110 protein-coding genes and 1 other RNA gene (2 of these 111 running past the window's edge) are annotated in these 115,343 nt (G+C 54.3%); 55 read left to right on the top strand and 56 right to left on the bottom strand.

Going from position 1 to position 115,343, the window contains the following annotated elements; translation table 11 throughout:
* The 7 genes from pqqB to RGQ30_RS04670 all read left to right on the top strand — a co-directional run.
* Positions 1–581: the 3' portion of a pyrroloquinoline quinone biosynthesis protein PqqB gene (gene pqqB, locus RGQ30_RS04700; protein WP_130558094.1), read on the top strand. 352 nt of this gene lie to the left of the window's left edge; 581 of the gene's 933 nt are visible here — the last part of the coding sequence; the start codon falls outside the window, past its left edge; the stop codon is at positions 579–581.
* Positions 578–1,303: a pyrroloquinoline-quinone synthase PqqC gene (gene pqqC, locus RGQ30_RS04695; RefSeq protein ID WP_130558095.1), complete on the top strand. Its 726-nt coding sequence runs from the start codon at positions 578–580 to the stop codon at positions 1,301–1,303. The genes pqqB and pqqC overlap by 4 nt, the downstream gene beginning before the upstream one ends.
* On the top strand, positions 1,300–1,581 hold the full coding sequence (gene pqqD, locus RGQ30_RS04690) for a pyrroloquinoline quinone biosynthesis peptide chaperone PqqD (protein WP_130558096.1): 282 nt from the start codon (positions 1,300–1,302) through the stop codon (positions 1,579–1,581). Before pqqC ends, pqqD begins: the two co-directional genes overlap by 4 nt.
* Complete coding sequence (gene pqqE / locus RGQ30_RS04685; protein ID WP_130558097.1) at positions 1,578–2,774, top strand: pyrroloquinoline quinone biosynthesis protein PqqE; 1,197 nt, start codon at positions 1,578–1,580, stop codon at positions 2,772–2,774. The genes pqqD and pqqE overlap by 4 nt, the downstream gene beginning before the upstream one ends.
* Positions 2,771–3,565, top strand: coding sequence for an ABC transporter ATP-binding protein (locus RGQ30_RS04680; RefSeq protein WP_338284810.1), 795 nt, complete (start codon positions 2,771–2,773; stop codon positions 3,563–3,565). The genes pqqE and RGQ30_RS04680 overlap by 4 nt, the downstream gene beginning before the upstream one ends.
* On the top strand, positions 3,559–4,374 hold the full coding sequence (locus RGQ30_RS04675; RefSeq protein ID WP_130558099.1) for an ABC transporter permease: 816 nt from the start codon (positions 3,559–3,561) through the stop codon (positions 4,372–4,374). The genes RGQ30_RS04680 and RGQ30_RS04675 overlap by 7 nt, the downstream gene beginning before the upstream one ends.
* Positions 4,375–4,503: 129 nt before the next feature.
* Positions 4,504–5,787 carry an OmpP1/FadL family transporter gene (locus RGQ30_RS04670; protein ID WP_130558100.1) on the top strand — a complete coding sequence of 428 codons (1,284 nt, stop codon included), beginning with the start codon at positions 4,504–4,506 and terminating at the stop codon, positions 5,785–5,787.
* A 274-nt stretch (positions 5,788–6,061) separates the two neighbouring features.
* On the opposite strand, the gene RGQ30_RS04665 is transcribed toward RGQ30_RS04670, so the two are convergent.
* The 3 genes from RGQ30_RS04665 to RGQ30_RS04655 form a co-directional block, all read right to left on the bottom strand.
* Positions 6,062–7,807 carry a PQQ-dependent methanol/ethanol family dehydrogenase gene (locus RGQ30_RS04665; protein WP_130558101.1) on the bottom strand — a complete coding sequence of 582 codons (1,746 nt, stop codon included), beginning with the start codon at positions 7,805–7,807 and terminating at the stop codon, positions 6,062–6,064.
* 289 nt (positions 7,808–8,096) lie between these two features.
* A complete protein-coding gene (locus RGQ30_RS04660) occupies positions 8,097–9,107 on the bottom strand; it encodes a quinoprotein relay system zinc metallohydrolase 1 (protein ID WP_130558102.1) in 1,011 nt (336 codons plus the stop codon).
* Positions 9,104–9,967, bottom strand: a complete 864-nt coding sequence (locus tag RGQ30_RS04655; protein ID WP_338284809.1) for a quinoprotein dehydrogenase-associated SoxYZ-like carrier — start codon at positions 9,965–9,967, stop codon at positions 9,104–9,106. The genes RGQ30_RS04660 and RGQ30_RS04655 overlap by 4 nt, the downstream gene beginning before the upstream one ends.
* 65 nt (positions 9,968–10,032) lie before the next feature.
* Here RGQ30_RS04655 and RGQ30_RS04650 point away from each other — a divergent pair, with 65 nt between their 5' ends.
* The 3 genes from RGQ30_RS04650 to RGQ30_RS04640 all read left to right on the top strand — a co-directional run bounded on the left by RGQ30_RS04650 (position 10,033) and on the right by RGQ30_RS04640 (position 13,568).
* Complete coding sequence (locus RGQ30_RS04650; RefSeq protein ID WP_298215609.1) at positions 10,033–11,109, top strand: substrate-binding domain-containing protein; 1,077 nt, start codon at positions 10,033–10,035, stop codon at positions 11,107–11,109.
* 235 nt (positions 11,110–11,344) lie between these two features.
* The gene (gene adh, locus RGQ30_RS04645; protein ID WP_130558104.1) at positions 11,345–12,865 is read left to right on the top strand and encodes an aldehyde dehydrogenase; all 1,521 of its coding nucleotides are present in this window, start codon (positions 11,345–11,347) and stop codon (positions 12,863–12,865) included.
* A gap of 331 nt (positions 12,866–13,196) precedes the next feature.
* Complete coding sequence (locus tag RGQ30_RS04640) at positions 13,197–13,568, top strand: DUF779 domain-containing protein (protein WP_130558105.1); 372 nt, start codon at positions 13,197–13,199, stop codon at positions 13,566–13,568.
* 617 nt (positions 13,569–14,185) lie between these two features.
* Here the strand turns inward: RGQ30_RS04640 and RGQ30_RS04635 are convergent.
* From RGQ30_RS04635 to trhO, 5 genes are all read right to left on the bottom strand, one after another.
* On the bottom strand, positions 14,186–15,076 hold the full coding sequence (locus RGQ30_RS04635; RefSeq protein ID WP_130558106.1) for a MaoC family dehydratase: 891 nt from the start codon (positions 15,074–15,076) through the stop codon (positions 14,186–14,188).
* A gap of 4 nt (positions 15,077–15,080) precedes the next feature.
* Positions 15,081–16,361: an acetyl-CoA C-acetyltransferase gene (locus RGQ30_RS04630; protein WP_130558107.1), complete on the bottom strand. Its 1,281-nt coding sequence runs from the start codon at positions 16,359–16,361 to the stop codon at positions 15,081–15,083.
* A gap of 68 nt (positions 16,362–16,429) precedes the next feature.
* Positions 16,430–17,857 (bottom strand): 3-oxoacyl-ACP reductase, encoded by a 1,428-nt coding sequence (locus RGQ30_RS04625; protein WP_130558108.1) that lies wholly within the window; start codon positions 17,855–17,857, stop codon positions 16,430–16,432.
* Between the two features lie 128 nt (positions 17,858–17,985).
* A complete protein-coding gene (locus RGQ30_RS04620; protein WP_298215600.1) occupies positions 17,986–18,729 on the bottom strand; it encodes a glutathione S-transferase in 744 nt (247 codons plus the stop codon).
* Between the two features lie 6 nt (positions 18,730–18,735).
* Entirely contained in the window at positions 18,736–19,740 is a 1,005-nt protein-coding gene (gene trhO, locus RGQ30_RS04615; protein ID WP_130558109.1) for an oxygen-dependent tRNA uridine(34) hydroxylase TrhO, read from the bottom strand.
* A gap of 159 nt (positions 19,741–19,899) precedes the next feature.
* On the opposite strand from trhO, the gene RGQ30_RS04610 reads away from it, so the two are divergent.
* Positions 19,900–21,195, top strand: a complete 1,296-nt coding sequence (locus RGQ30_RS04610; RefSeq protein WP_130558110.1) for a hemolysin family protein — start codon at positions 19,900–19,902, stop codon at positions 21,193–21,195.
* A 38-nt stretch (positions 21,196–21,233) separates the two neighbouring features.
* Here RGQ30_RS04610 and ispH read toward each other — a convergent pair whose 3' ends face one another.
* Both ispH and RGQ30_RS04600 read right to left on the bottom strand, forming a co-directional pair.
* Entirely contained in the window at positions 21,234–22,169 is a 936-nt protein-coding gene (gene ispH, locus RGQ30_RS04605) for a 4-hydroxy-3-methylbut-2-enyl diphosphate reductase (RefSeq protein WP_130558709.1), read from the bottom strand.
* A 7-nt stretch (positions 22,170–22,176) separates the two neighbouring features.
* Positions 22,177–22,641, bottom strand: coding sequence for an FKBP-type peptidyl-prolyl cis-trans isomerase (locus tag RGQ30_RS04600; RefSeq protein ID WP_130558111.1), 465 nt, complete (start codon positions 22,639–22,641; stop codon positions 22,177–22,179).
* Between the two features lie 137 nt (positions 22,642–22,778).
* Here RGQ30_RS04600 and radC point away from each other — a divergent pair, with 137 nt between their 5' ends.
* The 3 genes from radC to rpmG all read left to right on the top strand — a co-directional run bounded on the left by radC (position 22,779) and on the right by rpmG (position 24,054).
* Positions 22,779–23,465, top strand: a complete 687-nt coding sequence (radC, locus tag RGQ30_RS04595; RefSeq protein WP_130558112.1) for a RadC family protein — start codon at positions 22,779–22,781, stop codon at positions 23,463–23,465.
* 174 nt (positions 23,466–23,639) lie between these two features.
* Positions 23,640–23,873 (top strand): 50S ribosomal protein L28, encoded by a 234-nt coding sequence (gene rpmB, locus RGQ30_RS04590; protein WP_130558113.1) that lies wholly within the window; start codon positions 23,640–23,642, stop codon positions 23,871–23,873.
* 13 nt (positions 23,874–23,886) lie between these two features.
* Complete coding sequence (rpmG, locus tag RGQ30_RS04585) at positions 23,887–24,054, top strand: 50S ribosomal protein L33 (RefSeq protein WP_008253405.1); 168 nt, start codon at positions 23,887–23,889, stop codon at positions 24,052–24,054.
* Positions 24,055–24,231: 177 nt separating this feature from the next.
* Here rpmG and RGQ30_RS04580 read toward each other — a convergent pair whose 3' ends face one another.
* From RGQ30_RS04580 to purN, 4 genes are all read right to left on the bottom strand, one after another.
* Positions 24,232–24,477: a hypothetical protein gene (locus tag RGQ30_RS04580; protein ID WP_130558114.1), complete on the bottom strand. Its 246-nt coding sequence runs from the start codon at positions 24,475–24,477 to the stop codon at positions 24,232–24,234.
* Positions 24,478–24,813: 336 nt separating this feature from the next.
* A complete protein-coding gene (locus tag RGQ30_RS04575; protein ID WP_130558115.1) occupies positions 24,814–26,007 on the bottom strand; it encodes a DesA family fatty acid desaturase in 1,194 nt (397 codons plus the stop codon).
* A gap of 132 nt (positions 26,008–26,139) precedes the next feature.
* Positions 26,140–27,486, bottom strand: coding sequence for an RsmB/NOP family class I SAM-dependent RNA methyltransferase (locus tag RGQ30_RS04570; protein WP_130558116.1), 1,347 nt, complete (start codon positions 27,484–27,486; stop codon positions 26,140–26,142).
* 17 nt (positions 27,487–27,503) lie between these two features.
* Complete coding sequence (purN, locus tag RGQ30_RS04565) at positions 27,504–28,145, bottom strand: phosphoribosylglycinamide formyltransferase (RefSeq protein ID WP_130558117.1); 642 nt, start codon at positions 28,143–28,145, stop codon at positions 27,504–27,506.
* A gap of 104 nt (positions 28,146–28,249) precedes the next feature.
* Between purN and RGQ30_RS04560 the strand changes: the two genes are divergently transcribed.
* From RGQ30_RS04560 to RGQ30_RS04535, 6 genes are read left to right on the top strand one after another with little or no spacing between them, the layout of a single operon-like run.
* The gene (locus RGQ30_RS04560) at positions 28,250–29,206 is read left to right on the top strand and encodes a bifunctional riboflavin kinase/FAD synthetase (RefSeq protein ID WP_130558118.1); all 957 of its coding nucleotides are present in this window, start codon (positions 28,250–28,252) and stop codon (positions 29,204–29,206) included.
* Between the two features lie 6 nt (positions 29,207–29,212).
* Positions 29,213–32,008: an isoleucine--tRNA ligase gene (gene ileS, locus RGQ30_RS04555; RefSeq protein ID WP_130558119.1), complete on the top strand. Its 2,796-nt coding sequence runs from the start codon at positions 29,213–29,215 to the stop codon at positions 32,006–32,008.
* On the top strand, positions 32,001–32,579 hold the full coding sequence (lspA, locus tag RGQ30_RS04550) for a signal peptidase II (protein WP_130558120.1): 579 nt from the start codon (positions 32,001–32,003) through the stop codon (positions 32,577–32,579). Before ileS ends, lspA begins: the two co-directional genes overlap by 8 nt.
* A gap of 12 nt (positions 32,580–32,591) precedes the next feature.
* A complete protein-coding gene (gene coaBC / locus RGQ30_RS04545) occupies positions 32,592–33,824 on the top strand; it encodes a bifunctional phosphopantothenoylcysteine decarboxylase/phosphopantothenate--cysteine ligase CoaBC (RefSeq protein ID WP_338284808.1) in 1,233 nt (410 codons plus the stop codon).
* Between the two features lie 14 nt (positions 33,825–33,838).
* Positions 33,839–34,291, top strand: a complete 453-nt coding sequence (gene dut / locus RGQ30_RS04540; RefSeq protein ID WP_420915166.1) for a dUTP diphosphatase — start codon at positions 33,839–33,841, stop codon at positions 34,289–34,291.
* A 58-nt stretch (positions 34,292–34,349) separates the two neighbouring features.
* Complete coding sequence (locus RGQ30_RS04535) at positions 34,350–35,495, top strand: GGDEF domain-containing protein (RefSeq protein ID WP_130558121.1); 1,146 nt, start codon at positions 34,350–34,352, stop codon at positions 35,493–35,495.
* Positions 35,496–35,552: 57 nt separating this feature from the next.
* On the opposite strand, the gene clpA is transcribed toward RGQ30_RS04535, so the two are convergent.
* Both clpA and clpS read right to left on the bottom strand, forming a co-directional pair.
* On the bottom strand, positions 35,553–37,877 hold the full coding sequence (gene clpA / locus RGQ30_RS04530) for an ATP-dependent Clp protease ATP-binding subunit ClpA (RefSeq protein WP_130558122.1): 2,325 nt from the start codon (positions 37,875–37,877) through the stop codon (positions 35,553–35,555).
* Positions 37,874–38,182 carry an ATP-dependent Clp protease adapter ClpS gene (clpS, locus tag RGQ30_RS04525; RefSeq protein ID WP_130558123.1) on the bottom strand — a complete coding sequence of 103 codons (309 nt, stop codon included), beginning with the start codon at positions 38,180–38,182 and terminating at the stop codon, positions 37,874–37,876. Before clpS ends, clpA begins: the two co-directional genes overlap by 4 nt.
* 340 nt (positions 38,183–38,522) lie before the next feature.
* On the opposite strand from clpS, the gene RGQ30_RS04520 reads away from it, so the two are divergent.
* Entirely contained in the window at positions 38,523–38,744 is a 222-nt protein-coding gene (locus RGQ30_RS04520; RefSeq protein WP_130558124.1) for a cold-shock protein, read from the top strand.
* A gap of 163 nt (positions 38,745–38,907) precedes the next feature.
* Here RGQ30_RS04520 and icd read toward each other — a convergent pair whose 3' ends face one another.
* On the bottom strand, positions 38,908–40,155 hold the full coding sequence (gene icd / locus RGQ30_RS04515; protein WP_130558125.1) for an NADP-dependent isocitrate dehydrogenase: 1,248 nt from the start codon (positions 40,153–40,155) through the stop codon (positions 38,908–38,910).
* A gap of 161 nt (positions 40,156–40,316) precedes the next feature.
* Here icd and RGQ30_RS04510 point away from each other — a divergent pair, with 161 nt between their 5' ends.
* Positions 40,317–40,805 (top strand): DUF192 domain-containing protein, encoded by a 489-nt coding sequence (locus RGQ30_RS04510; protein WP_130558126.1) that lies wholly within the window; start codon positions 40,317–40,319, stop codon positions 40,803–40,805.
* Positions 40,806–40,902: 97 nt separating this feature from the next.
* Here RGQ30_RS04510 and RGQ30_RS04505 read toward each other — a convergent pair whose 3' ends face one another.
* Together RGQ30_RS04505 and xseA are read right to left on the bottom strand one after the other, a co-directional pair.
* Positions 40,903–41,484, bottom strand: a complete 582-nt coding sequence (locus RGQ30_RS04505) for a superoxide dismutase (protein ID WP_130558127.1) — start codon at positions 41,482–41,484, stop codon at positions 40,903–40,905.
* Positions 41,485–41,572: 88 nt separating this feature from the next.
* Positions 41,573–42,940: an exodeoxyribonuclease VII large subunit gene (gene xseA, locus RGQ30_RS04500; protein ID WP_130558128.1), complete on the bottom strand. Its 1,368-nt coding sequence runs from the start codon at positions 42,938–42,940 to the stop codon at positions 41,573–41,575.
* A gap of 299 nt (positions 42,941–43,239) precedes the next feature.
* On the opposite strand from xseA, the gene RGQ30_RS04495 reads away from it, so the two are divergent.
* The 6 genes from RGQ30_RS04495 to adk all read left to right on the top strand — a co-directional run bounded on the left by RGQ30_RS04495 (position 43,240) and on the right by adk (position 47,138).
* Positions 43,240–43,854, top strand: coding sequence for a MotA/TolQ/ExbB proton channel family protein (locus tag RGQ30_RS04495; protein WP_130558129.1), 615 nt, complete (start codon positions 43,240–43,242; stop codon positions 43,852–43,854).
* Between the two features lie 8 nt (positions 43,855–43,862).
* The gene (locus tag RGQ30_RS04490) at positions 43,863–44,291 is read left to right on the top strand and encodes an ExbD/TolR family protein (RefSeq protein ID WP_338284805.1); all 429 of its coding nucleotides are present in this window, start codon (positions 43,863–43,865) and stop codon (positions 44,289–44,291) included.
* Complete coding sequence (gene lpxK, locus RGQ30_RS04485; protein ID WP_130558131.1) at positions 44,288–45,382, top strand: tetraacyldisaccharide 4'-kinase; 1,095 nt, start codon at positions 44,288–44,290, stop codon at positions 45,380–45,382. Before RGQ30_RS04490 ends, lpxK begins: the two co-directional genes overlap by 4 nt.
* Positions 45,363–45,539, top strand: coding sequence for a Trm112 family protein (locus RGQ30_RS04480; RefSeq protein ID WP_130558132.1), 177 nt, complete (start codon positions 45,363–45,365; stop codon positions 45,537–45,539). The genes lpxK and RGQ30_RS04480 overlap by 20 nt, the downstream gene beginning before the upstream one ends.
* A 6-nt stretch (positions 45,540–45,545) precedes the next feature.
* Positions 45,546–46,307 (top strand): 3-deoxy-manno-octulosonate cytidylyltransferase, encoded by a 762-nt coding sequence (kdsB, locus tag RGQ30_RS04475; protein WP_130558133.1) that lies wholly within the window; start codon positions 45,546–45,548, stop codon positions 46,305–46,307.
* A 177-nt stretch (positions 46,308–46,484) separates the two neighbouring features.
* On the top strand, positions 46,485–47,138 hold the full coding sequence (gene adk, locus RGQ30_RS04470) for an adenylate kinase (protein WP_130558134.1): 654 nt from the start codon (positions 46,485–46,487) through the stop codon (positions 47,136–47,138).
* Between the two features lie 425 nt (positions 47,139–47,563).
* Here adk and murJ read toward each other — a convergent pair whose 3' ends face one another.
* On the bottom strand, positions 47,564–49,126 hold the full coding sequence (gene murJ / locus RGQ30_RS04465; protein ID WP_130558135.1) for a murein biosynthesis integral membrane protein MurJ: 1,563 nt from the start codon (positions 49,124–49,126) through the stop codon (positions 47,564–47,566).
* Between the two features lie 73 nt (positions 49,127–49,199).
* Between murJ and rpsT the strand changes: the two genes are divergently transcribed.
* The gene (rpsT, locus tag RGQ30_RS04460) at positions 49,200–49,466 is read left to right on the top strand and encodes a 30S ribosomal protein S20 (RefSeq protein ID WP_130558136.1); all 267 of its coding nucleotides are present in this window, start codon (positions 49,200–49,202) and stop codon (positions 49,464–49,466) included.
* Positions 49,467–49,601: 135 nt separating this feature from the next.
* On the opposite strand, the gene RGQ30_RS04455 is transcribed toward rpsT, so the two are convergent.
* From RGQ30_RS04455 to xseB, 5 genes are all read right to left on the bottom strand, one after another.
* Entirely contained in the window at positions 49,602–49,934 is a 333-nt protein-coding gene (locus tag RGQ30_RS04455; RefSeq protein WP_130558137.1) for a DUF3579 domain-containing protein, read from the bottom strand.
* A 105-nt stretch (positions 49,935–50,039) separates the two neighbouring features.
* Positions 50,040–50,870 (bottom strand): GTP cyclohydrolase FolE2, encoded by an 831-nt coding sequence (folE2, locus tag RGQ30_RS04450; RefSeq protein WP_130558138.1) that lies wholly within the window; start codon positions 50,868–50,870, stop codon positions 50,040–50,042.
* A 7-nt stretch (positions 50,871–50,877) separates the two neighbouring features.
* Positions 50,878–52,800, bottom strand: coding sequence for a 1-deoxy-D-xylulose-5-phosphate synthase (gene dxs, locus RGQ30_RS04445; RefSeq protein ID WP_130558139.1), 1,923 nt, complete (start codon positions 52,798–52,800; stop codon positions 50,878–50,880).
* Positions 52,794–53,696, bottom strand: a complete 903-nt coding sequence (locus RGQ30_RS04440) for a polyprenyl synthetase family protein (protein WP_298215562.1) — start codon at positions 53,694–53,696, stop codon at positions 52,794–52,796. Before RGQ30_RS04440 ends, dxs begins: the two co-directional genes overlap by 7 nt.
* Positions 53,693–53,965 carry an exodeoxyribonuclease VII small subunit gene (xseB, locus tag RGQ30_RS04435; RefSeq protein WP_130558140.1) on the bottom strand — a complete coding sequence of 91 codons (273 nt, stop codon included), beginning with the start codon at positions 53,963–53,965 and terminating at the stop codon, positions 53,693–53,695. The genes RGQ30_RS04440 and xseB overlap by 4 nt, the downstream gene beginning before the upstream one ends.
* 191 nt (positions 53,966–54,156) lie before the next feature.
* Between xseB and RGQ30_RS04430 the strand changes: the two genes are divergently transcribed.
* A complete protein-coding gene (locus tag RGQ30_RS04430; protein ID WP_130558713.1) occupies positions 54,157–55,284 on the top strand; it encodes an aromatic ring-hydroxylating oxygenase subunit alpha in 1,128 nt (375 codons plus the stop codon).
* 25 nt (positions 55,285–55,309) lie between these two features.
* Positions 55,310–56,188: a DMT family transporter gene (locus RGQ30_RS04425; RefSeq protein ID WP_130558141.1), complete on the top strand. Its 879-nt coding sequence runs from the start codon at positions 55,310–55,312 to the stop codon at positions 56,186–56,188.
* A 24-nt stretch (positions 56,189–56,212) separates the two neighbouring features.
* Here the strand turns inward: RGQ30_RS04425 and RGQ30_RS04420 are convergent, their stop codons facing one another.
* From RGQ30_RS04420 to polA, 3 genes are read right to left on the bottom strand one after another with little or no spacing between them, the layout of a single operon-like run.
* Positions 56,213–56,998 (bottom strand): ZIP family metal transporter, encoded by a 786-nt coding sequence (locus RGQ30_RS04420; protein WP_130558142.1) that lies wholly within the window; start codon positions 56,996–56,998, stop codon positions 56,213–56,215.
* A gap of 19 nt (positions 56,999–57,017) precedes the next feature.
* The gene (locus RGQ30_RS04415) at positions 57,018–57,923 is read right to left on the bottom strand and encodes a dienelactone hydrolase family protein (protein ID WP_130558143.1); all 906 of its coding nucleotides are present in this window, start codon (positions 57,921–57,923) and stop codon (positions 57,018–57,020) included.
* 23 nt (positions 57,924–57,946) lie between these two features.
* Positions 57,947–60,730, bottom strand: coding sequence for a DNA polymerase I (gene polA, locus RGQ30_RS04410; protein ID WP_130558144.1), 2,784 nt, complete (start codon positions 60,728–60,730; stop codon positions 57,947–57,949).
* On the opposite strand from polA, the gene RGQ30_RS04405 reads away from it, so the two are divergent.
* The 3 genes from RGQ30_RS04405 (at position 60,731) to RGQ30_RS04395 (ending at position 63,324) form a co-directional block, all read left to right on the top strand.
* A complete protein-coding gene (locus RGQ30_RS04405) occupies positions 60,731–61,468 on the top strand; it encodes an LOG family protein (protein ID WP_130558145.1) in 738 nt (245 codons plus the stop codon).
* 87 nt (positions 61,469–61,555) lie between these two features.
* Positions 61,556–62,518, top strand: coding sequence for a homoserine kinase (locus RGQ30_RS04400; RefSeq protein ID WP_130558146.1), 963 nt, complete (start codon positions 61,556–61,558; stop codon positions 62,516–62,518).
* A gap of 11 nt (positions 62,519–62,529) precedes the next feature.
* A complete protein-coding gene (locus tag RGQ30_RS04395; RefSeq protein ID WP_130558147.1) occupies positions 62,530–63,324 on the top strand; it encodes a BPSS1780 family membrane protein in 795 nt (264 codons plus the stop codon).
* Between the two features lie 552 nt (positions 63,325–63,876).
* Here RGQ30_RS04395 and RGQ30_RS04390 read toward each other — a convergent pair.
* Positions 63,877–66,108 (bottom strand): UvrD-helicase domain-containing protein, encoded by a 2,232-nt coding sequence (locus RGQ30_RS04390; RefSeq protein ID WP_130558148.1) that lies wholly within the window; start codon positions 66,106–66,108, stop codon positions 63,877–63,879.
* Between the two features lie 144 nt (positions 66,109–66,252).
* Here RGQ30_RS04390 and RGQ30_RS04385 point away from each other — a divergent pair, with 144 nt between their 5' ends.
* The 8 genes from RGQ30_RS04385 (at position 66,253) to RGQ30_RS04350 (ending at position 75,586) form a co-directional block, all read left to right on the top strand.
* Positions 66,253–67,143, top strand: a complete 891-nt coding sequence (locus RGQ30_RS04385) for an adenylate/guanylate cyclase domain-containing protein (protein ID WP_130558149.1) — start codon at positions 66,253–66,255, stop codon at positions 67,141–67,143.
* 32 nt (positions 67,144–67,175) lie between these two features.
* On the top strand, positions 67,176–68,099 hold the full coding sequence (locus tag RGQ30_RS04380) for a hypothetical protein (protein ID WP_338284795.1): 924 nt from the start codon (positions 67,176–67,178) through the stop codon (positions 68,097–68,099).
* A gap of 122 nt (positions 68,100–68,221) precedes the next feature.
* Positions 68,222–70,867, top strand: a complete 2,646-nt coding sequence (gene leuS / locus RGQ30_RS04375; RefSeq protein ID WP_130558151.1) for a leucine--tRNA ligase — start codon at positions 68,222–68,224, stop codon at positions 70,865–70,867.
* 40 nt (positions 70,868–70,907) lie between these two features.
* The gene (locus tag RGQ30_RS04370) at positions 70,908–71,414 is read left to right on the top strand and encodes an LPS-assembly lipoprotein LptE (RefSeq protein ID WP_130558152.1); all 507 of its coding nucleotides are present in this window, start codon (positions 70,908–70,910) and stop codon (positions 71,412–71,414) included.
* Positions 71,411–72,451: a DNA polymerase III subunit delta gene (gene holA / locus RGQ30_RS04365; RefSeq protein WP_130558153.1), complete on the top strand. Its 1,041-nt coding sequence runs from the start codon at positions 71,411–71,413 to the stop codon at positions 72,449–72,451. The genes RGQ30_RS04370 and holA overlap by 4 nt, the downstream gene beginning before the upstream one ends.
* Before the next feature lie 38 nt (positions 72,452–72,489).
* Positions 72,490–73,746: a glutamate-5-semialdehyde dehydrogenase gene (locus tag RGQ30_RS04360; protein WP_130558154.1), complete on the top strand. Its 1,257-nt coding sequence runs from the start codon at positions 72,490–72,492 to the stop codon at positions 73,744–73,746.
* A 26-nt stretch (positions 73,747–73,772) separates the two neighbouring features.
* Positions 73,773–74,204 carry a CopD family protein gene (locus RGQ30_RS04355; RefSeq protein WP_130558155.1) on the top strand — a complete coding sequence of 144 codons (432 nt, stop codon included), beginning with the start codon at positions 73,773–73,775 and terminating at the stop codon, positions 74,202–74,204.
* 20 nt (positions 74,205–74,224) lie between these two features.
* A complete protein-coding gene (locus RGQ30_RS04350; RefSeq protein ID WP_130558156.1) occupies positions 74,225–75,586 on the top strand; it encodes a THUMP domain-containing class I SAM-dependent RNA methyltransferase in 1,362 nt (453 codons plus the stop codon).
* Here RGQ30_RS04350 and RGQ30_RS04345 read toward each other — a convergent pair whose 3' ends face one another.
* On the bottom strand, positions 75,587–76,096 hold the full coding sequence (locus RGQ30_RS04345) for a glutathione peroxidase (protein WP_479481452.1): 510 nt from the start codon (positions 76,094–76,096) through the stop codon (positions 75,587–75,589).
* A 37-nt stretch (positions 76,097–76,133) separates the two neighbouring features.
* The gene (locus tag RGQ30_RS04340) at positions 76,134–77,168 is read right to left on the bottom strand and encodes a type IV pilus twitching motility protein PilT (RefSeq protein ID WP_130558157.1); all 1,035 of its coding nucleotides are present in this window, start codon (positions 77,166–77,168) and stop codon (positions 76,134–76,136) included.
* A gap of 39 nt (positions 77,169–77,207) precedes the next feature.
* Between RGQ30_RS04340 and RGQ30_RS04335 the strand changes: the two genes are divergently transcribed.
* Both RGQ30_RS04335 and proC read left to right on the top strand, forming a co-directional pair.
* Positions 77,208–77,900 carry a YggS family pyridoxal phosphate-dependent enzyme gene (locus tag RGQ30_RS04335; protein ID WP_130558158.1) on the top strand — a complete coding sequence of 231 codons (693 nt, stop codon included), beginning with the start codon at positions 77,208–77,210 and terminating at the stop codon, positions 77,898–77,900.
* A 34-nt stretch (positions 77,901–77,934) separates the two neighbouring features.
* Positions 77,935–78,756 (top strand): pyrroline-5-carboxylate reductase, encoded by an 822-nt coding sequence (proC, locus tag RGQ30_RS04330; RefSeq protein ID WP_338284791.1) that lies wholly within the window; start codon positions 77,935–77,937, stop codon positions 78,754–78,756.
* An 80-nt stretch (positions 78,757–78,836) separates the two neighbouring features.
* Here proC and ubiA read toward each other — a convergent pair whose 3' ends face one another.
* The 3 genes from ubiA to RGQ30_RS04315 all read right to left on the bottom strand — a co-directional run bounded on the left by ubiA (position 78,837) and on the right by RGQ30_RS04315 (position 82,713).
* On the bottom strand, positions 78,837–79,700 hold the full coding sequence (gene ubiA, locus RGQ30_RS04325; protein WP_130558160.1) for a 4-hydroxybenzoate octaprenyltransferase: 864 nt from the start codon (positions 79,698–79,700) through the stop codon (positions 78,837–78,839).
* Between the two features lie 2 nt (positions 79,701–79,702).
* Entirely contained in the window at positions 79,703–80,647 is a 945-nt protein-coding gene (locus RGQ30_RS04320; protein ID WP_130558161.1) for a LysR substrate-binding domain-containing protein, read from the bottom strand.
* A gap of 83 nt (positions 80,648–80,730) precedes the next feature.
* Entirely contained in the window at positions 80,731–82,713 is a 1,983-nt protein-coding gene (locus tag RGQ30_RS04315; RefSeq protein ID WP_130558162.1) for an APC family permease, read from the bottom strand.
* 132 nt (positions 82,714–82,845) lie between these two features.
* Between RGQ30_RS04315 and RGQ30_RS04310 the strand changes: the two genes are divergently transcribed.
* Entirely contained in the window at positions 82,846–83,229 is a 384-nt protein-coding gene (locus tag RGQ30_RS04310) for a RidA family protein (RefSeq protein WP_130558163.1), read from the top strand.
* Between the two features lie 33 nt (positions 83,230–83,262).
* A complete protein-coding gene (gene recG, locus RGQ30_RS04305; protein ID WP_338284789.1) occupies positions 83,263–85,377 on the top strand; it encodes an ATP-dependent DNA helicase RecG in 2,115 nt (704 codons plus the stop codon).
* A gap of 183 nt (positions 85,378–85,560) precedes the next feature.
* Here recG and rplS read toward each other — a convergent pair whose 3' ends face one another.
* From rplS to rpsP, 4 genes are all read right to left on the bottom strand, one after another.
* The gene (gene rplS / locus RGQ30_RS04300) at positions 85,561–85,941 is read right to left on the bottom strand and encodes a 50S ribosomal protein L19 (RefSeq protein WP_130558164.1); all 381 of its coding nucleotides are present in this window, start codon (positions 85,939–85,941) and stop codon (positions 85,561–85,563) included.
* 150 nt (positions 85,942–86,091) lie between these two features.
* Positions 86,092–86,838: a tRNA (guanosine(37)-N1)-methyltransferase TrmD gene (gene trmD / locus RGQ30_RS04295; protein ID WP_130558165.1), complete on the bottom strand. Its 747-nt coding sequence runs from the start codon at positions 86,836–86,838 to the stop codon at positions 86,092–86,094.
* Positions 86,838–87,404 (bottom strand): ribosome maturation factor RimM, encoded by a 567-nt coding sequence (gene rimM / locus RGQ30_RS04290; RefSeq protein ID WP_130558166.1) that lies wholly within the window; start codon positions 87,402–87,404, stop codon positions 86,838–86,840. The genes trmD and rimM overlap by 1 nt, the downstream gene beginning before the upstream one ends.
* 152 nt (positions 87,405–87,556) lie before the next feature.
* Entirely contained in the window at positions 87,557–87,811 is a 255-nt protein-coding gene (rpsP, locus tag RGQ30_RS04285; RefSeq protein WP_130558167.1) for a 30S ribosomal protein S16, read from the bottom strand.
* Between the two features lie 141 nt (positions 87,812–87,952).
* On the opposite strand from rpsP, the gene RGQ30_RS04280 reads away from it, so the two are divergent.
* Complete coding sequence (locus RGQ30_RS04280) at positions 87,953–88,306, top strand: TM2 domain-containing protein (protein WP_130558168.1); 354 nt, start codon at positions 87,953–87,955, stop codon at positions 88,304–88,306.
* Positions 88,307–88,539: 233 nt separating this feature from the next.
* Here the strand turns inward: RGQ30_RS04280 and rfaD are convergent, their stop codons facing one another.
* The 13 genes from rfaD to gyrA form a co-directional block, all read right to left on the bottom strand.
* A complete protein-coding gene (gene rfaD / locus RGQ30_RS04275) occupies positions 88,540–89,550 on the bottom strand; it encodes an ADP-glyceromanno-heptose 6-epimerase (RefSeq protein WP_130558169.1) in 1,011 nt (336 codons plus the stop codon).
* Positions 89,551–89,562: 12 nt separating this feature from the next.
* Positions 89,563–90,492, bottom strand: coding sequence for a D-glycero-beta-D-manno-heptose-7-phosphate kinase (gene rfaE1 / locus RGQ30_RS04270; RefSeq protein WP_130558170.1), 930 nt, complete (start codon positions 90,490–90,492; stop codon positions 89,563–89,565).
* A 14-nt stretch (positions 90,493–90,506) separates the two neighbouring features.
* Positions 90,507–91,715, bottom strand: coding sequence for a lipopolysaccharide assembly protein LapB (gene lapB / locus RGQ30_RS04265; protein WP_130558171.1), 1,209 nt, complete (start codon positions 91,713–91,715; stop codon positions 90,507–90,509).
* On the bottom strand, positions 91,705–92,052 hold the full coding sequence (locus RGQ30_RS04260; RefSeq protein WP_130558172.1) for a LapA family protein: 348 nt from the start codon (positions 92,050–92,052) through the stop codon (positions 91,705–91,707). The genes lapB and RGQ30_RS04260 overlap by 11 nt, the downstream gene beginning before the upstream one ends.
* Before the next feature lie 81 nt (positions 92,053–92,133).
* Complete coding sequence (locus RGQ30_RS04255) at positions 92,134–92,430, bottom strand: integration host factor subunit beta (protein WP_130558173.1); 297 nt, start codon at positions 92,428–92,430, stop codon at positions 92,134–92,136.
* Between the two features lie 56 nt (positions 92,431–92,486).
* Complete coding sequence (rpsA, locus tag RGQ30_RS04250) at positions 92,487–94,190, bottom strand: 30S ribosomal protein S1 (protein WP_130558174.1); 1,704 nt, start codon at positions 94,188–94,190, stop codon at positions 92,487–92,489.
* 153 nt (positions 94,191–94,343) lie between these two features.
* Positions 94,344–95,033, bottom strand: a complete 690-nt coding sequence (gene cmk / locus RGQ30_RS04245; RefSeq protein ID WP_130558175.1) for a (d)CMP kinase — start codon at positions 95,031–95,033, stop codon at positions 94,344–94,346.
* A 3-nt stretch (positions 95,034–95,036) separates the two neighbouring features.
* Positions 95,037–96,380: a 3-phosphoshikimate 1-carboxyvinyltransferase gene (gene aroA / locus RGQ30_RS04240; protein WP_130558176.1), complete on the bottom strand. Its 1,344-nt coding sequence runs from the start codon at positions 96,378–96,380 to the stop codon at positions 95,037–95,039.
* Between the two features lie 80 nt (positions 96,381–96,460).
* Positions 96,461–97,348, bottom strand: a complete 888-nt coding sequence (locus RGQ30_RS04235) for a prephenate dehydrogenase (RefSeq protein ID WP_130558177.1) — start codon at positions 97,346–97,348, stop codon at positions 96,461–96,463.
* Positions 97,348–98,475 carry a histidinol-phosphate transaminase gene (gene hisC / locus RGQ30_RS04230; RefSeq protein WP_130558178.1) on the bottom strand — a complete coding sequence of 376 codons (1,128 nt, stop codon included), beginning with the start codon at positions 98,473–98,475 and terminating at the stop codon, positions 97,348–97,350. The genes RGQ30_RS04235 and hisC overlap by 1 nt, the downstream gene beginning before the upstream one ends.
* 11 nt (positions 98,476–98,486) lie before the next feature.
* A complete protein-coding gene (pheA, locus tag RGQ30_RS04225; protein WP_130558716.1) occupies positions 98,487–99,578 on the bottom strand; it encodes a prephenate dehydratase in 1,092 nt (363 codons plus the stop codon).
* Positions 99,578–100,696 (bottom strand): 3-phosphoserine/phosphohydroxythreonine transaminase, encoded by a 1,119-nt coding sequence (gene serC / locus RGQ30_RS04220; RefSeq protein ID WP_130558179.1) that lies wholly within the window; start codon positions 100,694–100,696, stop codon positions 99,578–99,580. Before serC ends, pheA begins: the two co-directional genes overlap by 1 nt.
* A gap of 27 nt (positions 100,697–100,723) precedes the next feature.
* The gene (gene gyrA / locus RGQ30_RS04215) at positions 100,724–103,360 is read right to left on the bottom strand and encodes a DNA gyrase subunit A (protein WP_130558180.1); all 2,637 of its coding nucleotides are present in this window, start codon (positions 103,358–103,360) and stop codon (positions 100,724–100,726) included.
* 169 nt (positions 103,361–103,529) lie between these two features.
* On the opposite strand from gyrA, the gene RGQ30_RS04210 reads away from it, so the two are divergent.
* From RGQ30_RS04210 to ssrA, 5 genes are all read left to right on the top strand, one after another.
* On the top strand, positions 103,530–104,852 hold the full coding sequence (locus tag RGQ30_RS04210) for an amidohydrolase family protein (RefSeq protein WP_130558181.1): 1,323 nt from the start codon (positions 103,530–103,532) through the stop codon (positions 104,850–104,852).
* Between the two features lie 75 nt (positions 104,853–104,927).
* Entirely contained in the window at positions 104,928–105,587 is a 660-nt protein-coding gene (gene ompA, locus RGQ30_RS04205) for an outer membrane protein OmpA (RefSeq protein WP_130558182.1), read from the top strand.
* Between the two features lie 107 nt (positions 105,588–105,694).
* Positions 105,695–106,411, top strand: a complete 717-nt coding sequence (ubiG, locus tag RGQ30_RS04200) for a bifunctional 2-polyprenyl-6-hydroxyphenol methylase/3-demethylubiquinol 3-O-methyltransferase UbiG (RefSeq protein ID WP_130558183.1) — start codon at positions 105,695–105,697, stop codon at positions 106,409–106,411.
* 15 nt (positions 106,412–106,426) lie between these two features.
* On the top strand, positions 106,427–107,077 hold the full coding sequence (locus RGQ30_RS04195) for an HAD family hydrolase (protein WP_298215492.1): 651 nt from the start codon (positions 106,427–106,429) through the stop codon (positions 107,075–107,077).
* A 36-nt stretch (positions 107,078–107,113) separates the two neighbouring features.
* Positions 107,114–107,479, top strand: a transfer-messenger RNA (tmRNA) gene (gene ssrA / locus RGQ30_RS04190).
* A gap of 250 nt (positions 107,480–107,729) precedes the next feature.
* On the opposite strand, the gene RGQ30_RS04185 is transcribed toward ssrA, so the two are convergent.
* Positions 107,730–108,998 carry a PQQ-dependent sugar dehydrogenase gene (locus tag RGQ30_RS04185; protein ID WP_338284779.1) on the bottom strand — a complete coding sequence of 423 codons (1,269 nt, stop codon included), beginning with the start codon at positions 108,996–108,998 and terminating at the stop codon, positions 107,730–107,732.
* A gap of 159 nt (positions 108,999–109,157) precedes the next feature.
* On the opposite strand from RGQ30_RS04185, the gene rarD reads away from it, so the two are divergent.
* Positions 109,158–110,069 (top strand): EamA family transporter RarD, encoded by a 912-nt coding sequence (gene rarD, locus RGQ30_RS04180; protein ID WP_130558718.1) that lies wholly within the window; start codon positions 109,158–109,160, stop codon positions 110,067–110,069.
* Here the strand turns inward: rarD and RGQ30_RS04175 are convergent.
* Positions 110,020–110,946: a LysR family transcriptional regulator gene (locus tag RGQ30_RS04175; RefSeq protein ID WP_130558185.1), complete on the bottom strand. Its 927-nt coding sequence runs from the start codon at positions 110,944–110,946 to the stop codon at positions 110,020–110,022. The two genes, rarD and RGQ30_RS04175, sit on opposite strands and share 50 nt — an antisense overlap.
* Positions 110,947–111,067: 121 nt before the next feature.
* On the opposite strand from RGQ30_RS04175, the gene RGQ30_RS04170 reads away from it, so the two are divergent.
* On the top strand, positions 111,068–112,183 hold the full coding sequence (locus RGQ30_RS04170) for an alkene reductase (RefSeq protein WP_130558186.1): 1,116 nt from the start codon (positions 111,068–111,070) through the stop codon (positions 112,181–112,183).
* 99 nt (positions 112,184–112,282) lie between these two features.
* Positions 112,283–112,600 (top strand): nucleotide pyrophosphohydrolase, encoded by a 318-nt coding sequence (locus RGQ30_RS04165; protein ID WP_130558187.1) that lies wholly within the window; start codon positions 112,283–112,285, stop codon positions 112,598–112,600.
* Here the strand turns inward: RGQ30_RS04165 and RGQ30_RS04160 are convergent.
* The 3 genes in view from RGQ30_RS04160 to RGQ30_RS04150 are tightly spaced (at most 46 nt apart) and all read right to left on the bottom strand, a layout consistent with a single transcriptional unit that may run on beyond the window.
* Positions 112,597–113,661, bottom strand: coding sequence for a zinc ribbon domain-containing protein (locus RGQ30_RS04160; RefSeq protein ID WP_130558188.1), 1,065 nt, complete (start codon positions 113,659–113,661; stop codon positions 112,597–112,599). The two genes, RGQ30_RS04165 and RGQ30_RS04160, sit on opposite strands and share 4 nt — an antisense overlap.
* Positions 113,662–113,707: 46 nt before the next feature.
* Positions 113,708–114,544 carry an S-formylglutathione hydrolase gene (gene fghA / locus RGQ30_RS04155; protein ID WP_130558189.1) on the bottom strand — a complete coding sequence of 279 codons (837 nt, stop codon included), beginning with the start codon at positions 114,542–114,544 and terminating at the stop codon, positions 113,708–113,710.
* A gap of 1 nt (position 114,545) precedes the next feature.
* A protein-coding gene (locus tag RGQ30_RS04150; protein ID WP_338284875.1) for an S-(hydroxymethyl)glutathione dehydrogenase/class III alcohol dehydrogenase crosses the window boundary here: on the bottom strand, positions 114,546–115,343 show its 3' portion. Its footprint extends 312 nt past the window's final position; only the last 798 of its 1,110 coding nucleotides appear in the window; its start codon lies beyond the right edge, outside the window; the stop codon is at positions 114,546–114,548.

Raw genomic sequence — 115,343 nt, 5'->3', positions numbered from 1 at the left:
ACCTCACCAATGGCCTGCCACTGGTGCCCACGCTGGGCTTTTATTGCGGCGTGAAATGGACACCCCTTTGTACCGAATGCGACGAGCCTTTTTCGATCAGCCCATTGGACAGCATTCGCATCAAATCCATTCCACTGGTCAGCAAGGCTCCGCCGTATTCACCAAGCCGTTATGCCCAGCGCCGTGGTGACAATATTGGCCTGTTGATTGAAGACCTGAACACCGGCAAGACAGTATTTTATGCACCCGGCCTGGGCGAAATCACGCCCGATATTCTGCCCTACATGCAGCAAGCCGATGTGTTGATGGTGGACGGCACGTTCTGGACCGAAGATGAAATGGTCACACAAGGGTTTTCGCAAAAAATGGCAGCTGACATGGGTCACCTGCCCCAAACCGACAAACCGGGCAAACGGGGGTCGGGCATGATCAGCCAGCTGCGTCAATTTGAGAAGCAACGCAAGGTGCTGATCCACATCAACAACACCAATCCGATTTTGAACGAGCACGGTGATGAATCTGCCGTGTTGGCGGAGAACGGCATCGAAGTGTCCTATGACGGCATGGAGATTCTTGCATGAGCAGCAACAAGCCCTGGAACAAAAAAGAATTTGAAGCCCGGTTGCGGGCCAAGGGTGACCGTTACCACATTCACCACCCCTTCAACATCGCCATGCGGGAAGGCAAACTGAGCCGGGAGCAACTTCGTGGGTGGGTCGCCAACCGTTTTTACTACCAGGTGTGTATTCCGCAGAAAGACGCAGCAGTCATGGCCAACTGTGATGACCGCGAAACACGCAGGCGTTGGGTGCAGCGCATTCTTGACCACGATGGCTGGGAAGGCAATGCCGGTGGCATTGAGGCCTGGGGCCGACTGGGTGAAGCTGTTGGCATTGACAAAGACAAACTGTGGGGCCAGGAACTGGTGTTGCCCGGTGTGCGGTTTGCAGTGGATGCCTACTTGAACTTCGCACGCCGTGCCCCTTGGCAGGAGGCCGTGTGTTCCTCGCTGACTGAAATGTTTGCACCGGAAATTCACAAGCAGCGTTTGAGCAATTGGCCCACCGACTACAAATGGGTTGCACCGGAAGGCCTGAATTATTTTCGATCCAGGATCAGCCTGGCACAGCGCGATGTCGAGCACGGGCTGGAGGTGACATTGAATCATTTCAAGACACGTGCCCAACAGGAACGCGCACTCGACATTCTGCAGTTTAAACTGGATGTGTTGTGGAGCATGTCGGACGCCATTGCGCTGGCCTATCCTGACAAGCCCGCCAAGGTGAAATCGAGCAAAAAATGAATACAAACACAAACTACAAATTGCCTGAACACCCCAAGCTGAACCGTCTGTTTCGTTTGCAATACGAAGAGGCGCAAAAAACCCACGTGCTGCTGTACCCGGAAGGCATGGTGAAACTGAACCAGTCGGCCAGCGAAATCCTGTTGCTGTGCGACGGCAACCGCACGGTCAACGACATTGTCGCGGCACTGGAATCGAAGTTCAACACCAAGGGACTTGAGCCTGATGTGCGCAGCATGCTTGAAGAAGCAAGCCGTCGAAACTGGCTGGACGCATGACGACAAGCGCCACCGACCCCGTGCGCCCTGCCGGCCCCTTGTGGCTGCTGGCCGAACTCACTTACCGTTGCCCGCTGCATTGCGTGTTCTGCTACAACCCGGTGGACTACAAACGCAACACGGATGAGCTGACCACTGAGCAATGGAAAGAAACCATGAAGCAGGCTCGCGCTTTGGGAGCAGTGCAGTTGGGCTTTTCCGGCGGTGAACCCCTGCTGCGGGACGACCTTGAGGAACTGGTGGCCTACGGGCATGAACTGGGGTATTACACCAACCTGATTACCTCGGGTATCGGCTTGAAACCAGCAAGACTGGACGCCTTGAAGGCCGCCGGACTTGATCACATTCAAGTGAGCTTTCAGGACGCCACACAAGCCGCCAACGACGCGCTGAGCGACACCAAAACCTTTCAGAAGAAACTCGAGATTGCAACGGCCGTGAAAGCGGCAGGTTGGCCCATGGTGCTGAATGTGGTGCTGCATCGCCTGAACTTGGACCACATCGATTCCATCATTGAATTGGCGGTGAAGCTGGGCGTCGAATACCTGGAGCTGGCCAACACCCAATATTATGGCTGGGCTTTTCAGAACAAGGCGGCACTCATTCCCACTCACGAACAATTGAAACACGCAGAAGAACGGGTGGCCGCGTGGCGTGAAGAACTGGGCAACACCATGAAGCTGTTGTTCGTGGTGCCCGATTACTTTGAAAAAACCCCGAAACCCTGCATGAGCGGTTGGGGCAATGTGTTCCTCAGCATCAGCCCCGATGGCACTGCCCTGCCCTGTCAGGCTGCACGCATGCTACCCGGCTTTGAATTTCCCAATGTCAAAACCCGCAGCGTTGAACACATCTGGTTCGAAAGTGATGGGTTTACTCGCTACCGGGGTGATGCCTGGATGAAAGACCCCTGCCGCACCTGCCCGGACAAAGCCAAGGATTACGGCGGCTGCCGCTGCCAGGCCTACCTGATTACGGGGGATGCCACCAACGCAGATCCTGTTTGCCACAAATCGCCTGACCACGAAAAAGTAGTAGCCTTTGTTGATGCAGCCCAGCGACGTGACAACCCTGACGACTACTTCAAGGTTCAAAAGCCCGAACAACAAGGGCTGGCAACGGCAGCCGAAGTGCCCGTGGTATGGTATCGCAGCGATCACAACAGCTTGCACTTGAGCAACAACGGCACTTGAACACACACATCACGGCAACAAATCAACCCCTTCGGCTTCAAGCGCACGGCGTGCGCTTCTCATGGGGGGACAGGCTGGCTTTGAACAACATCAACCTTGATCTTCATGCGGGTGAAATGTTTGGCCTGCTGGGCCCCAACGGAGCCGGCAAAACCACGCTGATCAGCCTGATCGCAGGCTTGATCAAACCCGATCAAGGTGAGCTTTCAGTATTGGGCCACAGCACCCATAAAGCAGCGGACCTGGCCCGTAAAAACCTCGGCTTCGTGTTCCAATCGGTGTCGCTTGATCGTTTCATGACAGTCGAAGAAAACCTGTTTTTTGCCGCCGGGCTTCAGGGCCTGGACAAGGCTCAAACCCGAAGCAACCTTGCCCACCTGTTTACCGTATTCCCCATTGAAGGCTGGCTCAAACGCACAGTGGGCAGTTTATCCGGCGGGCAAAAACGACTGGTTGACATCGCCCGTGCCCTGATCCACCGTCCCGGCGTGCTGATACTTGACGAGCCCACCACTGCGCTGGATGTACCGTCCAAAAACACCGTGTGGCACACCCTCAAGACTTTGCAGGCCCTGGACGGCCTGACCATTTTTGTGGCCACCCATCTGATGGATGAAGCCAGCAGCTGCGACCGCGTAGGCTTTCTGAATAAAGGCGAATTGAACTGGCTGGGCACCCCTGCGCAGGCACTGGACGAATTGCCAGATCAAAGTGTAACCAGCGTACGCACAGCGACACTGGCAGACTGGTTTGTCTGGAAAATGAAGGCTGAGACAGAACAACCATGCTGATTCAATTTTATCGGGCTGTCATTGCCCGGGAAAGTCAAAAGCTGCTGAAACAGCGCGATCGCCTGGCAGCTGCCATGGTGCGCCCGGTGCTGTGGTTGTGGATTATTGGTGGCGGCATGCAGGCACTTGCCGGGATTGATTACACCGCACGCCTGCTGCCCGGCATCATTGGCATGACCCTGCTGTTCGGCGGCATGGTGGGCGGCTTGAGCATCGCACTGGACAAAGACGCCGGGACCATGCGCCTGCTGGTTACAGCACCAGTAAAAACCCGGCATATCCTGATCGCTAAAACACTGGGGGCTGCCTTGGGTGCATTGGTGCAAATGGCTTTGCTGGTCGCATTGTTGCTCGGCCTGGAGGGGCTTTACGCGGTACTGACCCCGTTGGGCGTTGATTTGCAGCAGGCACTGCCCTGGGTTGGGCGCACGGTGTGGCCACAATTACATGTGCTGTTGCCGGCTGCAGTATTGGCAGCGCTCAGTTGTGCGGCACTGGGCGTGCTGTGTGGCACGTTTGCAAAATCGATTGACGGTTTTGCCGTCATGATGAACTTCGTGATTTTTCCGGTGTTCTTTTTCAGCGGCGCACTGTACCCAATTGACCCCATGCCAGCCCTGGCCAGGTGGGTTTCATTGCTCAACCCCTTTTCCTATTGTGTGGACATGCTGCGGCATGCCTTCACAAGCCACGCAGAATTCAGCCTGATTCTCAGCTCCACAGTATTGATTGTTTCAACCTTGGCCATGCTCGTAGTAGCAACCTGGAAGTTCTCTCAAAGCGGTGCAGCGGTGCCGTTGAACACCTGAATAGCGGGCAATTCCCGTTTCTTATCGCAGATTACTCTTACAGCAATATCTCTACACATTTATGTAATTTTACTTACAATAGTCCTCCGCCAAAAAATCACAATCCACCCTGGCGCCCTTGAGGACAACATGAAATACATTCCATTTAAATTTAGCCCACTTCACATTGCAGTCGCTACACTCGGTCTGGGAATTGGCTCCATTTCACATGCAGCAGGTTTTGCACTGCTGGAGCAAAATGCCAGCGGCGCTGGTGTGGCTTATGCAGGCAAAGCCGCCATCGCTGAAGATGCCAGCGCGGCCTGGTTCAACCCGGCCAGCATGGCCCGCTTGAAAGAGCGTCAGGTTGTACTGGGTGGCCATTACGTTGACTTGAATGCCGAGTTCCACAATGAAGGCTCCACCACCCCGCCTGCCATGGCCGGAAACCCTGGCCGCAATGTTGGCGACTTCGGCGCGGAAGGCTACATCCCCAACTTCCACCTGGTCGTGCCGTTCAACGACAAGATCAACTTTGGCTTGTCTGTGGCCACGCCCTTCGGACTCAAAACCGATTACCAGCAAGACTGGATTGGCCGCTTTCAAGGCATTACCTCCGACATCAAGACACTGAACATCAACCCTTCAGCTTCCTATCAAATCAATGATCAGTGGTCGGTCGGTGCAGGTGTTTCTGCAGAAAAACTCGATGCAAAACTGAGTGCCTCCAGCGTGCTGGGCGCCGGTGTGGAATCACTGACCACGATTGCAGGCGATGGATGGGGATACGGATTCAACCTAGGTGCCATGGGCCAAATTACGCCGGCCACACGCGTGGGTGTTGCCTACCGCTCGGCCATTGAACACGACCTGAAAGGCAATGTGACCTTTGCCGGCGCTGGCGTGCTGAACAGCGACCTTGCCGCAAAAATCCGTCTTCCCGCTTCACTGGCTCTTTCTTCCGTTACTGCGCTCGATTCAAGATGGCAGGTACTGACTGATGCAACCTGGACCGAATGGAGCACCATTCAACAGCTGAATTTCCAACGCGTCAATGCAGTGGGGCCGGCTGCAGGCGTTCCAATTCCTGTTCAGGACTACGAGTGGAAAAACAGCTGGCGCTTTGCTGTGGGCGGCATCTACAAATACAGCGACACGATCAATCTGAAAGCCGGTGTGGCCTACGACATCACGCCCGTGCCCGATGAACGACGCAAGGTGCGCCTGCCAGACGAGAACCGGATCACACTGGCCCTGGGTTCACAGTACAAATTCGACAAAGCCACCACATTCGATGTGGCCTTTCAGTACGTCATGCCCGACAAGGCAAAAATTGACAGCACCGAAGGCGCAGGCGGCACACAAAGCCGTGTTCTTGGAACTGTAGAAGGCGATGCAATTGTCCTGTCGGGTCAGGTTGCTTACAAGTTCTAACTACTGTTGACGAAAAAATGCCCGGCTCATGGCCGGGCTGAAAAGACGCATTCGGTTAGGAGACTATCAAACCGCTACAACTTTCTCCGACTGAAATCTGTGCCAGAAAAAGGTCCCAAGGAGCTGTTTGATCACATCGTCTGCGTCCATAAGTTCCCTGCGGAGCAGGCAGAAAACTTGGGGGTGAAAATCACAACATTACTATTACGCTCTACTACTTCACTACGCATCAAACCACCCCACACGGGGCAGTTTGATGTACTGCACAAACCGATTACTTCATCAGCTTGAATACCCAGACGGAACCACCTTGTTCAAGGTAGTTCACCTTGCTGGCTACGTCTCCGCCCCACAGGGGAACTGCGCCACCCCAACCAGACACAACAGCCACGTACTGCTGACCATCTTTGCCTTTCCAAGTCACGGGAGGTGCAACCACGCCTGAACCGGTCTGGAATTTCCAGACTTCTTTACCGGTCTTGGCATCAGCAGCCTTCAGGAAACCTTCTGGAGTACCCCAGAACACGAGGTTACCGCCTGTGGTCAGAACACCGCCCCACAGAGGCGCGTTGTTCGTGATTTCCCACTCGATCTTGCCGGTCTTGGGGTTCATCGCACGCAATGCGCCGATGTAGTCAAAGCCAGGCAATGTCTTGATGGTGAAACCGGCACCCAGGTAAGCCGCACCTTTCTTGTAGGTGATTGGCTCGTTCCAGATTTCCATGCCCCATTCGTTGGCAGGAACATAGAACAGACCTGTGTCAGGGCTGTAAGCCATTGGCTGCTGGTTCTTGCCACCCAGGAATGAAGGTGCAGAGAAGACCACTTCACCCTTCTTGCCATCCTTGGCTGTGGGGTCGCCGGGGCGGTTGGCTGGATCGAAAATCGGACGGCCTGTCTTCATGTCGATGCCCTTGGCCCATGTGATTTTCTTCACGAATGGGAAGGCGTTTTCCAGTTTGCCGGTCTTGGCGTCGTTCACGTACATGAAGCCGTTGCGGTCGGCTTTTGCACCCACACGCTTGCCGTTCATGTCAAAGGTCACGAACTCGTTCACACCGTCATAGTCCCAGCCGTCGTTGGGCGTGGACTGGTAGTGCCACTCGATCTTGCCTGTGTCAATGTTCACAGCCACGGTGGATGTGGAGTACAGGTTGTCGCCAGGGCGCAGGTGGCTATTCCAGGGCGCTGGGTTGCCAGTACCGAAGTAGGCCAAGCCTGTTTTGTTGTCGTAGGTACCGCCCAGCCAGGTTGCTGCACCACCGGTTTTCCACAAGTCGCCTTTCCAGGTCGCATTGGTGGTACCGGAAATACCGTTTTCAATTTTCTTGCCGTCTTTGTCGAACTTGTAACCCATGTGACCTTCAACGGTTGGACGAATCCAAACCAGTTCACCAGTCTTGGCGTTGCGCGCTTCAACACGACCTACCACACCGAATTCACCGCCAGATACTCCAGTCAACACCAAGCCTTTGGCGATGATTGGAGCAGCAGTATTGGAGTAGCCAGCTGCGTAGTCGTCAATCTTGTCTTTCCAGACCACCTTGCCCGTGTTCTGATCCAGAGCGATCAACTGGGCATCCAGTGTCGAGAAGATCACCAGGTTGTCATACAGTGCGGCACCACGGTTCACCACGTCGCAGCAAGGCATGATGCCTTCTGGCAGACGGTGCTCATACTTCCACAGTTTTTCACCTGTAGAGGCATCCAGTGCGTAAATGCGTGAATAGGAACCAGTCACGAACATCTTGCCGTTGTGAATTACAGGCTGGCTTTCCTGACCGCGCTGCTTTTCACCGCCGAACGAGAATGACCAGGCTGGAACCAGCTTGCCCACGTTGGCTACGTTGATGTCTTTCAATGGGCTGTAACGCTGACCCTCGGTACCCATACCCCAGGAAAGAATGTCGCCTGTGGATTTGGCATCGCCTTGAATCATTGCGTCTGTCACAGTGGCAGAAGCCACTGCTGGAATCGCCAGTGCGGTTGCTACCATCGCGCTAAGCAGAGTTTTGCGCATTTTTAGTTTCTCCTCTCTTCATCCGTTACTTTGTGAGGTTCTCGCCCCTCATTTGCAGAGTCGGGGCTACCCGAAGAAACCTAGCGCAAGCTTCATGCCAAGTAGAATCTTTCATCTAAATAATTTTTTTATTCAATAAAATCAGTGGCTTGAAAAAACGACTCTTTTGGGTGGGATGCCGCTGCTGCAAGATGTAAAAAAAGAGACAAGCTTGTGTCACTGCAACAGCACAATTGCTCAGCAACACACAAGCTGTCCCTTTTTGGAACACCTGATACACCCAGATTGTTTAGAATCCGCCCAATGCGCCCTTCTCGTAAACTGGATACAAATTGGTGACGTTTCGATAGAACTCGGCCGGGTAGGCTGCAAAGCTCCTGAAGCGTTCAGGCGCGCCTTGCTTCATGACCTCATTCATTTCTTCTCCCATCTGGGCAGCCTGGGTCAAACGCGTGTCCAGCCAGGTCAGGTAATCCAGTGTCTGGTCGATGGCTTCAGTGCCCCAGCTTACTGGCCCGTGGCTGGGCACCACGACTTTCGGTTTCATGGCCTGCAGCTTTTTGAGGCTTTCAATCCAGGGCTTCAATCGCGCATGCGGGGTGGTCACAATTCGTTTGTAAAACACAAGGCCACCTGCCCACATCACCTTGCTGTCGGGGTCGAACAACACCAGGTCTGAATCGGTGTGCCCTTTCAGCTCAATGGCTTCAATCGCCTTGCCACCCAACTTGTTGAGCTTCTCCGGCACAATCGTTTGACTTGGAAACACACTTTCAGTGGCCTTCATCCAGTCGCCGCACAGGCGGTACAAATTGGTTTCATACAGCGCTGCTTCGGCCTTGATGCCCTGAATGGTCACTTTGGTCGCAGCCAATGCTTCCTTGGGGTAGGCCTGATTGCCCAAAAAATAATCCGGGTGCAAATTCAATGCGACAACTTGCTGAATGGGCTTGCCCTTGCTGATTGAATCGATCAAGGCACGTTGTTGCTCGCCATAAATTCGCGAAGTGCCAGTATTGATGACAAACACGCCCGCATCATCAATATAAAAACCGGTGTTGATGATGTTGCAGCCATTGGCCTGCGAAAAATCGTCATTGGCACCGGCGATGACATACCATCCACCCGCCAGTTCGGTGGCCTTCAAGCCATAGTTCAGCGTGGCCTTGTCGGCTGAGGGTTTGGCCACATTGGGCAGCTCAGCCCAGGCGGGGCCTGCGCTCAAAAAGCCGCACACCAACAAACCGGCGAGCGCGTTGAAACCTGTCTTTGCAGGCTTGGGTATTGAATGAAAATTCATTGCGTAACCTTTGCATCAATTCGGTTGCCATTGTTGTCACGCCCAACAAGGCTGACAGGCCCTAGCGGTTTTTTGTCGAAGTCGAAGGAGAACAGCGGGTTTTCCGACACAGGCTCGAAAGGATAAAGCCGGGCCAGCACCTGCCGGTTTTTGTCTTGCAACACCATTTCCTCAATGTAGAAAGCGGGCACTCCCGCCACCAATCCGGTGTCCATCGGGTGCGAAACCTGCACCCGCAAACGGGCGTCGTTGCGCAACTGGTTGGCGTCAAACATTTTGCCGGCCACCTTGTTCAGGGTTTGGGGCCAACTGCCGTCAGCCCGCGTAGCGCCTGGCACCGTGCAACCGCCACCGGCTGCTTCAATGAAGGCATAACCCACGTGCCACACATTGTCTTCACCCAATGCAGCAATTCGTATCGGGCTTGCCTGCTCCAGCTTGAAGCGGAAATTCAATGCCGGCTTTGCTTTCTCGGGAATGAACTCAAGTACCTTTCGAATCGGGTTTCGGTCCACCAACACCACAATTTTTTTGACCTTGCCCACCGCTGAAGCATCAAAGGAAACCGGCACATTCATCGCGTCCTCAGCAAACAGGGGCACTGTCACCTTGATTCTGGAATCGAATACTGTTTTGGCATTGGTATCAAAAAACTGCCCCTTCATGTCGGGCCATTGCATGGAGCCCAAAGGGTCGCCACCAGTCAGGTCACCTTGCACTGCGCCCAATTCTGCTGTGGCTGCTGTTGCAGGTACAGCCAGTACGCTGCCCGCAACGATGCAGGCCCCGGCGATCAGTCTGGTGAACAGCTCAAGCGCCCTTGTTTCCCGATCGAGGTAATTTCTACTGCTGAACTTCATGACATTTGTCTCCTGCTTTTTTTAATCTGTCAGAATGCAAGCAATCGATGTGCCTATATTCGCAAATGCTCAACTTAAAATTATCCGCACGCTGGAAACGGGAAGACGGTCAGTTCATTGAACTGGACCAGCGCCTGATGCAAACCCTCAAAACCATAGACTCCGAGGGATCCATCTCGCTGGCGTGCAAGGCACTCGGCGTTTCCTACCGTACTCTGTGGGCTCAAATTCAGCAATACAACCAGATACTGGGCGAAGACCTGGTGGCCACCCACGGCCGCGCCGGCGCCTGCCTGACCCGGTTCGGGCACAAGTTGATCTGGATGGTCGAGCAAGGCAATGTGCGTGTAGCGCCTGACCTGGGAACAGTCGGCGAACAGCTGAATGCGGAATGGCTGGACATCGACCAGAACAAACCTTGGATCAGCCTGGCCTTGAGCGATGACCTGGTGCTTCAAAACCTGTTTCAAAACACGGCCTTGTACAAAAAGCTGCAGTTGTCTTTGCGCTGGTCAGGCAGTATTGCCGCGCTTTCGGCATTGCACCGCGGCGAAGTTCGGGTGGCGGGTTGCCACTTGCCCATAGGCCTTGAAGAACATTCGCACGTGCATCAAATCATGAGGCGTTGGCTGCGGGGTGCCAATTTGTCGGTGGTTGAATTGTTTGAGCGTGAAATCGGCTGGATTAGCCGACCGGCTGCCACGCCACCCACGCTGGAAGATGTCTCGATGCGGCGTGCCTTGCTGGTCAATCGAAATTCCGCCTCGTCGACCCACCATCAACTCAACGCGCTGATCACCAAAGCGTGCCTGAACCCGGAAAACCTGCCCGGCTACTACCACGAGGAAAACTCCCATTTGGCTGTGGCTTGTACCATTGCCGCTGGTCATGGCGACTTGGGCCTGGGTATTCGTGCAGCAGCAGACCACTATGACCTGCATTTCCGCACGGTTTCCAAAGAACGCTATTTCCTGGTGTTGCACAACAGTGATCTTCAATACCCCGCCATGGATATCCTGTTGCCGTGGTTGAAAAGCGAAGAGGTGCAAAGCCAGGTGGGAAGTGCCGCAGGTTACAGCGCTGTGAATTTGGGGCGAACCCAGTTACTCGAAACATTTCTCCACGAAATTCAATCGACCTGACGCGCCAGGCAGTGTGTCAAATTTTTGCAACGCAACAATATTATGCAAATGTTTACACAATAAAAGACTGTCCCAGTGTTCCACCAGAGTCAAATTTCGGCGCACTATTTCCTATTTCTGTGACTTGCACGCACAGTGACTGAAAGAGAATGCCGAAAACTGCCCTGAATTGCCACTGGCATGCCCGTTGCGCTTGACTCCTCACCTACATCAACATAACAAAGGAGTTAGGGACATGAACATGGTTGACGAGCTAAAACTGGGCGTTGCTTTTCCATTCAAAGCGAAATATGACAACTTCATCGGCGGCAAATGGGTCGCCCCAAGAAATGGTCAGTATTTCGACAACATCACACCTGTAACCGGCCAGGTACTTTGCCAAGTGGCACGTTCACAGGCTGAAGACATTGAACTGGCGCTAGACGCCGCCCACGCCGCCAAAGACGCCTGGGGCAAGCGCTCACCCACAGAACGCGCAACAATCCTGAACAAAATCGCGGACCGCATGGAAGAAAACCTGCGCCTGATCGCCGTGGCTGAAACGCTGGACAACGGCAAGCCACTGCGCGAAACCATGGCTGCCGACATTCCATTGGCCATTGACCACTTCCGCTACTTCGCTGCCTGCATTCGCGGCGAAGAAGGCAGCATCTGTGAAATTGACCACCAAACCTACGCTTACCACTTCAACGAGCCACTAGGTGTTGTCGGTCAGATCATTCCCTGGAACTTCCCGATCCTGATGGCCGCCTGGAAACTGGCGCCCGCATTGGCCGCCGGCAACTGCGTGGTTCTGAAGCCCGCTGAACAAACTCCAGCTTCCTTGCTGGTTGTCATGGACCTGATCGCTGACCTGCTACCACCCGGCGTGTTGAACATCGTGAACGGTTTTGGCCTGGAAGCCGGCAAGCCACTGGCGAGCAACTCACGCATCGCGAAAATTGCGTTCACCGGCGAAACATCGACTGGTCGCCTGATCATGAGCTACGCCGCACAAAACCTGATTCCAGTGACCCTGGAACTGGGCGGAAAGTCCCCCAACATTTTCTTCTCCGACATCATGGATGCCGACGACGCATTCTTCGACAAGACCCTCGAAGGTTTTGCGATGTTCGCGCTGAACCAGGGTGAAGTGTGCACATGCCCTTCACGTGCATTGATCCAGGAAGACATTTACGACGCGTTCATTGAGCGTGCAATTGACCGCGTGGGCAAGATCAAGCAGGGCAACCCGCTGGACGAAACCACAATGATCGGTGCACAGGCTTCTTCCGAACAACTGGAAAAGATCATGAGCTACATCGACCTGGGCAAACAAGAAGGTGCGAAGTGCCTGATCGGTGGCGAGCAGAACAAGCAAGGTGGCGATTTGGCAGGCGGCTTTTATGTCAAGCCCACCGTGTTCAAAGGCCACAACAAGATGCGCATTTTCCAGGAAGAAATTTTTGGCCCAGTGTTGTCTGTAACCACATTCAAGGACGAAGCTGAAGCCCTGCAAATTGCCAACGACACCTTGTACGGCCTGGGCGCAGGTGTGTGGAGCCGTGATGGCGCCCGCGCATTCCGCATGGGTCGCGCCATTCAGGCTGGCCGTGTGTGGACCAACTGCTACCACCTGTATCCTGCTCATGCCGCATTCGGTGGCTACAAGCAGTCAGGTATTGGCCGTGAAAACCACAAGATGATGTTGCACCATTATCAGCAGACGAAGAACCTGTTGGTGAGCTACAACCCCAATGCAATGGGCTTCTTCTGATTGGTGATTCGAAAACGATTGCAAGTTTGGCAGCGTTGCTGGTTGTGTAGCGCTGTCCATGTTGCAATCGGTTACGCGTCATGAACCGTGCCGCCCCGAAAGCCTGTAGTCCCTTTTTGATTGTCATTCTGGCTCACCTTGTTCGGCAAAAAACAAGGCCGAACAAAGGTGCCAGCCTTCGGCTGAACGCTGCGAATGACATCAAACGGGCAGGCTTTCTTGAAGGGGCGGACACAGTCCACCGACTGCGCAACCTCAGCATCACTGCAAAACCAAAGCACTGCAACTCTGCATTTCATTTGCAACCAGTCAAACCAATCCGGAGAAACCCATGAACACCCGAGTCAGCGCAACGCACGACGCACTGGAGCTGATTGCATCGCTCAAAGCGCAACATGGTGACGTAATTTTTCACCAAAGCGGCGGCTGTTGCGACGGCAGCGCCCCCATGATGTTTCCACGCAGCGATTTTCCCTTGGGTGGCTCTGATGTCAAACTGGGTGAAATTGGCGGCGTGTCTTTTTACATGAGCAAATCCCAATTCGCCTATTGGGAGCACACCCACCTCACCATTGATGTGGTGAAAGGCAATGGTGGCATGTTCAGCCTTGAAAGGCCCAGCGGCCTAAGATTTCTGACGCGATCCCGCCTGTATTCCGACGAAGAATTTGCAGCACTTCCACCAGTAGAAGCGGTCGACTGATTCGGCAAGTTGCGCTACATGTACTGCTTGCTAAGGCGCATGTCCTTCGTTCATTTGCAAAGGCGCATGCTCGTTCTTCGTTTTCTCAGGCGCATACCCTCTTCCGCCGAAAGCCTGCATTTCCCTTTTTTGAATTCGCCCTGACTCACCATGGTTCGGCAAAAAAGATGGCCGAACCCGGTGTCGGCTTGCCGCCGCACGTGGCGTGTGAATTCAAAACGGGCAGGCTTTCTTGAATGGCGGTGCGAGAGCAATGCTGCCTTTGCAAACTGAAAGGCCAGCGCCTGTGACTCTATGAGAGCGGCTTGCGGGATACGCGGCCAGCAAGTCACTGTTCAATCTCTGGAGCAAGTTGGCTTGGAGGATTTGCAGAATGGTCGAATTGTTCTGCCGATTCAGATCAACGCGCCCGGCTTGGTTCGCAGCGCGGGGCGATTGCGCCAGCAATCGATGCGAACACGCCCTTGCGTGTCGCATGCCCCAAGCCAGAATCAAGAAGGGATACACGCCTTGATCAAGGCAGGACAGGTGACTTTCTGCAAATACGAAAAGAGCCCGACGAAAAAAAACCGCCGGTCGCAACCAGCGGTTCTTCAAATAACGAAACTCAATCCAACTTACGCCGCAATGCTTCCAACCATCAGCACTTTCGAATCACGCTCAGCCAGTACCTCAAATGCAGAAGCACCCTCGGCAGTCACGTGCTTCACCGAAATACCGGAAGGCAAAAACACCGGCTGCTTGAACGACAGGTCAAACTTGCGTGCAGGCGCACCCAAACCAGCTTCAACGATGCTCAAGGTTTTCGCTGCAGTCCACATGCCATGCACAATCGCCTGTTTGAAACCAAACAGTTTTGCAGTTTGTGCGTACAGGTGAATCGGGTTGTAGTCATTGGACACTTTGGCGTATTTGCGACCCTGATTTTCAGGCACTTTCACCGCAGTGTACTGCGCACCAACCGCGCTCAAAGCTTCAGCAGGCGCTGGCTTTGAAGCTGGCTTTGGCATGCCCTTCACACGGCACAAAATGCTCATTGTGCTTTTCCAGTGAACCTCATCACCCACGAAAAACTCGGTGTGCAAATCAAATTCCAGACCTTGCGGTATGCCGCGGGTTTCACCCACAGTCACCACCACGTCGTACGGCACGCCGTATTCAAGTGGCTTGATGCTCTCAATTGAGTTGTGCAAGTGAACCATGCCCAACATCGGCATCGGGTGCTCTGGGCGACTCAACAAAAACATGTGCAGGGGTGACGCCACGACCTGCGCTGCGGTCAAGGCAATTACATCTTCCTTGAACCCGCAAACCAGGTTGTACTGACGTACCCACTCACGGTCAATAAATACTTTCTTCACACGCGCACCCAGGCGTGCGGCCTGGGTATCGGGTTTTGGCTTTTTGTTGGACGTGGTGGCAGCCTTCAGCAGCAGCGCCTTGCCATTTGGAAACTCAGGCAGCTCATAAAACTTCGCGGCTGCTTTCAGGGTGTCATTCACGCTCATGATTTCACTTCTCGATAATTGCAGTTACACCGATACCACCGGCTGCACAAATGGAGATCAAGCCCTTGCCACTGCCTTTTTCGTTCAGCAGTTTGGCCAGTGTGCCGATAATGCGGCCGCCTGTGGCTGCGAAGGGGTGTCCAACGGCCAGTGAGCCGCCTTTCACATTCAGCTTGCTGCGGTCAATTGAACCCAGTGGTGCATCCAGACCCAGTTTTTCCTTGCAGAACTTGGGGTCTTCCCATGCTTTCAATGTACACAGAACCTGTGCAGCGAACGCTTCGTGAATTTCAAGGAAGTCGAAATCCTGCAGCTTCAAGCCAGCTTTTTTCAACATGCGTGGCACGGCGTAAGCAGGCGCCATCAACAGACCTTCCTTGCCGGAAACAAAATCAACACCAATGGTTTCGCTGAATGTCAGGTAAGCCAAGGGCTTGATGCCACGGGCCTTGGCCCAGTCTTCAGAGGCCAGCAAAACAGCCGACGCACCATCTGTCAACGGTGTGGAGTTACCCGCTGTCATCGTGCCCTTGCCGCTCTTGCGATCAAACGCAGGCTTCAGGCCTTGCAGGCGCTCAACGGATGAATCTGCACGCAAGTTGTTGTCACGTGTCAAACCATTGAATGGAACAACCAGGTCATCGAAGAAGCCTTCTTCGTAGGCCTTGGCTGCTTTCAGGTGGCTGCTTACAGCCAGCTCATCTTGCGCTTCGCGTGTAATGCCCCAGGTTTGAGCCATCACTTCACAGTGCGCGCCCATGCTCATTTTTGTGCGTGGCTCGGCATTCGCGGGTGGCAGGGGTGCCAAGTGCTTGGGGCGAATTTTCAGCAAGGCAGCCAGCTTGCCCTTGGTGTCACGAGCGCGGTTGGCTTCCAGCAAAATCTTGCGCAGGCCTTCGCTCACTGCGATCGGTGCGTCGGTTGTGGTGTCTACACCGCCCGCCATGCCCACTTCAATTTGGCCTAAGGCAATCTTGTTGGCCACAACAATTGCGGCTTCCAGGCCGGTACCGCAAGCCTGTTGAATGTCAAAGGCGGGTGTCATGGGGCTCAAGCCTGAACCCAAAACAGATTCACGGCACAGGGAAAAATCGCGACTGTGCTTGACCACCGCACCCGCAACAACGTCACCCAGTTCTTCACCGTGCAACTGGAACTTGTCCACCACACCGCGGAATGCTGCAGTCAGCATGTCCTGGTTGGACTTGCCGATGTAGGCTGTGTTTGAACGTGCAAATGGAATGCGTGAACCGCCAATAATGGCAACGCGACGACCGTGTTTCATAAGTTTCTCCAAATAATTTTTTTAGTTTAAAGCGCCGTATTCATTGAATGAATGAATGAATGAATGAATTACGCGCCCACCAGGTTTTGTCCGCACACACGCAAGGTGGCACCGTTCACACCAGCAGCCAATGGGCTCGCCATGAATGTCACTGCTTCAGCAATGTCCACTGGCAGACCACCTTGTGACAGGCTGGACAAACGACGCGCCACTTCGCGAGTCACTACGGGAATTGCGGCAGTCATTTGTGTTTCGATGAAGCCCGGTGCAATGGCGTTGATTGAAATACCCTTGCCTTCCAACTGCTTGGCCATGGCATCTACATAGCCAATCACGGCGCTCTTGGTCGCAGCGTAGTTGGTTTGACCTGCATTGCCTGCAATGCCACCGATCGATGAAATGCACACAATGCGCGCATTCGAACCAAACGCATCGCCTGCCAGCAACTGGTCGTTGCAACGAACAATCGCGCCCAGGTTTACATCAAGTACCATGTCCCACAGGTGGGCCGCCATGTTGCGCATCATCTTGTCGCGGGTAATACCGGCGTTGTGAACGATGATGTCGATCTTGCCGCCTTTCTCCGCTGCCACAGCGGCCAGCTTGTTGCCAGCGTCTGCATCGGTAATGTCCAGCGGGCAAGCGATGCCGCCAATGCTGCTCATAGTGGTACCCAACACGCTTTCATCTGCCGGGCGGTCAACACCAATCACTGTTGCGCCTTCACGGGCCAATACCTCAGCGATCGCTGCTCCAATGCCGCGTGCAGCACCGGTTACAACAGCCAGCTTGCCAGTCAATGGCTTTTCTGAAAACGCAGCAACCTTCACACCCTTGGGTGCGCCAACCACTGGCAACACCTGGCCTGTTACAAACGCTGAATGCGGGCTCAGGAAAAAGCGCAAGGCGCCTTCAATCCCGTTTTCCGCGCCGGTTTTTACCTGAATCAAGTTGGCGGTTGTGCCATTCTTGCCACTTTCCTTCGCCAAGCTGCGAATGAAGCCGGGCAAGGAGGACTGCGCTGTTTCAGCCAGCGCATCTTTTGAATCACCACGCGGGCGACCAATCACCACGATGCGGCTGTTTGATGGCACCTTGCGCAGGCGCGGGTTGAAAAAGTCGTACAACAAACGCAGATCGGCCACATTGACAGCCGCTGTTACGTCCAGTACGTACACGTTTTCAGGCACGCCATTGTCGGCCTGGGAAATCGTCACATCCACCTTGGCTTTGGCCGCAGCCTGCTTGATACCGTCCAATCCGGCCAAATCAGCAGACACCTTGATCGACGCACCCATGGCGTCCAGGCCCTTCACCACCGCCGTGGCCACTGGACCAAAGGCGCTGGCGCCCACCAGTGCATTGGCCTTGGCCAAGGACTTCTCGGCGTAACCGGCCTTGGCGCGCTTCAACAGAGGGGGCACGGGCAAGCCCAGTGCTGCAGCAATTTGTTTACCTGTAGAGGTATGGACAAATTCAAGAATTTTGTCGGCCATGAGTCTCGTCCTTCTTATAGGGGGAAATGTCTTTTTTGAGGGCTAAGCATAGCCCAGCAAGACAATGTTACTGTTGCGTAACTTTGGAGTGTATAGAAACTTTGGCTGAAAATCGTAGAGGGCTTTCTCTAACCCGGAAAGGTGAGAGGTTCATCCCCCAACTGCCAAGGCTTCAGCTTGGGCATGGCCTGTTCCAGAATATTCGATGCCAAAAATACGCCCAGCCAAGCCTTTAAAGCGTCGCAGCCGGGCATTGAATCGAACCACGCTTCGTCAGCTATTCGAAACTGTCGAACAAAAGGAAGAATGGCGTAGTCGGCAAAACTGGGTTTGCCGCCAAACAGAAAAGCCCCGTTACTCTCGAGCACTTCATTCCACCGGACCAGTATGGCCACACACACGTTGCGGTGTTCAAGCGGATCACAGACATAGGTTTCTGTGGGTGTATTGACGTGATAGCGGTGGGGGTATTTGTACCGGTCCAGGTTGCGCTTGAACTCACCATCCAGCAGAGCGATCCATTCATCGCCTTGCCGCTGTTGCGCATCGTTCAACACAAGCCAATCGCTGGGGAAATTCTGCGAAACTGCCCAGCGCATCACATCCAGGCTTTCATCAATCACAGTGCCATCCTGCAACCACAGCACGGGCACAGTACCTTTGGGTGAAATTTCCAGCATGTGCGGGGGTTTGGCACGCAGCACCAACTCACGAACTTCAACTTTCACGCCCGCAGCCACAATGGCCAACCGCGCCCGCATGGCATACGGGCACCGACGAAAGCTGTACAACACGGGCAGGCCAAGCAGGTGCCCGGTCAAGGCTGGGTCGTTCAATTCCTGGTTCGGGCTGTCCACGTTTTCCGCATTCACTGACAATTACTCCGCCAGCCGGGAAGCATCCGCCTCAATTCCAACTTCCTTGGGCGGCATCTTGCGGCCGATGTGCTTTTCATTGCGCATTTTCGCCAACTGAATCTGCTTCTGGCGTTCACCGAAACGGCTTTTTTGGTCTTCAGTCAACGAATCGTAGCAATGCGGACAACCCACGCCCTGGATGTACTTGTCGCTTTGCTTTTCTTCTTCAGTAATCGGCATACGGCATGCATGGCAAAGTTCATAGGTGCCAATCTGCAAACCATGGGTCACGGACACGCGCTGGTCAAACACGAAACATTCGCCTTTCCACATGCTTTGTTCCTGGGGCACTTCCTCCAGGTACTTCAGGATACCGCCCTCAAGGTGATAGACCTCGTCAAATCCCTGCTCCAGCATGTAGGCCGTGGATTTTTCACAGCGAATGCCCCCCGTGCAAAACATCGCAATTTTCTTGGGACGTTTTTCAGCTGGCAGACTTTTGAGGTTTTTCTCGATCCATTCCGGAAACTGTCTGAAGGTATCAGTGGCAGGATCAAGCGCCCCTTCGAACGTACCGATGGCATATTCATAGCTGTTGCGTGTGTCGATCACCAAGGTGTCCGGGTCCTGAATCAAGGCGTTCCAGTCGGCAGGTTTTACATATCGACCCACCAGGCGGTTGGGATCAATCCCGTCTTTGCCCATGGTCACAATTTCCCGCTTCAACTTCACTTTCATGCGTGTGAATGCCTGATCGGGCGCGATGGAATACTTGGGTGCAAGATCCGCAAACCGCGAATCAGCCCACAAAAAATTCATCAAGGCCACGATGCCCGCGCGCGGCGCACTGACCGTGCCGTTAATTCCTTCCGTGGCCAGCAACAAGGTGCCCAGCACGCTGTTCTGGTTACACAGTTCTTCCAGTTGCGGTTTCAGTTCCTCGAAATCGGGCAAGCTGACAAACTTGTACAGGGCCGCAACCACGATTTGATCAGTTCCGGGAATAGAAGCTTCGGTCATCGACATGGCAATTCTTTCAATTAGTGTTCGCGTAGCCTCTTATTGTAACCGAGGCCACCGCTTTGCCCAATCGGCCCAATTCGGCGAAAAACCCAAACAGGCACGCCTTTGGTAAACTGAACACCACGCCATCTGGCCCCGCACTTCAATAAAAGAACAGTCAACATGAATGCCTTCTGGATTTTGGTCCTACTGATTTTGGTTTCCGGCTTTTTCGCACTTTCGGAAATGGCCTTGGCCTCCAGCCGCCGCTCCAAATTGCAAGCCATGGCCGATGCAGGTAACCACAAAGCTGGCATCGCCTTGGATATCATGGGCAACCCCAGCCGCCTGCTGGCCGCCACCCAAACCGGCATTACAGCAGCCGCCCTACTAATGGGTATTTATGGTGAGTCTGCCCTCACAGCGACTTTCCAACATTACATCGACCTGTATTTTCCGACCCTAACCGACTGGGCCGACACGATTTCATTTGCGGTCACCATTGCACTGGTCACTGGCTTTTCCATCATTTTCGGTGAAATCGTGCCCAAGCGGCTGGCCATCGCCAACCCGGAAGTGGTGGCGGCCTTCTGTGCACCCTTCATGTCAATTTTCCTGAAAGTGCTCAGCCCCGCCATCGCCTTGCTGTCCAAGGGTTCCGACCTGGTTCTCAGCTTCATCCCGTTCAAGGCGGCCCCTGCGGTCAGCACCATTGAAGAGATTCAGGCTTTCCTTGATGAAGGCGCCAAAACCGGCATGCTGGCACCTGAAGAACGCCACCTGATGAGCAACGTGCTGCGCCTTGAAGACCGCCGACTGGCTTCGGTCATGACACCGGTCAGCGACATTGCTTACCTCGACTTGAACGCCCCCCGTGAAGACAACCTGCGCCTGCTTCGCGAAGCACCCCATTCCATGCTGCCCATCTGCAAAGGCAGTTTGCAACAGGTCATCGGGGTGGCAGAAAGCCATGACATCTTGCAGGCCGCCATGGAAGGCGACATTGATTTCGCCGAAATTCCGCTTCAAAACGCCCTGTTTGTGCCCGCATCGCTCACGCTGGTTGATTTGCTGCGAACATTTCGGCAACAGAAAAAAACCTTCGCGTTTGTAGTGAGCGAATTTGGCATGACCGAAGGTATTGTCACCATTGATGACGTGCTTTCCAGCGTGGTGGGCGACATGATGCCCATGATGGACACGCCCGAAGAATCACTGGCCGTGCGCCGCGAGGACGGATCCTGGCTGTTGGACGGGCTGTTGCCCATCGACGAAATGAAAATCAAGCTCGGCATTCGCGATTTGCCACAAGAGGCCTTGGGCAACTTTCACACCGTGGGTGGTTTCGTGCTGGCCTCGCTGGGCCGGATTCCGAAAAAAACGGAAAAATTTGACTGGAACGACTGGCGCTTTGAAGTGGTGGATGTGGATAGAAACAGGGTGGACCAGGTACTGGCCACCCCGAAACTAGCGTCTTAAAACCGCATCAAAACCAGTGGATTGAGGACAAGCGCCTGTTACGCACCGGCCCTGGGGTTCAAACCCTTGGGCATTGGAAACGCAATGTTTTCCTCGACACCTTCCAGATTACGCACCGACAAGGCGCCCCACTCTTTCAGGCGTTTCACCACACCTTGCACTAAATGTTCGGGCGCAGATGCGCCAGCAGTAAGCCCGATGTGCTTCACATTGTCAAACCAGCCCTTCTCCAGGCTGTCCGCGTTCTCGATCAATTTGGCCGGCACGCCGAGCTTTTCAGCCACCTCGCGCAAGCGGTTGGAATTCGAGCTGCTTGGGCTGCCCACCACCAGTACCAAGTCCACCTGGCGAGCCATGAACTTCACTGCATCCTGCCGGTTCTGGGTGGCATAACAAATGTCAGCTTTCTTGGGTTCGCGAATGTCGGGAAACTTTGCTTTCAACGCAGCGATTACACGAGACGCGTCGTCCACACTCAGGGTAGTCTGCGTCACAAAAGCCAGCTGTGTGCCTTCTGCAATGTGAAGCTTATTCACATCTTCTTCAGTTTCCACCAGGTAAATGCCGTCCTTGACCTGACCCATGGTGCCTTCCACTTCGGGGTGACCTTCGTGACCAATCATGATGATCTCGCAGCCCTGTGCACGCATTTTGCTCACTTCCACGTGCACCTTGGTCACCAATGGGCAGGTGGCGTCAAACACTTTCAAGCCAAGGCCCTCGGCTTGCACGCGCACGTCCTGCGACACGCCATGCGCTGAAAACACCACGGTAGAACCGGTGGGGACGTCTTCCAGCTCATCGACAAAAATCGCGCCCTTGTTGCGCAGGTCTTCCACCACCGTCTTGTTGTGAACAATTTCATGCTTCACATAAATGGGCGCACCAAACTGCTGCAAAGCACGTTCCACAATTTCAATGGCACGGTCAACGCCGGCGCAAAAACCGCGCGGCTGGGCCAGGCTGATTTCCATACTCACCTCACAACACCCCAATCAACTGCACTTCAAAAGTCAGCGCCTTGCCGGCCAAGGGGTGGTTAAAGTCAAACAAAATATCGTCTTCACGCTCTTCGACCACGGTGCCTGCAAACTGGCCGCCATCGGGTGCGGGAAAATGCACGAACTCGCCCGGCTCGAAGGTCGTGCCTTCCTCGGCATACTTCGACAACAGGGCCTTGGTCACTGGGCGATACAAATCCGGGTTGATGTCACCATAACCACTGCCGGCAGGCAAAGTGAAAGTGTCACGCTGGCCTGCCTGCATTCCATACAGGCAACGTTCAAGGCCCTCGGCCAACTGCCCGGCACCAATTGACAAAGTGGCGGGCTTGTCTTCAAAGGTAGACACAATCACCTGCTGGCTGTCGGCCAGGCGAATGCGGTAATGCAGTGTCACAAAAGAAGATTCGTTCACCACGGGTTTGGGCTGTACTGCGTCGGTCATGTCAACATCCTGAAATCATTTCAAAAACGCCTCTATTCTACGCCTTTGAATACCTCCCGGCAGTCGACGGCAGCCTGTCGGTACAACGGAACTGTGGTGCAGGCCCATGCCACCTAAATGCTTTTCAGGTTTCATCAATGAGTATTCAAAGCTGGCCCAAACACGATCGCCCCCGTGAGCGTTTGATCAAACAAGGCGCACAAGCCCTTTCCGACGCTGAACTGTTGGCGATTTTCCTGCGCACCGGCTTGCCAGGAAAAAGTGCGGTTGACCTGGCCCGTGAAATGATCGCCCAATTTGGCGGCCTGCAAAATTTGAACAGGGTGTCGCTGACAGACTGGGTTCAAGTCCGCGGCCTTGGCGAAGCCAAGTATGCCCAATTGCGTGCCTGCCTGGAAATGGCCAAGCGCTGCCTGAGCCATGAACTGCAAGACCCATCGACCAACCTGCTTGCTTCCCCGGAGCGGTTTGAACAGTTTGTGCGCGCCCAAATTGGGTTGAGCGACATTGAAAACTTCATGGCCATTGCGCTGGACAGCCAATTAAAAGTACTGGATCACAAGATACTGTCCAGCGGCACAGTGAACAAAACCGCTGTTTTTCCACGGGAAGTATTGAAATTCGCCATTCATACCAATGCCCCGCGCATCATGGTGGCCCACAACCACCCCAGTAACTGTTGCACGCCCAGCAGCGCAGACGATCGGCTCACCCGCGAATTGCACTCAGCCCTGGCACTGGTTGATATAGAATTGGTAGACCATTTGGTAGTGGGTCCCAGCACCGGTTACTCTTATCGAATGAACAACCGCCCACCTTTTTGATTTTTTCCCGAAGATCGAACAATTGCCCACCTTTTTGATCTTTTTAACAAAAAGGGCTGGGCAAAAGTTTCCCAATTGGTTACAATCTTGGACTTCGCCGCAAATCCATGGCTTTTCCATTTTCGCCGTGTGATTTTGCAGATACACTAATTTGCTGAATTTTTTGGGGTCATCATGGCTCGCGTATGTCAAGTAACGGGTAAGCGCCCGATGGTCGGAAACAAAGTTTCCCACGCCAACAACAAAACAAAACGTCGTTTCCTGCCTAACTTGCAGTCACGCAAGTTCTGGGTTGAAAGCGAAAACCGCTGGGTTCGCCTGCGTCTAACAAACAACGCACTGCGCACGATCGACAAAAACGGCATCGACTCCGTTTTGGCTGATCTTCGTGCACGTGGCGAAATCTAAGCAGGAGTAAATCATGGCTAAAGGCGGTCGCGAAAAAATCAAACTCGAATCTTCTGCAGGTACTGGTCACTTCTACACCACGACCAAGAACAAGCGTACGAAGCCCGAGAAAATTGAAATCATGAAATACGATCCAGTGGTTCGTAAGCATGTGTCATACAAAGAAACCAAGCTGAAGTAATTCGATTACCTTCACTGTTTCTACAGAAACCCGCTACTGAAATTCAGAGCGGGTTTTTTGTTGCCTCCATTCCATCAGAGTTCTTGCGAAGCGCATACCCCTCAGTCGTCTTCACGGCGCATACCGCTCCGTCGTTTTCAGGGCGCATGTCGCTCTCTGTTTACTCAGGCGCATGCCCTACTTCCGCCAGAAAGCCTGTTGATCCCTTTTTTGAACGTCACACTGACTCACCTTGGTTCGGCAAAACACATGGCCGAACCCGGTGTCGGCTGATCGCCGAACGTTGCGTGCGAATTCAAAACGGGCAGGCTTTCCTGAATGGCGGTGCGAGGGCAATGCTGCCTTCGCAAACAGAACGGTCAGCACCTGCAACTCGCCGGCTTGCGGCTTGCGGCTTGCGGCTTGCGGCGTTGATTGTGTCACGAGCTCTAACCGGCGCAAGTTCGCAGGCAGTGAGGTGTTTGTTTGCTGCATCATCTTGCCGATTCAGGGCAAGGCTTCCCGGCTGATTCGCAGCGCGGGGCGATTGCGCAAGCAATCGATGCGAAGACGCGCAAGCGTTTCGCACACCCTAAGCCAGAATCAACAAGACGGGAAACAAGCCTTGTCCAAGGCAAGATGAGTAGCAACGAACACCGAGCAAAGCCTGCGCAACAAAAGCACTGGTGAGTAGCAACAAACACCGAACAAGCAAGGCGAAAAAAAACCGCTGATCGCAACCAGCGGTTTTTTCATTCAGCCTAAGCTACGATCAGCGCATCAAGCCGCGTAGCGACGAATGCGGATTGACATTTCTTCCAGCCAGCGAATGCCGCTTTGCTCAGCACGCTCGCACCAGGCTTGCAACTGAACAAGCATCTGCTCACGGCTCAAATTGGTTTTTTCCCAAATCTGACGCAATTCAGCACGCATTTCAACCAGGGTATTGATCACCTTGGACTGCGCACACAGCTGGGCCAACTCGGCACGCTGCACGTCGCACAGCTTGCTTTCGTCAATCGACAACAGCTTGGTACCTTTGGACAGCACTTTGCGTTCTTGTGCATTCGCAGCTTTCTGCTTCAAGGCACCCGCTTCGGAGCGGAAGGCTTTGCGCATTGAACTGGCGTAACGGGCCATCACGTCGTAGCGGTGGTTCACCACCGCCTGAACGGTCGCCAGGTTCAGCACCGGCTTGCTTTCCGATGAAAACTTGGGCGATTCAGCCACTTTCTTTACCTTGGCCAAACCGAGGAAACTGAAAATCTTGATGTACATCCAGCCAATGTCGAACTCGTACCACTTGTTGCTCAGCTTGGCCGAGGTGGCATGGGTGTGGTGGTTGTTGTGCAACTCCTCACCACCGATCAGGATACCGAATGGGGAGATGTTACGGCTTGCGTCAGGGCAATCGAAGTTGCGGTAACCCCAGTAGTGGCCGATACCATTGATCACACCAGCGGCCAGAACAGGAATCCACAACATCTGGATGGCCCAAATGCTCACGCCTGGGAAACCAAACAAAATAAAGCTCAGCACCAGAGTAAAACCAACACCCTGCCAAGGGAAACGCTCGTACACCTGGAACTCCAGGAAGTCAGCGGGAGTGCCATGGCTGTATTTGGCCAGTGTTTCCTGGTTCTTGGATTCGGCACGATACAACTCGGCACCGCGCCAGAACACAGTTTTCAAACCACGGGTTTGCGGGCTGTGGGGGTCATCGGGTGTTTCACACTTGGCGTGGTGCTTGCGGTGAATCGCAGCCCATGCACGCGTGCTCATGCCGGTGGTCAGCCACAGCCAGGCGCGGAAAAAATGCGCCAGTGCAGGGTGGACTTCCAAAGCACGGTGGGCCTGGCAACGGTGCAAATACACGGTTACAGCCACAATCGTGATGTGGGTTACGATCAGGGTATAAATCACCATCTGGAGCACGGATGCACCGGTAATTCCCGAGGTCAGAAATTCAATCATATTCACAAACTCTCAACAGGTCGTCTTTCAAAGGTTACGGCCATCTCGTCTTGCTTCTGAAGGAGCCGTATCATATTTTCAGTGTACAAGTGTACTTTCAAACCCGAAACACATTTGGAATTTATATTCAGTTCAGGCTTTGGAACGTTGTAACACTGCTGCAAAAAAGCCATCCGACTCACCGTCTTCTGGCCACAACCGAAGCATGTCATCGGTCGTGTTTGCCTTCACAGGCCGCTCTCCGGGGTTAAGCACCTCGGTCCAGCGGCGAAGCCGGAATTCGGGGTTGCTTTCCAGAAATGCATTAACAATGTCTTCATTCTCATCACGAAGAACACTGCATGTAATGTAAACAAGCCGTCCATCGGGTTTCACCAACTTAGCGGCATGCTCAATGATGGATTTTTGCTTCGCGGTCAATTCTGCCAGACTCTGCAAACTCTGTCTAAATTTAAGATCCGGGTTACGCCTCAAGGTGCCCATGCCACTGCAAGGCACATCGGTCACAACCCTGTCGGCCTTGCCAAAATACTTGTTCAGGCGTGGGTCAGCCTCATCGTTGATCACCATGGTGTAGAAGTTGCTCAGACCCGACCGTGCTGCGCGGGGCTTGAACTTCACCAGGCGCTTCTCCGATGTATCCAGCGCCACGATGCGACCGGTGTTCTTCATCTGAGCGCCAATTGCAAGCGTTTTACCACCTGCGCCAGCACAGAAATCGATCACCAGGTCGCCACGGCGCGGTGCCACCAAGCGGCTAACCCACTGGCTACCGGCATCCTGCACTTCAAAGTAGCCTTCCTGAAACACCTCGGTTTTGCCCACAATGGGCTTACCCACTGCGCGCAAGCCTTCGGGCAGGCCCTCGATCGGGTTCACTTGAATACCCATATTGGTAAGCGCCGCCAACAAATCCGTGGTACTGGCTTTCACCGTGTTCACCCGCAAGTCAAGTGGCGCTGCGCTCAGTACAGCCTGTGAAAACGATTCTGCGCGTGACTCGCCAAACTGCTCGGCCAGCTTCAAGTAAAACCACTCGGGCAGGCAGGTTCGGGCCTCTACACCCAAATCATCGGCCGAAATATTGATTACGCGGCTTAACCACTCGTTGTCAGCCTGCTTGCCGGCGGACCAGATCTGCTCGGGCGCACCTGACCACAACAAAGCCAGCTTGGCCTGGCGAACCACTGAGGGGCCTTCGCCAGCCTGCGCCAAGTGGTTAATACGGTAGCGGTAGCGCAACCAGCAGTACACAGCCTCGGCCACCATGGGGCGATCGCGCCCACCCAACTCCGGGTGATCCTTGAAAAAGCGGGAAATTGCAGCGTCTGCCGGGCCTTCAAACTGGGCCAACAAGTCGATCAACTGTGCAACCGTGCTCACCAAGCCGTAGCGCGACTGTGCGCCCTGGCGCTCGACCTTGGAGTCGCGGCGGGTAGTGGGTTTGCGAAAGGGGGTGTTTTTAGTTGACCCGGCCATATATGAATTCCTGATTATTATTTAATTGCATGAATCAAAGGCAAGGTCAAAGTACCTTCAAGCCTTCCGTTCACTGATTTTATTTGCCCACTGGCCAATGCTGACAAGGCTCGGGGATAAATTTGATGTTCCAGCGCAAGTACGCGCGCTGCCAGCGTTTCAGGCGTATCACCCGGCAACACCAACAACATGGCCTGGTCCACGATCGGACCATGGTCCAACTCGGGGGTAACCAAATGAACGGTCACGCCATGCACCCGAACCCCCGCCTCCAAAGCCTGCTGGTGGGTTTTCAGACCCGGAAATGCAGGTAACAGCGAGGGGTGTATGTTCACCAGGCGACCCAAGTATCTGTTCACAAACCCTTCGGTAAGTACCCGCATGAAACCGGCCAACACCAGCCAGTCAGGCTGATATTCGTCAATCAGGTCCGCCAAGGCTGCATCAAAAGCTTCCCGGCTTTCATATTCAGTGTGGTCCAGAACAGCAGTGTCCAGCCCGGCGGTTTTTGCCAATGCCAAGCCAGCCGCATTTGGGCGGTTGGAAATGACTGCACAAATTTGGTAAGCCCCGGTCTGTTTGGCGTGATCGATCAGGGCATTCAAGTTTGAACCCCGCCCCGAGATCAGAATGACGACGGAAGGTGTGGAATTTTGCATGGCTCGAGTTTATCACTGTGCGGGCGAAAAAGCCTTAATTTTAATGATTCCGGCCTTATAATGACCGGTTGTTTTGCAACCACTAACGAGCCGAATCACGCGGTATGAAAATCATTCGTCGCCCCCGGCCACACACATTCACCCAAGGCACTGCGCTTACCATTGGCAATTTCGACGGCGTTCATTCCGGCCATGCCGAGTTGTTCCGCCGCGTTGTTGCCGTCGCGCGGGCGCAGGGCCTGGTACCCACTGTGGTCACCTTTCACCCGCACCCCAAAGAATTTTTCAGCAGCAGCTTCAAACTCAACCGAATTTCGACGCTGCGCGACAGAATGATCGAGATGAAGCGTTGCGGCATTGAGCAAGTGTGCATCCTGCCGTTCGACAAAGCCATGGCGGCCCTCAGTCCGCAAGAATTCGTGCAAGAGATTTTGCTGAATCGCCTGAATGCCAAACAGGTCTGGGTGGGTGACGACTTTCGATTCGGTGCAAAACGCGCCGGCGACTTTGCACTGCTCAAACAACTGGGTGATGCACAGGGCTTTGTCGTCAACGACCTGGCCGAGGTTCAGAGCAACGGCACACGTGTCTCCAGCTCCAACATTCGAGAGGCTTTGAAGGCAGGCAACGTACCCCAGGCCGTCCAGATGCTGGGCCACCCACTGGTGTATTCCGGGCACATCATTCACGGCAAAAAGCTGGGCCGTACGCTTGGCTTTCCCACCATGAACCTGAAAATCACCGGGCGCGCCAGCGCGCTGACCGGCATTCTGGCCGTGTGGGTGCATGGATTGGAAGACAAACCCCTGCCGGCTGTTGCCAGCATGGGCGTTCGCCCCACCGTGGAAGAATCCGATCAGATTTTGCTGGAAACCTTTATTCCAGACTGGCAAGGCAATGCCTATGGCAAGCTGCTGCGCATTGAAGTGCTGGCCCACATACGCCCGGAACAACACTTCGATTCGCTAGACACCATGGTGACCCAGATGCACCAGGACACGGCAAAAGCCATGGCCCTGCTGGCCGCCAATCAACCCCAGATTTCAAACACAGGCTGTTAACCCGACATGGATTACAAGAACACACTCAACCTGCCCGACACGCCCTTCCCCATGCGCGGCAACCTGCCCGCCCGGGAACCAAACTGGGTTGAAAAATGGTGCAAGGAAGACCTGTACAAGGCCATTCGCCAATCGAAAGCGGGTAAGCCCAAATTCGTGCTGCACGACGGCCCCCCCTACGCCAACGGTGATATTCACATTGGCCATGCGGTCAACAAGATCCTGAAAGACATCATTGTGAAGTGCCGTTGTTTGGCTGGTTACGACGCCCGCTATGTGCCGGGTTGGGACTGCCACGGCATGCCGATTGAAATCCAGATTGAAAAAACCCACGGCAAAGGCAAGCCCACGCTGGAAGTGCAGGAAAAAAGCCGCGCCTACGCCGCAGAACAGATTGAGCGCCAGAAGAAAGACTTCATCCGCCTGGGTGTGTTGGCTGACTGGGAGAACCCTTACAAGACCATGAACTTCAGCAACGAAGCCGATGAACTTCGCGCCTTGGGCAAGATCATGGAAAAAGGCTACGTATTCCGCGGCCTGAAGCCTGTGAACTGGTGTTTCGATTGCGGCTCAGCCTTGGCTGAAGCGGAAGTGGAATACAAGGACAAACAAGACATTGCTGTGGACGTGGGGTTTGCCTTCAACAAGGCAACCCTGGACAAGCTGGCCGCTGCATTCAACATGCCGCTGGCAACCCTGCAGGCCAAACCGGGACAACTAGTTATCTGGACCACCACCCCGTGGACGTTGCCTGCCAACCAGGCATTGAACATGCACCCGGAATTGGTCTACAGCCTGATCGATGTCGGCAGCAAATTCTTGCTACTGGCACAGGAACGTGTGAAGCCCTGCCTGGAAAGCTATGAACTACAGGGTTCAGAAGTTGCCACCACCACCGGTGCGGCACTGGAAGGCATTGCCTTTCACCACCCATTCTATGACCGCTTGAGCCCTGTGTATTTGGCCGACTATGTCAGCACCGACGCGGGCACCGGCATTGTGCATTGCTCCCCGGCTTATGGCGTAGACGACTTTTTGACCAGCAAGGCCTATGGCCTCAAAGACGCCGACATCATCAACCCGGTGATGGGCAACGGCCAGTATGTCGACTCGCTGCCCTTCTTCGGCGGCCTGCACATCTGGAAAGCCAACCCGCTGATCGTTGAAAAAATGATCGAGGTGGGTAGCCTCGTCAAGCAAGTCAAGTTTGGTCACAGCTACATGCACTGCTGGCGCCACAAGACACCGATTATTTATCGCGCCACTTCCCAGTGGTTCGCAGGCATGGACGTGAAATCGAACGACGGCTCAGGCAGCCTGCGTGAGAAAGCGCTGGCTGGTGTCGAAGCCACCGAGTTTTTCCCCGCCTGGGGCAAAGCCCGCCTGCACGCCATGATCGCCAACAGGCCCGACTGGACCTTGTCACGCCAACGCCAGTGGGGCGTGCCCATGGCGTTTCTGGTGCACCGTGAAACCGGTGAACTGCACCCTCGCACACCCGAGCTGATTGAAACCATTGCCCAGATGATCGAGCAAAAAGGCATCGAAGCCTGGCAACATGTTACGGTTGAAGAACTGATCGGCGATGACGCCAAAAACTACGTCAAGAACCCCGACACACTCGACGTGTGGTTCGATTCCGGCACCACGCATGAAACCGTGTTGCGGGGCAGCCATGCCGATGAAAGCCATTTCCCGGCTGACCTGTACCTTGAAGGTTCAGACCAGCACCGCGGCTGGTTCCATTCCAGTTTGCTCACCAGTTGCATGATCAATGGCGTACCGCCTTACAAGGCCCTGCTCACCCACGGTTTTGTGGTCGACGGCCAAGGCCGCAAAATGAGCAAATCAGTGGGCAACGTGATTGCACCCCAGCAAGTCACTGACAAAATGGGCGCGGAAATTTTGCGCCTGTGGGTTGCCAGTACCGATTACTCCGGTGAACTGACCATTTCCGATGAAATTTTGAAGCGCGTGGTGGAAAGCTATCGACGCATTCGCAACACGCTGCGCTTCTTGCTGGCCAATATTTCCGACTTTGATTTTGCAACGCAGGCTGTTGCAACGGCAGAACTTGCGGAAGTCGACCAGTACGCACTGGCCCTGGTCAGCAAGCTGCAAAGCGAATGTGAAGCGCACTACCAGAGCTACGAGTTTCACCCCATAGTCAGCAAGCTGCAGATTTTCTGCTCTGAAGACCTGGGCTCGTTCTATCTCGATGTGCTGAAAGACCGCCTGTACACCACCGGTGTGGATTCCAAATCACGGCGCAGTGCCCAAACCACGCTGTACCACATCACCCACGCCTTGTTGCGCCTGATGGCGCCGGTACTGAGCTTCACAGCCGAAGAAGCATGTGAAGTGATGGGCAATGTGGAAGCCTCGATTTTCTGCAACGAGTTTTACAAAGTACCCACTGTGGCCAATGCGGAATCATTGAGCAGCAAATGGGCTGGCTTGTTGGGACTGCGTGCAAGGGTTGTCAAAGAACTTGAGAACCTGCGTACAGAGGGGAAAATCGGTTCATCCCTGCAGGGTTCGGTCACATTGCATTTGCCCGAAGAACTTCATGCCGCCGCGGCTAGCTTGGGCGACGATCTGAAGTTCCTGTTCATTGTGTCCAGTGTGTCAATTTCAAAAGCCGATGTTGAAAAAATTGAGGTAAGCACGGCCACTGGCGAGAAATGCGAACGCTGCTGGCATGTCCGCGCAGACACAGGCGCCGACCCGCAACACCCGGGTGTGTGCGGGCGTTGCGTCAGCAACCTGTTTGGTGAAGGTGAGGTACGGAACCATGTCTAACAAGCAAACAAAAAAAGGCGCTTCGGCGCCGGCCCAAAAGGCAGCAAACCACTCGGGAAACAATGAACCAGTGGTCAAAAAATCCATCCTGCCCTGGATCGGTTTTTCCCTGCTCATCATTGTGCTCGACCAAATCACAAAGCTCTGGGTACAGGCCAAGCTTGACCTGGGGTCAGTGATTGAAGTCACCAGCTATTTCAACCTGGTGTATGTGCTGAACCCGGGTGCTGCCTTCAGCTTTTTGGCCGATCAAGAAGGGTGGCAAAAACACTTTCTGTCGGCTGTTGCTGTAGTCGCATCCGTCGTCATCGTATTCATGATGCGTTCATCCAGCCACAGAAAATTTGCCATGTTTTGCCTCGCCTGCATTTTGGGTGGTGCCTTGGGCAATCTTATTGATCGCTTGGCCCATGGTGCAGTCATCGATTTCCTGGACTTTTACATCCAGAATTATCACTGGCCGGCATTTAACGTTGCAGATGTGGCTATTTCAATCGGCGCAGTCGGCCTGATCGTGGACGAATTGTTTTTCAACAAGGAAAACAAAAGTCCACCCGCTAAAAAAGCTTAAGGTTCCATCACCATGCGCCCCGTTGAACTTCCCAAGCTTCCCGGTTTGAATGAACTTCGCGTGGTGCTGGGCGTTTGCGGTGGCATTGCCGCCTACAAGTCGGCCGAATTGGTGCGCCTGCTCATCAAACAAGGTTGCGATGTGCAAGTGGTCATGACCGAATCGGCCACCCGCTTCATCGCCCCGCTAACCTTTCAAGCCCTGTCGGGCAAACCCGTGCACGTGTCACAATGGCCAGCAGGAAACAACGACCGGGGCATGCCCCACATCGACATTTCCCGACAGGCTGATTTTTTACTGGTTGCCCCGTGCACTGCCAATTCCATGGCCAAATACGCGCATGGTTTTGCAGACAATCTGCTCGACAACTTGGTGTTGGCTCGCAACTGCCCATTGGCTATTGCACCAGCAATGAACGTGGAAATGTGGAACAACCCGGCAACACTTCGCAATGTGGCCCGCCTGCAAGCAGATGGCGTGCATGTATTTGGCCCTGCAGCGGGTGAACAAGCCTGTGGCGAAATCGGCAGTGGCCGCATGTTGGAACCCTTCGAGATTGTGCTGGAACTGGCCCGCGCGGTTGCTCCCAAGCCATTTGCAGGCAAGAAGATACTGATCACTGCAGGCCCCACATTTGAAGCCATTGACCCTGTGCGCGGAATCACCAACCGGTCCAGCGGCAAAATGGGCTATGCCCTGGCGCAGGCCGCCTGGTTGTTGGGCGCGGAAGTCACCTTGGTCAGTGGCCCTACCGCCCTGCCCGCACCCTATGGTGCACGCATGCTGCAGGTGCAGTCTGCGCGGCAAATGCACGCGGCCGTGTTCACCCACCTGGAGCAAGCCGACCTGTTTATCGGTGTGGCGGCTGTAGCCGACTACGGCATCAAAAACCCCAGCCTGTCCAAACAGAAAAAACAGGAAGGCCAGCCCGCCGGATTGAACATGGAGTTTGAGTTGAACCCCGACATCCTGGCGGAAGTGGGCCAACTGGCCAGTCAGCGAGCAAATCCACTGACCGTGGTGGGCTTTGCCGCCGAAACAGAAAACCTGGACGAATACGCCACCCGCAAATTGGCCAGCAAAAAAGCGCATTTCATTGTGGGCAATTTGGCGCAAGATGCCTTGGGTGCCGACCTTAGCGAACTGACCTTGTATAGTCCCACTGAAGCCCCAATTCGCCTCGAGAGGATGAGCAAGCTTCAGTCCGCCCAAGCACTACTCGCCCACCTTGCCCAACACGCCTGAACACAAAGAGAACCATGAAAATCCAAGTAGAACTGAAAGTACTCGACCCCCGCATGCAAGACCAACTGCCAGCCTATGGCACACCCGGCAGCGCAGGCATTGACCTGCGGGCATGCCTGAATGAACCCCTGACCTTGCAGCCAGGCCAGGCGGAATTGGTCCCTACGGGTATATCCATGTACATCGGCGACCCCAATTACTGCGCCACCATTCTGCCGCGGTCCGGCCTGGGACACAAAAAGGGTTTGGTGCTGGGCAACCTGGTTGGGCTGATCGACTCCGACTACCAGGGCCCCTTGATGGTGTCTGCCTGGAACAGAAGCCAAACGGCTGTCACCATTGAACCCATGGAACGCATTGCACAACTGGTGATCTTGCCGGTGGCGCATGCCGACTTCAAGGTAGTTAATGATTTCACACCAAGCGAACGAGGCGATGGCGGGTTCGGTAGCACCGGCACACGCTAGGGGGAACCTATTCACACGCACCAACCACTGAGTGTCATTGTGATGATCGGGAAATGCAATGAACTCAGGGGTAAGTGGGCTGGATGGTCGTGTTCACAAAGGAATTCGCCATCACATACTTCAACAACTTCAGCCTTGCTCCGAACGTACCGTTCGTTACCTCTGGATTGCCCTGTGCTGCATGCTGGCCTTGGTGGCTGTTTTCAACTTTCAACAGACCAACAACATTCAGGCCGACATGGCCAAGCGGCGTCTTATTGAAGTGACCGTGCAAGACCTGATCGTTCAAAGCACTGCCCTAAGACATTTGGGCAATGCCAGAACTTATGAAACCAAGCTTGGTCTTGAAAGCCGCGGCTATCAGTCACCCCAAGAGTTGTTAAATCAGCTCGCAGCAAGGCTAGCGGTGGTGGAAGCGGTGAACGAACCTGGGTCACTCGCAGCTCACGCACACGCTTTACGCCAACACCTGATTCAAATTGACCAGTTGATCAACAATCCAAATCAGCAAAATCCTTCTGTGATGGACCACTGGTTCATCGAGTTAAGCCTGCTGAACACTGCTTTGAAAAAAAGCGCGCTTGCTTCTGACGAGAAGGTGAATACGCTCCAACGCAACAACCTCATCCTGACAGTGATCGTGCTGTTTTTCTCCGTTGGCTTTGTGGGCTTGACTCTATGGCGTCAATCCAGACTGAGAAAGCGTTTCGCCAGCGAGCTGTTTCACTTGGGCAACCAGGCCCGCACCGACGCCCTCACTGGACTTTTAAACCGACGAGGATGGCAAGACATGAGCGGTGCCTACCTGCGAAAAATGCGACGTGAGAACCAGGCGCAAGGCAGTGTAGCCATTATCGACATTGATTACTTCAAACAGTACAACGACACTTATGGACACGAGGCAGGCGATACTCGCCTGAAAGAGTTCGCAACCATTCTTCGAATGAACTTCAGGCCAGGCGATTTGATTGCCAGAATTGGCGGGGAAGAATTTGCTGTCTTGTTGCCTAACTGCACAGCAAGCGACGCGCAACGAATCGTCGACCGAATCAGGTTGGGTGGGCAAAGCCAAGTGGGATTTTCAGCAGGCATTTCAGACATTGCACCACTTGAGACAATCGAGCGGACCATGGCCAGTGCAGACCAGGCCTTGTATCAAGCGAAAAACAAAGGCAGAAACCGAAGTTGTTTGGGCAAAATGTGACAGGGTGTCCCATTTTGCCCAAGCGTCATTTCTTCAATTAACGAAGATCAGAACAGCTTAGTCGAGCGCAACTTCCGTTCCGCTTTCCGAAACCTGGCCATTTGCACCTTCGTCGAAGGTCAATGAAACCTGATCCGCTTCAGCATCATGATCCACGGTGACACGGCCACCGTTAAGCAACTTGCCAAACAATAACTCGTCGGCCAAGGCCTTCCGAATGGTGTCCTGAATCAGGCGCTGCATGGGGCGTGCGCCCATCAGTGGGTCAAAGCCTTTCTTGGCGAGGTGCTTGCGCAACTCGTCGGTGAATACAGCTTCCACTTTCTTCTGGTGCAGTTGCTCTTCCAGTTCCATCAGGAACTTATCGACCACGCGCAGGATGATTTGCTCATCCAGTGCTCGGAAGGAGATCACTGAATCCAGACGGTTTCGGAATTCTGGGCTGAACATGCGCTTGATGTCTTCCATCTCGTCGCCCTGCACCTTCGACTCCATGAAGCCGATTCCACGCTTGGTCAAGGCTTCAGCGCCCGCATTGGTGGTCATGATGATGATCACGTTGCGGAAGTCTGCCTTGCGACCGTTGTTGTCGGTCAAGGTGCCGTTGTCCATCACCTGCAACAGGATGTTGAATACATCCGGGTGGGCTTTCTCGATTTCGTCGAGCAGCAACACGCAGTGTGGCTTCTTGGTGATGGCCTCGGTCAGCAAACCGCCCTGGTCAAAACCAACATAGCCCGGGGGCGCGCCAATCAGACGAGACACCGCATGGCGTTCCATGTACTCCGACATGTCAAAGCGCAGCATTTCAATGCCGAGAATGAAGGCCAACTGCTTGGCCACCTCGGTTTTGCCCACACCGGTGGGGCCGCTGAACAGGAAGGAACCAATCGGCTTGTCTGCCTTGCCCAAACCGGCACGCGACATCTTGATCGCATTGGCCAGTGCCTCGATGGCGGGGTCTTGGCCAAACACGGTGGCTTTCAGGTCACGGTCCAGTGTTGCCAGCTTGTTGCGATCGTCGGTGTTGACAGACTGTGGCGGAATGCGGGCAATCTTGGACACGATGTCTTCAATGTCACCTTTGGTGATTGTTTTGCGCTGCTTGCTTTTCGGCAAAATACGCTGCGCTGCACCGGCTTCATCGATCACGTCAATGGCCTTGTCAGGCAAATGGCGGTCGTTGATGAACTTGGCAGACAATTCGGCAGCAGCGGAAATCGCAGCGCTGGAATACTTGACGCCGTGGTGGTCTTCAAACCGGCTCTTCAAGCCGCGCAGAATTTCAATGGTTTGTTCCACAGTGGGCTCAGAAACATCAATTTTCTGGAACCTGCGTGACAGCGCATGGTCTTTCTCGAAAATACCGCGGTATTCGGTGAATGTGGTTGCGCCAATGCACTTCAACTGACCCGAAGACAAGGCAGGCTTCAACAGGTTGGAGGCATCCAGCGTGCCGCCCGATGCAGAGCCAGCCCCAATCAAGGTATGGATTTCATCAATGAACAACACGGAGTCCGGATTGGCCTTGAGTTGCTTGAGCACCGCCTTCAAGCGCTGTTCAAAATCGCCCCGGTATTTGGTACCGGCCAGCAAAGCACCCATGTCGAGCGAATGCACTTGGGCGCTGCTCAGAATTTCAGGCACGTCGCCCTGGACAATTCTCCAGGCCAGGCCTTCTGCAATTGCAGTTTTGCCCACACCCGCTTCACCCACCAACAGGGGGTTGTTCTTGCGGCGGCGGCACAGAACCTGAATCACACGCTCCACTTCCTGCTCACGACCAATCAAGGGGTCGATCTTGCCTTCCTTGGCCAGCGTATTCAAATTCTGGGTGTATTGGTCCAGGGGTGACTGCTTGTCACCCACACCCTGGGGTGCCTCGGCCTCTTGTTCCTGGTTTTCGTTTTGAGCGTTTTCAGGTTTAGGGGCGGGTGCCTGGGGTGTTTTTGTAATGCCGTGGGAAATATAATTCACCACATCGAGGCGTGTGATGCCTTGCTGGTGCAGGTAGTACACCGCGTGGGAATCCTTTTCCCCGAAAATGGCCACCAGCACATTTGCGCCAGTGACCTCCTTCTTGCCATTCGACGTGCTTTGCACATGCATGATGGCACGCTGAATAACACGCTGGAAGCCCAGAGTGGGCTGCGTGTCCACTTCATCCTGTCCAGACACCACCGGGGTGTTGTCTTTGATGAAGTTTTGAAGATTCTTGCGGATCTCCTCCACATCACAGGAGCAGGAGCGTAATACTTCGGCAGCTGACGGGTTATCCAGCAGTGCCAATAGCAGGTGCTCCACGGTGATGAATTCATGCTTCTGTTGACGGGCGTCAACAAAGGCCATGTGCAAACTTACTTCCAATTCTTGCGCAATCATGTTTCCTCCATCACGCACTGCAGCGGGTGTTGATGCTGCTTTGCGAATCCGCATACCAATTCGACTTTGGTCGAGGCGATGTCTTTGGGATATACCCCGCAGACGCCTTTCCCTTCTCGATGCACTTTCAGCATGATCTGGGTGGCCTGTTCCCTTCCTTTTCCAAAAAACTTCTGCAAAACAATCACCACAAACTCCATTGGGGTGTAGTCGTCGTTCAAAAGTACGACCTGATACATGGGCGGCAGTTTCGCTTTAAGCGTCTGCGATTCCAGTACTGTTGTTGGATTGTTTTGCGAACTCATAACTTCATTGTAATCACTTCTAAGGGGCACGCAACAAGGATTAGGGAGCATTACACCGCCTTTATTCGCGGCTAGAATTTTTCTCTGAAAATTCAAACAGTCTCACCACCAAATTTGCATGAATCCGATTGTCAATCGATGGTTTTTTAATCCAGATCGACCCAAGTGGGGACGTTTACCGCCAACACAAGGGGTAAACCCTGAAAAAATGTATCTATTGTATTGTTGACCACGAACCAAACTGATCAAAGAATAGTAACTAAGCCAGTTCTGACTGGTGAGTTGTCGGAAAGTTCGTGCATTCCGATGGAAGTATTAGTTTTTTGAAGGAGGTTTCGCGATGGCGACCGGCACCGTAAAATGGTTCAATGATGCAAAGGGTTTTGGTTTTATCACTCCAGATCAAGGCAGTGATGAACTGTTTGCCCACTTTTCAGCAATCCAGGCATCTGGATTCCGAACTCTGAAAGAAGGCCAGAAAGTCACTTTCGAAGTTGTGGATGGACCAAAAGGCAAGCAGGCTCAAAACATCTGCGCGATGGACGCAACCAGCGCCGCCTGATAAGTACAATAATCAAACCACCGATTAAGGAGAAAGCCGGCCCCAAGCCGGCTTTTTTCTTGGTGTTAGCTTTGGCCAACACCGAGTCAGCCCACGCAGGCCCAGACATCAAAAAAGCCCCTTTACAGGGGCTTTTTCAAAAGCACATGCGCTTGAACACTGCTTACATGTGGTCAATCATGACCTGGCCGAAACCGGAACAGCTCACCTGTGTCGCACCTTCCATCAGGCGTGCGAAGTCGTAGGTGACTTTCTTGGAGGCAATTGATTTTTCCATGGAGGAAATGATCAGGTCTGCCGCTTCAACCCAGCCCATGTGACGCAACATCATTTCAGCGGACAGAATTTGCGAACCTGGGTTCACGTAATCCTTGCCAGCATACTTGGGTGCGGTGCCATGGGTTGCTTCGAACATGGCAATTGAATCAGACAGGTTGGCACCTGGTGCAATACCGATACCGCCGACTTGTGCAGCCAATGCATCGGAAATGTAGTCACCGTTCAGGTTCATGGTGGCGATGACGCTGTATTCAGCTGGGCGCAACAGAATCTGCTGAAGGAACGCATCGGCAATCACGTCTTTGATCACGATGTCGCCATGTGGTGCCTTGATCTTCATCCAAGGGCCACCATCCAGAAGCTCTGCGCCAAATTCATTCTTGGCCAGCGCGTAGGACCAAGCCGCAAATGCGCCCTCGGTGTACTTCATGATGTTGCCCTTGTGAACAATAGTCACTGAAGGCTTTTTGTTGTCAATCGCATACTGAATTGCTTTGCGGAACAGGCGCTCGGTGCCTTCCTTGGAAATTGGCTTGATACCAATGCCGGATGTGTCGGGGAAACGGATTTTGCTGACGCCCAACTCTTCCTGCAAAAACTTGATCAGCTTCTTGGCCTTGTCAGTTTCTGCTTCGTACTCTATACCGGCATAAATGTCTTCCGAGTTTTCACGGAAAATGACCATGTCTGTTTTGTGGGGTTCTTTCACAGGGCTGGGTACGCCGGTGAAATAACGCACGGGGCGCAAGCACACATACAGGTCCAGTTGCTGACGCAATGCGACGTTAATGGAGCGAATACCTCCGCCTACAGGCGTGGTCAGCGGGCCTTTGACGGACACCACATATTCCTTGAGAACTTCAAGAGTTTCTTCAGGCAGCCACATGTCAGGGCCGTACACCTTGGTGGATTTCTCACCTGCGTAGATTTCCATCCAGCTGATTTTGCGCTTGCCACCGTAGGCTTTGGCCACTGCGGCATCCACCACATCAATCATGACGGGCGTAATGTCGAAACCTGTACCGTCGCCTTCAATGAAAGGGATAATGGGTTGATCTGGAACGTTGAGCGAGTAATCACTATTGACCGTGATTTTTTCGCCGACTGATGGGACTTTGATGTGTTGGTACATGGTCTCTCCGCTGCTTCTGGGGTGTGTTAGAAGGAACACTCTAGTGTATCCCTTCACTACAATTATCTCAATTATTTCGCAATATGAAATTGCATTCCTTATTGCGCCAAGCTGTATAATAACGCCAACTTCTTTCAGTTCTCTGACAGGACCCTGATTTCATGTACTTTGATCCATACCCCAAACGACTTGTTCCCGGCATGCTTGGCCTGCTGATCGCCTTGCTGGGCGCGTCTGCCTGTGCCTCTGGCAACGCGGGTCCAGTACAGGGTCCACTGCCCCAGATACAGGTTCTCATTGGGGAAGAAAAACTGAATGTCGAACTGGCCAACACGGACTTGAGTCGACAAATTGGTTTGATGAACCGGAAAAAACTGGCCGAGAATGCAGGCATGCTCTTTGTTTTCAAGCGAGCTGAAACGCAATGCATGTGGATGAAAAATACATTGATTGATCTGGACGTGGCTTTCGCGGATGATCAGGGAAAAATACTGAATGTTGAACACATGACCGCGGGAACCAGTGACGTTCACTGCGCCAAGGGTAACGCGAGGCTCGCTCTCGAGATGAATCGCAACTGGTTTTCAAAGCGGAAGATCGGGGCAGGCCAAATCATTCAGGTGCCTGAATCGGCCATGGCAAGCCAATAAAAAAACCGACCCGGTTTGAAGAAAACGGGGGCCGGTTTTGAGTGGCACTTCAGGCTTTGATCAGGCTGTTGCCAGCCTGAAATTTCAACCTTCAGGTTCAGCCTTCGAAGTTCGCAGATGCGAATGACCAGTTGGCCAGATTCCAGAATGTTTCAACATACTTTGGACGTGCATTGCGGTAGTCAACGTAATACGCATGTTCCCACAGGTCGCAAGTCAACAAAGGCTTGTCCTGGGTAGTCAAAGGAGTTGCAGCGTTGCTGGTGTTCACGATGTCAACTGAACCATCGGCCTTTTTAACCAACCAGGTCCAGCTGGAACCGAAGTTGCCAATGGCGCTCTTGGTGAAGGCTTCCTTGAAGGCATCAAAGCTGCCGAATTTGGCGTTGATGGCTTCAGCCAACTTGCCAGTGGGTGCACCACCGCCGTTGGGGGAGAGGCAGTGCCAGTAGAAGGTATGGTTCCAGATCTGGGCTGCGTTGTTGAACACACCACCGGTGGACTTCTTGACGATGTCTTCCAGGCTGGAGGTTTCAAACTCGGTACCCTTGACCAGGTTGTTCAGGTTGGTCACGTAGGCAGCGTGGTGCTTGCCGTAATGGTACTCAAGTGTTTCTTTGGAAATATGGGGCGCCAAGGCGTCCATTGCATAAGGCAATTCGGGCAGGGTATGTTGCATGTGGGTATCCTCTTTACTTCGTCATTACGAAAACATCAAATGGGGGCAAAGTGATGTACTTCAACCCCGCACCGCGTACCTTTTGATTCTATCGTGAATTTTCCTTCCGCTTGGCAGAAGGTCCGCGCAGGCTGGTTTTCTCGAGCACATTCAGAACAATTTCCCCATCTGCCAGGGTGGCCCGCAAATTGTCTCCGTTTTTGACCTGCTCAACGGATCGAACCACTTCATCACCCACCTCGGGCTGAAGAAAAGCATAGCCGCGCTCCAAGGTGCGCTGGGGCGATACAGCCTCCACCACAGCCCCCAAACGCTGCAACCGGCTTTCCATCGCAGTCAATTGGCGATTCTGCGCCATTCGAATAGCAGCCGCAGCAGATTCCGATCGCTGATTGGCCAACGCTTGAGCCTTGCGCATCTCCAAAGTCAGGGATTGACCCCGGTTTGACACAGCGGCCTCATGCTGTTGCAACTGGCGCTGAACCAAGCGGGGCATTCGAGTCAAGGCGTTGTGGATTTTTGACTCCAGTGCATTCACGTAGGCGGTCGGGGTCAATAGGCGCATTTCGGCGCGATCCAGCTGCTGCACCAACAATTGTGCCCGGTGGCGCAAAGCTCGGCGCAAATTGCTGTGCAGGTTGTGCACTTGGGTCAGAAGTTCCTGGGTTGGCTTGCTGATCAGCTCCGCAGCCGCAGTGGGAGTTGCCGCCCGAAGATCTGCGGCGAATTCGGCCAACGTGACATCCGATTCGTGGCCGACACCGACCACAACGGGTGTTTTACAGGCGGCCACCGCGCGCACCACGGCCTCAATGTTAAAACTCCACAGGTCTTCCAGGCTGCCACCGCCACGGCAAAGTATGAGCACCTCGTGCCCGGCGGCGTCTGCCTTTTGAAGTGCGTCAATAATTTGGGCTGCCGCCTGCTCACCTTGAACAGCCGTGTGGTAAACGGTGTATTTCACATGAGGCGCACGGCGAGCCAGGGCCTGCTTGACATCAGCCAGCGCCGCGGCCTGCAAGGATGTCACCACACCCAGATTAAAAACCACGGTTGGAACCGGTTTTTTTCGGTTCAGGTCGAAAAGCCCTTCCTGGCTTAACTTGGCCTTCAATTGGAGGTACTGCTCGTGCAGGTTGCCCTGCCCGGCCTTCTTCATCACATCGACAATCAGCTGCAGTTCACCACGCTGCTCGTACATGGCCAGTTGGGCAAGCACTTCAACCTTGTCGCCCACTGCGGGCAAAAAACCGGCCAATATATTGCGCTGGCGAAACATCACGGCTTTCAACTGGGCTGTACTGTCTTTCAATCCAAAGTACCAGTGACCTGATGAGGCCCTGGTGAATGACGCCACTTCGCCCTGAATTCGAATAGCCCCGAACTCCGTTCGGAAATGATCATTCAAGTGCCTTGCAAACTGGCTAACTGAAAAAACTGTTTTGAAGTCAACCATTTAAGACCTGATTTGACAAATTTTTAAAAACATTTCCACAAGTGCTAACAAAAAGCGACTTCGGATGCAATATGTCTGAAACACAACGAATTACAAATAAACCATTGATAAAAAACAATAAAAACGCACCAAGACATGCCACAAAAAGTTCATTGTTCACCCAACGCCCGGATTTTTCGAAAATTTGAGGAGTTTTTCCCCAAAGTTATCCACAATTGTGAGTGCACAGCGAAAGCACTGATTTGTGTATTGCCGCTTTTTTCGCTAGAGTCCGTGTCTTATCGAATAGGAGTCTACTTGTGTGGTCAATCATTTCCGCGGCGGGCTGGCCAATTTGGCCCCTGATTTTTGGCTCGATTGTTGCGCTGGCGATCGTATTTGAGCGCATTTGGGCCTTGCGAAAGAAAGAATTGATTCCGGCCAGCCTGGTTGCCGATGTGTGCAAAACACTGCCACAGTTTAAGGACCGGCAGAACTTGGCACGGCTTGAAGCACACAGCGCGCTGGGCAGCCTGATGGCTGCTGGCCTGTCTGCGTTCTACAAAAATGAAGACATCGAAGCGGCTATGCAGGAAAAATCAATTGGCGTGCAGAACAGGCTGGAAAAACACCTGGACGTGCTGTCGATGATTGCCAGTGCAGCGCCTTTGATGGGTCTGTTAGGTACGGTCATCGGAATGATCGAGATTTTTGCTGTTCAAGGTTCGGGCGCGCAAACTCCAGAAGCCATTGCAGCCGGTATCGCTGTCGCACTTTACAACACCGCATTTGGACTGATTGTTGCCATTCCGGCACTGGTAGCCTACCGCCTGTTCAAAATCAGGATCAACAACCTTCTGGAAACCATGGGCAAATCCCTTGAGCCCTTTGAGGATTTGCTCAAACAAGCGGTCAACAGCCGCAAACCGGGCTGAGGTCGATTGTGAGAATCAAGCGGATCGCACCATCAGAAGCCCCTGACATCAATCTGATTCCCTTGATTGATGTGCTTCTGGTGATTGTCATTTTCCTGGTCGTCTCCACCACCTTCATGCAACCCAGCCAGCTGGAAGTGGATCTGCCGGGTACACAAAGCGCCAAGGAAGACACTGCGCCAACGGAGGCTCTGCGGATACGAATCGGCCGCGACGGCAACTATGCCTTCGGAAGCCTTGGCGTATTGAATGAAACCCAGCTTCGACGTGAACTGACCAAAGCCATGGCGACCAACAAAGACGGACAAGAGCGCCGGGCAGTGGTGGAAGCGGATGCTGCTGCAACCCATCAATCGGTGGTGCTGGTCATGGACATGCTTGCATCCCTCGGAGTTGCACGGGTATCCATTGCCACGGCCGGTGGCAAAGCACCATGAACAACGATGGCCGTGTGAGCGACAATGGACGCGATGGCACAGGCAAACTCGAAAAAGAACTGCTGAAGATCTGGTACGGCGGGCAGCAACCCGGACTCATCACGCAGACAACGCTTGAAAGTCTGACGCTGCTTTACCGTTTGCTGCGCTTTTTAAGTCGGCAAAACACCAAGGCGAAAGCCAGCAAGCTGCACACCAACCCACCGTTACTGGTGGTAGGCAATCTGATTGCAGGTGGAGCCGGAAAAACGCCCGTTGTGATGGCCGTTTGCCGCCACCTTTCCAGCACTGGCAGGAAAGTAGGTATCGTAAGCCGTGGTTATGGCCGTTCCGGAACAGGTGCATTGCTGATCGACCCGGCCCAACCATTGCCATCCGCACAAGACGCAGGTGACGAGCCCCTGTTTCTGGCCACTGAAACCCAGTGCCCGGTTGCAATATGTGCAGACAGAACCCAGGCCGTTGATACCCTGTTGTCCGCATTTCCCGATCTCGACCTGATCGTGTCGGACGATGGCCTTCAGCACCACCGCCTGAAACGGCAACTGGAATGGGTCGTATTCGACGAACGTGGTCAGGGCAATGGAAAACTGCTTCCCGCAGGCCCCTTGCGGGAACCGCTTTCACGATTGAACTCCGTGGATGCCGTGCTGTGCTCGAACATGTCGACTCTCCGACTGAGTGCAGCGCTGAAACTGCCTGAACAGCACAATTGGCATGCAGTGGAGGTGAAGCTGGCAGGTTTTCGACATTTGCAATCGGGCGAGTTCCTGAATCTCGGCCAGGCCAAAGTACAGTGGAAAGATTCGTCTGTGATGGCTTTCACTGGCATCGGAAACCCGGAAAAACTGTTCAAGGCATTGAAAGCTGCCCACATTGTTTTGCAGAACACATTGGACCTTCCCGACCATTACAGTTATCCGGTTGATTTTTGCGCGCAGTTCGATCAGCAAGTGCTGATAACAAGCGGCAAAGATGCCGTAAAATTGAGCGCATCAAACCCCAAGGTGTGGGTGGCTGAAATCACCGTTGAACTGCCCCCTTCCCTGACCCAAGCCTTAGAGGACTGCATTGGATCCACAATTGATTGATATCCTAGTTTGCCCCATTTGCAAGGGCCCGCTAGAAAAGCGTCCCACTGACGGATTCCTGATGTGCAAGGCCGACAAACTCGCTTTCCCCGTGCGTGATGGCATTCCCATCATGCTAGTGGAGCAGGCCGAGCCAATTCAAACCTCCAACGACTGAGCCCGCATGTACAAAGCCGTTATTCCGGCCCGTCACGCATCAACTCGATTGCCGGGCAAACCTTTGCTGGACATCGCTGGTAAACCCATGGTGGTGCGCGTGGCCGAGCAGGCCATGAAATCTGGCGCAGATGAAGTGCTGGTTGCGACAGACCACCCGGACATTGAGTCCATTTGCAAAGCGCATGGCTTGCAAGTGTTGATGACACGGGGCGATTGGCCCACAGGCACAGACCGCATTGCCGAGGTAGCCCACCTGAAAGGCTGGAGCGACGACACGGTGGTGGTTAATGTGCAGGGCGATGAGCCCTTGATTGACCCCAAACTGATTGACCTGGTGGCCAACGCCTTGTTGACAGGGCAACATGACATTGCAACCTGTGGGCATGCGATCGACAACTGGGAAGAATTCAAGAACCCCAATGTGGTGAAAATTGCCATGCGGGAAGACGGTGACGCACTTTACTTTTCACGCGCACCGATTCCCTATCCACGAGATGCGTACGGCGAACAATCCTGGCCAGTCAGCGCACCTGAAGGGCAACTGGGCATACGCCACATCGGCCTGTATGCTTACCGAACCCGATTTTTGAAGAAATATCAAACCTTGCCACCAGCCCCGGTAGAGCTGCTCGAATCACTTGAACAACTGCGGGCGCTGGCCAATGGCTTTCGGATAAAAGTGTGTATGATTCAGGATGCCCCGCTACCTGGGGTAGACACCGCCCAGGACCTTGAAAAAGTAAGGTCTTTGTTCGGGTCTTGTTAGGGCTGAACGATCAAACAATAACTATTCGGGCCTGCCACGGGGTAAGTTTGCTGCAAGTTGAACCACCCATAATCGCATCGGCCCTGAATAAGAAGAAAAAACAGCCAGAAATACAGCCTGTTGTAACAGACGCATCCAGTACAACAGGCAAGCAGATTAAAAACTCTTGAGGCGACTATGCGTTTAATTCTATTGGGAGCGCCCGGTGCTGGCAAAGGCACGCAGGCGACATTCATCAAGGAAAAATTTGGTATTCCCCAAATTTCCACAGGCGACATGCTGCGCGCAGCCGTCAAGGCCGGCACGCCCTTGGGTGTGGAAGCCAAGAAAGTCATGGACAGTGGCGGCCTTGTTTCTGACGAAATCATCATCAACCTGGTGAAAGAGCGCCTGAAGGAATCAGACTGTGCCAATGGCTACCTGTTTGACGGCTTCCCCCGCACGATTCCCCAGGCGGAAGCCATGAAGGAAGCCGGTGTAAAAATCGACTTTGTGCTGGAAATCGATGTGCCCCACGATGCAATCATTGATCGCATGAGCGGACGTCGCACCCACCCTGCTTCAGGTCGTACCTATCACGTGAAGTTCAACCCCCCAAAGCAAGAGGGTATTGACGACATCAGCGGAGAACCCCTGGTTCAGCGCGATGACGACAAGGAAGAAACCGTGAAGAAGCGCCTGGACGTGTATGAGAAGCAAACACGCCCCTTGGTGGATTACTACGGCCAGTGGGCAGCCACTGGCGATGCGCATGCGCCGCAGTACCGCAAGATTGCGGGTGTGGGCAGCGTGGAAGAAATCAAGGCGCGCGCCTTTGACGTATTGAAGTAAATCAAACCTGCTGCAGCGCCTGCGAATTACTTGCGCGGGTGCTGCGGTTGTCATGGCAGGCCTCTGCCAAACGCAAACTCACTGTTGTAAATTCGCTGCCTAAGGCAAGTTCATCGGTTCATACCCAAGATCAGACTCACAGGGTGTTACCGACAGGCACCGCCCATCGAGAATACTTGCTGCTGTGGCCATTCCTTGCGCAACCCGCAATGAATGCCGGAACCGCAATGGCGGCTTCCGGGGGCCTGCGGCCCAATTCATCGCAAGTTGCCGGAATGGCGGGCGGGCCTTGAAGTCGATAACAAGGCTGTGATGATCTGATCTCAGTCACTGCACATTAAATCTGCTGCACCAAGGATGCACGCTACAGGGATTAGCGCCGCAGAGATTCACGCAACAGGCATCTGATTTGCCGTTCAGGAGTTCTACTGCCCGGCAGGCTTGCGAATCAAGCGCCGTGGATTCAGCCCCAACACAGCCAGTACTGCGAAGTAGATCAAACCGCACACCGCAATCACACCCAGCACAGCAGCAATTCGAAGTACCGGTGTGGTCGCCATAGCCAGCCAGTCAAACTGCTGGTTCATGAACCACAAGCCAACACCCATTGCGACTGCGGCCAACAACACTTTGGTGAAGTACATGGCCCAGCCTGTTGAAGGGGTATACAGTCCGCGCCTGCGCAAGCCCCAGTACAGCACGGCCGCATTAAGCAAGGCGCCGCCACTGATGCTCAAGGGTAAACCGGCATGACCATAAAGGGGCACAAACACGAGGTTCATCAATTGGGTGGTCACAACCACCCCAATTCCGATGATAACGGGTGTGCGTATGTCCTGCTTGGCATAGAAACCGGGGGCCAAGATTTTCACCAGCACCAAACCGGCAAGGCCCAGGCTGTAGGCCACAACCGCTTGGCTGGTCATGGCAACATCCACTGCATCAAATCGGCCATAGTGAAACAACAAGGCTACCAATGCCTCTGAAAAAAGCCCCATGCCAATGGCTGCAGGCAATACAAACACAACGGTCAGGCGCAGCCCCCAGTCCATCAAACGCGAAAACTCTTCATGGCTTCGTGTGGCTGCGGCCGACAAGGACGGCAACAACACCGTGCCGAGGGCTACACCAAGCAAGGCCGTTGGAAACTCCATGAGCCGATCGCCATAGGAAATCCAGGACACGCTGCCCTTTTCCAGGTGAGAGGCAATGTTGGTATTGATAATCAGGCTGATTTGAGCGACCGACACGGCCAATGTGGCGGGCACCATGTTTTTCAACACCCTGCGCACCTGCTCATCGCTCCAGGCGGCCTTGATCGTCCCGAAACCTGCAAAAGGATTGATCCAGCAACCGGTGCGGGCCAAACCGTACCAAAGCACCACCACCTGCAACACGCCACCCACCATCACTGCAATCGCAAACGCTTTGACAGCTTCATCAAAGTATGGGGCCAACAGCAAGGCGCCTGCGATGAAGCTGATATTCAACAGCACAGGCGCGAATGCAGGCAAGGCAAACGACCTAAAGGTGTTCAACAGCCCAGAGGCCAGGGCCACCATGGATATCAACAAGATGTAGGGAAACATCCATTGGGTCAGCAACACGGTCAATTCAAACTGGTCGCTTCCCACTTCGAGCCCGCTGGCCATACCCATGACTACCCAACTACCGCCCAACACACCCAACACCACAATCAGCAAAAGCGTGACGAACAAAAGGGAACTGACACGACGAGCGAGATCAACTGCCGCTGCTTTGCCTTCAACAGCATTGGTTTGAGACAAAATTGGAATAAATGCCTGGGAAAACGCGCCTTCTGCAAAAAGACGACGCAAGAGGTTGGGAATTCGAAATGCAATAAAAAAAGCATCCGACTCGGCCCCCGCCCCCAAAAGGCGCGCGGTGATTGTCTCTCGAATCAAGCCGGTGATTCGGGACAACAATGTCATGGCGCTGACCACAGCAGCCGACTTCAATAAATTCATATAGTGATTGTTAAACGCCTGTTATTTTGTTAAAATTGCGGGTTTTCGAATTCTACACCCTGGAACAAGCAATATGGCCAACTCAGCACAGGCGCGCAAGCGCGCAAAACAAGCCGCCAAAGCAAATGCGCACAACTCTGCCATTCGCTCAGCGATGAGAACTGCGGTTAAAAAAGTACGCGCTGCTGTTGAAGCAGGCGACAAAACTGTCGCGCAAGCAGTTTATCGCGAAACAACTCGCATTCTGGACCGCGTTGCCGACAAGGACCTGATCCACAAGAACAAGGCCTCACGCAACAAGTCACGTTTGTCAGCGCTTGTAAAAGGCATGGCAGCCTAACTAATTAGGCCACTAAGTTAAGCTGCGAACCAAGCGGTTCACGAACCAGCTTACCAAACAGCATACTAAGCAGTTCTGCCAAACATAAAAAAAGCCTCTTGATTGAAAGAGGCTTTTCGTGTTTTCTGGATATTCTTAGCCTTGTGGTGGGTCGGGTAGCAGGCAGGCGTCGAGCACCTGTAGATCGTTGTCCCTGGCAAAATTCAGCACAAACGTCATGGCCATGGGTTCGACGTCGCGCAGGCGCTCGTCAATCACCACGCATTTGACACTGTTCATAACGATGGGTTTGGCGTACGGGCTATAGGCCAAATGCTGCTGGCTTTGTTGCTGCCGGCCAGGTGGACGGTAGCAGGACAGCACACCACAGAGGCGCTCTGCCCAATCGGACGGACGAAATGCCCTTCCCGATGACGTTAAGCCAAGAATGAATAATTCCTTGGGCTTGACCGTGGGTGGTTCAGCCATATCAAAGTTGCTCCTGAGGTGTGCTCGCGCACCCCGACATTTAATTTTGTTGTGTATTGTCGGGGGTGAATCTTACAGCGCGCTGAAGATCAGGCGAACACAGGCTTAAACGCGGTCAATCCGCGCATAGGCCGAGTGGTTGTGAATTGATTCGAAGTTTTCAGCTTCCACTGTGTAATGGCCGATTTGCTCAAACTTGTGCATGGCAATGGCCACGTCGCGAACCAGGTCTTCCACAAACTTGGGGTTGTCGTAGGCCCGCTCAGTCACGTATTTTTCATCAGGACGCTTGAGCAAACCGTACAACTCGCAAGAGGCCTGCTGCTCGATCGCTGAAATGAACTGGGCAATGTCCACGTCCTCTTTCAGTTGCACGCGCGCAGTGACATGCGACCGCTGATTGTGTGCGCCATATTCGGAAATTTTCTTGGAGCATGGGCACAGGCTGGTGACCGGCACCACAACGGTCAGGTAGATGTCCTGACCCGCTTCGGAGGCAGAACCTTCCAGTGTCAACTGATAGTCCATCAAACTGGACACACCACTGATGGGCGCCACTTTGGACAAAAAGTAAGGCAGCTCCATTTTGACGCGTCCGGAAGGTGCGTCCAGGCGCTTCAACATTTCAACCAGCATGGCCCGGAAACCCGCTACGGTCAGCACGCTGCCTTGGGATTCCTCGAGCAGCGCGATGAAACGCGACATGTGCGTACCTTTCTGGTCTGCAGGCAGGAACACTGTCATTTCAAACTCGGCCACTGAAGGCATCGCCTTCTGACCCTGAAGTTCAATCAGAACCGGATACTTGACAGAGCGGATGCCAACCGACTGGATGGCAATGTGGCGGGTGTCAATGGTGCTTTGGACATCGGGAATGACTTGGTCGATTGGGTTATTGGCCACGGCGTTCTCCAAGCCTTTGTCACGTGTATTCATAACTTCCTCATGTGTTCGCGGTGCGCCCTGCTACATGGCGGACCACATTGGTGTGGCGATCAAAGAGCTCGCCAAAGTGCTGCTTGATGGACGTTTCGATGCCTTGGGCGTCCAGCCCCAGATTCTTGAGCAGAATAACAGGGTCGCCGTGATCGATAAACTCATCGGGCAAACCAAGTTGCAACACTGCATTGTTAAAACCGTGGGCATGCAGGTATTCGCTGACTGCAGAGCCTGCGCCGCCCATGATACAACCCTCTTCCACGGTGACGAAGCTGTAGCGCTGCTCGGCAAGCCGTTTCAACAGGTCGCCATCAATCGGCTTGACCCACCGCATGTCCACCACTGTCGCGCCCAGGGCGCGGCCAGCTTCAAGACTTGATTCACAAATAGAGCCAAAAGCCAGTATTGCAAGCTTGTGTTCGGCCAAATCGGGTGAATATCGCACAATGGCCTTGCCTATTTCAAGCGTATCCAGCGATTCATCGGCCACGACACCGGGCCCCACGCCGCGCGGATACCGCACGGACGCACAACCCGGGTATTGATAGGCTGTGGACAAAAGCTTGCGGCATTCGTCTTCGTTGGATGGGGCGGCAATCACCATGTTCGGAATGCAACGCAAATAGGCAATGTCGTAGTTGCCAGCGTGGGTAGCACCATCGGCACCCACCAAGCCTGCTCGGTCGAGTGCAAAGGTGACATCCAGATTTTGCAAGGCGACATCGTGAATCAACTGGTCATAAGCGCGCTGCAAGAAGGTGGAATAAATGGCCACAACCGGCTTCATACCCTCGCAGGCCAAACCGGCAGCAAAGGTCACTGCATGCTGCTCGGCAATGCCCACATCGAAATAACGTGAGGGAAAGCGGCGCTCAAATTCAACCATGCCGGAACCTTCCCGCATGGCTGGCGTAATGCCCACCAGCTTGCGGTCAGTCTGCGCCATGTCGCACAGCCACTTGCCGAAAATCTGGGTGTAAGTGGGTGGCTTCGGCGTGGTTGATTTTTGAATACCGATGCTGGGATCAAACTTGCCAGGGCCGTGGTACAACACTGGGTCTTGCTCGGCCAGTTTGTAACCTGCGCCCTTTTTGGTGATGACATGCAGAAAAAGCGGCCCTTTCATGGCACGCAGGTTTTGCAATGTGGGCACCAAGGCATCCAGATCATGGCCGTCAATCGGGCCATAGTAATTAAAGCCAAACTCTTCAAACAATGTGGCGGGGCTCATCATGCCTTTCACATGTTCTTCCAAGCGATGCGCCAGTTCGTACAAGGGGGGAGCAACACCCAAAATGCCCTTGCCCACTTCCTTGACATTGTTCAACATGCGGCCCGACAGCAGCTTGGCCAGGTACTTGTTCAGGGCACCGACCGGCGGCGAGATCGACATGTCGTTGTCGTTCAAGATCACGAGCAGATCGATATCGGGCGTCACGCCCGCGTTGTTCAGGGCCTCGAAGGCCATGCCGGCTGTCATGGAACCATCACCGATTACGGCAATGTGCTTGCGATTCACGCCCAGGTTGCGGGATGCCACCGCCATGCCCAGTGCCGCAGAAATAGATGTGCTGGAGTGCGCGGTGCCAAAGGCGTCGTATTCCGATTCAGACCGCTTGGGAAAACCCGAAATACCACCCAACTGCCGCAGACCGGGCATGGCATCGCGCCGCCCCGTCAATATCTTGTGCGGGTAGGTTTGATGGCCCACGTCCCACACCACACGGTCGTTGGGGGTGTTGAACACGTAGTGCAATGCCACTGTCAACTCGACCGTACCCAAGTTTGACGACAGGTGCCCGCCTGTTTTTGCCACTTGCTCCACAATGTAATTGCGCAACTCGTCGGCCAACAGCGGCAACTGGTTTTCAGACAGTCGACGCAAGTCAGCAGGGCAGTCAATTTTTTTCAGCAAATCGCTCATGATTTCCGGTTTGTAATCAGTTCTACGAGAGTTTCCAAGGGGCCGCGGCGGTCCTGTTCAATGACCTCGCATGCGGCCAGCGCCTTTTTGCGCAACTGTTCAAGCAGCTGCCTGGCTTGCTCCAAACCCATCAAACTCACCATAGTTGGCTTGTTGTTCAGGGCGTCTTTTCCCGATGTTTTACCCAGGACATCGCTGGTGGACTCTACGTCCAATATGTCGTCAATCACTTGATATGCCAAGCCCAAACAATGGGCATAGGCCTCTAATCCCTCTTGTTCAACGGGCGAAAGACCTGGGTTGCTGACATATCCCATCCTCACGGAGGCCCTAATCAGGTCGCCAGTCTTTCGAGCGTGCATCTGCTCAAGGGCCTGCAAATCCATGGGCTTCCCCACGTGGGCCAGGTCGATGGCCTGCCCCGCTGCCATTCCCTGCAAACCGGACGCACCAGCCAGCGCAGCGATTTGTTGCATACGCACTGATACGCTGCCCTGCTGCGACTGCGCAAGCCATTGGAATGCCGCGGTTTGCAAGGCATCACCAGCCAGCAGAGCAAAGGCTTCGCCAAACTTCACGTGGCAGGTGGGTTTGCCACGGCGAAGTACATCGTTGTCCATGCTGGGCAAATCGTCGTGCACCAGCGAATACGCATGCATGGCCTCAATGGCGCACGCTGAATCGGTCAACTGTTGCATGGGCGTACCCACCGCATGGCCAGCGGAAAAAACCAGCATGGCCCGCAAGCGCTTGCCGCCTTCCAGCAATGCATATTCGACAGCGTCGTTCAGTACGTCAGATGGGCCCTTGAACTGCCCAAGCTTGTCGGCCAGTACCGATTCAAATCGTACGCGCGTGTCTTCAAACCAGCTCAGTTGGGCGGATGGCGCGAGTATCACTGTTCACCCTCGGCAACAGGCTTGTTCAAGCCAAGTTCAATTTCCGTTACTTCCTGTCGAACCTGATTCAATCGGTCTCGACAGTACTTCACCAAAAAAGCACCGCGTTTGTAATCGGTCAACAGTTGATCCAGCCCCATGTTCTGGGAATCCATGACATCAACGAGGGCTTCAAGCTCTGCCACCGCGGCTTCGAAGGACGCGGGGGGGGCCTGATCATCAGGCAGATTGGCTTGGGCCGGTGCTGTTTTGGCTTTACTTGGGCTCATGGTGCTACGGAAAACGCTGCAAAGTCTTCCATTTTACTTCGACTTTGCTCAAAGGCGAAAAGTCTTTGGCTGGAATGCAGACTAAAGGGTACAATCCACTTTCTCTTTGTGTTCAACAGGTTAATTTGCATCAGTGTCGATCAGGGACACTGCTGGAGGAGGTCCCCGGGATCATGTCCGATTTGAGTGATTTGTCCAATGTGTCACAAGCCGTGACGCTGTCAAGTTTGCAGCCCCATGTTTCAGCGTATTTCGATGAACATGTTTTGAAGGATGAAATCCAACTACTCTATCGAGACGGACCGGGTTACGTCGGCCACTCCCATTGGGTGCCCGAGCGCGGCGACTGGAGGTCACTTCCGTGGGAAGGCGACGGCCGTATTCTGGTGAATAATGGCTCGGAAATCGAGCTGCTGTCCAATGTATGCAGACACCGCCAAGCCATCATGCTGAAAGGTCATGGCAATTCAGACAACATTGTGTGCCCGCTTCACCGCTGGACCTATGACCTGAAGGGTGAACTGCTGGGCGCTCCACATTTTGCCCAACAGCCCTGCACCAAACTGCAAAGCTTTCCGCTTCAAAACTGGCGAGGCCTGCAATTCAATTCACGCCGCAATGTGCTGGATGAACTCAAGAACGTGCCGTTCCTGGAAGAAATTGATTTTTCGGGCTTTCAGCTCGATTCTGTCAAAAGCAATGTGCTGCCCTACAACTGGAAAACCTTTATCGAGGTTTACCTGGAGGACTACCACGTCGAGCCCTTCCACCCAGGCCTGGGTCAATTTGTAAGCTGCTCGGACTTGCAGTGGTATTACGGGGACAACTGGAGTGTGCAGTCTGTCGGTGTAAAAGCCGGCCTGCGCCGCCCCGGCACGCCAGTTTATCGCCAGTGGCACGATGCAGTGAAAAAATTCAGCAACGGGGTTGATCCGAAGTACGGCGCCATCTGGTTTTGCATGTACCCCAACATCATGGTGGAGTGGTATCCACACGTGCTGGTGGTGTCGACATTGCACCCCAAGGGACCACAGGAAACACTGAATGTGGTTGAGTTTTATTACCCGGAGGAAATTCGACTGTTCGAGCGCGAGTTTGTAGAAGCCGAACAGGCTGCCTACATGGAAACGGCGGTTGAAGACGACGAAATTGCCGAGCGCATGGACGAAGGCCGGCGGGTGCTGATGGAGCGCGGCGAACACGATGCCGGGCCCTATCAAAGCCCCATGGAAGACGGCATGGCGCATTTTCACGCCTGGTATGGTGCTCAAATGCACCCCAATCACAATCAATCCGGAAAACTGAAGAAGTCTTTCTGACTTCCCCCAACGCGACAAGCAGGCCATGCAAGCTCTATGGATGTTAATGGCCTGCCTGTGCTTTGGCACCATGGGGCTGATGGTGAAGTTGGCCGGTACACAGGCCACTCTCGGTGAAATCATTCTTTTCCGGGGTTTGGTGCCCCTGCTGGGCATTGCAATTTGGGCTTTGCTCAAGGGGCTGAGCCTGAAAAGCCCGGTAGCCCACCTTCACCTTCGACGCAATGTGGCAGGCATTGTGGCCATGTGGTGCGGTTTTTATGCCACCACTCAATTGCCTCTGGCCACGGCCACCACGCTGATGTACACCTCCCCGCTGTTTATCGCACTCATTCTTTGGATTGGATTTGGCCAATCGAGGAACCGGATTGAGATTGCTGCCATTGGTGTTGGTTTTGTGGGTGTGCTCGCCGTGCTTCAACCGGTACTGGCCAACAATGAATTGCCTGTCGCCCTGATTGGGTTGAGCGCTGGTGCAGTGTCTGCTGTAGCCTACCTGCAACTGAAAAGCCTGGGGCAAGCCCGCGAGCCTGAATGGCGTACCGTGCTTTACTTTGCAGGAACAGCCACAGTGACATCGGCGATTTACCTGACTGCGTTTGGGGAATTTGCTGTGCTTACGAACAGCACCCCTGACTGGACCCTGTTGTGGTTGCTAGGTCTGGGAGTATTTGGTGGTGCTGGGAACCTGGCACTGACCCGGTCGTTCGGAAGTGGCTCAACCTGGCTGTCTGCATCGCTGCAATACTGCACCATTCTGGTTTCCACCTTTTATGGCATTGTTGTGTTGGGTGATTTGCCCAGCAGCACCACGTGGCTGGGCGTTGCCATGATCATCGCCTGCGGGGGCCTGTCTTCCTACGCCACGCACCAGCGCAAAAAAGTGGAAATACCGTCCGCTTGATACCCACCCGCTTGAGGCGGTTGCTTAATGGTGATGGTGAAGGATTTCCGCCAGCACAGCAATCAGTGAGACACCCGCACCGATGCAAACCAACTGAACAATGCTCTCCTTGACCTTGACCCGCTGTTGCATCTGGGGAATAAGGTCAGCCACCGCCACGTAGATAAAACTGGCAGCGGCAAACACCAGGGCATAAGGCAGCAGAGCTTGCATTTGTGTGAACAGCGTGTAGCCCAAACCTGCACCCAATACGGCGGCCAAACCTGCCACTGCCATCAGTTGCAGGGCTTTCTTGCGTGCAATGCCGGCATTGACCAGCACCAGGTAATCGCCTGTTTGCTGGGGAATTTCATGCAGCACAACGCTAAGCGTGGTGACAAGACCCAATTCAAAGTCGACCAGAAAGGCGCTGGCAATCAGCAAACCGTCGGCAAAGTTGTGGATGGAATCGCCAATCACGATCAGCAAACCGCCTCGGCGGGCTTCACGTTTGTCGAAGCCATGGTGGTGGTCGTGGCCATCGTGCTCATGGTGGTGGCTGTGCCGAAAGATCGAAAACTTTTCGAGCACAAAGAAAAACAGCAAGCCCGCCAGCAACAGCGCAAACAACTGGTGGTGGTCCATGCCCTTGTCCAGGGCCTCAGGCAACAGATGCAACAGCGACGCACCCAACAACACCCCGGCGGAGACGCTGACCATGGGTTCGAGGGAGCGCGCAATGTAGCGCGCAGTCAAAAGAGCGGATGCAAAAATGGCCAAGGCCGTGCCCAAGGCAGCGGCCAGAAGCACAAGCAGTAAACTTGAATGCACGATCGGGAAAGGTCCGTGTTTAGATTAGGTTCTTGCCCCGCAAGAACAGCAGCGCCTGATTGTACGCTTCTTTGGCCACCGTGGCATTGTAGGTATTGCGGTAGTCCGCGTGGAAACCATGTTGTGCACCGTCAAACACAGTGATGCTACTGGCTTTGGCAAACGGATTGTTTCCCGCTGCGGCAAGGGCCTGGCGCATTTGTTCTACGGTATCCAGCGGAATCGAACTGTCTTCCGAACCATACAAGCCCAACACCGGCGCTTTCAACTGGCTTGCTATATCCACGGGGTGGTTGGGCGTCAACGCTGATTTTGCCCCCACCACGCGCCCGTACCAAGCCACACCCGCTTTCACTGCAGGTTGGTGTGCAGCATACAGCCAGGTAATCCGACCACCCCAGCAAAAGCCGGTAACTGCCAGTTGATTGGCATTGGCCCCTTCTGAACCCGCGAATTCAACGCACTTGTCCAGGTCTTTCATGACCTGTGCATCGTCCATTTTGGAAATGACGTTTTCCAGAATGGCGGCCACTGAAGCGTATTGGCCAGCCTCTGAATACCGAAAGAAAATTTCCGGTGCCAAGGCATAGAAGCCAGCCTGTGCAAACCGGCGGCACACGTCTTCCAGGTAAGCGTGCACACCAAAAATTTCGGGCACCACCAAAATAACTGGTGCATTTTTCTTGTTTTTTGGGTAAGCCCGGTAGGCGAACATGTCATCGTCGCCGACATTCACAAGCACCCGGCCTTCTTCCAGCCCAGTGCTTGGTGTGGTGATTGCTTGAGCCAATATGGGTGAGGCAGCCGCTGCAAAACCACCTACTGTGAAACCTTTCAGCAAGGTTCGCCGGCTCATGGGCAGTTTGCCGCCGCCAGTCAATGCTTCCAGGTGTTCCTGATTTTCAGTTTTGTTGTCATCGCTCATCCCTACTCCCCTGCTTGTTTGATTTAATGCGCTTCTTCCCAGTTGTTGCCCATGCCACACCCCACTTCCAGGGGCACACGCAACTGCGCAACTTGGGTCATGATTTCAGGAACACGGCGTTGAATCAATTCGAGTTCACCCTTGGGTACTTCGAGAATGACTTCGTCGTGCACCTGCATGATCATTTTGGTTTGCAGCTTCTCCGTTTTCAACCAGGCCGACAATTGCACCATGGCCATCTTGATCAGATCCGCTGAAGTGCCCTGCATGGGCGCATTGATGGCAGCGCGTTCCGCACCCGCCCTGCGCGGGCCATTGGGGCTTTTGATTTCGGGCAGCCACAAGCGGCGGCCAAACACGGTTTGCACATAGCCGTCTTCCTTGGCCTGTGCGCGCACACTGTCCATAAACCTGGCGACACCGGGATACCGGGAAAAATACCGGTCAATGTACAGCTTGGCGGCTTCCCGGGTAATGCCCAGGTTACCCGCCAGGCCAAAGGCGCTCATGCCGTAAATCAGGCCGAAATTGATGACCTTGGCTGTGCGCCGATGGTCGGAAGTGACTTCGTTCAAGCCCACGCCAAAAATTTCAGACGCGGTCGCGCTGTGAATGTCCAACCCTTCATTGAAAGCATTAATCAGCGCTTCATCGCCAGAAATATGCGCCATGATGCGCAATTCGATTTGCGAGTAGTCGGCAGACACCAGAACGCAACCAGGGGCAGCGATGAAGGCTTCACGAACCCGGCGCCCTTCCGCAGTGCGCACTGGAATGTTTTGCAAATTGGGGTCATTGCTGGCTAGTCGGCCAGTCACGGCCACAGCCTGGGCGTAATTGGTGTGTACGCGGCCGGTGCGCTCATTCACCATGCGGGGAAGCTTGTCGGTATACGTACTCTTGAGCTTGGCCAGTGACCTGTGTTCCAGCAGCTTGGCGGGCAAGGGGTAATCTTCGGCCAGTTTGCTGAGCACTTCTTCATCCGTGGAGGGTGCGCCGCTGGCTGTTTTTTTCACCACCGGTAAACCCAGCTTCTCGAACAACAACTCGCCAATTTGCTTGGGCGAGTTCAGGTTGAAACTGCCGCCCGCCATCTCGAAAGCTTGCTCCTCGATGCGTTTGAGTTTCTCGGCAATTTCTGCGCTTTGAGCATCCAGTTTTGCGGCATCAATCAGCACGCCATTGCGCTCGACTTCAAACAGGACCTGGCCAAATGGCAGTTCCACCTCGTGGTACAGCTTGGCCAGCTCGGGCACCTTGTCAAGCTCGGCTTTCAATACATGGGCCAGGCGCAAGGTCACCTCTGCATCTTCAGCCGCGTAGCGAGTGGCGGTGTCAATGGAAACCTGATCAAAGGTGACCTGGCTTGCCCCCTTGCCTGCGACGTCTTCGAACTTGATGGTGTTGTAGTTCAGCCAGCGCAGTGCAAGGGCGTCCATGCCGTGCGGCTTGTGAGCCTCCAGAATATAAGAGGCCAGCATGGTGTCTTCCATCAGGCCTTGTACCCACACATCGTGGTTGGCCATGACGTGCAAATCGTACTTGGCATTCTGCGCAATTTTGGGTGAATCGGCGTCTTCAAACCAGGGTTTCAGAAAAGCCAGAACCTCGTCAATTGGCAACTGCGGTTCCGCCGTCAAGTCCTGGTGGGTCAGCGGAATGTAGTAGCCCACACCGGGTTTGACTGCAAATGACAACCCGACAATTCGGGCGTTCATGGGTTCGAGCGAATCTGTTTCGGTGTCGAAGGCCACGGCGGTTTTGCTGTCTGCTGCGGCCTTCAGTTCAACCATCAGGGCGGTTAGCTGTTCCTGATTTTGAACACAGACTGTTTCGATGGAATCGACTGCCTGAGTGGGCGCGTCAAACAGGCTCATCGAACTGCCGTCAGGTGGCCCTTCCACTTTGGGTTTTGCCGCGACTTCTTCTTCACCCACGCCACCCAGGGCACGGAACCAGGTTTTGAACTCGAAGCGCTGAAACAACTGCTTCAGTTCCTCATTGTTCTCGGGGTGTGCCTTGAGCTGTTCTTCAATGTGTCGGCGAAGCTCGAATTCGCAGTCTGTTTTGATGGTCACGAGTGACTTTCCCGTGGGCAGCCAATCCAGTGCCTTTTGCAGGTTTTCACCCACCTTGCCGCCAATTTTGTCGGCGTTGGCCACCACGCCATCCAGGGTTTTGTATTCCGCAAGCCATTTTGCAGCGGTTTTGGGGCCAACCTTTTCAACACCGGGCACGTTGTCCACGGTGTCACCAACCAGGGTCAGGTAATCAATGATTTGTTCCGGGTAAACGCCAAACTTTTCAAACACCGCGTCGCGGGTCATCACCGCATTTTTCATGGTGTCCACCAAGCGGACTTTGTCGTTGACCAGTTGTGCCATGTCCTTGTCGCCAGTCGAGACGATGACCTCGTCAAACCCCTGTTGCAAGGCCACATGCGCCAGTGTGCCAATCACATCGTCGGCTTCAATGCCGGGCTCCATGACGATGGGCCAGCCCAGTGCGCGGGTGACTTCATGAATGTGGGGGATTTGGGCGGCCAAGTCTTCCGGCATGCTGGCCCTGTTGGCCTTGTATTCCGGGTAAATGTCGTCCCGAAAGGTCTTGCCCGGCGCATCGAACACGCAGGCGATACAATTGGTGCGCACATCGTCGGTGTGATAGTCCGCACGCAAGCGCCTCAGCATGTTGACCATGCCGTAGACTGCGCCAGTGGGCTCGCCCGCGCGATTTCGCAAATCAGGCATGGCATGAAAGGCACGGTACAGGTAGCTTGACCCATCAACAAGGAGTAATCGCTTCATATGACAACCAAAAATAAGAATATTCCAACATTGCGCCATTTGCCCTCGAAAGAGCAGTCCACAGCAGTGAAGGCCCGCGAGTCATGGCATGTGCTGGGAATTATGGCAGAGTTCATTGAGGCGACCGAGAAGCTGTCGGCAATTCGCCCCTCGGTGTCCATCTTTGGCAGCGCACGCACGCCTGTTGACCACCCCTACTACGTGCTGACCGAAAACATCGCACGGGCCTTGTCTGACTCGGGTTTTGCCGTCATCAGCGGCGGCGGCCCCGGCATCATGGAGGCGGCCAACAAGGGCGCATTTGCTGGTGAATCGCCCAGCGTGGGTTTGAACATCGAGCTGCCGTTTGAACAAAGTGGCAACCCGTACCAGAATATCTCCCTGACCTTCCGGCACTTTTTTGCACGCAAGGTGGCTTTTGCCAAATATGCCAGCGCCTACGTGGTGATGCCAGGCGGCTTTGGCACGCTGGATGAAATGTTTGAAGCTCTGACCCTGATCCAGACCAACAAGGGACGCAGAATCCCGATTATTCTGGTGGGCTCGGCTTTTTGGGCCGGCTTGATTGACTGGATAAAAAGCCACTTGCTGGGTGAAGGCATGATCAGCCCAAGCGACATGGACCTGTTTGAAGTGGTGGAAACGCCCGAGCAGGTGTTGGCAAGCATCTTCCATTTCTACGAAAAACGCACCTTCAATCCCTCAGACAGTGAAACAGAGAAGCTGTTGGACTTATAAAGAGAGACCAAACACGGGTAAAATCCGGGTTGCCAACGTGCAAACCCGTGATCTGCCCCGTGATTGTTCACCCTCTCAGGATTTTGAATGGCTGTTTTTACACGCATCACCCAAGACGAGCTCCAAGAATGGTTGCAAGACCGTGACTGCGGAAACCTGATTTCCTTTGAGGGCATTGAGTCCGGGATTGAAAACACCAATTACTTTGTGACCACCACGGCTGGACGTTACGTTCTCACCATTTTCGAAAAATTGAAGGCGGAAGATCTGCCGTTTTACCTCGGTTTGATGAAACACCTGGCCAAAAAAGGCCTGGCTGTGCCAGGGCCAATTGCCAACATGTCAGGTGAATTGTTCAATACACTGCATGACAAGCCCGCGACCCTGGTCAATTGCCTGAGCGGAAAATCTGTGGATCTCCCCAACCCGGCCCAATGTCGCGAAATTGGCAGCTTCAGCGCCAAGGCGCATTTGGCTGTGGCCGACTTTGACTGCAATACACCCAACCCACGGGGGCTCGGGTGGATTGAAGGGGCCGTCAGCGAACTTGAAGCGCACTTGCCCGAAGATGTTCGCAACCTTCTTGTCGATGAAGTCAATCACCAGAAAGCCGTCTCGAAACAGGCAGATTTCCTGAGCCTGCCCAAGGGCGCAGTGCATGCGGACCTGTTCAGAGACAACGCCTTGATGCAGGGCGACCAGCTGGGTGGCGTGATTGATTTCTATTTTGCAGGTGTGGACACATTCCTGTTTGACCTGGCAGTGACTGCAAACGATTGGTGTATCGACCTGGAAACAGGCGAATTCAAAATCGATTCAATTCAGGCCTTGCTTGAGGGATATCAGGCAGTTCGCAGCCTCAGCGAACCTGAATGCAGACTGTGGCAAGACATGCTTCGCTCTGCCAGCCTGCGTTTCTGGACATCACGGCTTTTTGACTTTTACATGCCACGTGAAGCAGAAGTGCTGAACGTCAAAGACCCCAGACACTTCGAGCGCGTGTTGCTGGCCCGCCGTCGCGGTGTACCTATTGCTCCACAAACGGTTTAAGGAAGTATCAATTGGCCAATTACGTACATACATGCCCACCAAGCGCTGGCTGGGACTGGCTAATGCAAGGCGTGCAGCTTTTCCGCAAAAAACCGGGTGAGATGTTTTTGTTTGGCAACACTTACCTGTTCATCATCCTGTTCATCGGCGTATTGATTCCCTTCGTAGGCGCGGCTGCGGTGGCCATTGCATCGCCCGCTCTGGGCTTTGGCATCATGTTGGCCGGAAAAATGGGGCAGCAGGGTTTACGTGTTGGGCCAAGCGTGCTGTTCACCGCATTCAACCAGGACAACCGGAAGCATTTGCAGTCCCTGATTACCTTGGGGGCAATCTACACCGCGTGCTTCGCCCTGATCCGTCTGCTGGCTTATCTGGCACTGGGTGCCCAACCTACCATGACAGTGGAAGACTTTCAAAAAGCCGACCCGGCCACTTCTGCGGCCTTCATGGAGTACACCGTGCTGTACATGCTGTTTGTCGGTGTCAGCAGCATTCCCGTGTTGCTGGCGTTCTGGTTTGCGCCCGTGCTGGTGGTTTGGCACAACATGAAACCCATGCAGGCGCTGTTCTCAAGCTGGGTTGCCGTGTGGCGCAACAAAAGCAGCTTCCTGATTTACGGCATGGGCTGGTTGATACTGGGCATTGGTTTCTCGTCGGTGTTTGTAGTGCTGTTTACCTTGTTGGGCTTGCCGGCGCCGTTTGTCAGTGCCTTGAACATGATGTGTGTGGCCCTGGTGATGGCGGTGTCCTTGTGCACGTTTTACCCCACGTACAAGGCGGTGTTTGAGCACGATCCAACGGCTTGAACGATCCGGATGCGTCTCAATCGTCACGAATCCCAATCACTTGCCAGAAAACCTGAATTCCCCTTTTTGAATTCGCACTGACTCACCGAGCTCGGCAAAAAACATGGCCGAGTCTCGGTGTCGACCTGTGGTCGACCGTGACGTGTGAATTCAAACGGGCAGGTTTTCTTGAAGGCCAAGCGATCAGGACAACGCTAACGATTGCTCCTCATCATGACCAGTGACCAGTGAGCGGACGGTAATTTATCAACCGCCCACGTCCTGACCAGATCTGGTTGGCAAGTCTCAAGCGCTAACAACGCAGCCAACTCGGCAGTGGGTTTGCCTGTTCCGCACATTCAAGAAAACCGCCCCGCTTGAATTGATTCGCTGCGTTCGGCTGCAAGCTGACACCGAATCAGGCCGTCTGTTTTGCCTGATTCGGTGAGCAAAAATCAATTCAAAAAGGGATCAAGCGGTTTTCAGTGCGGAATCGGGCAACTTTGTCGAGCTGGCGATGACATGGCAACCCTGTCGAGTTGGCTATAACCTGGCGACAACTTGACAACGCAATCAGCTGCGTTCCAGCTTCGCCAAACTCAACATGAGCCACTTCATCCCTTGGCGACCAAAGTTGATTTGAATTCTTTGGTCGTCTCCCTCGCCTTCATAGGACACCACCACCCCACTGCCAAATTTGGCATGGCTGACGCCAGTGCCAATGTCATAAGGTCGCTTGCTGGTCTTGTTGCTGTACCCCACATTCAGGGTTTTGTTTTGCCCCCATACTTTGGAGTCAAGTGCGTCCCAACCCTGGCTGGCGATGTGCGCCCGCTTGGGGGTCAGCCACTTCAACACCTCTTCAGGCAACTCGTCCAGAAAACGTGATCGCAGGTGGTAGCGAATCTGGCCATGCAGCATGCGCTGCTGGGCATGGCTCAAAAACAGCTGTTCCCGTGCGCGGGTAATCGCCACATACATCAGTCGGCGCTCTTCTTCCACCGCCTCCACGCTGGTGCCATCGCCTCCCTCAACGGAATTGCCAATGCTGTTTTCGTGCGGGAACAAACCTTCTTCCAGCCCGGTGACAAACACGCATTTGAATTCAAGCCCCTTGGCGGAATGTGCTGTCATCAACTGAATGGCATCCTGCCCCGCGGCCGCTGCGTTGTCCCCCGCTTCGAGTGAAGCATGTGAAAGAAAATCAGCCAGAGGCGTAATCAGCTTTTCCTCATCAACCATGGTGGCGGCCGCATCGCGGTAATAGCCTTCTGCAATTGAAAAAGAAGCGGCCGCGTTGACCAGTTCTTTCAAGTTTTCAACGCGGTCTTCGCCGTCTTTGTCGGCCTGAAAATGGGCAATCAAGCCCGATTCATTGATCACTTTGTCGACCAGATCGGGCAGGCTCAAGCCGCGGGTTTCAAAGCGCATGCGCTCAATCAAATCAGCAAACTTTTTCAAACCTGCCTGTGCACGGCCTTCCATGCGGTGAATGGCGCGGTAAAGCGACGTAGCCTGAGCCGTCGAGATATCCTGAAGTTGCTCCACGCTGCGCGCACCAATGCCGCGTGCAGGAAAATTCACCACGCGTGAAAAGGAATTGTCGTCGTCGGCGTTGTCCATCAACCGCAAATAGGCCAGCGCGTGCTTGATTTCCGCACGTTCAAAAAACCGCAAACCGCCGTATACACGGTACGGCATGCCGGCATTGAACAGGGCCTGCTCCACCACGCGGGATTGCGCATTGGAACGGTACAGAATCGCGATATCAGACCGGCTGTACCCCTCTTCCAAAACCAGTTTCTTGATGCGGTCAATGATGAAGGCCGCCTCGTCCTGGTCGCTGGTGGCCTCATACACTCGAATGGCCTCACCCTCGCCCGCCTCAGTCCACAATTCTTTGCCCAAGCGGGCCTTGTTGTGGGCAATCAGCACGTTGGCGGCTTTCAGCACATTGCCAACCGATCGGTAATTCTGTTCCAGCTTGATCCGGTTCTGCACATTGAAGTCGTTCTCAAACTGCACCATGTTGGCCACGCGTGCACCGCGAAAGGCGTAAATGGACTGGTCATCATCGCCCACCGCAAAAATACAACCTTGGGGCCCGGCTAAACGCTTCAACCAGTTGTATTGCAGGCTGTTGGTGTCCTGAAACTCGTCGACCAGGATGTATTTGAAACGGGCCTGGTAATGCTCCCGCAGCGTGGGGTTGGCCCCCAGCAATTCGAACGAGCGCAACAACAGTTCTGCAAAATCCACCACGCCTTCACGCTGGCATTGCGCTTCATAGGCCTCGTAAAGGCGAACCATCATGCGGTGGTATTCATCATGGGCTTCAACATCTTTGGGGCGCAGGCCCTGGTCCTTGGCCGAACCTACAAAATAGCTCAGTTGCTTGGGCGGAAATTTTTCAGCGTCAATACCCAGCACCTTGTACATGCGCTTGATGGCGGAAAGCTGGTCCTGCATGTCCAGAATCTGGAAGGCCTGCGGCAAACCCGCTTCCTTCCAGTGGGCCCGCAACATGCGGTTACAAAGCCCGTGGAAGGTGCCCACCCACATGCTGCGGGTGTTGATTGGCAACATGGTGGAAATGCGGTGAAGCATTTCCTTGGACGCCTTGTTCGTGAAAGTGACAGCCAACACCCCGTTGGGCCCGACCTGCCCGGTCTGGATCAGCCAAGCGATTCGGGCCGTGAGCACCTTGGTTTTGCCACTTCCGGCACCGGCAAGAATCAGGGCGGATTCACGCGGCAAGGTCACTGCTGCCAGTTGTTCGGGGTTCAGGCTATCGAGTAGGGACACGGCTTCTCACATCAGAATTGGGTTTTGCTGGTGATTTTAACAGTGATTTCCCCTTCGACCCGAACTTGACCCGAACTACCATTGTTCAACGGCAAGCATTTGCGCCGATAATCAAGCGCTTTCCCGCCAGGCCGCAATCAAAGGATGTACACCCACAAAAATCTCACCGTAATGTTTACCGACATCTGTGGATTTACCCGGCAAACCAGTACCAGCAGTCGCAATGACATGATGGCACGCCTGGAAATTCATAACGCACTGCTTACCCCCGTGATTCGGCAATGGGGCGGCACGATTGTCAAATCAATCGGAGATGCGTTTCTACTCACCTTTGAAAGCCCAACCGATGCACTGCACTGCGCAATTTGCCTGCAGCATGCCCTTCATGTGCACAATCATGAAGCGCCAGAACAGACCCGAATTCACATCAAGATCAGCGTCAACTGTGGTGAAGTGGCGGTGACCGACACGGATGTATTTGGTGACCCTGTGAATGTCGCCGCGAAGATAGAGAAAGCCACGACAGCCAACGAGATTTATTTCACGGAGGCGGTGTACTTGGCCATGAATCAGTCAGAGGTGCCTTGTGAGTTTGCAAGCACCTTTGCGGCCAAAGGTGATGCTGCGCCTGAAATCAGGCTTTATCGAATATTGACCGATGACAAGAACCCCAGGTACCAAGGCATTTTGTCGACTGGAGCTGACAAACGTGCTGCACACATTGTTGCATCGATGCCCATGAGCGCCAAGCCTGCCAAATTCAAACGTCACTGGAAGGTCGGTTTACTTGTTGCTGTGGCTTTGTTTGCGCTAGCCGGTTTATCAGTACTGTTTGGCAAACCAAAGGCAGTACAGATTGACACCAACACAGCAGACCCTTTGGCAGGCACATCGGCCAGCCCCGATCAAGCCGAGCAATTTGACCCCAACCCCCAACCTGTCGATTCACGCAAATCAAGGCAAGCCGCCACAATGGTCTGGGCCACCGCCATTGTTCAAGACCCGGCCCAGTTGAAGGAAAAAGCCATGCGGTGATTGAAAGGCTTGCCGGCGACCTGGGTGAAGACATGGCAAGTAACAAACAGGCACTGGCGTTGTTTCAGACCGCCTTGTTGTCGCGCATTTACTGGGAAGCGCGCACAACCTCCTTTGATTCAGCCGGTGAATTGCTGAATGCTTACCACTCAAGGTTTGCGTGGATTACCGATTGGAACCCCATGAAGCGCGAGCAGTATCTGGGAGGATTTCACAACTATGCCAGCGACCACCAACTTCGACGACGCTGGCGCAATGTGTGGGATGCGCGCTGGAATGAACACTACTTTTTTCTGAAAAAGTTTGCTGACACAGACCCGGACTTTGGTCTGCGCATTGCCATTGAATTCAGTGAAATCAATCGAAGAAACAACGCCATCGCAGCACCGCACGAACAGGAACTGGTGCGTGCCGCCGTTCAGCTCAAGCCTGCCTTGTTGAAAACAGACCGCGCCACCCTGCAAGCCCTGGTGCAATGGTGGTTGCAGTTTGAACAGGAAGACGAGAGCTATGCCCGCACGCTGGTGCGTGAGCACTTTTTCACAGAATTGCGGCCTTGGCTTGTTGCCAACCTGCGGGTCAAGACAAAACGGCTGGGCCCACCGGAACCCGACTATCCCTGGCGACAAAACTGCCTGGCCTTGCTGGCGGACCAAAGCGACCTCGACGCAGTGGGTAACCCGTGGACGTACATTCAAGACAATGCCCCCGTCTTCCTGCGGGCATCGGAAACCGTGACATGGGGGGACGGTACCAAGCGCACCGTGGTGTTTTTCTCGCAGGCTCAAATGCGGGAGGTGTTGCAGCAACCGATACCCCAAAATGACCGCACAGCCCTGGCTGAATGGCTGGATGCGCGCCTGGCCGACATTACAGACGGCAAGGGGGCTTGGGCCAACAACGACGACAGCCGATCAATGGCACTGGCCATGAAGGCCGCGCTTTTATCGCGTTGAACCCGGGGCTGGTTCCAACCCAGGCCGTAAAACACAAAAACACCGATATAATGACCAATTGGCCTGCCCCACCCGGCGGGCCCCGCCTGCATTCAAATTCACATCCAAGTTTCAACACCACCATGTTCGACAAATACGCCGCCCAAGACATTGAAAATGCCGTTCAAGGCCAATGGAAAACCTCGGATGCCTACAAGGCCGAGGCCTTTGCGAAAGACGCAAGCGGCAAGCTCAAGCCCAAGTACTACTGCGTGTCCATGCTGCCCTATCCAAGTGGCAAGCTGCACATGGGCCATGTGCGCAATTACACCATCAACGATGTGATGATTCGCCAAAAGCGGATGAAAGGCTACAACACCCTGATGCCCATGGGCTGGGACGCATTCGGCATGCCTGCAGAAAACGCGGCCATGGCCAACGGCAAGCCGCCAGCGGCCTGGACCTACAGCAACATCGATTACATGAAAAAGCAGATGGAATCGATGGGCTTGGCAATTGACTGGTCCAAGGAAGTGGCCACCTGCAAACCCGATTACTACAAGTGGAACCAGTGGCTATTTTTGAAAATGCTTGAGAAAGGCATTGTCTACAAGAAAACTGGCACAGTGAACTGGGACCCAATCGATCAAACCGTGCTGGCCAATGAACAGGTGATTGACGGCAAAGGCTGGCGCTCCGGCGCAACGGTCGAAAAGCGCGACATTCCCATGTACTACATGGCCATCACCGATTACGCCGATGTGCTGCTTGACGATTTGAACGGCCTTCAGTGGCCCGACCGCGTCAAGGTGATGCAGGAAAACTGGATTGGCAAATCCACTGGCGTGCGCTTTGCTTTCCCGCACAATATTGCAGGTGCAGATGGCAAGCTAATCCAGGACGGCAAGCTTTACGTGTTCACCACCCGTGCCGACACCATCATGGGTGTGACCTTCGCAGCCGTGGCGGCCGAGCACCCGCTTGCCGCATTGGCTGCTGAAAACAATCCTGAATTGCAGGCCTTCATTGCTGAATGCAAGGCAGGTGGCGTGGCTGAAGCTGACATGGCCACCATGGAAAAGAAAGGCATGCCCACCGGCCTGCAGGTAACTCACCCATTGACAGGTGAAAGCGTACCGGTGTGGGTGGGCAACTACGTGCTGATGAGCTACGGCGACGGTGCTGTCATGGGCGTGCCCGCGCACGATGAACGCGACTTCGCGTTCGCCTTGAAGTACGGCATTCCGATCAAGCAAGTGATCTCAGTTGAAGGCGAAGTATTCAACAACGCTGAATGGGCTGAATGGTATGGCGACAAGGAACGCGGCGTGTGTATCGGCAGCGGCCCGCTCGACGGTTTGAACCACACACAGGCAGTGAATGCCGTGGCTGAACTTCTGTCCAACAAGGGCGTGGGTGAAAAGCGCATCCAGTTCCGCCTGCGCGACTGGGGCATTTCCCGTCAGCGCTATTGGGGCACCCCCATCCCCATGATTTACTGCGACACCTGCGGTGACGTGCCTGTGCCTGAAGCCGACTTGCCCGTGGTATTGCCGGAAGACCTGGTACCCGACGGCAGCGGCAACCCGCTGGCCAAAAGCGCAGCATTTTACGAATGCAAGTGCCCCAAGTGTGGCAGCCTTGCGCGCCGTGAAACCGACACCATGGACACGTTTGTCGACTCAAGCTGGTACTTCACCCGCTACGTGTGCAACGACGCAAACACCATGACCGATGCGCGTTCAGACTACTGGATGCCCATGGACCAGTACATCGGCGGCATTGAACATGCGATTCTGCATTTGCTGTACAGCCGTTTCTGGACCAAGGTCATGAACGACCTGGGCCTGGTGAAATTCCGCGAACCGGCCACCGCCTTGTTGACCCAAGGCATGGTGCTGAACGACACCTATTTCACCGAAGAAGCCAACGGCAAGAAGAACTGGATCAACCCGGCCGATGTGGCCGTGGAGTTTGATGACAAGGGTCGCCCGGTTTCTGCAAAACTGATCAACGCGGGCACGCCTGTGCAAATCGGCGGCGTGGAAAAAATGTCGAAGTCGAAAAACAACGGCATTGACCCCCAAGCCCTGATCGACCAGTACGGGGCTGACACCGCCCGCCTGTTCACCATGTTTGCCGCACCACCCGAGCAAAGCCTGGAGTGGAGCGATTCCGGTGTAGAAGGTGCGCACCGTTTCCTCAAACGCCTGTATCAGCTGGCATTGAACAAGCAGGACGCCATCAAGGCACAACCCGTCTTGAGTGCCGCCAACCTGGGCAAGGTTGCACAAACCGCGCGCCGCGATGTGCACGAGATTTTGAAGCAAGCCAACTTCGACTACGACCGTCACCAGTACAACACCGTGGTGTCTGCCGGCATGAAAATGCTGAACACACTCGACGCCTTTGCCAGCGAAGCAAATTCACCCGCAGACCAGGCCGTGCTTGCAGAAGGTTTGAGCATTCTGCTGCGCGTGCTGTACCCGATTGTGCCGCACATCACCTGCCACCTGTGGAGCAGCTTGAACTACAGTGCAACACAGGGTGAGCTTCTCGATTCCCCTTGGCCTGAAGTGGATGAAAAGGCCTTGGTGCGTTCGGAATTGAACCTGATGGTGCAAGTCAACGGCAAACTTCGGGGCAGTATTGAAGTGCCTGCCGATGCAGACAAGGCGAGTATTGAAGCCACCGCATTGGCCAGCGACGCAGCTCAGAAGTTCATGGAAGGCAAGCCCGCGAAAAAGGTCATCGTGGTTCCGGGCAAACTGGTCAACATCGTTGTTTAAGTTAAAACCCAACACCGACCTCAACACAAAGCGAGTCCTCATGAAACGATTCATTCAAGCCATCGCCCTGCTGAGCACCGCACTGGTGCTGGCCGCCTGCGGTTTTCAACTGCGAGGGCAATACGACTTTGATTTCGACAAAATCGAATTGCGCGGCATGGAAAATGCTGAAATGAACCGCAACATGGACTTGCAGCTTCAAATCCTGAACCTCAAAGTGAATCCGCCCGAAGGCGCACCCTTGAAGCTGAATTTGATCCGGGAAACCCGCGACCGCAGCATCGTGACTTTCAGCGCCACGGGCCGGGCCCGCGAAGTGCGGATCACCTACGAACTGTTTTACAGCGTGACGGATAAAAATGGCGACTTCCTGATCGCCACCAGCCAGTTGAGCCAGCGCCGCGAACTGACCTACACCGACGACCAGATTCTCGGCAAGGAAGCGGAAGAAAACCAGCTGACCACAGAAATGCAACGCGACATTGCGCGCCAAATCACCGGTCGCCTGAGCGCCTTGCAAGTACCAAAGGGGCAAACAGCCAAGTGAAACAGATTGCGCTGGACACCTGGCTTGCTGACACAGGCAATCAAGCATTGCCTCAGCTGCTGTGCGTGTTCACCGACGAGCCCTTGTTCGCCACCCAGGCCGCAGACCTGTATCGCACACGTTTAAAAAAGCAGACGGACTACCAGCGTCAAATTGTGGAAGTTGATCGCCAGTTTGACCCGCAGGAATTCTTGTCCCTGTTTGCCGAAGCCTCGCTGTTTGGCGATGTGTCTCTGGTTGATTTGCGCATCAGCCAACCGAAGCTGAGCAAGGAAGCGGCAGAAGCACTGGGCAAAGCGGCACAGTGGATTGCAGCGGGTGACACCGGCCACCACCTGCTGGTGAACGCACCCAAGCTGAACAAAACGCAGGAGAAAAGCGCCGGGTTTGCGGAGCTTCTGGCCAAGGGCACAGAAGTGATCTGCAAACCGATTGGTGCAGACACCCTGCCCGGCTGGATTGCGCAGGCGGCCAAACGCAAGGGCGTGCAACTGAATCGCGAAACCTGCGCCTGGCTTGCAGAAAAAACCGAAGGCAACCTGCTGGTGGCTCACCAAACCATTGAAAAACTGGCGCTGGAACACCAAGGGGCCGTGGACATTGAACAGGTTCAAGGCATGGTGGCCAACTCGGCACGTTTCAATGTGTTCGACTTGGGTGCAAGCCTACTGGCCGGTGACGTGAAACGAATTACCCGCATGGTGGAAGGCCTGGAAGCGGAAGGCGAAGCACCCACGCTGGTACTGTGGGCGCTTCAGGAAGAAATTCGTGCCATTCGCGACACACAGCAAGCCATGAGACGCGGAATGTCTTTGTCGGATGCCTGCCGTCAAAATAGAATTTGGGGACAGCGGCAGAATCACATTGCTGCTGCGCTGAAACGACACAACCCGGGCAGCCTGCAAAAATTGACTGGCTGGTGCTATGCCGCCGAAAAAACCATCAAGGGCATGAAACAGGGCAACCCCTGGACCCTGTTTGAAATCATTGGTTTGGGCGTGGCTGGCATTGAGCCGCCCGAACTGTGGAACACTTGAACCAACAAATACCAAGTACCCAATACCGAGCAAGTATCATGAGCATTGAAGACCAAATCCTGGCCATCGGCAAAAAAGCCCGCGCAGCAGCGGTGTACATGGCCAAGGCCAACACCCACGCAAAAAATCAGGCCCTGCTGGAAACAGCCAAGCTGATTCGCGCCAACAAGGCCGCATTGACCGAAGCCAATCAGGAAGACCTGGCTCAAGCCAAAGCCAATGGCCTTGAAGAGGCCTTGCTGGATCGCCTGGCACTGAACGACAAAGCCATTGAAACCATGGCGCAGGGCCTTGAGCAAATTGCCCAGTTGCCCGACCCGATTGGCGAGATGACCGACTTTAAAAACCGCCCTTCCGGCATCCAGGTGGGTAAAATGCGCGTGCCCTTGGGCGTGATCGGTATCATTTATGAAAGCCGTCCGAATGTGACTGTTGATGCGGCCGGCTTGTGCATCAAATCCGGCAACAGCACCATTTTGCGTGGTGGGTCTGAAGCTTTTCGCTGCAACCAGGCACTGGCCGCGATTGTGGCCCAAGGCCTTGAAGCAGCAGGTTTGCCAGCCGATGCGGTGCAGGTCATCGACACCACCGACCGTGCGGCCGTGGGCACGTTGATCACCATGACGGAATACGTGGACGTGATTGTGCCGCGGGGTGGCAAGGGTTTGATCGAACGAATTTCACGCGATGCCAAGGTACCTGTGATCAAGCACCTCGACGGCATTTGCCACGTGTTCATTGATGAATCGGCCAACATGACCCACGCTGTGAACATCGCCGAGAATGCGAAAACCCACCGCTATGGCACCTGCAACACCATGGAAACCCTGTTGGTCCACACCCACGTGGCCAAACCGGCCTTGGCCGAATTGGCCGTGCGCTATGCCGCCAAAGGCGTTGAATTGCGCGGTTGCAAACGCACCATGGCCCTGCTGCCCAGCGTGAAAGCCGCCACGGAAGAAGACTGGAACACCGAATACCTGGCCCCGATTTTGTCGATCAAGGTGGTCGACAGCCTGGACGAAGCAATTGCCCACATCAACAAATACGGTTCGCACCACACCGACAGCATCGTGACTGAAAATCACAGCCACGCCATGCGCTTTGTTCGCGAAGTGGATTCTGCTTCCGTCATGGTGAATGCGTCCACCCGGTTTGCAGACGGATTTGAATACGGACTGGGTGCCGAAATTGGCATTTCCACCGATAAAATTCACGCACGCGGCCCGGTGGGCCTTGAAGGATTGACCAGCCAGAAATACGTGGTGTTTGGTCACGGTGAAATTCGCAACTAACTAACAAGAACCAACTGGAGCAGTTCATGGACGGTTATCTTTGGGTAAAAGCCTTTCACATTTTGTTTGTGGCCTCGTGGTTTGCCGGGCTGTTTTACCTGCCCCGCATTTTCGTGAACCTGGCCATGGAAACAGAACCTGCAGCCACCGCCCGTTTGCTGCACATGGCGCGCAAGCTGTACAAATTCATGACCTTGCTGGCCATTCCCGCACTGTTGCTGGGTTTCGCACTGGTGGGTGTTTACCAAATCGGCGTGGGTGGCCAAAGCGGCTGGCTTCACGCCAAAATTCTGGTGGTGTTCATCATTGCCGGTTACCACTACAGTTGTGGCCGCATTCTGCGCAAGTTTGAAATCGGCCAGAACACCCGCAGCCACGTCTACTTCCGTTGGTTCAATGAAGTGCCCGTGGTACTCATGGCCATTGCCATCATTTTGGTGGTCGTAAAACCTTTCTAAATCTTTTTTAAAAGCAATTCATGCCCAGTTCAAACCCAAACCATTCCAACCCGGGCAAAGCCGGTCAACAACACAATTCGACCAAGCAAAGTGTCTTCAAATGCTTTGCCAGTTGTCCGCGCGGTCTGGAAGAAATTCTTGTGGCTGAACTGGAAACAATGGGGGCCCAGAAAACCCGTGCAGTCACCGGCGGCTGCACCTTTGAGGCCAGTTGGAGACAAGCCACGCGCATGACCTACTGGACCCGTTTTGCAGGCCGTATCGGCCTGGAACTGGCCCGTGGAGAATGCAGCAGCGAAGACCAGTTTTACAACATTGCCAAATCCGTCGACTGGTACAACTGGTTCAAACTATCCAACACATTCCGGGTCGACCTCAACAACCTGGGCGCCGACCTGCAAAGCGTGCGGTTTACCCAGTTGCGCCTGAAGGACGCGGTGTGCGATTCCTTCCTGGAGCGATTTGACGAACGCCCCAACGTCAGCGTGGAAGCACCGGATGTGCGCATCTTTGCTGCCATCACCCCCACCGAAGCCATGGTCTACATCGACCTGGCGGGCGAAAACCTGTTCAAGCGAGGCTGGCGCGAAGAAGCGGGCGTGGCCCCACTGAAGGAAAATCTGGCGGCAGGTTTGTGGCACATTGCGCGCCAAAGCGAAGCTGGAAAAAACGCGAATGTGTTTCTTGATCCGTTCTGCGGCAGTGGCACACTGGTCATTGAATCGCTGTCACAGCTGTGCGACCGTGCACCGGGCCTGGAACGGCCGTTTGCTTTTGAAAACCTGAAACCTTTCACCCCAGAGTGGGGACGAGACCTTCAGGAAGACGCCAACAAGCGCTTCAATGCGGGCTTGGACAAGGCAATCAAATCACCCTGGTTTCAGTGGTATGCCAGCGACATCACCGAGGTGCTCATCAGCATTGCAAAGGAAAACCTGGCACAGGCCGGGTTTGAAGAATTGCTGGACGCAGGCATTGTGCAGTTTGCACAGCGGGACGCACTCACCGTAGAGCCACCTGCAGAAACTGGCATCGTGTTCAGCAACCCGCCTTACGGCGAACGCGTGCGGGCCAAGGGTGCCGATGTGCCGGAAGACGAAGCCTACGAGCGCCTGTTCAAGGCCTATGGCGACCACCTGAAAATGAACTTCTCGGGGTGGACCGCCTTTTTGTTCTCAGGCGACCTGGAAATCAAGAAAACGCTGGGTTTGAGCCCCAAGCGCAAGCGCCCCTTGTTCAATGGTCCAATTGAATGCAGGCTGTTTGAAATCCCGTTGACGCGCGGTGTGTACCGGCCAAGGGCTGCAGGCACCGACGGCAACACAGAAGGCAATGCCGAGGCTGGAAGCAATCCAGCCCAGGACGATCAGGCCGAAGACTGATTACTCTGCCATCAACTGGGCAATGTCAGCTTTCAGGTCAGCAGGCTTGGTGGTGGGGGCGTAGCGGTCGTACACCTCACCATTTTTGCGAACCAGGAACTTCGTGAAATTCCACTTGATGGCCTCCGTGCCCAGAATGCCTTTGGCTTCTGAAGTCAGGTACTTGAACAAGGGGTGCGCCTGGTCGCCCTTCACATCCACCTTTTCAGCCATCAGGAAATCCACGCCGTAGTTCTTCTGGCAGAAACTGGCAATAACCTCTTCCGTACCGGGCTCCTGCCCACCAAACTGGTTGCACGGAAAACCGATGATCACCAAGCCTTTCTGGCCCAACTCGGCATGCAGCGCCTGCAAACCTTCGTATTGCGGGGTGAAGCCGCACTTGCTGGCCGTGTTCACAATCAACAAAACCTTGCCTTCAAAATCAGCCAAATTCAGGGGTTTACCGTCCAGGGTTTTGCTGGAAAACTCATACACACCATGTGCCATGCCACTTGCCTCCGAAATCATTCAATCGAATTCAAGTGTACCCCGAATCTGCGGGGCATCAGGGTTGGTTGGAGCCCGACAACACCGAGGCTGCCACATCCCGCGTGATTTTTCCCGTCATCAACAAGCGCTGAACCGACTGCTCCAGCGTCTGCATGCCATGCTGCGAACCGGTCTGGATCGAGGACATCATCTGGGCGATCTTGCCCTCGCGGATCAGGTTTCGAATAGGCGGTGTGGCCAGCATGATTTCATGGGCAGCCAGTCGTCCACCACCCGGCTTCTTTAAAAGGGTCTGGCAAATCACAGCGCGCAGAGATTCTGACAACATGGCCCGCACCATGGATTTGTCGGCCGATGGAAATGCATCAATGATCCGGTCAATGGTTTTGGGGGCAGACGACGTGTGCAGGGTTGCAAACACCAGGTGCCCGGTTTCAGCGGCAGTCAGGGCCAGTTGAATGGTTTCAAGGTCGCGCATTTCACCGACCAGAATCACATCCGGATCTTCCCGCAGTGCAGACCGCAAAGCTGCACCAAAAGAATGGGTGTGCTCACCCAGCTCGCGCTGATTCACCACGCAATTCACGGGGGTGTGCAAAAACTCGATCGGATCTTCAATGGTCAGAATGTGCGCCTTCTGGTGCCGGTTCACATCGTCTACCATTGCAGCCAGCGTGGTGCTTTTACCAGAACCCGTGGGCCCTGTCACCAGCACCAGGCCATTGGGCTCCCGCGCAATGGTTCTGAATACCGAAGGCGCTTCAAGCTCTTCCAGTGTTTTGACCCGGCTGGGCACCACACGAAACGCAGCAGATGCCCCCCGGCTTTGCATGAATGCATTCACCCGGAAACGCGACAAACCCTCTACTGCGAAGCTGTAATCACATTCGTGCGATTGTTCCCACGCCTGCCATTGCACATCGCTCATCGAGCTTTGAATCAGTCTGTAAATTTCCCGGTGACCCAATACTGCATCGCTTAGCCGACGCACTTCGCCGTCCACGCGGATCATGGGTGGCATGTCAGCCGACAAATGAAGATCAGAGGCATGCTCCTCCACAGCCCAGGTAAGCAACTCGGTCAGTGTCATGTGGCTATAATCTCCATTTGAGCATTCAATTGATTCACCATGACCCAAGCCGAACAACTTGCCGGGATCCAGCAACGCATTGCAACTGCCTGTGGCAAGGCCAACCGGCCACTCGACTCGGTCACATTGCTGGCTGTCAGCAAAACATTTCCACTGGATCGCATTCTTGAATTTCGCGCCTGTGGGCAAACCGCTTTTGGTGAAAATTACCTGCAAGAGTCGCTGGATAAAATCACCCAGCTGGCTGATCACCCTGATGCCCCAGCCATCGAATGGCATTTCATTGGACCCATTCAAAGCAACAAGACCAAACCGATTGCGGATAACTTTCAATGGGTACACAGTGTGGACCGGTTGAAAATTGCACAGCGTTTGTCTGACCAGCGCCCGCCCCATCTGCCGCCCCTGAAGCTGCTGATCCAGATCAACACCTCGGGCGAGGCCAGCAAATCAGGTGTTAATCCCGATGAAGCGGTTGCACTGTGCCTCGCTGTAAGCCAGCTGCCTAATCTGAAGTTGCATGGCCTGATGACCATACCCAGCAACACAGACGACATGGCGCAGTTGAAAGCAGAATTCCTGTTGTGCAAATCCATTTTTGACGCCTTGAATGCGCAAGGCCTGCAATTGGACACGCTGTCCATGGGCATGTCCTCGGACCTGGAACTTGCCATTGAATGCGGCTCCACCTGCGTGCGCGTGGGTTCCGCCCTGTTTGGCGCACGTGCCTGAACACCACTTTTTTGAATCGAATCACAACATAGCCATGCAAAACAGAGCCATTCAAAACACACTCTTCATCGGCGGCGGCAACATGGCTTACGCCATTCTGGGCGGCTTGGTCCGCAGCGGGCTGCCAGCCAGCTCCTTTCATGTCATTGACCCCAGCCCGGAGTCGGCTGCAAAAATGGCAGAAATGAACCTGCGCTGCACGGTGGATTGGCCCGAAGACTTCAAACCCGATGTGGTGGTGCTGGCCGTCAAGCCACAAATGATGCAAAGCGTGTTGAATCAACAGGCTGGCCACCTGAAGCAGGTGCTGCTGATCAGCATTGCAGCTGGGGTCAGCGTGGCTCAAATTCAACTGTGGAGCGCCCAAAGCGATGCCCGCGTGGTGCGCTGCATGCCCAATACACCGGCACTGGTGGCGCAGGGCATATCCGGACTTTACTTCACAGCCAATTGTAATGATGCCGACCACACCACCTCCCATCAAATTTTCAACAGCTGTGGTGAAGTGGTGGTGGTGAACACCGAAGACGAAATCAACGCCGTCACCGCCATTTCAGGCAGTGGACCCGGTTATGTGTTTTTTCTGATGGAGGCTTTGGCCCAAGCGGCGCAGAACCTGGGATTCAGCGAGGCACAGGCGAACCTGCTGGTGAACCAGACCTTTTTGGGCGCGGCCACACTGGCCAAACAAAGTGACGACTCATTTGCAACTCTGCGCGAGAAAGTCACCAGCAAAGGCGGCACCACATTCGCAGGGCTTGAACAATTGCGCGCACTGGGCGTGTCCTCCGCCATTCAGGGCGCGGCACAAGCGGCTTTTGATCGGGCAGTTGAATTGCAGAAAAACGCAGGTTAACTGGAACATGCGGGCCTTGATTGCACCTGGATTTGCTTCCCGGGTTACGTCTGGGCTTGCTTATGGGTTTGCTTCAATAGTTAAAGATATTGAAGCACCAACCCGGCAAACAGCGCAGCACCGATCCAGTTGTTGTGCAAAAAGGCCTTGAAGCAGTTGGCTCGGTCGCGGTTCCGGATCAACACAAAGTGATAGGCCACAATGCACCAGGCGGCAGCCCAGGCCAACCAGAACACCGCCTTAAAATTCAACAGCAAAGCCACACTGGCCCACATCAACAGGCACATTGCATAACAAACCAGAATACCCACGATGTCAAAACGCCCCAAAGTAATGGCAGCGGTTTTGATGTTCAACTTCAAATCGTCGGGTTTGTCGACCAAGGCATATTCCGTGTCATAAGCAATGGTCCAAAACACATTGGCGGCGAAAATCAACCAGCCAGCCAGGGGCACGCTGCCCTGCACAGCCACATAAGCCATGGGAATTGAAAAGCCAAATGCCACACCCAAATAAGCCTGTGGCATTGGGAAAAAACGCTTGGTGAAGGGGTAGCTGCCCGCCAGAAAGGCGGCAGGGAGGCTCATCAGCACCACCGGCCAACCCAGTGGCAAGGTGATCAGCAAAGCAATCAAAGCTAGCAAAGCAGCCAGAAGCAAGGCCTCTTTTGAACTGATTCGGCCACTGGTCAACGGCCGGTTTCGGGTTCGCTCCACGTGCAAATCGATGTCGCGGTCGGCATAGTCGTTGATGGCGCACCCGGCTGATCGCATCAGCACCACGCCGGCCACGAACACCCACAACACGGGCCAGGGCGGCGTGCCTTCGGCGGCCAGCCACAGGCCCCACAGGGTAGGCCACAGCAGCAGCAAAATACCGATTGGCTTGTTCAAGCGCAGCAGCAAGCCATATTCACGCAGACGTGCGAGTGCAATCTGAGTCATGCCTAGCGCACCATTTGCGGGGAATCCAGAAACTCCACACCATTCAAGTCGCAGGCCATGATGCACTCTTTCAAAGCGTCCAGCGCTTCGCGGCGGCCAAAACTTTTGCGCCACACCAGGGCCACGGTTCGGCGCGTGTCGTCGTCGGCCAAGGGAATGTAATTCAACAACGATTCCGCCGGCACAGGGTTGGGCACAGAACTAGATGGCAGCACCGTGATACCCACGCCTGAGGCCACCATGTGCCGAATGGTTTCCAGCGAACTGCCTTCAAAGGTGCGTTGAATACCCTCGGAAGACTGCGAAAACCTTGACAGTTCCGGGCATACGCCCAAGACCTGGTCACGGAAACAATGCCCAGCACCCAGCAGCAGCATGTTTTCGCCGCGAAGGTCGTCTGATCGAATGGTTGTTTCCTGCGCCCAGCGATGTGACTTGGGTAAGGCCACAATAAAGGGTTCGTCGTACAGCGGTTGAATCACAAAACCCGATTCATTGATGGGCAGCGCGAGCACAGCCACGTCAATTTCGCCCTGCTTGAGCAATTCGAGCAAGCGGACCGTAAAGTTTTCCTGCAACACCAGTGGCATGGTGGGCACCTTTTCAATCATGCTGGAAACCAGCCCCGGCAGCAGATAAGGGCCAATGGTGTAAATCACACCCACCCTCAGAGGACCAGCCAAAGGGTCCATGCCCTGTTGCGCAATGGCCTTGATGGCCGATGCTTCTTCCAGCACGCGCTGCGCCTGCACCACTACCCGTTCACCCACAGGCGTCAGTGACACCTCATTCGAGCCACGCTCAAACAAGGAGACATTCAGCTCTTCTTCAAGTTTTTTGATCGCCACTGACAAAGTGGGTTGACTGACAAAACAGGCATCTGCTGCACGGCCGAAATGCTTTTCTCGCGCCAGTGCAACAATGTACTTCAACTCAGTGAGGGTCATTTAATTTTTCTATCAACAATGCAGGTTCGATTATTATCACAAACACCTGACCATCAAGCAATCAATCTTTCTGGGCAAAAGCCTCAAAGCCGCATCGGCAGAATCACCATCTGTTGCCCCGCGTTGTGCAAACGGCGCTGCAACTCAAGCGCAGCCTGGTTGTGTAGCAAGCGCGTCAAAATATTTTCATTTTCAAACACCAGCTTGCTGGTGAAGAAAATTGCATTGGGATGGCTATCCGCCACATTCTTGGCCAGGTTTGTCAGCTCCTCCACTGCATCCGTACCGAACGACAGATAACTCTTGGCGCGCAAACCATGGCTGCGGCAGAAATTGACAAAATAATTCAGGGAAACGGAAGCATCCACCCGCATTGCTTCCAGCGCTTCCCGCCCCCCGTAAGCCTTGGAATCCACGGTGCGCGCATTCATGAACACGAAATTCTGGAAATGGTTGGGAAACATGCGCTGAACCCATAGCAAGGCATGCAGACCACCACCCCGGCTGTTACCCACAATGAACACCGCCGTGTTTCCGTCCTCGATCAACTCGGGTGGCGAGTGGGCCGAGCCGTACTGCGCCATTGCAAACACTTCGTCAATCTTGGCGATTTTTTCCTTGGTGTCCCGGTAATGTCCTCGAACCCACAAACAGATCAGCACTACCAGTGTGGTGATCAACATCGTGATCCAGCCACCCTGAAAAAACTGGGTAATCACCGTTCCCAGCAAAATGGAAACGGACACAACAAAGCCAAGTGCAGCAGACAGCAGGCCCTTGACAAACCTTGCCTCATGACGGTTGCGCAGCCAGTACACACACAAACCGAGCATGGAAAGGCTGAACACAATAAATACGTTGATGGAAAATAGCACCACCAACAGGTCGACATTGGCGTCACTCAGGTAAATGGCAAGGAAAGCCAGGCCGCCCATCAACAAAATACCGTTTTTGGTTACAAACCGGTTTGAAAGGTAGCGGAACTGGTGTGGCAGCCAGGAATCGATCGCCATGGTGGACAATACACGCGGCCCCACCACAAAACCCACATGGGCCGCAAGCAGCAGCACAGCGGTTTCAAGCCCCAACATCACCAGCAAGCCCAGAATGACATAAGGCCAATCCCAACCCAGGTCGGTGAATACCCGCTCAAACAGCACGCCATTCAGAGCCATCGTCGGTTCGATGTTCACATCCCACAAGGAATACAACACGGCAAGACTTGCAGCGGCGAAGGCCAGGGCACATGCCACATAGGCCAACATTTTTCGCCGGTTCTCGCTGCTTTGGCGGTAGCGGCTCAGCTGAACGGTGTCCGATGCCGCTTCAATTCCCGTGTAAGTGCCCCCACCTAGGAAAAACCCGCGTGCGAATATGGCCAGTACCGGTAACCAACCCATGGCATTCAAGTCGGATTCAGTGGTGGCAACACTACTCGCAACCACACCACCAATGTCCTGAAAATGATCAGAAAACCCAACCAGAATGAAAACAAAATGAGTCAACAGGAATGCCACGAACAGATACTTGAATGGCTTCAAATTCAAGTGGCGGCCCTGAATGTGAAACACCATGAGGCCGGCCATTAGCAGCATCGACACCCACACACGGTAATCGTAAAAATACGGGGGCAAAAAGCTGAACATCAAGTGCGTAGAGGCACTGATGCCCAACGCAACCATCAGGATGTAATCGACCAGCAAGGCTGCCCCCGCTATCAGGCCAATACGCGGACCCAGCAAATTGGTGGCCATGGCATAGCCGCCGCCCCCTTTCGGAAACAGCTCAGTAACCCGAAAATAGGTCAGCGACACCAACAGAATCGAGAACGCCGTCAACAGCCCGAGAAAGAGGACCAGGTGTCGAGCGTCTCCCAAGGCCTTGAAGGACTCCTCGGGACCGAACGCCACCGAGGCCAATCCGCAGGCACCAACAGCCACCCAGGCGTACTTTTCTGAAAAAATGTCATCGCGCTCTTCAGCATTCAAAGATGAAGCCAAAGGGGGGCGACCATTCTGTGAATCGACCCGGCCACTGGCCTTGGTCGACTTTGGGGTTTGACTCATGCGTACATTGCAGCGCAACAAACAAGTCGGTAATGGTATACCGTCCCCATGGGCAATACAATGCGCTGACCCGCGTTATCATTGCAACTGAGCGCTTTTAGACCCATTCACCCAACCTTTTCAAGACACAACATGACACAAGCCACCGTTGTTTCCACCCCCAATGCACCCGCCGCAATCGGCCCTTACAGCCAGGCCATCAAACTGGGCAACCTGGTGTTCACATCTGGCCAGATCGGCCTGAACCCCGCCACCGGCGAACTCGTGGGTACATCCACCGAGGCACAGGCCCGCCAGGCATTCTCGAACTTGAAAGCTGTGGCAGAAGAAGCGGGCGGCAGCCTGGCCAACGTGGTCAAGTTCACCCTGTTCCTGACCGACCTCAGCGAATTCGCCCAGGTCAACGCCATCATGCAGGAATATGTGTCGGCCCCCTTCCCAGCGCGCTCCACCGTTGGCGTGGCCAGCTTGCCCAAAGGCGCACGATTTGAAGTCGAAGCCATTCTGGCACTCTGACCCAGACAGCCCACTCATCTACTCACTACACCATTGACCGCAGCAGCCCCACACCAAGCCAGCTTCGAAGAGCTGCTGCCACTGCCCGCCGCCATTGCTGATGCAGTGGGAAGTGTTTTGCATGCCCCCCACTGGATGGGCCTTGCGCTGCACCTGCCACTGCGCTTTGAAGACAAGGCGTCCATCACTGCAATGGATGCCTTGGAACCAGGTAAAAAAGTCAACCTGCTGGCCACAGTGGTGGGGTCGGAAGTTCAATATCACCCAAGAAAACAGCTGAAGGTGTGGGTAGAGGACGGCGACACCACGCTGCTACTGCGCTGGCTGCATTTCTACCCAGGCTTGCAGCAAAAGTTGAGCGAGGGCACTCGAATCCAAATCAGCGGGCAAATCCGCCAGGGATTCGGTACCTTTGAAATGGTGCACCCCACGGTGAAAATCGCACCCGCAGGTGCTACCAATCCCTTAGACGCTTCAAGCCCGCAGGAAGACATTCCGGCCAAACACTCAGCCAATGCAGTTCTTGAGCCGGTCTATCCCAGCACCGGGCAACTAAAACAAAGCGACTGGCACCGGTGGATGAAAAAACTGCCAGCCGCCTGTTTTATCGACACATTGCCCGCCAGCCTGTGCAAAAAACACAAACTGCAGGCCTGGCCACTGGCTTTACAAACACTGCATGGACAAGCCAAACCTGAAGCCCTTTATGATCTGAATTTGCGCACGCACCCGGCATGGACACGGGTCAAGGTGGATGAATTGCTGGCCCAGCAACTGTTGCTGCGGGAATACCGGCAACAGCGCACATTGGAAAAAGCAAGTCCGCTCAAACAGCTCAAAGCCGGGTTGGTTGAAAAATTCATTGCCCAGTTGCCATTCGAACTGACCGGCGCACAAAGCCGCTCATGTCTTGAAATCTTTGAAGACCTTGCCCAGCCTTATCCCATGCAACGCCTGCTGCAAGGCGATGTGGGCAGCGGAAAAACCTTGGTGGCGGCTTTGGCCTGCCTACGCGCCATTGAAAACGGAAAACAAGCGGCCATACTGGCGCCCACCGAAGTGTTGGCAGCGCAACACCACCACAAGCTCACCCCCCTGTTTGAAAGCATCGGCGTGCGGTGTGCCAAGCTACAGGGCGCGATGAAAAAGAGCGAGAAGGACCGCACCTTGCAAGCACTGGTCAGTGGCGAAATCGATGTCGTCATCGGCACCCACGCCTTGGTGCAAGACCATGTTGAATTCAAGGCCCTGGCCCTGGTTGTGGTTGACGAACAGCACCGCTTTGGCGTTGCACAGCGACTTTCCCTGATCGCGAAGGCGAACAACGGCCAACTGGCGCATCAACTCATGATGAGCGCCACACCCATTCCTCGCACACTGGCGCAGACCTACCTGTCCGACCTGGCGGTATCCAGCCTGGATGAAAAGCCACCCGGCAGAAAACCCATCATCACCAAGTTGTTATCGCAAAAAAAACGTGAACAACTGATTGCCGCCATTGAAGGCGAGATTGACAAAGGCCAGCAGGCGTACTGGGTTTGCCCATTGATCGAAGAAAGCGAAACCCTGGACCTGCAGGCAGCACAAGCCACCTACACCGACCTGTGCGAGCAATTGCCGAACAGGCGAATCGGCCTGCTGCACGGCAAGCAGGACAACAAGCTGAAACAGGCCACCATGGCCGCATTCTCGGCGGGAGAACTGGATTTACTGGTGTCGACCACGGTGATTGAGGTGGGCGTGGATGTGGGCAATGCCAGCCTCATGGTCATTGACCAGGCCGAGCGCTTTGGCCTGGCGCAACTTCACCAGTTGCGCGGGCGTGTCGGCCGCGGCAGCGTTCAAAGTGTGTGTGTGCTGCTGTATGGCGGGCCTTTGTCCAACACATCCAAGATGCGTCTGAAAGCCATGCATGAAAGTGACGACGGCTTTTATCTTGCAGAAAAAGACCTGGAGATTCGTGGCCCCGGTGAATTGTTGGGTAAACGGCAATCAGGCTTGCCCATGATGCGCTATGCCGACCCCATGGTCGACAAGGACTTGCTTGAAAAAGCCCGCGCCATTGCGCAGCAAATGCCCATGGACGCTGAAAACACCCGCAGACACATTCAGCGTTGGATCGAAGAAACACCGTGGTGGTTAAGTTAAAAACTGCCGAAGTAAAAAATTGTGGAAGTAGTTACAACCGTAGTGAACGCTACCTAACTGAACACTGCCCAAGTAAGTACTGCCCCAAGTAGGTACTGCCAATGGGCCATAAAAAAAGCCAGTTCAAATGAACTGGCTTTTTCAGAGTCACCCTGCCGCGAGGCCGGGCACGCGGAAAGCGGCTTATTCAGCGGCTTTCTTTTGCGCGCGCTGGGGCAACTTTTCCTTGATACGTGCAGACTTGCCTGAACGGTCACGCAGGTAGTACAACTTCGCACGGCGAACATCACCGCGGCGCTTCACTTCGATTTTCTCGATTGAAGGAGAGTACAACTGGAATGTACGCTCAACACCTTCGCCAGATGAAATCTTGCGAACGATGAAAGAGGAGTTCAAGCTGCGGTTGCGGCGGGCAATCACCACACCTTCGTAAGCCTGTAGACGTGAACGTGTGCCTTCGATTACGCGAACGCTAACGATCACAGTGTCACCCGGTGCGAAATCAGGGATTTCTTTATTCAAACGAGCAATTTCTTCCTGCTCGAGTTGCTGAATCAAATTCATTTTTGGCTCCAAGTCATCATTCACGGCCATTGGTGACCCAAAAACAGGTCGTGTACCGCCAGAGGATGAAACAATAAAAGGTGAGTGTGTTTGAAACATTGAAAAGGCAAACCTGCCTTTGTACATTGCTTCACCCTTGTACTCACCCAACTAAACCTGCTTTTTCGGTTTGCCTTTAGTTGACGCTTTCGTATCAATTTCGGGCAAGTTCTTCATCAAGTCAGGTCGAAAGCGTTCTGTGTAAGCTTTCGCTTGCTCAAAACGCCAACTTTCTATTTTCGCATGGTTTCCAGACAAAAGCACCTCTGGAACTGCTTTATTTTCAAAAACTTCCGGGCGGGTGTAGTGTGGACAATCCAGCAAACCACTTTCAAATGAATCCTGCGTGGCCGACAAGGCATGATTCAAGACATCAGGAAGCAAACGTACCCATGCATCAACAAAACAAGCCACAGCCAGTTCGCCGCCAGACAACACAAAATCGCCAAGGCAGTAGGTTTGGTCCACGTGCTCATCAATAAAACGCTGATCGACGCCTTCGTAGCGGCCGCACAACAAAATGGCCCCCTGATCCTGGGCGCACAGGGCGCGGATATCCGCCTGCTTCAGCAGAGGTCCGTGAGGTGTCAGGAAAATCAGCGGCGCCTGGTCACCCCTTGCATCACGAATCGCCTTCACGCAGCGCACCAACGGCTCCGCCAGCATCACCATACCGGGTCCGCCACCGTAAGGCCTGTCATCGACTGTGCGGTGAGGGTCGTCTGTGAAGTCCCTGGGGTTCCAGCAATGCAATTCAAACAATTGCTTTTTATGGGCCCGCCCGACCACTCCCAGTTCCACCAAAGCCGGAAACTGATCTGGAAACAGGGTAATGATGTCGAAGCGGGGCCCTGGCATCAATAATCTTCCTGCCAGTCCACTTTGATTTGCCGTGCCTGAATGTCAACATTCAGAACATAAGCCGCCACGAAAGGAATGAGAATTTCCTGCTCCGAACTGCCTTTCACCACAAGAATAGGATGCGCGCCATGGTCTACCACCTGCGCAACCGTGCCGAGCGTTTTTCCTTCCAGGTTAACCACCTGGCAAGCCACCAGGTCAACCCAGTAGTATTCGCCCTCTGCCGGGGCAGGAAAACGCGCGCGAGACACATAAACACGGCGCCCCTTGAACTGTGCAGCCAGTTCCCGCTGTTCCACACCTTCGAGGTGAGCAACAACCCGATCCGCGTGGGGCTTGCTTTGCAAAACCCGAAACGGCTCAAACACAAGGTCTTCCGGTTTCGGCTTTGACACCCGGCTTGCTGCCGTGCCCTCGGTATTCGCCAAACGCGAAATCCACCACTGCTTGCTTTTCAGCAAAACATCGGGCTCATCGGACGACGCCACCACGTTGACCCAACCTTTCAGGCCGTAGGGTTCGCCAATTCGACCCAGCTCTACCAAATCGTCAGGAACATTCATATCTCGGGTCGCTTATCTGGAGACCAATCGGTACACGTGTCAAAAACAAAAGTCCGCGAACGAGAACATTCACGGACTTTGTATTCAAATCTGCGCTGTGCTACGGGCAGGCTGCTCAATCGAACAGGCGCACCCAGTTACCAGGCAATTTATTAAGCAGCTTGCTTGGCGTTGTACTCGCCAACCAGACGGTCTACAGTGGAAGAACACTGTGCACCAACGCTTTTCCAGTAGGTCAAGCGGTCCATTGCAATGCGCAGGCCTTCTGAACCAGCAGGAGCAACCGGGTTGTAAAAACCGATGCGTTCGATGAAACGGCCATCGCGACGGTTGCGTGAATCAGCAGCCACCAGGCTATAAAATGGGCGCTTTTTAGAACCACCACGTGCGAGTCGAATGACGACCATAATTTCCTCTATCAAATTAGTGTGTGCAGCACAGTTTTTAGCCACTGCAAACGAATGAATCACTGGGATTTCGACACACGAAATCCGATAACCCGCTATTATAGCTAGCGTATCCCAATCTAACAAGCAGTGTTTTAAAAAATGAATGCATCACCTCAAGAACCCTTTAAATCCAAGCTTTTTTTCTGCTGGCTTGCCCTGTTCACTGGCGCCATTGGCGGACACTGGATCTACGCTGGCAAAAAACGGTTCTGGATTTACATGGTGACCTTTCCCCTTTCCGCATTTGCAGGTTGGGTCGATACCATGCGATACGGGCTGATGAAAGACGAGCAATTCAACCAACTGATGAACCCGGAATACCCCTCAGACACCAAACAAACCACGGGCCCGGTGGTGATCGCAGTCGGCCTTGGTCTTGCTTTTGGCATGACCGGGCTGATGGCCACTTTGGCCATGGTGTTTCAATGGTACTTTTCCGGCATTGTTAGCTGAATTGGTGGCCGCTGGGCCAAAAAAAAGCCCGCCAACAAGTGGCGGGCTTAAAAGGGCTTGAGGAGACAGAGACACTTGCTTGGTCGCAAGGCTCGCCCCTGAGGGAAAGTATGCGATTCCACAAGCAGTTGGCCTACCCTTAAAACATGGGGGTTACCCACACTTCAAAGGCGACCCGGTTCAAGAGGCCGAGTCAGCCAACAATAATAAGTGTCCTGCCTAGCAAGTTAGTTTCATGTTTTCAGATATTTTTTGATCAGTCTGCCCACGTATCGCGAAACCCCTTCTTCCACACTGAAGAAACTGCCGGTGTACCCAGCTGCGCGCAGATTGGCAAGATCCGCCTGAGTGTAGCTTTGATACTTGCCTTTCAAGGCATCGGGAAATTCGATGTATTCAATGAACCCGTCCCTGACGGCCTCTTCAAGCGTCAAGACTGAGCTGCCTTGGTTAGCTCGCAAGGTATTCAGGGTGGTCAGGGCCACGTCGTTGAAAGTTTGCGCACGTCCGGTGCCCAGGTTGTAAACACCGGAAGGTGCCGTACTGGCCTGCTCGAAAAAATGCATATTGACTTTGACCACGTCTTCGATGGAAACAAAATCACGCTGCTGGCAACCCGCTTCATAGCCACCATACGGGCCGAACAACCTGACCGCACCACCCTCGCGAAACTGGTTGAAATTGTGAAAGGCCACAGAAGCCATGCGGCCCTTGTGCTGTTCACGGTCACCATACACATTGAAATAGCGAAACCCGAAGACCGGTGCTTTCAAGCCAACTTTCATTTGGCGACGCAACACTTGGTCGAACAAAAATTTGGAATAGCCATACACGTTCAACGGCTTTTCCACCTCGCGGCTTTCCACGAATTCAGTGCTTCCGCCATACACAGCAGCTGACGATGCATACAAGAATGGTGTGCCGGTGCGCTGCGCCCACTCAAACAGGGTTTGCGTGTAGCGGAAGTTGTTGGCCATCATGTAGTTGCCGTTGTGCTCCATGGTGTCGGAACAGGCGCCTTCATGGAAAATGGCATCAAACCTGCCAAATTCACCGCGTTCGATACGCGCGAGAAAATCTGTCTTGTCCAGGTAGTCTGAAATTTCGCAGTCCACCAGGTTCAGAAACTTGTCACCCTTGGTCAGGTTGTCAACAGCCAGCACATCGGTGATGCCCCGCTCGTTCAAAGCCTTTACCAGGTTGCTTCCAATCAGGCCGGCTGCACCGGTCACAATTACTTTCATGCTCTTTGTCCTTCAGTCAATTTGGAGCTCTTCTGGCAAGATCACGGCGGTTCCCAACTTGCCCACCACCACGCCACCAGCCTTGTTCGCCAGGGTCACGCTCTCGGGCAGGCTCATGCCAGAACCCACAGCACAGGCCAATGTGGCGATGACTGTGTCACCTGCGCCAGAAACATCGAACACCTCGCGCGCCTGCGCAGGTACGTGGAAACTGCCCTGCTCGGTGAACAGGGTCATGCCCTCTTCCGAACGTGTCAGCAACAGCGCACCGAGATTCAACCTTTCGCGCAGCACCTGCGCCTTTTCCAGCAACTGGACTTCGGTTTTCCAACCGCCCATGACCTGCTTGAATTCGGATCGGTTGGGCGTGAGTATCGAAGCGCCTGCGTACTTGGCGTAATCGTCGCCTTTTGGGTCCACCAGGGTTGTTTTACCCGCCTTCTTGCACAGCGCGATCATGTCGGCCACGTGTTCAAGGCTACCCTTGCCGTAGTCTGAAAACAGGATCACGTCGTAATTCGCATATTCCTGCTCGAACAATTCCAGCTTGGTGGTCAATTGCTCGGGCGATGGCCTTTCTTCGAAATCGATGCGCACCAGTTGCTGTTGCCGCGCAATCACCCGCAATTTCACGGTAGTGGGAAAGTTCGGATCTTTCAGCAAACGCGAACGCACCCCACTTTTCTGCAGCAGGTTTTCAACCGTGTGGCCCGGCTCGTCATTGCCCACCACGCCCATGAGGCAAAGCTGGGCACCCAGAGAACTGGCGTTGATGGCCACGTTGGCAGCACCACCCAGGCGTTCATCTTTGGTTCCGACCAGTACCACGGGCACGGGCGCCTCCGGGGAAATCCGCTCTACATCACCGAACCAGTAACGATCCAGCATGACGTCACCCACCACCAGGATTTTTGCATCTTTGAATTTTGATTTGTCGACCATGGCTTAGCCTGTGCTTAATGGGTATGAGGTGCCTTTTTGGCAGATACCGGATAGAAATCAAGTTCCTCGGCGCGACGCGGCACGATGGAATCCCAATTGGCGCAACCCGGGCACTGCCAGTAAAAACTTTTGGCCTGAAAACCACAGGACTGGCAACGATAACGCTCAAGGCGCTGGGTGTGCTTGGAGATCAGTTCGCGGGTCAGGTGCAGGTCTTGAACCCGTTCATCGTCCATTTTTCCACGCAGCTGGTGCTCAAGCAGCTTGTCCAACCCCAAAAGGCTGGGACGTGCGCGAACCTGCTCACGCAGCAACTCGAACGCAGCCTGTGGCCCCCTGGTTTCTTCGACTGCCTGAGACAACACCAGCAACAAATCAATGGAGGGGTACATAGTGCAATACTCAAGCAATGCGGCAATACCCTCTTCCTGCTGGCCCAGCTTGGTGTAGGCAGCCCACATATTGGGCCCCACAAGGGGCAGGTACCACGGGTTCTGTCGCTCCGCCGCACGCCATTGGCCAATGGCCTCTTCAAAATGATTCTGCGTGAAATAAATATCGCCCAGCAGCAGGGAAGCACGCACATTCTGAGGGTCGGTCGAGAGGGCATTTTGAAGCTCGACTTTGGCCCGATCCAATTCAGCACTCTCAATGAATTGCGCGGCCATTTCACAGTAAAAATGCGCAATGTCACCCGCCGGCACTTCAGCGCCGTATTCACGGAGCTGATCAGCTTGCGCAATCGCCTTGTCCCACGCTTTTTCAAGCTCATAGAGCTCAAGCAATTGGCGAGAAGCCTCGGCTTTCATGGCTGTTCCGGCCAGGCTGTGGAAGGCCTGCTCAGCCCGGTCCAGAATGCCTGCACGCAGGAAATCAACACCAAGTTCGTAGGTGGCCTTTTCCCGGTCTGCGGGGGTGATCTGTTCGCGGGTGGTTAAAAACTGGTGCACCCGAATGGCACGGTCTATTTCGCCTTTTTTGCGAAACAGGTTGGCCAGCGCAAAGTGAAGCTCAACAGTGTGTGTATCGATTGATGCCACTTCAAGAAAGGCATCAATGGCTTTGTCAGGCTGTTCGCTCAGCAAAAAATTGACGCCCTTGAAATACGAGGCGGGCATTTGGCCGCGCATGGACGCGTCCGAGCGCTTTTCAAGCCTGGCGGCCATCCAGCCCAGGCTGAAAATCAGCGGGACCAGCATCAACCACCAGGTTTCAAATTCCATGGCTTGGGCCCAGTGACAACAGGGGCAATGGCTCTTCGATAACAGGGGTATTGGAGTTATTGGACTGGGCTTTGAGCTGGCTCAGCTCGCGCTCAAGCCGTTCCACATTTTTTGTGGCCACGGTGGCGTTGCGCTTGGCTTTCAACCAGGAGGGAACGAGACAAACCCAGGCGAACACAGCGCCAACAAGTAGCGCGATCAGCAAGGCCACGACCAGTTGCACCTGAACTTCAAGTCCAGGTAGCCACTTCACGGTGACCAGCTCGGTATTTCGAAGTGAGAATGTGAGAACGACAAGAAAAAGTGCGATGCGCACAACCCAGGCAATTATTTTCAAGGTGGTCCCCTGTGTGTAGTTGGATCAACACCGATCCATTCATCGGCGTGACAACTCAGGCTTCACCGAAGAACAGTCGATTCAATTCTCTTTCTTGGAGTATAAATCAACTCGCTCACGCAGCTCTTTGCCGGGCTTAAAGTGAGGAACACGCTTTTCGGGCACGACGACCTGCTCACCAGACTTTGGATTGCGGCCCACTCGTTGAGGACGACGGGTCAAGGAAAAACTGCCAAACCCACGAATTTCGATACGCTGACCATCCGCCAAAGCTTGGGTCATGGTGTCGAGAATGCTTTTAACAGCGAAGTCGGTGTCGCGCACAGGCAACTTGGGAAACCGCTTGACCAGCTGGTTGATGAGTTCTGATTTTGTCATTGTTCTTAAAATAAAAAAGCGCTTCCCGAATGGGAAGCGCCACTTCTTCAGACTGATTACTGGTTGTTACCCAGCTTTGCCTTCAACAGCGCGCCCAGGCTGGTTGTACCAGCAGAACCTGCGCTTTCTTCAGCAATTTTCTTCATGGCTTCGTCTGTGTCTACCTGGTCTTTGGCCTTGATGGACAAAGCGATTGAACGGGCCTTGCGGTCCACGTTGATCACCATGGCAGTTACAGCATCGCCTTCTTTGTAGGCATTGCGTGCATCTTCAACGCGGTCGTTGGAGATTTCTGATGCGCGCAGGTAACCTTCGATGTCGTCGCCCAGGTCAACTACTACACCCTTGGCATCCACTGATTTCACAGTACCGTTCACCATGCTGCCGCGGTCATTTGATGAGGCAAATACAGTGAAGGGGTCGCCAGACAACTGCTTGATACCCAAGCTGATGCGCTCGCGCTCTGTGTCGATGGCCAATACCAGGGCTTCAACTTCGTCACCTTTCTTGAAGCGGCGTACGGCCTCTTCACCGGTTTCGTTCCAGGACAGGTCAGACAGGTGTACCAGGCCGTCGATTCCACCAGGCAAGCCGATGAATACGCCGAAGTCAGTGATTGACTTGATTGCGCCAGATACTTTGTCGCCTTTCTTGAAGCTTGTAGAGAACTCTTCCCAAGGGTTGGCTGCACATTGCTTCATGCCCAGGCTGATACGACGACGGTCTTCGTCGATTTCCAGAACCATGACTTCAACTTCGTCGCCCAAAGTAACAACTTTCTTTGGATCTACGTTCTTGTTGGTCCAGTCCATTTCTGAAACGTGTACCAGGCCTTCAATGCCCTGCTCGACTTCAACAAACGCGCCGTAGTCGGTGATGTTCGTTACTTTTCCGAACAGACGGGTGTCTGCTGGGTAGCGACGTGACAAACCGACCCATGGGTCTTCGCCAAGCTGCTTCACGCCCAAGGACACGCGGTTCTTTTCCTGGTCGAACTTCAATACTTTTGCTTCGATCTCTTCGCCAACTGTCAGCACTTCTGACGGGTGACGTACACGACGCCATGCCAGGTCTGTGATGTGCAACAAGCCGTCGATACCACCCAAGTCCACGAACGCGCCGTAGTCGGTGATGTTCTTGACGATGCCCTTGACCACAGAACCTTCCTGCAGGTTGGACAGGAGCTTTTCACGCTCTTCACCCATGGTGGCCTCAACCACTGCACGACGTGACAACACAACGTTGTTGCGCTTGCGATCCAGCTTGATCACCTTGAATTCGAGGGTTTTGCCTTCGAACGGTGTGGTGTCTTTCACAGGGCGCACATCTACCAGTGAACCTGGCAGGAAAGCGCGGATGCTGTTGACCATGACTGTCAAGCCACCCTTCACCTTGCCGGTGATGGTACCTGTAACCAGTTCGCCTGATTCCAGAGCTTGTTCCAGGCTCAGCCATGCGGACAGACGCTTGGCCTTGTCGCGTGACAGCAGTGTTTCGCCGTAGCCGTTTTCCAGGGCTTCGATGGCCACGGAAATGAAGTCACCGTCGTTGACTTCGATGTTGCCGTGGTCGTCTTTGAATTCTTCGAGGGGGATGTAGCTTTCAGATTTCAGCCCGGCATTCACAACAACGTAGTTGTAATCAACACGAACAACTTCGGCTGTGATCACTTCACCTGCGCGCATTTCTTTGCGATTCAGGCTTTCTTCAAACATAGCTGCAAAGCTATCTGGGGCTTGGGTAATTTCAGTTGTGGTCATAAATTTGAGATTTAACACGCCACTGCGGGAAGCAAGGCGGAGTTCAAAAACGTGCTTCTCGGGATTGAAAAACACGGCATATAACTTGATAGGGTGAAGCCCGATCAAATCAGGGGTGTGAGTGTAACAAGAAAGTCTTTGCTGATCAAGCGTTTAAATGCGTTCTCGTGCCCAATTCAGGATGGTAGCAACCACTTGATCAATCGGCATGCTGGAACAATCCAGAACCAGTGCATCGTCGCAAGGTTTGAGCGGTGCGACAGCACGCTCGGAATCACGTTTGTCGCGAGCCATCAGGTCATTGAAAATGGCCTGAAAATCAGCTTGCTGACCACGGTTTTCAATCTGACGTACCCGCCGTTCAGCGCGCACCTGGGCGCTGGCTGTCAGAAATACTTTCAACACTGCATCGGGAAATACCACAGAACCCATGTCGCGCCCATCGGCCACAAGGCCAGGGCTTTGATGGAAATCACGCTGGCGTTGAAGCAAGCCGGCCCTTATTTCTGGCACCACTGCAAGGCGAGAGGCCATGACCCCGGCTTGTTCGGTTCGTATGGCATCGGACACATCCAGACCATTCAACAACACTTGCTCACCCTGAAACTGCACGGGCAGGCTGGCAGCCATGGGAATGATGGTTGCCAGGTTTGCCGGCGTATCAGGATCAAGCGCCTGCTGCGCCACCGCCACCGCCAAGACCCGGTATATCGCACCGCTGTCCAGGTAGTGATAGCCCAGCTTGTCAGCGACCAAGGCGGCTACAGTGCCTTTGCCGGAGGCAGTTGGGCCGTCTATCGCGATGACGGGTTTGTTCAGCAAATCGGGGGAGGAAGAGCCCATTGTTCAACCTTTTCGAACGGATTGAACCTTCATGCCCAGCGAATTGGCCAATGCCACAAAACCGGGAAAAGAGGTGTCGACTGTTTGGGCACCGTGAATAACCATGGTGCCTTCTGCCCGAATTGCTGCCACGCTGAATGACATGGCAATTCGGTGATCGCCCTGCGACTCGATGCTGGTGGCCTTGTAACGCAGGCCGTCGACCTGGCCCAAGCCTTGAATGATCATGCCGTCTTCTGTGGGTTCGGCATCAATGCCGCATTTTTGCAAACCGTGTGCCATCACTGCGATACGGTCAGATTCTTTCACGCGCAACTCTTCGGCACCGGTGAGTACCGTGCGCCCAGTGGCATTGGCAGCGGCCACAAACAACACGGGAAACTCGTCAATGGCCAAAGGCACCAGGCTTTCAGGAATTTCAATGCCCTTCAAGGCCGCGCTTCGTACACGCACATCGGCAACGGGTTCACCACCCACTTCTGCATGGTTACTCAATTCAATGTTGGCCCCCATGAGCTTCAGGATGTCGATCACGCCAGTGCGCGTCGGGTTCAGGCCCACGTGCTTGAGCGTGATGTCCGCATCCGGTGCAATGGATGCCGCGACCATGAAGAATGCGGCCGAGGAAATGTCAGAAGGCACATCGATTTTCGTGGCTTTCAAACTTTGCCCGCCCTTTACACTGGCTGTGGCCCCGTCAGTGACTACCTCAACACCAAAACCACGCAGCATGCGCTCGGTGTGGTCGCGAGTAACGGCGGGTTCGGTCACGGTGGTGGTGCCTTCGGCATACAAACCGGCCAGCAACACACACGACTTCACTTGGGCCGACGCCATTGGCAATACGTAATCTATGGCTTTCAAGCTGGTACGGCCGTGAATGTGCAAGGGTGGACGCCCCCCTTCCTGCGATTCAATTCGAGCACCCATCAACAGCAGGGGGTCAATCACGCGCTTCATGGGGCGTTTGCCCAGGCTTGAATCACCGGTGAGCATGCAATCGAAATCCTGACCGGCCAGCAAGCCTGACATCAGGCGCATGGATGTGCCAGAGTTGCCACAATCTAGCACCTGACGCGGCGCTTTCAAGCCATGCATGCCCACGCCGTGCACCTTGACCTTGCCGTTGTCTGGTCCCTCAATGTTCACACCCAAGGCGCGAAACGCATTCATGGTGGCCAAGGCATCTTCGCCTTCCAGAAAGCCTTCCACTTCCGTGGTGCCTTCGGCAATGGAACCCATCATGATGGACCGGTGGGAGATTGACTTGTCGCCAGGCACACGGGCTGAGCCCGACAAAGCCGGTGTGCTGCTGGCGTGAAACTCAATTAAATTCAAATCTGACATGGCAAGGTATCCGCTCTATATCCGTAAATAAATAGCCTGCCTGATGCAAACAAGGAATGCCGACAAAATGGCAGGCAAAATCAGTTCTGTTTCCACTGGCTGCGATAGTCGGCCGCCTGGCCGAGAATTCGCTCAAGTGCGGGGCGATCGTCGCTTTCTATCGCTTGGCGCAAACTTGCGATGTTGGCCTCAAAAGCGCCCAGCATATTCAGCAGAGCAGCGCTGTTGTTCTGAAAAATATCAGCCCACATTTCCGGCGAACTGGCAGCAATCCGCGTGAAATCACGGTAACCGGCACCACCCTCTTTCATGAAATCGGCACCCTTGGGGTGAGCCAGCACGCTGGCCACGTAGCTGAAAGCCAGCAAGTGCGGCAAATGGCTGACTGCGCCAAACATTTCATCGTGGTCCATCGCATTCATGGTGCTCAGTTTCGCACCAATGCCAGTCCAGAAAGCCTCAACCTTCTTCAGCCCCACAACACTGGTTTGCTCAAGCGGGCACAGCACGCAGTTGCGACCCTCAAACAGATTGGCCACAGCGGCAGAAGGGCCATGCGACTCACCACCCGCGATTGGATGAGCGAGAACAAAACGGGACTTCAAACCGGGAAACTGCGGCTCAAGTTCGTTGAGCATCACCGCCACATCAGACTTGGTACTGCCGGCATCGAAAATCAGGCAATTGGGTGGCAATACGGGCAGGAACTGCGTCAATACCTGCTTGTATTGGCGCACTGGAATGGACAACACCACGGCATCCACATTGCGCAGGTTGGCGTCACCGGGACCCGCTATGCACTCGTCAACAATACCCAGCTTCAAGGCTTCGTGGGCTGTTTCCAGTTTTCTGGAATAGCCCAATACATGTGAAACCAGGCCTTTCTTCTTGGCCGCCAGGCAAATCGATCCACCGATCAAGCCCACGCCAATCGCGAGCATGCGGTTGAAGATCAAGGCTTTTCCCATCACGACGCCTGCAAAGTCGCCAAGGCGATTGGCAATGCCTTCAGGAATGCGTCGTTCTCGTGGGGAAGACCAATGGACACGCGCAACCACTCGGGCAGGCCATAGCCATTCACGGGGCGAACGATCACGCCGAGGCGCTGAAGGGCATCGAACACTTTCATGCCAGCATCGGCGCCAGCCCCTGCCTTGAACAACACGAAGTTGCCGTATGAAGGCACGTATTCCAGATTCAGTGCTTTCAGCCCCGCTTGAATTTGCTCAAGCCCATGTAGGTTCACATCGTAGGTTTGCTTTAAAAACTCGTGGTCGTCTACAGCGGCTTCGGCTGCGGCCAGGGCCAGTGAATTCACGTTGAAAGGCTGGCGAACCCGGTTCATCAGGTCAGCGACTTCCACACTGGATACCGCATACCCCACACGCAGACCCGCCAAACCATAGGCTTTGGAGAAGCTGCGCGACACCAGCAGGTTGGGGAACTGGCCAACCCATTGCGTCGAGTCGTATTGATCCTGCGGTTGCAGGAATTCGTTGTACGCCTCATCAAGTACCACGAGCACCTGCTTCGGCACCTGTTTCAAAAAGGCCAACAGCTTGTCCTGGGGCAAAAAGGTGCCCGTGGGGTTGTTGGGGTTGGCGATAAACACAACCCGGGTATTGGCATCAATGGTTTTCAAAAAACCATCCAGGTCATGGGTGTAACACACAGCCGGCACAACCTTGGACTGTGCACCGCAACCTTGGGTGGCCAAGGGGTACACCGCGAACGCATACTGCGAAAACACCGCGTTTCTACCCTGTGTCAAAAAGGCCTTGGCCGCCAGTTCCAGCACGTCGTTGGAACCATTGCCCAAAGTAATTTGATCCGACCCAACCCCATGGCGATTGGCCAGCTTGGCCTTCAACGAAAAGCCGTTGGCATCGGGGTAACGTCCCAAGTCTGCGGCGGCCTGCGCAATGGCGGCCTTGGCTTTTTCGCCCAGCCCGAGGGGGTTTTCATTGGACGCCAGTTTGACCACCGTGTTGGGGTCGAGACCCAGTTCACGAACCACATCGGAAACGGGCTTGCCCGCCTTGTAGGGGGCAATGGCGCGAATGAACTCTGGAGCTTGATCGGTCAGTTTCTGCATGGTGCTGCTGGTCAGTTGCGTTGTGCGGCTGGGTAAGAACCCAGTACTTTCAAAAAGGAAGCATTCTTTTTCAGTTGGTCCAAAGCCTTGGTCACAGCCGGCTCACTTTGGTGACCTTGCAAGTCAATGAAAAAATAGTATTCCCAGCGGCCGTTGCGGGCGGGGCGCGATTCAAGTCGAGTCATGGACACATTCTCGGCATTGAAAGGCTCCAGCATCTTGTAAACGGCACCGGGCTGATTGGGTACCGACGCGACGAGGCTGGTTTTGTCTTGCCCGGAAGGCCCGGTGACCTGATTGCCCAACACCAGAAAACGCGTGGTGTTGTGGGCGTCGTCCTGAATGTGTTCCTGGAAGGCTTTCAAGCCATAATGCTCGCGGGCAGCCTGCCCTGCGATCGCTCCCACGGAGTTGTCTTCACTGGCCATTTTGGCCGCCACACCATTGCTGGCCACAGTTTCCTGCTGAATGTTGGGCGCATACTGGGCGAGCCAATTTCGACATTGCGCCAAGGCTTGGGGGTGTGCACAAATTTTCTGTATGCCCTCAAGCGTGCCCGTTTGGCACAGCAGTTGATGGTGAATCGGCAGCTGCACCTCACCACAGACCAGGGCAGTGGATTCCACAAGTGCATCCAGCGTTCGTGCAACAGAGCCTTCAGCAGAATTCTCCACGGGCACAACTGCAAAATCAACCTGTTGGGCCTGCAACTGGCGAAAGGCCTCTTCAATGGTTTCAACCGGTTCGGCCTGTACGCAATGACCAAAAAATGACCACACAGCCTGTTCACTGTAGGTGCCCAAGGGGCCCAGAAAAGCCACATGCACTTCCCGTTCAAGCGAGCGGCAGGCAGACATGATTTCCTTGAACAGGGTGTGAATGTGCTGAGCGTTCAGCGGGCCAGTGTTGGCGGCATTCAGCTTATCGAGCACCTGAGCTTCCCGTTCGGGGCGCATCACCGGTGCATCGGTTTTGGCTTTGACATGCCCAATCGACTGGGCCAGGCTTGCGCGCTTGTTCAGCAAGGCCAGCATTTGCTGGTCAATGCTGTCAATCTGATCCCGGAACTTCAGCAGTTCTGCATTGATGTCGGGTGTACTCATCATGCCTCCGATTTTTCAAATTCGCGCATGAATGCAGCCAGGGCTTGAACACCTTCCAGCGGCATGGCGTTGTAAATGGAAGCACGCATCCCGCCTACAGACTTGTGACCTTTTAGCTGGACGAGGCCACGCTGTGCCGCCTGGGCCAGAAATTTCGAATTCAGCGACTCATCAGCGAGTGTAAACGGCACATTCATTCGCGAGCGGTCCTGTTGCCGCACTGGGCAATTGTACAAACTGCTTTGATCAATCGTGTCATACAACAGGTCTGCCTTGATGCGAGCCTGCGCTTGCGCCCACGCCACACCCCCCTGCTCCATCAGCCATTCAAACACCAAGCCGGCGATATAAATGGAATAAGTGGGTGGCGTGTTGTACATGGAGCCGTTTTCAGCAACAGTGCCAAATGTGAATGCAGACGGGCAAATTGGCAAGGCACGATTCAACAGAGCCTTGTCCACGATGGCGATGGTTACACCTGCCGGGCCAATGTTTTTCTGCGCGCCGCCATAGATGACACCATAACTGGCTACATCCAACGGCTTGGACAGAATGTTGGACGACATGTCGGCAACAATCGGGCAGTCGAACCGATCGGCCAAGGCTTCAATTTGCCCAGTGAATTCCACGCCGCTGATGGTTTCGTTGTCGCAGTAGTGCAGGTAAGCCATTTGCTGACCGTTAACCCTTTCCAGCAATGACACACATTCAGGTACATAGCAGGCGGAAGACGCATCAGCTTGGGCATTGGCGTTGTCAAGCACCACGCGGGAAAGACCGTACTTCGAGAATTCCTTGCTGGTTTTTTTAGACCAGGCGCCGGTGTTCACAAAGGCGGCCTGCTCGAAGCCCTTGAGCAAATTCAGGGGCACGATGGCATTCATGCCCACGGCACCACCCTGCATGAACAAGACGTCATGCGTATCAGGCACGTTCAGAAGAGTGCGAAAATCACTGCGGGTTTTTTCAAAGATGGCCGTGTACTCGGGGCTGCGATGGCTCATTTCCATCACAGACAAGCCCTTGCCTTGCCAATCCAGCATTTCTTCGGCTGCACGGCGCAACACCGATTCGGGCAAGGCCGCCGGACCTGCTGAAAAATTCCAAACTCTAGACATGCTTGCCCACCACTATCAATCGTTTATTTATTCTTCGGTGGCCGGTGCTTCACCCGAATCACTCTCGCTACTCGCTTCGATGTCTTCGACATCGACCACGTCTTCAGCATCCGATTCAACAATGCGCTGCAAGCCTGAAAGCCAGGTGCCTTCATCCACATTGATTAAGGTAACGCCCTGGGTGGCGCGGCCCATTTCGCGAATTTCAGACACACGTGTGCGCACCAGCACACCGCCGGTGGTGATCAACATGATTTCATCAGTCGGGTTCACCAACACCGCAGAAACCACCTTGCCATTGCGCTCGGAGGTCTGGATGGCGATCATGCCCTTGGTTCCACGGCCATGGCGGGTGTATTCCGCAACCGGCGTGCGCTTGCCGTAACCATTTTGAGTGGCTGTCAACACGGACTGCTGTTCGTTTTCAGCAACCAGCATGGCAATGACACTTTGCCCGTCTTCCAGATTCATGCCGCGCACACCGCGGGCACTTCGACCCATGGCTCGGACATCGTTCTCGTCAAAACGCACCGCTTTGCCTGAATCGCTGAACAGCATCACATCGTTGTTGCCATTGGTCATGGCAGCGCCGATTAGGTAATCGCCTTCATCCAGGTTCACGGCGATAATGCCGCGCTTCATGGGGCGGGAGAAATCGCTCAGCTTGGATTTCTTGACCGTGCCCAGGCTGGTGGCCATGAACACGTATTTGTCCTCATCCTCAAAACTTTTTACTGGCAACACGGCGGTGATTTTTTCGCCTTCCGCCAAGGGGAACATGTTGATGATTGGCCGGCCGCGCGAGGTGCGTGAACCCTGTGGCACTTCATACACTTTGAGCCAGTACACACGCCCCGCATTGCTGAAGTACAAAATGGTGTCGTGGGTGTTCGCCACAAACAGGTAATCAATCCAGTCGTCTTCTTTGGTGGTGGCAGCCTGCTTGCCCCGTCCACCCCGTTTCTGTGCGCGGTATTCAGTCAGCGGCTGGCTCTTGATATAGCCAGAATGGGACAGAGTCACCACCATGTCCTGAGGCGTGATCAGATCTTCCGTACCCAATTCGGTCGCGTTGAATTCGATCTGCGAACGGCGCTCGTCTGAAAACTCGTTACCAATTGAAGTCAACTCATCTTTGATGATCTGGTTGATCCGCTCAGGCTTGGACAAGATATCCAACAGGTCCGCGATCTGGTCAATGACGTCTTTGTATTCATTGATGATTTTGTCTTGCTCAAGGCCAGTCAGGCGTTGCAGGCGCATCTGGAGAATTTCCTGAGCCTGGTCTTCGCTGAGACGGTACAGACCGTCATCTTGCAAACCAAGACGTGCCGGCAAACCTTCGGGACGGAATGCCTTTGCACCACCTGAAGCAGTCAGTTCAGTGCGCGACAGCATTTCACGCACCAAGGAGGAATCCCAGCCACGGGCCAGCAAATCGGCCTTGGCCACAGGAGGCGTAGGTGCCGCCTTGATAATGGCAATGAATTCGTCAATGTTGGCCAAAGCCACCGCCAAACCTTCGAGCACATGGCCGCGGTCGCGGGCCTTGCGCAACTCGAATACCGTGCGACGGGTGATGACTTCCCGGCGATGGCGCAGGAAGTAGAAAATCAGGTCGCGCAGGTTCAGCAAACGGGGCTGGCTGTCTACCAATGCCACCATGTTGATGCCGAAGGTGTCCTGCAATTGTGTGTTTTTGTACAGGTTATTCAACACCACTTCAGGCACTTCACCGCGCTTGAGTTCGATGACGACGCGAATACCGTCTTTGTCGGACTCGTCGCGCAAATCGGAAATGCCTTCCATTTTCTTTTCAGAAACCAGCTCGGCAATTCGCTCAAGCAGGCTTTTCTTGTTCACCTGGTAGGGTAGCTCATCAACAATAATTGCCACGCGGTTGCCGCGCTCAAGGTCTTCGAAGTGGGTTTTTGCCCGCATGACCACACGGCCGCGGCCGGTGCGGTAGCCTTCTCGAACTCCTTGAATGCCGTAAATAATGCCGGCAGTAGGGAAGTCAGGAGCAGGAATCAACTCGATCAGGTCATCGACTGTGCATTCAGGGTTGTCAATTGCAAACAGGCAGGCAGCAACAACTTCCTTGAGGTTGTGTGGCGGCATGTTGGTGGCCATGCCCACCGCAATACCTGACGAACCGTTGACCAGCAAGTTGGGTAAACGGGCGGGCAACACCTTGGGCTCGCGTTCGCTGCCGTCATAGTTCGGGCCAAAATCAACAGTCTCCTTGTCGATATCGAGCAGCATTTCGTGGGCGATTTTGGCCAGACGAATTTCGGTGTATCGCATCGCTGCAGCGTTGTCGCCGTCGATCGAACCGAAGTTACCCTGTCCATCAACCAGCATGTAACGCAGGGAAAAGTCCTGCGCCATGCGGACAATCGTGTCATATACCGCAGAATCGCCGTGCGGGTGGTACTTACCGATCACGTCACCGACGATACGGGCTGATTTCTTGTAGGCTCGGTTCCAGTCGTTGTTCAGTTCATGCATCGCAAACAAAACTCGACGGTGAACGGGTTTCAAGCCGTCCCGCACGTCTGGCAGGGCACGCCCAACGATCACGCTCATGGCGTAATCGAGGTAGGACCTGCGCATTTCCTCCTCTAGACTGATCGGGAGTGTTTCTTTTGCGAATGAATCCATGTTTCTTCTTGTGTTGAATTATTTGACTGAAGGAATAACTGGGCTGGACACTGCCTTTCATGGCGGCGTCACATCCTTGGCGCTACACTTGCAAGCTTTCGATTGTATCAGCCAAAATCGCTGAAACTGGGCGCAATGGTGCGTTCCAAATCATCTAGTGACCCTGCCCATGCAACTGCTGACCCCCCAATGGCTCCTGTGCCTGAACCACTCCACCGAAGTGCTGGAAAACCACGCTGTTTTGATCCACAACGACGTGATTGAAGCGGTCGGACCGCGTGATGAACTGCTGAACCAGTTTCCGCAAGCCATGCGCGTTGACCTGCCAGGTCAGGTTTTGATGCCGGGGCTGATCAACTGCCACAGCCACGCAGCCATGAACCTGCTGCGGGGAGCTGCCGATGACTTGGCCTTGCACGATTGGCTGCAAACCCGAATCTGGCCACTGGAAGGCGAACTTGCCGATGCCGAGTTCGTGTACGACGGCACGGTACTGGCTGCAGCTGAAATGCTTCAAGGTGGCATTACTACTTTCAATGACATGTATTTCTATCCCGACCAGGTGGTTCAAGCTGCGCTTGACGTTGGTTCCCGCGTGTTTGCAGGCATCACGGTTATTGAATTTCCTACTCGGTACGCGGCGGAGGCCAAGCAATACATCGAACTGGGGATAGCCGCGCGCGACAAGTTCCTGAATGAAAAAACCGTGCACTGGACGGTGGCACCGCATGCGCCTTACACCGTCAGTGACGACACCTTCTCACACATGGCGATGTTGGCCGAGGAACTGGATTTGCCCATGCACTGCCATTTGCATGAAACACCGAGCGAGGTCAGCGACGCAGTCAGCCGAAGCGGCGAGCGGCCATTCGACCGCTTTGAACGACTGGGGCTGATTAACGAACGCCTGATGGCAATACACGGGGTCCACCTGAACCATCAGGAACTTCAAACCATGGCAACGAAAGGTGCAACCCTGGTGCACTGCCCCGCCTCAAACCTGAAACTGGCCAGCGGCATTGCGCCTGTGGCAGCTGCGCTAAAGGCGGGGGTTAATGTGGTCATCGGAACGGATGGCGCGGCAAGCAACAACAAACTGGATCTGTGGGAAGAGGGTCGACTGGCCTCCCTGCTATGCAAAGGGGCCAGCGGAGACGCCACCGCCTTTCCCGCTGGGCAACTGTTGATGAGCATGACCTGCAATGCAGCCAAGGCTTTGGGAGCGGAACACCTGATTGGCCGGATTACACCTGGCCTTCAAGCAGACCTGATTGCCGTGGCGGTCGGCGAGGCTGCACACCAGCTACCCAACCACAACCTGATCTCAAAACTGGCTTACAGCGGGGCTTCCCGGGATGTCAGACATGTTTGGGTTGCGGGGGTTCAAGTTGTGCAATCGCAACAACTTGTGGGACAAAGGGCACAATTAGTGGGCGAAATCATGCGAAAAACCCAGCGAGTGTGGCAGACTCGTGTCGAGAAAGTTGGTTGAGAGGGTGATAACAATGACAGCCTCTGCTGTAAACTATCAACCAGCTTGAACCCCTATTTAACCCAAGGAGCAACAATGAAAAAAATGTCGACTCTCACGCAAGTACTGATGGCAATGGCCATTGGCACAGCGTCTACAGCCGCTATGGCCCACACAACAGACAAAGGCGAAGGCCTGTCCGGCTACGTAGTGGACGCGAGCGGCAAGGTAGTTAAAGATGGCTCCGGCGAGTGCATTCGCACCAGCTATTTCACAGCCGCTTTGGCCATCCAGGAATGCGATCCTGACCTGATCCCCAAGAAAGCAGCTCCCGCACCAGTTGCAGCACCTGCACCTGCTCCTGAGCCAGCTCCTGCTGCACCAACTCCAGTGATTACGAAAGTAAGCCTGGAAGCTGACGCCTACTTCGATTTCGACAAGGCTACACTGAAGCAAGGCGGTAAGGACCGTATCGACGCTGAAATCACCAAGCTGGGTCAAGTTGACCTGAACAGCGTGATCGCGATCGGCCACACTGACTCAATCGGTTCCGATGCCTACAACCAGAAGCTGTCAGAGCGTCGTGCTCAGGCCGTTAAAGACTACATGGTCAGCAAAGGTGTATCAGCCGACCGTATCCAGATCAAGGGCATGGGCGAAAGCCAGCCAGTGGCTGACAACAAGTCCAAAGAAGGCCGTGCCAAGAACCGTCGCGTTGAGATTGAATTCAACGCAACACAGAAAGTCATGAAGTAATTCCTGCCTTCTGGTTCTGATCAAAAAAGCCCAGCCCTGCTGGGCTTTTTTGTTTCTGGCATCGGTTAAACTACAAGCTGTTGAACCCAATCCAAGAGCCATCATCCATGAGCAGTACCGAGTCCAATAACGTTGATCATTCCGAACTTGCCAAGTTTTCTGCACTGGCCAGCAAGTGGTGGGACCCCAACAGCGAGTTTCGCCCCCTTCACGAAATTAACCCGCTACGCCTGAACTGGATTGACGAGCGCGTTGGCCTTAAAGGCAAGCGTGTACTTGATGTGGGCTGCGGAGGCGGCATTCTGTCTGAAAGCATGGCGCGCCGGGGTGCAGACGTATTGGGTATCGATCTAGCCGAGAAATCACTGAAGGTGGCTGAGCTGCACAAGCTGGAAACCGGGGTGAACAACGTGAATTATCGCGTGGTATCTGCCGAACAACTGGCCAGTGAAGAACAAGCTACCTTCGATGTGGTGACTTGCCTGGAAATGCTGGAGCATGTGCCCGACCCTGCTCAAACCATTCAAGCCTGCGCAGATTTGTGCAAACCGGGTGGATGGTTGTTTTTCTCAACCATCAACCGCAACCCTAAAAGTTTTGTATTCGCCATCGTGGGCGCTGAATATGTGCTCAATCTGCTGCCCAAGGGCACGCACGAGTACAAGAAGTTCATCAAGCCTTCCGAACTGGCACAGTACGCGCGGCATGCAAAACTCGATTTTTCTGAAATCATCGGCCTGGTGTACAACCCACTGACCAAGGTTTACCGCCTGGCACGGGATACCGACGTGAATTACATGGTGGCCTGCCGCAAGCCTGCTTAAGGAATCACCATGCGAATGAAAGGAATTCTGTTCGATCTGGACGGCACCTTGGTGGACACAGCCCCCGACCTGTGCGGCACCATTCAAGACATGCAAAGCGACCGCGGCGTTGATATAACGCCTTACCGGGCCATGGAACACCTGGCCTCAGGTGGTGCACGCTTGCTGTTGAAGGCTGGGTTCGGTGTTGAAATACATTACCCCGAATTTGCTGCCATGCGAGCCGAGTTTCTGGAACGCTACGAAGCCAGAATCGCCCGTGAAAGTGCCATTTACAGCGGTATTCAACCGCTTCTGGGCGAAATTCTGGCGAGGGGTGCTCAGTGGGGTATTGTGACCAACAAACCCTATTACCTGGCAGAAAAGCTGGTAAACGAACTTGGGCTGGATCGAGGATGCAGCGTGTTGATTGGTGGAGACACGGCAGACAAACCCAAGCCATCGCCCCTCCCCTGCTTCATGGCAGCCGGGCAAATGCGACTGCCCACGGAACTTTGCGTGATGATCGGCGACGATGAGCGCGATGTGGTTGCCGGGCGAGACGCCGGCATGGCCACAGTGGCGGTTGAGTACGGATATATCGCCAGCCCAATCGAGCAATGGGGTGCAGATGCGGTAGTCAAGACCACCCAAGACCTGGCCCGATGGCTTGGAGAGAGGATGTAACCCTGCTCAAGAAGCATGTTACAATTTAAGTCCAATGGGGTCGATCTGGTTTCGACGTGGATTGCAAAGCTATTGGAGCGTGTCGAGGATCAGTTACCTCGTAAATCCATCTGAAAAACTTTAAACGCAAACGACGAACGTTTCGCTCTAGCAGCTTAATTGCCGCTAGGTCCTACAACAGCTTGCCGATGGGCTGGGCGGGGTCAAACCTGCTGTGGGATAATCGCACATTGGACCGCTTACCGGAATGTCGCTGGCTGGTAGGTTAAATAAAGTGACTCGCGGTGCGTGCAGGGTGTCCCTTCCCGGCAAACATTGCTAAAACCAAATAAGAAGACTACACACGTAGAACTGGTAGTGGAGGATTTGCGGACGCGGGTTCAATTCCCGCCGGCTCCACCAAACAAAAAAGAAAAGGCCACCCTCGCGGTGGCCTTTTCTTTTTTGGACTGACGCCTGCGCGGGGAATTGAATCCGCGGACGCCCGCGGCGCGGGGCTGGAACGGGAATTATCGACATGAACTGCTTCATGTCGACCCGTGAAAGCGACTGAGCCTTGCAAGGCGAAGGCCGGGAAATTCCCGCCAATGCCTTCAAACAAAACAACAAAGCCACCCTTGCGATGGCTTTGTTGCATTGGGCTGAAAAATCTTTAGTTAGGTTTCACCTGGTAAATTTCGCCTTGATCAGACGCCACATACAGGTTGCCGTCCACTCCTTGCACAACCGAACGGAAACGTCCGGGTGGCATGGGCAAAGGCATGACGGTACGCTTGGCAGTCAGTCCATTCTTGCTGATGTCCAGCAGATCAAGCCTGTGGCCAACTGGCGTTCCGTGAATACCAATTCCCATGTAGCTCACGACCATCCTCCCATTCCAGTCCTTCCACTGCTTGCCACTCAGGAACACACCGGATGACATTCCCTGTGACAAGCTTTCATTGTTCCAGGCCGGTTTCATCGCCTTGGGATAGGTTTTGGTATCGGTCATTGGCATGAAGGCTGAGCGCTTCTTGGGTTCCATGGCTTCCATCTGGTTGGGGCTGTATCCGCAGTAGGAATCAGGGCAATCACCCCGCCCCGCCATGTTCGGACGCGGATCCCAACCGGCATTGCCGCCATTCACCAGTGCAGTGACTTCATCGGAATGCCATGGACCGTTTTCAGCAGTAAAGGGCTGGTTCGTTCCAGGTCGGAAGGCGATGCCCTGCGGATTGCGGTGGCCATAGGTGTACACGCGAGAATCGAAACCAGGTGGGGCGGCGTTACCGGGCGCGGGGTTGCCATCACGATCTATCCGCAAAACTTTGCCACCAAGCTTGGTCGGGCTTTGGGGCACTACACCATTGTGGGTATCACCGGTAGTGACATACAGAAATCCGTCACCGGGGCTAAAGCGGATACGCCCGCCATTGTGCGCGCCGGAAGCACCGAAGGGATGGTCGCTGGGGGCCGTTTTGTACGGAATATTTTCAACGATGTCATTGCGATCTGACATCTGCGTGAAATCAGCATTCACTTTCAGTCTCAAAACCCGGTTGCTCTGTGGCGTGGATTTGCTGGAAGCGGAATACACATACACGAACCTGTTGTTCGCAAAATCAGGATCCACCGCCACACCGTTCATCCCGGCCTGGCCATCGCAAAACAGATCGGGCATGGTTTCAGCATAACCTGTGGAGTCCTTCATGCCGACCAGCTTGTTAACTACGCCAGAAGGAAGGCGAACAGATAGGCCACGACACTTTTCAGTGAAAAACATGGCGCCATCCTGAGTGAAGGCCATGTCCCACGGATTGTCCAGTTGAGTCAAGATGGTGGTTGCTGTGAGTGTGGGGGCTGCGGCGTTTGCAGTTCCTGCCATGGCCAGGCTGACCGAGGCAACAACAGCGCAGGACAAAAATTGCTCATACTTCTTCATTTTGTCTCCTGTTTTTAGAAAGGTGCAACGATTGCCTGTTGTTGTCAGCGATTCGGGCCACAGGCAGGCACTGAGTGTGTTAAACACTTGAATTGCTGAAAACAACAATTGCATATATTTAAAAAGTGGTCAATATGGCCTTACCCGATGTCATCTACCATGCTTAAAGGCATATCGCTTTCTGTGCTGGCCTCCGTACTTTTCGGCAGCATGTATTACTACACCACCCTGTTGACTCCGCTGGATGGCGAACAAATTTTCGGCTGGCGCATGGTGCTGACGCTTCCCATCATGAGCCTGTTTCTCATTTGCACAGCCGACTGGTCGCTGGTGCAGCAAGTGGCGGGCCGTTTGCGCAAGGAATGGAAACTATGGCTTGCGCTACCTTTGTCGTCGATGTTGCTAGGCATTCAACTTTGGCTTTTTCTGTGGGCTCCATTACACGGCCATGCGCTGGATGTGTCCCTCGGCTATTTCATGATGCCCTTGGTGATGGTGCTGATTGGCCGCTACTATTACAAAGACCGGCTTTCAACCTGGCAGAAAATGGCGACCCTTCTAGCGTTGGCGGGTGTTGTGCATGAACTGTTTCGGGTCGACGGACTGTCCTGGGCGACCCTGCTGGTGTGCCTGGGCTATCCGTATTATTTTGTGCTTCGTAGCCAGTGCAAAACTGACAACCTGGGTGGCCTGTGGTTCGACATGGCGCTAATGTTGCCCGTGGCGTTTTATTTTGCATGGAATAGTGGCTTGTCCTTGCAGGACATGCTTCACCAGCACCCCGCTTTGCCGGCCATGGTTGTGTTGCTGGGCCTGCTCAGTGCCGCAGCGCTTGTAGCCTACATTCTCGCAAGCCGTCTGCTGCCTTTCAGTTTGTTTGGCCTGTTGGGCTACGTGGAGCCGGTGCTGCTGGTGGGCGTGTCTTTCCTGATTGGTGAAACAATTGAACCCAATGAGTGGCCAACATACATCGCAATTTGGCTGGCGCTGGTTCTGCTCACGGTAGAAGGTGCAATCCAGTTCAGACAACAGCGGGTCGAATCGCCAAAGACAAATCCGGATCCTGACTGAACGCCTCGGTGAAGAAATTCACGAAGCTGTTGATCTTGATGGATGGCCTGCGCTCGGGTTGGTACACCACATTCAAGGGCAAGGCACTGGGCCTGTAGTTGTCCAGAATTGCCTTGACGGTTCCCTCACGCAAATCCCGACCATAAATCCAGGTTGGGGAATAACAGATACCCAACCCCTTGAGTACACCCTGACGAATGGCTTCCGAACTGTTGGACTGGAAGTTGCTGCCAACCCGCACGGTCACTGGCTTGTCCTTGGCAGTGTGAAAAGTCCATTCGTTGAAGTTGCGAATACCCGTGTACAACAGGCAATTGTGGCGAGTCAGGTCATCAGGTGTTTGTGGTGTTCCATGGCGGGACAAATAATCACCAGACACAATCACCGCGCGGGCCACTGAGCCAATTCGCCGCGCAATCAAGCGGCTGTCTTTCAGTTCTCCCATCCTGAAAGTGACATCAATGCCAGCCGCCACCAAATCGACAAAACTGTCATCCAGTTGAAGGTCGATCCGCATTTTTGGGTATCGGGCATAAAAAGCAGCCAGGCGGGGGACGATATGTATTCGGCCAAATGCCACTGGCGCAGCCACGCGCAACAGGCCACTGACTTCGTACTCAGCCTGGTGAACCTCCACCCGTGCCTGCTCAAGAGTTTCCAGAACCTGCCGGCAACGCTGGTAGTACAAGCGGCCCGCCTCGGTCAAGGTGTGGCTTCGGGTGGACCGCACCAATAGCAACACGCCCACATCGGCTTCCAGGGCCTGTACCTGCTTGCTGATGGCTGATTGGGTGGTATTCGCCTGCCGTGCCACGGCTGAAAAATTGCCTGTTTCAACAACGCGGACAAAGATCTCCATCAATCGCAAGCGGTCCATGATGTGTGCCCCTATTCATTCCATTCTGGAATAGTGACTATACCAACTGTTCCATAGACCAAGCGGTCAGTAATGCGCATAATGTTCAGCATTGCAGTGCAACACAAAAGGAATAACACGCATGAATACGCAAACAAACAACACCGATGATTTGAAACTGTTTAAGCCCGGCCACATTGGCAGCATTGAAGTGAAAAACAGGGTAGTGATGGCCCCGCTGACCCGTTGCAGGTCAGACGAAGCGGCAGGCGACATTCCCGGCAGCGAGATGAATATCGAGTATTACCGCCAACGTGCCAATGCAGGCTTGATCATCAGTGAGGGTACGCAGGTGTCGCCTGCAGGCAAGGGCTACATGGCCACACCCGGCATTTACTCCGATGAGCAGGTTGAAGGCTGGAAGCCAATCACGCAGGCCGTTCACCATGCTGGCGGCAAGATCATTGCGCAAATCTGGCACGTGGGCCGTATCACCCACCCGGAATTGACTGGTGGCCCAAGCCCGATCGCACCTTCTGCAATCAAACCCAATGTGGTGGCCTACACCCACAAGGGCAAAGTGGATGTGCCTGTCCCCCATGCCTTGACTGTGGATGAAATTGCAACCGTAGTGGCCGAATACCGCAAAGGTGCAGCCAACGCATTGAAAGCTGGCTTTGATGGCGTGGAAATTCACGGTGCCAACGGCTACCTGATTGACCAGTTCATTCGAGATGGCGCCAATCAGCGCACAGACCAATACGGTGGATCGATCCAAAACCGCGCCCGTTTTGCACTGGAAGTGGTAGACGCAGTGGTTGCGGAAATTGGTGCAGGAAAGGTTGGCATTCGCCTTTCTCCGGTGACACCCTTTAACGACTTGAGCGACAGCAACCCGCAAGCGGTGTTCGGTTACCTGATCGAACAGTTGAACCAGCGTGGCATCGGTTTCATTCACATGATTGAAGGGTCCACCGGTGGCGATCGGGATGTGCCTGGCTTTGACTATGCATGGGCCCGCGACACATTCAAGGGCACCTACATTGTGAACAATGGCTATACCCGTGAAATGGCAATCAACGCCCTTGAAACAGGCCTGGCCGATGCAGTGTCGTTTGGTCGCGCCTATATTTCGAACCCGGACCTGGTTCAACGATTGAAGTTGAATGCGCCATTGGCTGAGGGTAACCCGGCCACTTATTACGCCCCGGGGCCAGTTGGCTACATAGATTACCCGGCATTGAATGTCACCGCGTGAGCAGTGACAACACGGTAAACAGGCGCCAGCGACACGCTGGCGTTTTTCATTGCCGGTATTCAGTAAGATGAACATTCAATCCACTGCAACGCCCACGGCATGAACACAGACACACTGAAGAACATTCAGCACCAACTGAAACAATTTTCCGCAGCACGCAACTGGGAGCAGTTTCATTCTCCAAAAAACCTGAGCATGGCCTTGTCTGTGGAAGTGGCTGAGCTGGTGGAACATTTCCAGTGGATTACGGAGGAAGACTCCCGCAAGCTGCAAGGCCAGCAGCTCGACGAGGTGAAGGACGAAGTAGCCGATGTGCTGCTGTACCTGCTGCAGATCTGCAACCAGCTCAACATTGACCCAGTCGATGCGGCCCAGAAAAAGCTGATCAAAAATGCAGTGAAATACCCGGCACCTTAAGCAGATAACCGCTGGTCAGCCGTAGTCAAACTGGCGCCGGTGCCGCAGGTGTGGCAATACTTGGCAAAGGTGCTTTTTCGGGTGTGGCAGTGTCCACAGCGATCGTGCAGACCAATACCGCAGTGCGGGCAAAAATCGATACTCGTGTCTTTCAAATCAACAGCCCTTTCGCAGCCGGGGCAAATTCCCTTCGCAAGGCGCGCCAGCGCGGTATCGTACTCAAGCACTTCGCGCCGCTTGGTTTCCGGCTGAGCCTCGGCCAAGCGCTGTTGTTCCAGATAACGGTTCAAGGCCAGAATAGCCTGCCTGCCAACCAATGCCGTTATCACGATACCGACCAGGTAACGAATGTATCCACCGTAACTGGGCAGGTAAGGCACCAACTCCACGAAGAAGGCAAACAAGGCAAAGTAAATAAAGCCCCAAACGAATGGCCAGTAGGTACTTTGCCGCTTGGTTTTGTACAGCCAGCCTGCAAATACCAACAAGGGCAAGGTAAGCGCCAAGCGATAAGCAAAAACCCGCAGTTCCTGGCTTTGCCGGGCGTGGTTGAATTCGTCTTGCACACCCTGCTGCAGTTCGGTCAAACGAAACTGAGCTCGCTGATTGGCCTGTTGCGCATCAAGTAACAGTTTTCGCTGTTCTTCAAGCCGCCCCAAGGCTGATCGCTCCAAGGCCTGCAAGCTGTCAAGGTGTTGTGTACGGGTAATCAGCTCCTGATCCTGATCGGGCTTGGCAGTGGCTTGCCGCGTAGCAATCCAGGCCGTGAACTTTTCGCGCTCTGAATCGGTATCGGCCTTTGCGGCACTGTGCTGAAGCTGCAATTGTTCCAGCACATCACCCAATTCACGAGCCTTGGCTTCGCTGTCACGAATCGCGTTTTGAACAGGCTGCAGTGCGGCAGGGTCAATGAAGTCCTCAATTGTCTGGACTTTCTCGACCTGCGGAAGGTCGCCCACCACCGTGGTACCCAGGCCAATCAAAAACCAGGCGAACACCACTGCCACGGCCCACAGGCCGCGGCGAAACCATTTTTCTGACAAGCGGAGAGATTTGCTCATTGGTTAACGCCCCGGTTACAGTTGGATCAATCAGCGCACGAACGCCTCATTGCAGGTGCCTGGCGTGAAAGCGCAAATGGTCTTCAATAAATGTAGCAATGAAATAATAGCTGTGGTCGTACCCGGGGTGATAGCGAATTTCTGCCGGGTAACCCGTTTCTTCCAGTGCTTTTTCAAGCAACTCAGTCTTCAACTGCGCAGCCAGAAAATTGTCTGCCAAACCTTGATCTACCAGCATGGGCATTTGCGGTGCCCCGGCGCGAATCAGTGCAACCGTGTCATGACGCTGCCAGGCAGCTTGATCTTCACCCAGATACAAGCCCAACGCTTTTTGCCCCCATGGGCATTGGCTTGGGCTGACAATCGGCGAAAAAGCGCTCACTGAAACATACCGTCCGGGATTGTTCAGTGCGATGGTCAGGGCACCGTGCCCTCCCATGGAATGACCGAACACTGCACGTTTGTTGCTAACAGGCAAATTCGCCTCCAGCAATGCGGGCAACTCCTCAACAATGTAGCTGTACATCCGGTAATGCGCGTTCCACGGGGTTTGCGTGGCATCCACGTAAAAACCGGCCCCCAGGCCAAAGTCATATGCTTTGTCTGCATCGTCTGGTACACCTTTACCCCGGGGGCTCGTGTCGGGCATCACAATCGCAACACCCAATTCTGCCGCAACTCGCTGCGCCCCTGCTTTGGTAGCGAAGTTCTGGTCTGTACAGGTCAGCCCTGAAAGCCAGTAAGCCACAGGCACTTTGTGCCCGTCTGACGCTTGGGGCGGCAGAAACACACTGAACTGCATGGTGCAATTCAGCGTGGCAGACACATGCTCGTACTGATTTTGCAAACCACCAAAACTTTGAACGCTGCTAAGTAGTTTCATGTCAGAAATGAATCACAGTGCGAATGGACTTGCCTTCGTGCATTAAATCGAAAGCTTCGTTAATGCGCTCAAGCGGCATGGTGTGCGTGATAAATGTGTCCAGGTCAATTTCATCATTCATGAAACGGTGTACGTAACCGGGCAATTCAGTGCGTCCTTTCACTCCACCAAATGCACTACCACGCCACACTCGACCAGTCACAAGCTGGAACGGACGTGTTGAAATTTCCTGCCCAGCACCGGCCACGCCGATAATGACTGATTCACCCCAGCCCTTGTGGCAGCATTCCAGTGCTGAACGCATCACATTGACGTTGCCTATGCATTCAAAAGAAAAGTCCACACCACCTTCGGTCATTTCAACAATCACTTCCTGAATGGGCTTGCTGTGGTCTTTCGGATTCACGCAGTCTGTGGCACCCAGCTTTTTGGCAATCTCGAACTTGTCCGGGTTGATGTCGATGGCAATAATTCGGCCGGCTTTGGCTTGCACTGCGCCGATGATGGCTGCCAAGCCAATACCGCCCAGGCCGAAAATGGCCACGGTGTCACCCGCCTTGACCTTGGCCGTGTTGTGCACAGCGCCAATGCCGGTGGTCACACCGCAACCCAGCAGGCACACCTTTTCCAACGGTGCTTCGGGATCGATTTTGGCCAATGAAATTTCAGGTACTACTGTGTGTTCTGCAAAGGTGGAGGTGCCCATGTAGTGATAAATCGGCTTGCCGTCTTTGGAGAAACGTGTGGTGCCATCGGGCATCAAACCTTTCCCTTGAGTGGCGCGAATGGCCTGACACAA

It is taken from the genome of Limnobacter thiooxidans (assembly GCF_036323495.1).
In the GTDB taxonomy this organism is placed as follows: Bacteria; Pseudomonadota; Gammaproteobacteria; order Burkholderiales; family Burkholderiaceae_B; genus Limnobacter; species Limnobacter thiooxidans.
The sequence above is the reverse complement of the archived record's forward strand: the minus strand, read 5'-3'. Positions and strand labels throughout refer to the sequence as shown.

Coding starts and splice junctions, on each gene's coding strand:
- pqqC (WP_130558095.1), top strand. CDS start 578: ATGAGCAGCAACAAGCCCTGGAACAAAAAAGAATTTGAAGCCCGGTTG.
- pqqD (WP_130558096.1), top strand. CDS start 1,300: ATGAATACAAACACAAACTACAAATTGCCTGAACACCCCAAGCTGAAC.
- pqqE (WP_130558097.1), top strand. CDS start 1,578: ATGACGACAAGCGCCACCGACCCCGTGCGCCCTGCCGGCCCCTTGTGG.
- RGQ30_RS04675 (WP_130558099.1), top strand. CDS start 3,559: ATGCTGATTCAATTTTATCGGGCTGTCATTGCCCGGGAAAGTCAAAAG.
- RGQ30_RS04670 (WP_130558100.1), top strand. CDS start 4,504: ATGAAATACATTCCATTTAAATTTAGCCCACTTCACATTGCAGTCGCT.
- RGQ30_RS04665 (WP_130558101.1), bottom strand. CDS start 7,807: ATGCGCAAAACTCTGCTTAGCGCGATGGTAGCAACCGCACTGGCGATT.
- RGQ30_RS04660 (WP_130558102.1), bottom strand. CDS start 9,107: ATGAATTTTCATTCAATACCCAAGCCTGCAAAGACAGGTTTCAACGCG.
- RGQ30_RS04655 (WP_338284809.1), bottom strand. CDS start 9,967: ATGAAGTTCAGCAGTAGAAATTACCTCGATCGGGAAACAAGGGCGCTT.
- RGQ30_RS04650 (WP_298215609.1), top strand. CDS start 10,033: ATGCTCAACTTAAAATTATCCGCACGCTGGAAACGGGAAGACGGTCAG.
- adh (WP_130558104.1), top strand. CDS start 11,345: ATGAACATGGTTGACGAGCTAAAACTGGGCGTTGCTTTTCCATTCAAA.
- RGQ30_RS04640 (WP_130558105.1), top strand. CDS start 13,197: ATGAACACCCGAGTCAGCGCAACGCACGACGCACTGGAGCTGATTGCA.
- RGQ30_RS04635 (WP_130558106.1), bottom strand. CDS start 15,076: ATGAGCGTGAATGACACCCTGAAAGCAGCCGCGAAGTTTTATGAGCTG.
- RGQ30_RS04630 (WP_130558107.1), bottom strand. CDS start 16,361: ATGAAACACGGTCGTCGCGTTGCCATTATTGGCGGTTCACGCATTCCA.
- RGQ30_RS04625 (WP_130558108.1), bottom strand. CDS start 17,857: ATGGCCGACAAAATTCTTGAATTTGTCCATACCTCTACAGGTAAACAA.
- trhO (WP_130558109.1), bottom strand. CDS start 19,740: ATGTCGATGACCGAAGCTTCTATTCCCGGAACTGATCAAATCGTGGTT.
- RGQ30_RS04610 (WP_130558110.1), top strand. CDS start 19,900: ATGAATGCCTTCTGGATTTTGGTCCTACTGATTTTGGTTTCCGGCTTT.
- ispH (WP_130558709.1), bottom strand. CDS start 22,169: ATGGAAATCAGCCTGGCCCAGCCGCGCGGTTTTTGCGCCGGCGTTGAC.
- RGQ30_RS04600 (WP_130558111.1), bottom strand. CDS start 22,641: ATGACCGACGCAGTACAGCCCAAACCCGTGGTGAACGAATCTTCTTTT.
- radC (WP_130558112.1), top strand. CDS start 22,779: ATGAGTATTCAAAGCTGGCCCAAACACGATCGCCCCCGTGAGCGTTTG.
- rpmB (WP_130558113.1), top strand. CDS start 23,640: ATGGCTCGCGTATGTCAAGTAACGGGTAAGCGCCCGATGGTCGGAAAC.
- rpmG (WP_008253405.1), top strand. CDS start 23,887: ATGGCTAAAGGCGGTCGCGAAAAAATCAAACTCGAATCTTCTGCAGGT.
- RGQ30_RS04575 (WP_130558115.1), bottom strand. CDS start 26,007: ATGATTGAATTTCTGACCTCGGGAATTACCGGTGCATCCGTGCTCCAG.
- RGQ30_RS04570 (WP_130558116.1), bottom strand. CDS start 27,486: ATGGCCGGGTCAACTAAAAACACCCCCTTTCGCAAACCCACTACCCGC.
- purN (WP_130558117.1), bottom strand. CDS start 28,145: ATGCAAAATTCCACACCTTCCGTCGTCATTCTGATCTCGGGGCGGGGT.
- RGQ30_RS04560 (WP_130558118.1), top strand. CDS start 28,250: ATGAAAATCATTCGTCGCCCCCGGCCACACACATTCACCCAAGGCACT.
- ileS (WP_130558119.1), top strand. CDS start 29,213: ATGGATTACAAGAACACACTCAACCTGCCCGACACGCCCTTCCCCATG.
- lspA (WP_130558120.1), top strand. CDS start 32,001: ATGTCTAACAAGCAAACAAAAAAAGGCGCTTCGGCGCCGGCCCAAAAG.
- coaBC (WP_338284808.1), top strand. CDS start 32,592: ATGCGCCCCGTTGAACTTCCCAAGCTTCCCGGTTTGAATGAACTTCGC.
- dut (WP_420915166.1), top strand. CDS start 33,839: ATGAAAATCCAAGTAGAACTGAAAGTACTCGACCCCCGCATGCAAGAC.
- RGQ30_RS04535 (WP_130558121.1), top strand. CDS start 34,350: ATGAACTCAGGGGTAAGTGGGCTGGATGGTCGTGTTCACAAAGGAATT.
- clpA (WP_130558122.1), bottom strand. CDS start 37,877: ATGATTGCGCAAGAATTGGAAGTAAGTTTGCACATGGCCTTTGTTGAC.
- clpS (WP_130558123.1), bottom strand. CDS start 38,182: ATGAGTTCGCAAAACAATCCAACAACAGTACTGGAATCGCAGACGCTT.
- RGQ30_RS04520 (WP_130558124.1), top strand. CDS start 38,523: ATGGCGACCGGCACCGTAAAATGGTTCAATGATGCAAAGGGTTTTGGT.
- icd (WP_130558125.1), bottom strand. CDS start 40,155: ATGTACCAACACATCAAAGTCCCATCAGTCGGCGAAAAAATCACGGTC.
- RGQ30_RS04510 (WP_130558126.1), top strand. CDS start 40,317: ATGTACTTTGATCCATACCCCAAACGACTTGTTCCCGGCATGCTTGGC.
- RGQ30_RS04505 (WP_130558127.1), bottom strand. CDS start 41,484: ATGCAACATACCCTGCCCGAATTGCCTTATGCAATGGACGCCTTGGCG.
- xseA (WP_130558128.1), bottom strand. CDS start 42,940: ATGGTTGACTTCAAAACAGTTTTTTCAGTTAGCCAGTTTGCAAGGCAC.
- lpxK (WP_130558131.1), top strand. CDS start 44,288: ATGAACAACGATGGCCGTGTGAGCGACAATGGACGCGATGGCACAGGC.
- kdsB (WP_130558133.1), top strand. CDS start 45,546: ATGTACAAAGCCGTTATTCCGGCCCGTCACGCATCAACTCGATTGCCG.
- adk (WP_130558134.1), top strand. CDS start 46,485: ATGCGTTTAATTCTATTGGGAGCGCCCGGTGCTGGCAAAGGCACGCAG.
- murJ (WP_130558135.1), bottom strand. CDS start 49,126: ATGAATTTATTGAAGTCGGCTGCTGTGGTCAGCGCCATGACATTGTTG.
- rpsT (WP_130558136.1), top strand. CDS start 49,200: ATGGCCAACTCAGCACAGGCGCGCAAGCGCGCAAAACAAGCCGCCAAA.
- RGQ30_RS04455 (WP_130558137.1), bottom strand. CDS start 49,934: ATGGCTGAACCACCCACGGTCAAGCCCAAGGAATTATTCATTCTTGGC.
- folE2 (WP_130558138.1), bottom strand. CDS start 50,870: ATGAATACACGTGACAAAGGCTTGGAGAACGCCGTGGCCAATAACCCA.
- xseB (WP_130558140.1), bottom strand. CDS start 53,965: ATGAGCCCAAGTAAAGCCAAAACAGCACCGGCCCAAGCCAATCTGCCT.
- RGQ30_RS04425 (WP_130558141.1), top strand. CDS start 55,310: ATGCAAGCTCTATGGATGTTAATGGCCTGCCTGTGCTTTGGCACCATG.
- RGQ30_RS04415 (WP_130558143.1), bottom strand. CDS start 57,923: ATGAGCGATGACAACAAAACTGAAAATCAGGAACACCTGGAAGCATTG.
- polA (WP_130558144.1), bottom strand. CDS start 60,730: ATGAAGCGATTACTCCTTGTTGATGGGTCAAGCTACCTGTACCGTGCC.
- RGQ30_RS04405 (WP_130558145.1), top strand. CDS start 60,731: ATGACAACCAAAAATAAGAATATTCCAACATTGCGCCATTTGCCCTCG.
- RGQ30_RS04400 (WP_130558146.1), top strand. CDS start 61,556: ATGGCTGTTTTTACACGCATCACCCAAGACGAGCTCCAAGAATGGTTG.
- RGQ30_RS04385 (WP_130558149.1), top strand. CDS start 66,253: ATGTACACCCACAAAAATCTCACCGTAATGTTTACCGACATCTGTGGA.
- RGQ30_RS04380 (WP_338284795.1), top strand. CDS start 67,176: ATGGCAAGTAACAAACAGGCACTGGCGTTGTTTCAGACCGCCTTGTTG.
- leuS (WP_130558151.1), top strand. CDS start 68,222: ATGTTCGACAAATACGCCGCCCAAGACATTGAAAATGCCGTTCAAGGC.
- RGQ30_RS04370 (WP_130558152.1), top strand. CDS start 70,908: ATGAAACGATTCATTCAAGCCATCGCCCTGCTGAGCACCGCACTGGTG.
- RGQ30_RS04360 (WP_130558154.1), top strand. CDS start 72,490: ATGAGCATTGAAGACCAAATCCTGGCCATCGGCAAAAAAGCCCGCGCA.
- RGQ30_RS04355 (WP_130558155.1), top strand. CDS start 73,773: ATGGACGGTTATCTTTGGGTAAAAGCCTTTCACATTTTGTTTGTGGCC.
- RGQ30_RS04350 (WP_130558156.1), top strand. CDS start 74,225: ATGCCCAGTTCAAACCCAAACCATTCCAACCCGGGCAAAGCCGGTCAA.
- RGQ30_RS04345 (WP_479481452.1), bottom strand. CDS start 76,096: ATGATTTCGGAGGCAAGTGGCATGGCACATGGTGTGTATGAGTTTTCC.
- RGQ30_RS04340 (WP_130558157.1), bottom strand. CDS start 77,168: ATGACACTGACCGAGTTGCTTACCTGGGCTGTGGAGGAGCATGCCTCT.
- RGQ30_RS04335 (WP_130558158.1), top strand. CDS start 77,208: ATGACCCAAGCCGAACAACTTGCCGGGATCCAGCAACGCATTGCAACT.
- proC (WP_338284791.1), top strand. CDS start 77,935: ATGCAAAACAGAGCCATTCAAAACACACTCTTCATCGGCGGCGGCAAC.
- ubiA (WP_130558160.1), bottom strand. CDS start 79,700: ATGACTCAGATTGCACTCGCACGTCTGCGTGAATATGGCTTGCTGCTG.
- RGQ30_RS04320 (WP_130558161.1), bottom strand. CDS start 80,647: ATGACCCTCACTGAGTTGAAGTACATTGTTGCACTGGCGCGAGAAAAG.
- RGQ30_RS04315 (WP_130558162.1), bottom strand. CDS start 82,713: ATGAGTCAAACCCCAAAGTCGACCAAGGCCAGTGGCCGGGTCGATTCA.
- RGQ30_RS04310 (WP_130558163.1), top strand. CDS start 82,846: ATGACACAAGCCACCGTTGTTTCCACCCCCAATGCACCCGCCGCAATC.
- rplS (WP_130558164.1), bottom strand. CDS start 85,941: ATGAATTTGATTCAGCAACTCGAGCAGGAAGAAATTGCTCGTTTGAAT.
- trmD (WP_130558165.1), bottom strand. CDS start 86,838: ATGCCAGGGCCCCGCTTCGACATCATTACCCTGTTTCCAGATCAGTTT.
- rimM (WP_130558166.1), bottom strand. CDS start 87,404: ATGAATGTTCCTGACGATTTGGTAGAGCTGGGTCGAATTGGCGAACCC.
- rpsP (WP_130558167.1), bottom strand. CDS start 87,811: ATGGTCGTCATTCGACTCGCACGTGGTGGTTCTAAAAAGCGCCCATTT.
- RGQ30_RS04280 (WP_130558168.1), top strand. CDS start 87,953: ATGAATGCATCACCTCAAGAACCCTTTAAATCCAAGCTTTTTTTCTGC.
- rfaD (WP_130558169.1), bottom strand. CDS start 89,550: ATGAAAGTAATTGTGACCGGTGCAGCCGGCCTGATTGGAAGCAACCTG.
- rfaE1 (WP_130558170.1), bottom strand. CDS start 90,492: ATGGTCGACAAATCAAAATTCAAAGATGCAAAAATCCTGGTGGTGGGT.
- lapB (WP_130558171.1), bottom strand. CDS start 91,715: ATGGAATTTGAAACCTGGTGGTTGATGCTGGTCCCGCTGATTTTCAGC.
- RGQ30_RS04255 (WP_130558173.1), bottom strand. CDS start 92,430: ATGACAAAATCAGAACTCATCAACCAGCTGGTCAAGCGGTTTCCCAAG.
- rpsA (WP_130558174.1), bottom strand. CDS start 94,190: ATGACCACAACTGAAATTACCCAAGCCCCAGATAGCTTTGCAGCTATG.
- cmk (WP_130558175.1), bottom strand. CDS start 95,033: ATGGGCTCTTCCTCCCCCGATTTGCTGAACAAACCCGTCATCGCGATA.
- aroA (WP_130558176.1), bottom strand. CDS start 96,380: ATGTCAGATTTGAATTTAATTGAGTTTCACGCCAGCAGCACACCGGCT.
- RGQ30_RS04235 (WP_130558177.1), bottom strand. CDS start 97,348: ATGGGAAAAGCCTTGATCTTCAACCGCATGCTCGCGATTGGCGTGGGC.
- hisC (WP_130558178.1), bottom strand. CDS start 98,475: ATGCAGAAACTGACCGATCAAGCTCCAGAGTTCATTCGCGCCATTGCC.
- pheA (WP_130558716.1), bottom strand. CDS start 99,578: ATGAGTACACCCGACATCAATGCAGAACTGCTGAAGTTCCGGGATCAG.
- serC (WP_130558179.1), bottom strand. CDS start 100,696: ATGTCTAGAGTTTGGAATTTTTCAGCAGGTCCGGCGGCCTTGCCCGAA.
- gyrA (WP_130558180.1), bottom strand. CDS start 103,360: ATGGATTCATTCGCAAAAGAAACACTCCCGATCAGTCTAGAGGAGGAA.
- RGQ30_RS04210 (WP_130558181.1), top strand. CDS start 103,530: ATGCAACTGCTGACCCCCCAATGGCTCCTGTGCCTGAACCACTCCACC.
- ompA (WP_130558182.1), top strand. CDS start 104,928: ATGAAAAAAATGTCGACTCTCACGCAAGTACTGATGGCAATGGCCATT.
- ubiG (WP_130558183.1), top strand. CDS start 105,695: ATGAGCAGTACCGAGTCCAATAACGTTGATCATTCCGAACTTGCCAAG.
- RGQ30_RS04195 (WP_298215492.1), top strand. CDS start 106,427: ATGAAAGGAATTCTGTTCGATCTGGACGGCACCTTGGTGGACACAGCC.
- RGQ30_RS04185 (WP_338284779.1), bottom strand. CDS start 108,998: ATGAAGAAGTATGAGCAATTTTTGTCCTGCGCTGTTGTTGCCTCGGTC.
- rarD (WP_130558718.1), top strand. CDS start 109,158: ATGCTTAAAGGCATATCGCTTTCTGTGCTGGCCTCCGTACTTTTCGGC.
- RGQ30_RS04175 (WP_130558185.1), bottom strand. CDS start 110,946: ATGGACCGCTTGCGATTGATGGAGATCTTTGTCCGCGTTGTTGAAACA.
- RGQ30_RS04170 (WP_130558186.1), top strand. CDS start 111,068: ATGAATACGCAAACAAACAACACCGATGATTTGAAACTGTTTAAGCCC.
- RGQ30_RS04165 (WP_130558187.1), top strand. CDS start 112,283: ATGAACACAGACACACTGAAGAACATTCAGCACCAACTGAAACAATTT.
- RGQ30_RS04160 (WP_130558188.1), bottom strand. CDS start 113,661: ATGAGCAAATCTCTCCGCTTGTCAGAAAAATGGTTTCGCCGCGGCCTG.
- fghA (WP_130558189.1), bottom strand. CDS start 114,544: ATGAAACTACTTAGCAGCGTTCAAAGTTTTGGTGGTTTGCAAAATCAG.